The sequence below is a fragment of the Microvirgula sp. AG722 genome, assembly GCF_003269145.1.
GTDB classification, from domain to species: Bacteria; Pseudomonadota; Gammaproteobacteria; order Burkholderiales; family Aquaspirillaceae; genus Microvirgula; species Microvirgula aerodenitrificans.
The window spans coordinates 1-112082 of record NZ_QLTJ01000007.1 but is presented as its reverse complement, the minus strand read 5'-3'; the positions used below and the strand labels follow the sequence as shown (position 1 = coordinate 112082).

108 protein-coding genes and 1 tRNA gene (1 of these 109 running past the window's edge) are annotated in these 112082 nt (G+C 66.2%); 83 read left to right on the top strand and 26 right to left on the bottom strand.

Annotated features, from left to right (window positions below; genetic code table 11):
* On the top strand, positions 1–1192 hold the 3' portion of the coding sequence (locus tag DFO50_RS11095) for an ammonium transporter (protein ID WP_028499597.1). It extends 206 nt beyond the left edge of the window; 1192 of the gene's 1398 nt are visible here — the last part of the coding sequence; its start codon lies off the left edge, out of view; the stop codon is at positions 1190–1192.
* A 72-nt stretch (positions 1193–1264) separates the two neighbouring features.
* Here the strand turns inward: DFO50_RS11095 and DFO50_RS11090 are convergent, their stop codons facing one another.
* The 3 genes from DFO50_RS11090 to DFO50_RS11080 are packed head-to-tail and all read right to left on the bottom strand — an operon-like array spanning position 1265 to position 6993.
* Positions 1265–2698, bottom strand: coding sequence for an efflux transporter outer membrane subunit (locus tag DFO50_RS11090; protein ID WP_112692508.1), 1434 nt, complete (start codon positions 2696–2698; stop codon positions 1265–1267).
* A complete protein-coding gene (locus tag DFO50_RS11085; RefSeq protein WP_107889236.1) occupies positions 2698–5877 on the bottom strand; it encodes an efflux RND transporter permease subunit in 3180 nt (1059 codons plus the stop codon). Before DFO50_RS11085 ends, DFO50_RS11090 begins: the two co-directional genes overlap by 1 nt.
* 12 nt (positions 5878–5889) lie before the next feature.
* A complete protein-coding gene (locus tag DFO50_RS11080; RefSeq protein ID WP_233495242.1) occupies positions 5890–6993 on the bottom strand; it encodes an efflux RND transporter periplasmic adaptor subunit in 1104 nt (367 codons plus the stop codon).
* Between the two features lie 385 nt (positions 6994–7378).
* On the opposite strand from DFO50_RS11080, the gene DFO50_RS11075 reads away from it, so the two are divergent.
* A complete protein-coding gene (locus DFO50_RS11075; protein ID WP_028499595.1) occupies positions 7379–8005 on the top strand; it encodes a TetR family transcriptional regulator in 627 nt (208 codons plus the stop codon).
* A gap of 297 nt (positions 8006–8302) precedes the next feature.
* Here DFO50_RS11075 and DFO50_RS11070 read toward each other — a convergent pair whose 3' ends face one another.
* A complete protein-coding gene (locus tag DFO50_RS11070; RefSeq protein WP_107889240.1) occupies positions 8303–9172 on the bottom strand; it encodes an NUDIX hydrolase family protein in 870 nt (289 codons plus the stop codon).
* A 254-nt stretch (positions 9173–9426) separates the two neighbouring features.
* Between DFO50_RS11070 and pap the strand changes: the two genes are divergently transcribed.
* The 3 genes from pap (at position 9427) to DFO50_RS11055 (ending at position 12988) form a co-directional block, all read left to right on the top strand.
* Positions 9427–10956: a polyphosphate:AMP phosphotransferase gene (gene pap / locus DFO50_RS11065; protein ID WP_036386157.1), complete on the top strand. Its 1530-nt coding sequence runs from the start codon at positions 9427–9429 to the stop codon at positions 10954–10956.
* A 7-nt stretch (positions 10957–10963) separates the two neighbouring features.
* Positions 10964–11839, top strand: coding sequence for a LysR substrate-binding domain-containing protein (locus DFO50_RS11060; protein WP_112692507.1), 876 nt, complete (start codon positions 10964–10966; stop codon positions 11837–11839).
* Positions 11840–12067: 228 nt separating this feature from the next.
* Complete coding sequence (locus DFO50_RS11055; protein ID WP_028499592.1) at positions 12068–12988, top strand: branched-chain amino acid transaminase; 921 nt, start codon at positions 12068–12070, stop codon at positions 12986–12988.
* Positions 12989–13009: 21 nt separating this feature from the next.
* Here DFO50_RS11055 and DFO50_RS11050 read toward each other — a convergent pair whose 3' ends face one another.
* Complete coding sequence (locus DFO50_RS11050) at positions 13010–13936, bottom strand: bestrophin family protein (protein WP_112692506.1); 927 nt, start codon at positions 13934–13936, stop codon at positions 13010–13012.
* Between the two features lie 4 nt (positions 13937–13940).
* Complete coding sequence (locus DFO50_RS11045) at positions 13941–15953, bottom strand: UvrD-helicase domain-containing protein (protein WP_028499590.1); 2013 nt, start codon at positions 15951–15953, stop codon at positions 13941–13943.
* 157 nt (positions 15954–16110) lie between these two features.
* On the opposite strand from DFO50_RS11045, the gene DFO50_RS11040 reads away from it, so the two are divergent.
* The gene (locus DFO50_RS11040; protein WP_028499589.1) at positions 16111–16938 is read left to right on the top strand and encodes a symmetrical bis(5'-nucleosyl)-tetraphosphatase; all 828 of its coding nucleotides are present in this window, start codon (positions 16111–16113) and stop codon (positions 16936–16938) included.
* Here the strand turns inward: DFO50_RS11040 and DFO50_RS11035 are convergent.
* Positions 16868–17680 carry a lysophospholipid acyltransferase family protein gene (locus DFO50_RS11035; protein WP_028499588.1) on the bottom strand — a complete coding sequence of 271 codons (813 nt, stop codon included), beginning with the start codon at positions 17678–17680 and terminating at the stop codon, positions 16868–16870. The two genes, DFO50_RS11040 and DFO50_RS11035, sit on opposite strands and share 71 nt — an antisense overlap.
* A gap of 61 nt (positions 17681–17741) precedes the next feature.
* Positions 17742–18557, bottom strand: coding sequence for a bifunctional DNA-formamidopyrimidine glycosylase/DNA-(apurinic or apyrimidinic site) lyase (gene mutM / locus DFO50_RS11030; protein ID WP_028499587.1), 816 nt, complete (start codon positions 18555–18557; stop codon positions 17742–17744).
* A 122-nt stretch (positions 18558–18679) separates the two neighbouring features.
* Here mutM and DFO50_RS11025 point away from each other — a divergent pair, with 122 nt between their 5' ends.
* The 7 genes from DFO50_RS11025 (at position 18680) to pth (ending at position 24259) form a co-directional block, all read left to right on the top strand.
* Positions 18680–20431, top strand: a complete 1752-nt coding sequence (locus tag DFO50_RS11025; protein WP_028499586.1) for a tetratricopeptide repeat protein — start codon at positions 18680–18682, stop codon at positions 20429–20431.
* Positions 20428–20976, top strand: a complete 549-nt coding sequence (locus DFO50_RS11020) for an outer membrane lipoprotein LolB (protein ID WP_028499585.1) — start codon at positions 20428–20430, stop codon at positions 20974–20976. The genes DFO50_RS11025 and DFO50_RS11020 overlap by 4 nt, the downstream gene beginning before the upstream one ends.
* A gap of 38 nt (positions 20977–21014) precedes the next feature.
* Positions 21015–21851, top strand: a complete 837-nt coding sequence (gene ispE / locus DFO50_RS11015; protein WP_028499584.1) for a 4-(cytidine 5'-diphospho)-2-C-methyl-D-erythritol kinase — start codon at positions 21015–21017, stop codon at positions 21849–21851.
* A 9-nt stretch (positions 21852–21860) separates the two neighbouring features.
* Positions 21861–21935, top strand: a tRNA-Gln gene (locus DFO50_RS11010).
* A gap of 93 nt (positions 21936–22028) precedes the next feature.
* Complete coding sequence (locus DFO50_RS11005) at positions 22029–22982, top strand: ribose-phosphate pyrophosphokinase (protein WP_107889244.1); 954 nt, start codon at positions 22029–22031, stop codon at positions 22980–22982.
* Positions 22983–23051: 69 nt separating this feature from the next.
* The gene (locus DFO50_RS11000; protein WP_028499582.1) at positions 23052–23606 is read left to right on the top strand and encodes a 50S ribosomal protein L25/general stress protein Ctc; all 555 of its coding nucleotides are present in this window, start codon (positions 23052–23054) and stop codon (positions 23604–23606) included.
* Positions 23607–23689: 83 nt separating this feature from the next.
* Positions 23690–24259: an aminoacyl-tRNA hydrolase gene (pth, locus tag DFO50_RS10995; RefSeq protein WP_028499581.1), complete on the top strand. Its 570-nt coding sequence runs from the start codon at positions 23690–23692 to the stop codon at positions 24257–24259.
* A gap of 39 nt (positions 24260–24298) precedes the next feature.
* Here the strand turns inward: pth and DFO50_RS10990 are convergent, their stop codons facing one another.
* On the bottom strand, positions 24299–25060 hold the full coding sequence (locus DFO50_RS10990; protein ID WP_028499580.1) for a DUF2189 domain-containing protein: 762 nt from the start codon (positions 25058–25060) through the stop codon (positions 24299–24301).
* A gap of 343 nt (positions 25061–25403) precedes the next feature.
* Here DFO50_RS10990 and DFO50_RS10985 point away from each other — a divergent pair, with 343 nt between their 5' ends.
* The 4 genes from DFO50_RS10985 to DFO50_RS10970 all read left to right on the top strand — a co-directional run bounded on the left by DFO50_RS10985 (position 25404) and on the right by DFO50_RS10970 (position 27482).
* Positions 25404–25745, top strand: coding sequence for an FKBP-type peptidyl-prolyl cis-trans isomerase (locus DFO50_RS10985; protein ID WP_028499579.1), 342 nt, complete (start codon positions 25404–25406; stop codon positions 25743–25745).
* Between the two features lie 88 nt (positions 25746–25833).
* Positions 25834–26739 (top strand): MerR family transcriptional regulator, encoded by a 906-nt coding sequence (locus DFO50_RS10980; RefSeq protein ID WP_028499578.1) that lies wholly within the window; start codon positions 25834–25836, stop codon positions 26737–26739.
* Positions 26740–26838: 99 nt separating this feature from the next.
* The gene (locus DFO50_RS10975; protein WP_028499577.1) at positions 26839–27156 is read left to right on the top strand and encodes a c-type cytochrome; all 318 of its coding nucleotides are present in this window, start codon (positions 26839–26841) and stop codon (positions 27154–27156) included.
* Positions 27153–27482, top strand: coding sequence for a cytochrome c (locus tag DFO50_RS10970; RefSeq protein WP_028499576.1), 330 nt, complete (start codon positions 27153–27155; stop codon positions 27480–27482). The genes DFO50_RS10975 and DFO50_RS10970 overlap by 4 nt, the downstream gene beginning before the upstream one ends.
* 8 nt (positions 27483–27490) lie before the next feature.
* Here the strand turns inward: DFO50_RS10970 and DFO50_RS10965 are convergent, their stop codons facing one another.
* From DFO50_RS10965 to DFO50_RS10955, 3 genes are read right to left on the bottom strand one after another with little or no spacing between them, the layout of a single operon-like run.
* The gene (locus DFO50_RS10965) at positions 27491–28054 is read right to left on the bottom strand and encodes an N-acetyltransferase (protein ID WP_036386150.1); all 564 of its coding nucleotides are present in this window, start codon (positions 28052–28054) and stop codon (positions 27491–27493) included.
* Positions 28041–28901: a 4-hydroxybenzoate octaprenyltransferase gene (gene ubiA / locus DFO50_RS10960; protein ID WP_028499575.1), complete on the bottom strand. Its 861-nt coding sequence runs from the start codon at positions 28899–28901 to the stop codon at positions 28041–28043. Before ubiA ends, DFO50_RS10965 begins: the two co-directional genes overlap by 14 nt.
* Complete coding sequence (locus tag DFO50_RS10955) at positions 28898–29401, bottom strand: chorismate lyase (protein WP_158537438.1); 504 nt, start codon at positions 29399–29401, stop codon at positions 28898–28900. Before DFO50_RS10955 ends, ubiA begins: the two co-directional genes overlap by 4 nt.
* 110 nt (positions 29402–29511) lie before the next feature.
* On the opposite strand from DFO50_RS10955, the gene DFO50_RS10950 reads away from it, so the two are divergent.
* Positions 29512–29973 carry a histidine phosphatase family protein gene (locus tag DFO50_RS10950; RefSeq protein WP_233495241.1) on the top strand — a complete coding sequence of 154 codons (462 nt, stop codon included), beginning with the start codon at positions 29512–29514 and terminating at the stop codon, positions 29971–29973.
* Here DFO50_RS10950 and DFO50_RS10945 read toward each other — a convergent pair.
* From DFO50_RS10945 to DFO50_RS10930, 4 genes are all read right to left on the bottom strand, one after another.
* Positions 29970–31337 carry an ATP-binding protein gene (locus DFO50_RS10945; RefSeq protein WP_112692505.1) on the bottom strand — a complete coding sequence of 456 codons (1368 nt, stop codon included), beginning with the start codon at positions 31335–31337 and terminating at the stop codon, positions 29970–29972. The two genes, DFO50_RS10950 and DFO50_RS10945, sit on opposite strands and share 4 nt — an antisense overlap.
* Positions 31334–31993, bottom strand: coding sequence for a response regulator (locus DFO50_RS10940; protein ID WP_028499571.1), 660 nt, complete (start codon positions 31991–31993; stop codon positions 31334–31336). Before DFO50_RS10940 ends, DFO50_RS10945 begins: the two co-directional genes overlap by 4 nt.
* Positions 31994–32101: 108 nt before the next feature.
* Complete coding sequence (locus tag DFO50_RS10935; protein ID WP_028499570.1) at positions 32102–32377, bottom strand: PepSY domain-containing protein; 276 nt, start codon at positions 32375–32377, stop codon at positions 32102–32104.
* Between the two features lie 152 nt (positions 32378–32529).
* On the bottom strand, positions 32530–33225 hold the full coding sequence (locus DFO50_RS10930) for a Crp/Fnr family transcriptional regulator (RefSeq protein ID WP_199489807.1): 696 nt from the start codon (positions 33223–33225) through the stop codon (positions 32530–32532).
* Positions 33226–33290: 65 nt separating this feature from the next.
* Between DFO50_RS10930 and DFO50_RS10925 the strand changes: the two genes are divergently transcribed.
* The 5 genes from DFO50_RS10925 to DFO50_RS10905 are packed head-to-tail and all read left to right on the top strand — an operon-like array spanning position 33291 to position 38329.
* On the top strand, positions 33291–34286 hold the full coding sequence (locus tag DFO50_RS10925) for an ABC transporter substrate-binding protein (RefSeq protein WP_051528916.1): 996 nt from the start codon (positions 33291–33293) through the stop codon (positions 34284–34286).
* Positions 34283–35065 carry an ABC transporter permease gene (locus DFO50_RS10920; RefSeq protein WP_028499567.1) on the top strand — a complete coding sequence of 261 codons (783 nt, stop codon included), beginning with the start codon at positions 34283–34285 and terminating at the stop codon, positions 35063–35065. Before DFO50_RS10925 ends, DFO50_RS10920 begins: the two co-directional genes overlap by 4 nt.
* On the top strand, positions 35058–35759 hold the full coding sequence (locus DFO50_RS10915) for an ATP-binding cassette domain-containing protein (RefSeq protein WP_112692502.1): 702 nt from the start codon (positions 35058–35060) through the stop codon (positions 35757–35759). Before DFO50_RS10920 ends, DFO50_RS10915 begins: the two co-directional genes overlap by 8 nt.
* On the top strand, positions 35756–36196 hold the full coding sequence (locus DFO50_RS10910) for a CopD family copper resistance protein (RefSeq protein WP_028499565.1): 441 nt from the start codon (positions 35756–35758) through the stop codon (positions 36194–36196). The genes DFO50_RS10915 and DFO50_RS10910 overlap by 4 nt, the downstream gene beginning before the upstream one ends.
* A 30-nt stretch (positions 36197–36226) precedes the next feature.
* Positions 36227–38329 carry a TonB-dependent receptor domain-containing protein gene (locus tag DFO50_RS10905; RefSeq protein ID WP_112692501.1) on the top strand — a complete coding sequence of 701 codons (2103 nt, stop codon included), beginning with the start codon at positions 36227–36229 and terminating at the stop codon, positions 38327–38329.
* Between the two features lie 6 nt (positions 38330–38335).
* On the opposite strand, the gene DFO50_RS10900 is transcribed toward DFO50_RS10905, so the two are convergent.
* Positions 38336–39655, bottom strand: a complete 1320-nt coding sequence (locus DFO50_RS10900; RefSeq protein WP_028499563.1) for a methyl-accepting chemotaxis protein — start codon at positions 39653–39655, stop codon at positions 38336–38338.
* 336 nt (positions 39656–39991) lie between these two features.
* Between DFO50_RS10900 and DFO50_RS10895 the strand changes: the two genes are divergently transcribed.
* From DFO50_RS10895 to pbpC, 3 genes are all read left to right on the top strand, one after another.
* Positions 39992–40774, top strand: coding sequence for an acetoin reductase (locus DFO50_RS10895; protein WP_036386144.1), 783 nt, complete (start codon positions 39992–39994; stop codon positions 40772–40774).
* Between the two features lie 241 nt (positions 40775–41015).
* Positions 41016–46709 carry an alpha-2-macroglobulin gene (locus tag DFO50_RS10890; RefSeq protein WP_112692500.1) on the top strand — a complete coding sequence of 1898 codons (5694 nt, stop codon included), beginning with the start codon at positions 41016–41018 and terminating at the stop codon, positions 46707–46709.
* Positions 46706–48880 carry a penicillin-binding protein 1C gene (gene pbpC, locus DFO50_RS10885; protein ID WP_233495240.1) on the top strand — a complete coding sequence of 725 codons (2175 nt, stop codon included), beginning with the start codon at positions 46706–46708 and terminating at the stop codon, positions 48878–48880. Before DFO50_RS10890 ends, pbpC begins: the two co-directional genes overlap by 4 nt.
* A 317-nt stretch (positions 48881–49197) precedes the next feature.
* On the opposite strand, the gene DFO50_RS10880 is transcribed toward pbpC, so the two are convergent.
* A complete protein-coding gene (locus DFO50_RS10880; protein WP_158537437.1) occupies positions 49198–52047 on the bottom strand; it encodes a S8 family serine peptidase in 2850 nt (949 codons plus the stop codon).
* A gap of 412 nt (positions 52048–52459) precedes the next feature.
* On the opposite strand from DFO50_RS10880, the gene DFO50_RS10875 reads away from it, so the two are divergent.
* Complete coding sequence (locus tag DFO50_RS10875; protein ID WP_107889260.1) at positions 52460–53461, top strand: DMT family transporter; 1002 nt, start codon at positions 52460–52462, stop codon at positions 53459–53461.
* Between the two features lie 182 nt (positions 53462–53643).
* Here the strand turns inward: DFO50_RS10875 and ychF are convergent, their stop codons facing one another.
* Positions 53644–54735 (bottom strand): redox-regulated ATPase YchF, encoded by a 1092-nt coding sequence (gene ychF / locus DFO50_RS10870; RefSeq protein WP_028499559.1) that lies wholly within the window; start codon positions 54733–54735, stop codon positions 53644–53646.
* Positions 54736–54856: 121 nt separating this feature from the next.
* Positions 54857–55471, bottom strand: coding sequence for a DedA family protein (locus DFO50_RS10865; RefSeq protein ID WP_028499558.1), 615 nt, complete (start codon positions 55469–55471; stop codon positions 54857–54859).
* 116 nt (positions 55472–55587) lie between these two features.
* Here DFO50_RS10865 and alr point away from each other — a divergent pair, with 116 nt between their 5' ends.
* Positions 55588–56670, top strand: coding sequence for an alanine racemase (alr, locus tag DFO50_RS10860; protein WP_199489806.1), 1083 nt, complete (start codon positions 55588–55590; stop codon positions 56668–56670).
* A 59-nt stretch (positions 56671–56729) separates the two neighbouring features.
* Here alr and DFO50_RS10855 read toward each other — a convergent pair whose 3' ends face one another.
* Positions 56730–57494, bottom strand: coding sequence for an IclR family transcriptional regulator (locus DFO50_RS10855; RefSeq protein WP_028499556.1), 765 nt, complete (start codon positions 57492–57494; stop codon positions 56730–56732).
* A 164-nt stretch (positions 57495–57658) separates the two neighbouring features.
* On the opposite strand from DFO50_RS10855, the gene DFO50_RS10850 reads away from it, so the two are divergent.
* The 10 genes from DFO50_RS10850 to DFO50_RS10805 all read left to right on the top strand — a co-directional run bounded on the left by DFO50_RS10850 (position 57659) and on the right by DFO50_RS10805 (position 67366).
* The gene (locus tag DFO50_RS10850; RefSeq protein ID WP_028499555.1) at positions 57659–58846 is read left to right on the top strand and encodes an acyl-CoA dehydrogenase; all 1188 of its coding nucleotides are present in this window, start codon (positions 57659–57661) and stop codon (positions 58844–58846) included.
* 15 nt (positions 58847–58861) lie between these two features.
* Positions 58862–60052, top strand: coding sequence for a CaiB/BaiF CoA-transferase family protein (locus tag DFO50_RS10845; RefSeq protein ID WP_112692497.1), 1191 nt, complete (start codon positions 58862–58864; stop codon positions 60050–60052).
* 167 nt (positions 60053–60219) lie between these two features.
* The gene (locus DFO50_RS10840; protein WP_036386181.1) at positions 60220–61839 is read left to right on the top strand and encodes an electron transfer flavoprotein-ubiquinone oxidoreductase; all 1620 of its coding nucleotides are present in this window, start codon (positions 60220–60222) and stop codon (positions 61837–61839) included.
* 108 nt (positions 61840–61947) lie between these two features.
* Positions 61948–62694 (top strand): Nif3-like dinuclear metal center hexameric protein, encoded by a 747-nt coding sequence (locus tag DFO50_RS10835; protein WP_028499552.1) that lies wholly within the window; start codon positions 61948–61950, stop codon positions 62692–62694.
* 363 nt (positions 62695–63057) lie between these two features.
* On the top strand, positions 63058–63642 hold the full coding sequence (gene petA / locus DFO50_RS10830) for a ubiquinol-cytochrome c reductase iron-sulfur subunit (protein WP_028499551.1): 585 nt from the start codon (positions 63058–63060) through the stop codon (positions 63640–63642).
* Between the two features lie 16 nt (positions 63643–63658).
* Positions 63659–64990: a cytochrome bc complex cytochrome b subunit gene (locus DFO50_RS10825; protein WP_028499550.1), complete on the top strand. Its 1332-nt coding sequence runs from the start codon at positions 63659–63661 to the stop codon at positions 64988–64990.
* A gap of 14 nt (positions 64991–65004) precedes the next feature.
* A complete protein-coding gene (locus tag DFO50_RS10820) occupies positions 65005–65766 on the top strand; it encodes a cytochrome c1 (protein ID WP_028499549.1) in 762 nt (253 codons plus the stop codon).
* Between the two features lie 177 nt (positions 65767–65943).
* Positions 65944–66546: a glutathione S-transferase N-terminal domain-containing protein gene (locus DFO50_RS10815; protein ID WP_028499548.1), complete on the top strand. Its 603-nt coding sequence runs from the start codon at positions 65944–65946 to the stop codon at positions 66544–66546.
* Between the two features lie 5 nt (positions 66547–66551).
* Positions 66552–66986 (top strand): ClpXP protease specificity-enhancing factor, encoded by a 435-nt coding sequence (locus DFO50_RS10810; protein ID WP_028499547.1) that lies wholly within the window; start codon positions 66552–66554, stop codon positions 66984–66986.
* 65 nt (positions 66987–67051) lie between these two features.
* Entirely contained in the window at positions 67052–67366 is a 315-nt protein-coding gene (locus tag DFO50_RS10805; RefSeq protein ID WP_051528905.1) for a cupin domain-containing protein, read from the top strand.
* Between the two features lie 310 nt (positions 67367–67676).
* On the opposite strand, the gene DFO50_RS10800 is transcribed toward DFO50_RS10805, so the two are convergent.
* The 3 genes from DFO50_RS10800 to DFO50_RS10790 are packed head-to-tail and all read right to left on the bottom strand — an operon-like array spanning position 67677 to position 69173.
* A complete protein-coding gene (locus DFO50_RS10800) occupies positions 67677–68129 on the bottom strand; it encodes a DUF3592 domain-containing protein (RefSeq protein WP_107889267.1) in 453 nt (150 codons plus the stop codon).
* Positions 68126–68587: a Holliday junction resolvase RuvX gene (gene ruvX, locus DFO50_RS10795; RefSeq protein WP_028499546.1), complete on the bottom strand. Its 462-nt coding sequence runs from the start codon at positions 68585–68587 to the stop codon at positions 68126–68128. Before ruvX ends, DFO50_RS10800 begins: the two co-directional genes overlap by 4 nt.
* Before the next feature lie 25 nt (positions 68588–68612).
* Entirely contained in the window at positions 68613–69173 is a 561-nt protein-coding gene (locus tag DFO50_RS10790; RefSeq protein ID WP_028499545.1) for a YqgE/AlgH family protein, read from the bottom strand.
* A gap of 355 nt (positions 69174–69528) precedes the next feature.
* Here DFO50_RS10790 and gabT point away from each other — a divergent pair, with 355 nt between their 5' ends.
* From gabT to DFO50_RS10765, 5 genes are all read left to right on the top strand, one after another.
* On the top strand, positions 69529–70809 hold the full coding sequence (gene gabT / locus DFO50_RS10785) for a 4-aminobutyrate--2-oxoglutarate transaminase (RefSeq protein ID WP_028499544.1): 1281 nt from the start codon (positions 69529–69531) through the stop codon (positions 70807–70809).
* A gap of 71 nt (positions 70810–70880) precedes the next feature.
* Entirely contained in the window at positions 70881–72341 is a 1461-nt protein-coding gene (gene gabD / locus DFO50_RS10780) for an NADP-dependent succinate-semialdehyde dehydrogenase (RefSeq protein ID WP_028499543.1), read from the top strand.
* A 140-nt stretch (positions 72342–72481) separates the two neighbouring features.
* On the top strand, positions 72482–73129 hold the full coding sequence (locus DFO50_RS10775) for a hypothetical protein (RefSeq protein WP_199489805.1): 648 nt from the start codon (positions 72482–72484) through the stop codon (positions 73127–73129).
* A 54-nt stretch (positions 73130–73183) separates the two neighbouring features.
* Positions 73184–73843 (top strand): hypothetical protein, encoded by a 660-nt coding sequence (locus tag DFO50_RS10770; RefSeq protein WP_199489804.1) that lies wholly within the window; start codon positions 73184–73186, stop codon positions 73841–73843.
* Positions 73840–74532, top strand: a complete 693-nt coding sequence (locus DFO50_RS10765) for a hypothetical protein (RefSeq protein WP_028499540.1) — start codon at positions 73840–73842, stop codon at positions 74530–74532. Before DFO50_RS10770 ends, DFO50_RS10765 begins: the two co-directional genes overlap by 4 nt.
* 103 nt (positions 74533–74635) lie before the next feature.
* Here the strand turns inward: DFO50_RS10765 and gor are convergent, their stop codons facing one another.
* Complete coding sequence (gene gor / locus DFO50_RS10760) at positions 74636–75985, bottom strand: glutathione-disulfide reductase (RefSeq protein ID WP_112692496.1); 1350 nt, start codon at positions 75983–75985, stop codon at positions 74636–74638.
* Between the two features lie 276 nt (positions 75986–76261).
* Between gor and DFO50_RS10755 the strand changes: the two genes are divergently transcribed.
* From DFO50_RS10755 to DFO50_RS10635, 25 genes are all read left to right on the top strand, one after another.
* On the top strand, positions 76262–77371 hold the full coding sequence (locus DFO50_RS10755; protein WP_051528903.1) for an acyl-CoA dehydrogenase family protein: 1110 nt from the start codon (positions 76262–76264) through the stop codon (positions 77369–77371).
* 11 nt (positions 77372–77382) lie between these two features.
* A complete protein-coding gene (locus tag DFO50_RS10750; RefSeq protein ID WP_112692494.1) occupies positions 77383–78510 on the top strand; it encodes an acyl-CoA dehydrogenase family protein in 1128 nt (375 codons plus the stop codon).
* A gap of 55 nt (positions 78511–78565) precedes the next feature.
* Entirely contained in the window at positions 78566–79138 is a 573-nt protein-coding gene (gene msuE, locus DFO50_RS10745) for an FMN reductase (protein WP_107889275.1), read from the top strand.
* Between the two features lie 45 nt (positions 79139–79183).
* Positions 79184–80332 (top strand): FMNH2-dependent alkanesulfonate monooxygenase, encoded by a 1149-nt coding sequence (gene ssuD, locus DFO50_RS10740; RefSeq protein WP_112692493.1) that lies wholly within the window; start codon positions 79184–79186, stop codon positions 80330–80332.
* Between the two features lie 11 nt (positions 80333–80343).
* The gene (locus DFO50_RS10735; protein WP_084300106.1) at positions 80344–81552 is read left to right on the top strand and encodes an acyl-CoA dehydrogenase family protein; all 1209 of its coding nucleotides are present in this window, start codon (positions 80344–80346) and stop codon (positions 81550–81552) included.
* Positions 81553–81604: 52 nt separating this feature from the next.
* Positions 81605–82699, top strand: a complete 1095-nt coding sequence (locus tag DFO50_RS10730) for a sigma-54-dependent Fis family transcriptional regulator (protein WP_112692492.1) — start codon at positions 81605–81607, stop codon at positions 82697–82699.
* Positions 82700–82983: 284 nt separating this feature from the next.
* A complete protein-coding gene (locus DFO50_RS10725; protein ID WP_107889280.1) occupies positions 82984–83694 on the top strand; it encodes a beta-ketoacyl synthase chain length factor in 711 nt (236 codons plus the stop codon).
* Positions 83687–84466 (top strand): 1-acyl-sn-glycerol-3-phosphate acyltransferase, encoded by a 780-nt coding sequence (locus DFO50_RS10720; RefSeq protein WP_028499534.1) that lies wholly within the window; start codon positions 83687–83689, stop codon positions 84464–84466. Before DFO50_RS10725 ends, DFO50_RS10720 begins: the two co-directional genes overlap by 8 nt.
* Entirely contained in the window at positions 84453–84713 is a 261-nt protein-coding gene (locus DFO50_RS10715) for a phosphopantetheine-binding protein (RefSeq protein WP_028499533.1), read from the top strand. The genes DFO50_RS10720 and DFO50_RS10715 overlap by 14 nt, the downstream gene beginning before the upstream one ends.
* Before the next feature lie 67 nt (positions 84714–84780).
* Entirely contained in the window at positions 84781–85038 is a 258-nt protein-coding gene (locus DFO50_RS10710; protein WP_028499532.1) for an acyl carrier protein, read from the top strand.
* 7 nt (positions 85039–85045) lie between these two features.
* Positions 85046–85588 (top strand): membrane protein, encoded by a 543-nt coding sequence (locus DFO50_RS10705; RefSeq protein ID WP_028499531.1) that lies wholly within the window; start codon positions 85046–85048, stop codon positions 85586–85588.
* Positions 85581–87269 carry an AMP-binding protein gene (locus tag DFO50_RS10700; protein WP_112692491.1) on the top strand — a complete coding sequence of 563 codons (1689 nt, stop codon included), beginning with the start codon at positions 85581–85583 and terminating at the stop codon, positions 87267–87269. Before DFO50_RS10705 ends, DFO50_RS10700 begins: the two co-directional genes overlap by 8 nt.
* Entirely contained in the window at positions 87266–88003 is a 738-nt protein-coding gene (locus DFO50_RS10695; RefSeq protein WP_028499529.1) for a glycosyltransferase family 2 protein, read from the top strand. The genes DFO50_RS10700 and DFO50_RS10695 overlap by 4 nt, the downstream gene beginning before the upstream one ends.
* A complete protein-coding gene (locus tag DFO50_RS10690; RefSeq protein WP_112692490.1) occupies positions 88000–88953 on the top strand; it encodes an acyltransferase in 954 nt (317 codons plus the stop codon). Before DFO50_RS10695 ends, DFO50_RS10690 begins: the two co-directional genes overlap by 4 nt.
* Positions 88934–90478, top strand: coding sequence for a histidine ammonia-lyase (hutH, locus tag DFO50_RS10685; RefSeq protein WP_028499527.1), 1545 nt, complete (start codon positions 88934–88936; stop codon positions 90476–90478). Before DFO50_RS10690 ends, hutH begins: the two co-directional genes overlap by 20 nt.
* Complete coding sequence (locus tag DFO50_RS10680) at positions 90468–90887, top strand: thioesterase family protein (protein WP_028499526.1); 420 nt, start codon at positions 90468–90470, stop codon at positions 90885–90887. The genes hutH and DFO50_RS10680 overlap by 11 nt, the downstream gene beginning before the upstream one ends.
* Complete coding sequence (locus tag DFO50_RS10675; RefSeq protein WP_028499525.1) at positions 90884–91489, top strand: outer membrane lipoprotein carrier protein LolA; 606 nt, start codon at positions 90884–90886, stop codon at positions 91487–91489. The genes DFO50_RS10680 and DFO50_RS10675 overlap by 4 nt, the downstream gene beginning before the upstream one ends.
* Positions 91482–93842, top strand: a complete 2361-nt coding sequence (locus DFO50_RS10670) for an MMPL family transporter (RefSeq protein ID WP_028499524.1) — start codon at positions 91482–91484, stop codon at positions 93840–93842. The genes DFO50_RS10675 and DFO50_RS10670 overlap by 8 nt, the downstream gene beginning before the upstream one ends.
* Positions 93839–94441 carry a DUF3261 domain-containing protein gene (locus DFO50_RS10665; protein WP_112692489.1) on the top strand — a complete coding sequence of 201 codons (603 nt, stop codon included), beginning with the start codon at positions 93839–93841 and terminating at the stop codon, positions 94439–94441. Before DFO50_RS10670 ends, DFO50_RS10665 begins: the two co-directional genes overlap by 4 nt.
* A complete protein-coding gene (locus DFO50_RS10660) occupies positions 94438–95622 on the top strand; it encodes a beta-ketoacyl-ACP synthase (RefSeq protein ID WP_112692488.1) in 1185 nt (394 codons plus the stop codon). Before DFO50_RS10665 ends, DFO50_RS10660 begins: the two co-directional genes overlap by 4 nt.
* Positions 95622–96077: a 3-hydroxylacyl-ACP dehydratase gene (locus DFO50_RS10655; RefSeq protein WP_112692487.1), complete on the top strand. Its 456-nt coding sequence runs from the start codon at positions 95622–95624 to the stop codon at positions 96075–96077. Before DFO50_RS10660 ends, DFO50_RS10655 begins: the two co-directional genes overlap by 1 nt.
* A 105-nt stretch (positions 96078–96182) precedes the next feature.
* The gene (gene fabG, locus DFO50_RS10650; protein WP_112692486.1) at positions 96183–96914 is read left to right on the top strand and encodes a 3-oxoacyl-ACP reductase FabG; all 732 of its coding nucleotides are present in this window, start codon (positions 96183–96185) and stop codon (positions 96912–96914) included.
* Complete coding sequence (locus tag DFO50_RS10645; RefSeq protein ID WP_112692485.1) at positions 96911–98143, top strand: beta-ketoacyl-ACP synthase; 1233 nt, start codon at positions 96911–96913, stop codon at positions 98141–98143. The genes fabG and DFO50_RS10645 overlap by 4 nt, the downstream gene beginning before the upstream one ends.
* Before the next feature lie 34 nt (positions 98144–98177).
* Positions 98178–98615, top strand: coding sequence for an excinuclease ATPase subunit (locus DFO50_RS10640; protein WP_107889289.1), 438 nt, complete (start codon positions 98178–98180; stop codon positions 98613–98615).
* An 83-nt stretch (positions 98616–98698) separates the two neighbouring features.
* On the top strand, positions 98699–99775 hold the full coding sequence (locus tag DFO50_RS10635) for a methyltransferase (RefSeq protein WP_028499517.1): 1077 nt from the start codon (positions 98699–98701) through the stop codon (positions 99773–99775).
* Here the strand turns inward: DFO50_RS10635 and DFO50_RS10630 are convergent.
* A complete protein-coding gene (locus DFO50_RS10630) occupies positions 99743–100408 on the bottom strand; it encodes a 4'-phosphopantetheinyl transferase superfamily protein (protein WP_112692484.1) in 666 nt (221 codons plus the stop codon). The genes DFO50_RS10635 and DFO50_RS10630 overlap by 33 nt on opposite strands.
* A 127-nt stretch (positions 100409–100535) precedes the next feature.
* On the opposite strand from DFO50_RS10630, the gene ydiK reads away from it, so the two are divergent.
* The 15 genes from ydiK (at position 100536) to DFO50_RS19555 (ending at position 111813) form a co-directional block, all read left to right on the top strand.
* A complete protein-coding gene (gene ydiK, locus DFO50_RS10625) occupies positions 100536–101660 on the top strand; it encodes an AI-2E family transporter YdiK (RefSeq protein ID WP_028499516.1) in 1125 nt (374 codons plus the stop codon).
* Between the two features lie 3 nt (positions 101661–101663).
* On the top strand, positions 101664–102278 hold the full coding sequence (locus DFO50_RS10620) for a hypothetical protein (RefSeq protein WP_107889294.1): 615 nt from the start codon (positions 101664–101666) through the stop codon (positions 102276–102278).
* Positions 102279–102363: 85 nt separating this feature from the next.
* A complete protein-coding gene (locus DFO50_RS10615; RefSeq protein ID WP_028499514.1) occupies positions 102364–103110 on the top strand; it encodes an S-methyl-5'-thioinosine phosphorylase in 747 nt (248 codons plus the stop codon).
* 49 nt (positions 103111–103159) lie between these two features.
* Positions 103160–103915 carry a serine O-acetyltransferase gene (cysE, locus tag DFO50_RS10610; RefSeq protein WP_373280117.1) on the top strand — a complete coding sequence of 252 codons (756 nt, stop codon included), beginning with the start codon at positions 103160–103162 and terminating at the stop codon, positions 103913–103915.
* Between the two features lie 52 nt (positions 103916–103967).
* Positions 103968–104444, top strand: coding sequence for a Fe-S cluster assembly transcriptional regulator IscR (gene iscR / locus DFO50_RS10605; RefSeq protein WP_028499512.1), 477 nt, complete (start codon positions 103968–103970; stop codon positions 104442–104444).
* 29 nt (positions 104445–104473) lie between these two features.
* Complete coding sequence (locus tag DFO50_RS10600; protein WP_028499511.1) at positions 104474–105691, top strand: IscS subfamily cysteine desulfurase; 1218 nt, start codon at positions 104474–104476, stop codon at positions 105689–105691.
* Positions 105692–105755: 64 nt separating this feature from the next.
* The gene (gene iscU / locus DFO50_RS10595; protein WP_028499510.1) at positions 105756–106145 is read left to right on the top strand and encodes a Fe-S cluster assembly scaffold IscU; all 390 of its coding nucleotides are present in this window, start codon (positions 105756–105758) and stop codon (positions 106143–106145) included.
* 13 nt (positions 106146–106158) lie between these two features.
* Complete coding sequence (iscA, locus tag DFO50_RS10590; protein WP_028499509.1) at positions 106159–106482, top strand: iron-sulfur cluster assembly protein IscA; 324 nt, start codon at positions 106159–106161, stop codon at positions 106480–106482.
* Positions 106483–106551: 69 nt separating this feature from the next.
* Positions 106552–107067 (top strand): Fe-S protein assembly co-chaperone HscB, encoded by a 516-nt coding sequence (gene hscB / locus DFO50_RS10585; RefSeq protein WP_028499508.1) that lies wholly within the window; start codon positions 106552–106554, stop codon positions 107065–107067.
* A 104-nt stretch (positions 107068–107171) separates the two neighbouring features.
* Positions 107172–109031: a Fe-S protein assembly chaperone HscA gene (gene hscA / locus DFO50_RS10580; protein ID WP_028499507.1), complete on the top strand. Its 1860-nt coding sequence runs from the start codon at positions 107172–107174 to the stop codon at positions 109029–109031.
* Between the two features lie 9 nt (positions 109032–109040).
* The gene (gene fdx, locus DFO50_RS10575; protein WP_028499506.1) at positions 109041–109379 is read left to right on the top strand and encodes an ISC system 2Fe-2S type ferredoxin; all 339 of its coding nucleotides are present in this window, start codon (positions 109041–109043) and stop codon (positions 109377–109379) included.
* A gap of 48 nt (positions 109380–109427) precedes the next feature.
* On the top strand, positions 109428–109931 hold the full coding sequence (locus DFO50_RS10570) for a YbaK/EbsC family protein (RefSeq protein ID WP_233495239.1): 504 nt from the start codon (positions 109428–109430) through the stop codon (positions 109929–109931).
* A gap of 2 nt (positions 109932–109933) precedes the next feature.
* Positions 109934–110128, top strand: a complete 195-nt coding sequence (gene iscX, locus DFO50_RS10565; RefSeq protein ID WP_028499504.1) for a Fe-S cluster assembly protein IscX — start codon at positions 109934–109936, stop codon at positions 110126–110128.
* 73 nt (positions 110129–110201) lie between these two features.
* A complete protein-coding gene (locus DFO50_RS10560; protein WP_028499503.1) occupies positions 110202–110855 on the top strand; it encodes a glutathione S-transferase family protein in 654 nt (217 codons plus the stop codon).
* A gap of 28 nt (positions 110856–110883) precedes the next feature.
* Positions 110884–111813 carry an isochorismatase family protein gene (locus tag DFO50_RS19555; RefSeq protein ID WP_084300104.1) on the top strand — a complete coding sequence of 310 codons (930 nt, stop codon included), beginning with the start codon at positions 110884–110886 and terminating at the stop codon, positions 111811–111813.
* Positions 111814–112082 lie beyond the last annotated feature (269 nt).

The window sequence follows — 112082 nt, the reverse complement described above, 5'->3', positions numbered from 1 at the left end:
GGATACCGGCAACACCGCCTGGATGCTGGTGTCGACCGCGCTGGTGCTGTTCATGACCATTCCCGGCCTGGCGCTGTTCTATGGCGGCATGGTGCGCAAGAAGAACGTGCTGGCCACGCTGATGCAGAGCTTCGCCATCTGCTCGGTGGTGACCGTGCTGTGGTTTGCGTTTGGCTATTCGCTGGCCTTTACGCCGGGGAGCGGCTTTATCGGCGGGCTGGACAAGGCCTTTCTCAATGGCGTGAACATGGATTCGCTGACCGGCACGGCTGGCGCGAACATCCCGGAAACCGTATTCGTCGTGTTCCAGATGACGTTCGCGATCATCACCACGGCGCTGATTACCGGGGCGTTTGCGGAGCGGATGAAGTTCTCGGCCATGCTGGTATTCATGACGCTGTGGCTGTTCGTGGTCTACGTGCCGATCGCCCACTGGGTGTGGGAGCCGACCGGCTGGATGTTCAAGGAGGGCGTGCTCGACTTCGCCGGCGGTACGGTGGTGCACATCAATGCCGGTGTGGCCGGTCTGGTCTGCGCGCTGGTGCTTGGCAAGCGTATCGGCTTCGGCAAGGAAGCCATGCCGCCGCACAACCTGGTACTGACGCTGGTCGGGGCCTCGATGCTGTGGGTAGGCTGGTTCGGTTTCAACGCCGGCTCGGCGCTGGAAGCCAATGGCCGTGCCGGCATGGCCATGCTGGTGACCCAGGTCGCCACCGGTGCCGCTGCCGCTACCTGGATGTTCGTCGAATGGATCTTCAAGAAGAAGCCGTCGGTGCTGGGCATTGCATCCGGTGCCGTGGCGGGTCTGGTGGCGATCACGCCGGCCTCCGGTTTCGTCGACCCGAAGGGCGCGCTGCTGATCGGTCTGGTGGCCGGCGGCGCCTGCTACGTCGGTGCGACGTCGCTGAAGCACTGGCTCGGCTATGACGACTCGCTCGATGCCTTTGGTGTGCATGGTGTCGGCGGCATCATCGGTTCGCTGCTGGTCGGCCCGCTGGCGGTCAAGGCGATCGGCGGTGTGGAAGGCGATCTGATGACGCAGGCGATTGCCACGGTATCGACGGCCGGCTACACGCTGGTGGTGACCTTCATCCTGCTGAAGCTGATCGACATGGCGATGGGCCTGCGGGTCAGCAACGACGAGGAACGCGAAGGCCTGGACGTGACGCTGCACGGCGAGCGGATCGAATAAGCCCTGCTTCCCGGCAAGGCAAAAAAGAACGCCGCGGCATCTGCCGCGGCGTTTTTGTCTGCCTGATGGAAATCAGCCGGCGGGTTTGCCTGCGTCCTGCGGCTGGCCATAACCGCCGCCCAGCGCACGGAACACGCTGATGGCCGCCTGCAGGCGGGCCAGACGGGTGTTGGCCCGGTCCAGCTCGGCACTGAACAGGCTGCGTTCCGAGTCCAGTACGTCGATATAGCTCGAATAGCCGTTGTCGTAGCGCAGGCGGGCCAGGTGGGTGGTGCGGGTATAGGCGGACACCTGGGTGTTTTGCGCCACCAGTTGCTCGGCAGTCTTCTGCTGGGCCACCAGGGCGTCGCGGGTATCGCGGAACGCGTTCTGCACCGATTGTTCGTAACTGGCCAGTGCCTGCTTCTGCCGGGCACTGGCGATGTCGACGCCGGCACCGGTCTTGCCCCAGTTGAAGATCGGCATGGTCAGGTCGCCGGCGAACGACCACAGTGCGGCCGGCCCGGTGAACAGGTCGCCCAGCGCCAGGCTGGCGCTGCCCAGTGCGGCGGTCAGGGTGATGTCCGGGAAGTAGGCGGCACGGGCAACGCCGATGCGGGCGTTGGCGGCCACCAGCTGCTGCTCGGCGGCGACCACGTCCGGCCGGCGCAGCAGCAGGTCGGACGGCAGGCCGGATGGTGGCGTCGGCGGCACGTTCAGCGTCGACAGCGCCTTGCCGCGACTGACCTCGCCCTGATAGATCTCGCGCGGGCTGGCGCCGATCAGCACCTTCAGTGCGGTTTCCGCCTGCGAGACCAGCTGCTCGTACAGCGGTACCGCGGCGCGCGCCGTGGCGGTTTCCGCCTCGGCCTGGCGATAGTCGAGTTCGGAGATCAGTCCGCCCTCGAAGCGCTTCTTGCGCAGCACCAGCGCGTCTTCACGGCTTTTCAGCGTGCGGCGGGCAATGTCGAGCTGCTCGTCATAGGTGCGCAGCTGGAAGTAGCCGTTGGCCACGCTGGCGGCCACGGTCAGCGCCACGGTATCACGGGCGGCCTGCGACGACAGCAGCTCGGCGCGCGAGGCTTCGGTCGCGCGGCGCAGCTTGCCCCACAGGTCGAGCTCGTACGAGGCCTGCAGCGAGGCGTTGTACTGCTCGCCGATGACCTTCTGGCCCGGCTGCAGGCCGCTGGACGGCAGCAGGCTGGACGGCTGGCCGCGCTGGCCGCCGGCCGCGCCGTTGAGCTGCGGCAGCAGGTCGGCGCGGGTGCTGGTCAGCTGCGCGGCGGCCTCGTCGACACGGGCGATGGCGGCGAGCAGGTCGCGGTTGTAGACGCTGGCGCGCTGCTCGAAGGCGTCGAGCACCGGATCGTTGAACGCGGTCCACCAGTTCAGGTCGACACGGGCGTCAGGGCGGGCGTCGGCAGCCAGCGACTGCGGCAGGTCCATCGCCGGGCGCTGGTAGTCAGGACCGACCGCGCAGGCGCCGAGCGCCAGCGTGATCAGCGTGGGCAGGAGCAGACGTTTCATCAGGCATGTCCTCCCTGCGAGCCATCCGTGCCGGTCGGCGGGGTGGCGGGCGGCGTAACGGGCTTGTCGCCCTTGAACAGTTTCATGATCAGTACGAAGAACATCGGGATGAAGAAGGTGGCGACGAAGGTTGCCGCCAGCATGCCGCCGATAATGCCGGTGCCGATCGAGTGACGGCTGGCCGCGCCGGCGCCGGACGCGATGGCCAGCGGCACGCAGCCAAGCACGAAGGCCAGCGAGGTCATGATGATCGGGCGGAAACGCAGCCGGGCCGCGTTGACCGCCGCCTGGGCCAGGGTTTCGCCTTCCTCGTGCATGCGCATGACTGCGAACTCGATGATCAGGATGGCATTCTTGGCCGCCAGACCGATCAGTGTCACCAGCGCGATCTGGAAGTACACGTCATTGGCCAGCCCGCGCAGGAAGTTGGCCAGAATGGCACCGAACAGGGCAAACGGCACCGCCATCAGCACCGCCAGCGGCAGCGACCACTTCTCGTACTGCGCGGCCAGGATCAGGAACACCATGATCAGGCCGGCGATGAACACGATCGCCGACGAGCCGCTGGTGGCCTTTTCCTGATACGCCGTGCCGGTCCAGGCCAGCGTATAGCCGTCCGGCAGCGACTCGGCCGCCACCTGTTCCATGATCTGGATTGCCTGCCCCGAGCTGTAGCCCTGGGCCGGACCGCCCATGACCTTGGCGGCGGAAAACACGTTGAAGCGTTCGGCCACTTCCGTGCCCTTGACCTGTTTGACATTGACCAGCGCGTTGAGCGGAATCATGTCGCCCCTGGTCGAACGCACGTAGACGTTGCGGATGTCCTCCGGTCGCGAGCGGAAGTCGGACTCGGACTGGATCTGCACCCGGAACGGCCGGCCATACTTGTTGAAGTCGTTCACGTAGTAGGCGCCGAACGTGCTCTGCATGGCGGCGAACACGTCATTGATCGGCACCGACAGCGCCTTGGCCTTCTCGCGGTCGAGGTCGAGGTAGATTTGCGGGACGTTGGCCGAGAACAGCGTGTTGATACCGGTCAGCTCGGGCCGCTTGCGTGCCGCGTCGATGAACTTCTTCAGCGCGACTTCCAGATCCTGCGACGTGCCGCCGGTCCGGTCCTGGATATACGCCTCGAAACCGCCGGTGTTCGACATGCCGGAGATCGGCGGCGGGTTGAACGCCATGGTCAGCGAGGTCGGGTCGCCATAAGTGCCCTGCATGATCTCCTTCGCATAGCTGAACGAGTCCTGGCCCTTGTGCTTCTCGCGCTCCTTCCAGTCCTTCAGCGGCAGGAAGGTCACGCCGTTGTAGGTCTTGTAGGTGCCGCCGGTCAGCAGGTCGAGGCCATTGATGGTCACCACATCGGCGGTGGCAGGGTTCTCGCTGGCGATCTTCTGCAGGTTCAGCACCGCCTTTTGCGTGCGCGTCAGCGACGCGCCGTCGGGCAGGAAGGTCTGGGTCAGCACATAACCCTGGTCCTCGTCCGGCACCAGCCCGCCGGGCACGTGGCGGAACAGGCCGAGCGTGACGGCGATGATGCCGGCGAACAGCAGCAGGCCGACCGCCGAGCGCTTGAGCAGGAACGACACGCCGCCGGTGTAGCGACCGGTAGCTTTCTCGAAGAAATCGTTGAACCAGCTGAAGAAGCGGTTCGGCTTCTTGCTGTGGTCATGATCCTTCAGCAACAGGGCGCACAGCGCCGGCGTCAGCGTCAGTGCCACGATGCCGGAGATCACCACCGAGACGGCAATGGTCACGGCGAACTGCTTGTACATCTGGCCGGCGAGGCCGCCGAGGAAGCTGACCGGGATGAACACCGAACACAGCACCAGCACGATGGCGACCACCGGGCCGGTCACCTCCTGCATGGCCTTGATCGCGGCATCGGTTGGCGACAGGTGTTCGGTCCGCATCAGCCGCTCGACGTTTTCCAGCACCACGATCGCGTCGTCGACCACGATGCCGATGGCCAGCACCATGCCGAACAGTGTCAGGGTATTGATCGAGAAACCGAGCAGATACATGCCGGCAAAGGTACCGACGATGGACACCGGCACCGCCAGGCACGGGATCAGCGTTGCCCGCCAGTTCTGCAGGAACAGGTAGACGACCAGGAACACCAGCACCATCGCCTCGAACAGCGTGTGCACCACTTCCTCGATCGACACCTTGATGAACTTGGTGGTGTCGTACGGCACCTTGTAGGTGATGCCTTCCGGGAAGCGGCCGGACAGTTCCTTCAGCTTGGCCTGGACCGCGTCGGACACGGCGATCTGGTTGGCGCCCGGGGCCAGGTACACGCCGAACAGCGTGGCCGGCTTGCCGTTGAGGAAGGTCTGCGAGTAGTAGTCCTTGGCGCCCAGCTCGATGCGGGCAATATCCTTCAGCCTGATCTTCGAGCCGTCGGGGTTCGAGCGGACGATGATCTGGCCGAATTCCTCAGGGGTTTCCAGCCGCCCCTTGGCGGTCACGGTGTAGGTGAAGTCGACCGGCTTGCCGCTGGTCGGTTCCGCGCCGACCTTGCCGGCGGCGAACTGCGCGTTCTGTTCGTTGATGGCGCTGGAAATGTCGGCCGGCGTCAGCTTCAGCTGGGCCAGGCGGTCAGGCCGGATCCAGACCCGCATCGAGTAGTCGCTCGCGCCGAAGATCGACGCGTCGCCGACCCCCGGGATGCGCTTGATGTCGTCGATGATGTTCACCAGCGTGTAGTTGCTGATGTAGGTCTGGCTGAAGCGGTCCTCGGGGGAATAGATCGCCGGCACCATCAGGATGGTCGACGACTTCTTCTGCACCGTGACCCCCTGGCGCGTGACTTCCTGCGGCAGTTGCGCCATGGCGGCCTGCACGCGGTTGTTCACGTTGATGGTGTTCTGGTCCGGGTCGGTGCCGATGGCGAAGGTGACGGTGATGGTCAGCGAGCCGTTGGACGCACTGGCCGACTGCAGATACAGCATGTTGTCCACGCCGTTGATCTGCGTTTCGAGCGGCGCGGCCACCGACTTGGCGATGGTTTCCGCCGATGCGCCCGGATAGCTGGTGGTCACCGACACCTGCGGCGGCACGATATTCGGATACTGCGCGATCGGCAGTGCCTTGATGGCGGCAATCCCGGCCAGCATGATGATGATCGAGATCACGCTGGCAAAGATGGGCCGCCGGATGAAGAACGCTGAAAACATGGAGGCTCCCGCTTAGTTGGCCGGTTTCTTCTCGTTGCCGGCGGCCGGTGCGGCGGCCGTTCCGGTCGCCGGCGGGAGTGCCGCGGGCTTGCCGTCGCTTCTGGCGGGCAGGATCTTCACCGGCTGGCCGGGCTTGGCCTTGACCGCGCCGTCGACAATGACGGTGTCGCCACTCTTCAGCCCCTTGAGAATGGCGACGTTGTCGCCGATCTCCTGGCCTTTTTCCACCGGGCGCGGTGCCGCCTTGCCATCAGGTGTCACGGTAAAGACGATGTTGCCCTGCTGGGTCGACAGGACCGCCCGCTGCGGAATCACGATGGCGTCCTTCAGGTGCGCGCCTTCGAGGTGAACGCGGACGAACTGGCCGGGCAGCAGATGGCCGTCGGGGTTCTTGAACGTGGCCCGGGCGCGGATGGTGCCGGTGGTGGTGTCGATGATGTTGTCGGTGAAGTTCATCCAGCCGGTGCGCGAGTAATTGCTGCCATCGGACAACTGGACCGTCACCTGGTACTTCTCGCCCTGTGGCACGACGAGCTGGCCGTTGGCGATCTGGGTGCGGTAGCGCAGCGCATCATTGTCCGAGATCGAGAAATTCACATAGATCGGATCGATCTGCGACACCGTGGTCAGCAGGCTGCCTTCGGCCGAGTTGGCAACAATCAGGTTGCCTTCGCTGACCGTTTCCTTGCTGGCCATGCCGGTGATCGGTGCGGTGACTTTGGTGTAGCCGAGGTTGATCTGGTCCTGCGACAGCTTGGCCTGCGCCTGGTTGACCGCGGCCTTGGCCGACTCGTAGGCCGACAGTGCATCGTCCCGGTCCTTCTGGCTGACGGCATTTTCGGCGAACAGCGGCACAATGCGCTTGTAGTCGAGCTCGGCACGGGTCAGCTGCGCCTTCTGCACGGCCAGCGCCGCACGGGACTGGTCGACCTCGGTCACGAACGGCGCCGGGTCGATCTGGAACAGTGGTTCGCCGGCCTTGACCAGCCGGCCCTCAGTGTACAGTCGCTTCTGCAGGATGCCGCCGACGCGGGCGCGGACTTCGACATCGCGGAAGCCGGCGACCTGGCCGATAAACTCGTAAGAGACCGGTACATCCTGCGCTGTTGCCTTCATGACCGAGACCGGTGCCGGCGGCGGCGCAGGGGGGGCATTGTCTTTGGCGCCACATGCGGCGAGCATGAGTGCGAGGGGGAGGAGCAGGGCAGCGTGAGTTGTATGTCTGATGGGCTTCACTTGAACCTCGTCGGGGAAACTCCGCGCCACGACAGACTGCGCACGCGGACCTTTTGAAATTGGGTACTGCACTCAAGTGCGGGCAGCGAGTTTGAGTATGATGCCGGGCACGCAGCTTCACTATAAAAACAAGCTGTCGCCAGTGATAGTGAAAGTTGGCGATTTACTCTTGTTTTAAAAAGATGTTCACAGGCAATATCGGGTTATCATACATTCTTGACTGGATGTTAATGCGGCAGTTTACGGATTTTGTTGAAGATACGCTATGAGAAGAACCAAAGAAGATGCGGCGCTGACCCGCGAGAGCCTGCTGGATGCAGCAGAACGGCTGTTCTCCGAGAAGGGCGTGTCACGCACCTCGCTGGCGGATATCGCCGGCGCGGCCGGGGTCACGCGGGGGGCCATCTACTGGCATTTCAAGAACAAGGCCGAGGTGTTCGTCGCCATGCACGCCCGCTTGCGCGAGCCGGTCGACGCGGTGTTCCAGAAACTGATCGTCGCCGGCAGTGGCGATCCGATCCGGCGCGTGCGTGACTATTACGTGTACGTGCTGGAGGAAACCACCCGTTCCGAACGCCGGCGCCGGCTGCTGGACATCCTGACCCACAAGGCCGAGTACGTCGACGAACTGAAACCGGCGATTGACGACATTCATGGCGTCCACAAGCGGGTGAGCGAGGCGATCGCGCAGATCTTCGTCGAGGCGAAAGCCGTCGGGGTGCTGCGTGCCGACGTGGACCCGGAACTGGCGGCGGAAACCCTGCGCTTCACCGTACACGGCGCGCTGTCGATCTGGCTGCTGTGGCCGGAGCGCTACCCGCTGGCCGAACGGGCCGGGCCACTGATCGACCAGATTCTGAACGGGATCCTGGTCAAGCCGCTGAACGACTGACCTGGGCCCGGGATCGGGCATCGGCTGCCGTCAGGCACGCTGGCCGGGCCCGTCCGGCCGGCCATCCGCTGCCGCAGCGGGCCGCCCTGCGCGCCCATGCCCGTGCGTACCGTGCGGGCAAAAAAAATCCCCCGGCTCGCTAGGGCGTGGGGGAAAGCACGAGGAAGAAACACCTTACTAGTGGTGCTGACGCGGGCAAAACGCGCAGCACGTGGAGCCATAATAGGTGCAGCTTCCTGACGTATTCCAATCACAAATCCTGATACCCCCCCATCACATTCACTGATGGGGTCGGGCTCAGGCCAGCAACGGCGAGGTCGAGCCCTTGATCGGCAGCAGCGCGGCGACGATGCGCGCGCTGCTGGCACCGAGCGCGCGGTTGCGTGCCAGGCAGTCGAGGGCGACCAGCGCGGCGTCGGCCATGAAGCGGCCGTCGACGACGGCCTTGACCACTTCCGGTGGCGACATCAGCACGAACTCGCTCATCTCGCCGTCCTGGTTACAGGGTACGGTGCCTTCATCGAGCCACAGGTCGTAGGTATGCAGCCACTCGCGGTGCAGACCGCGCGCGACCCGGCGCTGGGCGAACACCCGGCCGGCTGACGACAGCTCGCGCACGGCCGCGGCCGGCATGCCGGCTTCCTCCCAGCTTTCGCGCTCCAGCGCGGCGAGCAGCGATTCGCCGGCGGCCACGCCACCCCCGGTCAGGTTGTCCAGCTTGTCCGGCTCGACCGACTTGTGCGGACTGCGGCGGCCGATCCACATCTTCAGCGAGCCGTCGGCCTGGCGAACCAGTCCGTTGACGTGGACGGCACGGCTGATCAGACCCAGTGGCCGGAATGCCGCGCGTTCCAGCTCGAACAGTGGCGTGCCGTCCTGGGCGAAGGCGGTGAAGTTCTCGCCGCGCCAGCCGCTCAGACGACCACTGTCGCGCCAGCCGCGCGCAATGCGCATCAGCACGGCGCTGATGTCGTTGTAGCGGTCGAGGGCCGGGGCCAGAACGACCCGGGCACCGTCGTCCTGGAACTCCGCATGCGAGACGACCTGCGCCTTCCAGTCCGGGTTCAGCAAGCCGATTTCCCGGCCCGCAATCACCAGCGGGGTCAGGTCGGCGCTATCGAGTCGGCTGGCAGCATCAAGCAGGCCAAGCAGGGCGGCGATGTGCATTTGATCCTCTTGCAATCCGCCGCGAAAGGGGCGCGGCTTTATGAAGAAAGGCGGCAACATAACCTATTTTCAGGCCATGCAAAACCATTGCGTGCGGTGCTTTCGGCATGATGGCTAATAGCTGTTCCTGCAATTGCTGTCGCGACCCCCCTGTCATGACCTGATGGCGGGAACGGGCGACATGCTGCTTGACGCAGGGGGCTGGCGACCGTTCAATAGCCGCATTGTCGCCAATGTCATAGCGTGGAGTAAGCATGTTCGAGTCAGCCGAGCTGGGTCATCACCTGGGGCGCGAGGCGTATGAAGCCGAAGTGTCGGAATTGCGGGAAGCCCTGCTGGATGCGCAGCACGAGCTGAAAGAACGGGCGGCCGGACCGGTGATCATCCTGATCAACGGCATGGACGGCGCCGGTCGCAGCGAGACGCTGGCCCAGATCGACGCCTGGCTCGATCCCCGGCTGGTGCCGGTCTACGCACAGACGGCGATGTTCGCCGATCCGGTCGATGAAGCGACCGGCCGGCCCTGGCTGTGGCGCTACTGGAATGCGCTGCCGCCGCGCGGGCAGATCGGCGTCTACTTTGGCAGCTGGTATTCCGACGTGCTGTTCGGCCGCGTGTATGGCCAGACCACCGAGCAGCAGGCGCTGCAGGCGCTGGCCGAGACACTGATGTTCGAAAAGCAGCTGGCTGCCGAGGGCGCCAGCATCGTCAAGTTCTGGCTGCACCTGTCCAAGGCCGACCAGAAAAACCGGCTGAAGTCGCTGGAAAAGGACCCGGCCACGCGCTGGCGGGTCAGCGAACGCGACTGGCAGCACGTAAAGGATTACGACGCCATCCGTGCCGAGGCCGAGCGGATGCTGCGCGCGACCAGCATTGCCGAATCGCCGTGGGTGGTGGTCGAGGGACTGAATGCCCGCTACCGCGAAATCACCGTCGGTCGCACGCTGCTGAACATGTTGAAGGCCGGGCTGGAACACAATGCCAAGCCGGTCGTCCACGACGATACCCCGCCGTTGCTGCCACCGGTCGACGGCGTGATGCTGCTCGACACGCTGCAGCTCGACCAGCCGCTGGACAAGAGTGAATACAAGGCACGGCTGGCCGAACTGCAGAGCCGGCTGGCGCAGCTGACCCGGGAAGCGGCGTTCGCCAACCATTCGCTGCTGATCGCCTTCGAGGGCAATGATGCCGCCGGCAAGGGCGGGGCGATCCGCCGGCTGGCGATGGCGCTGGATGCCCGCCGCTACCGGATCATCCCGGTCGCCGCACCGACCGAGGAAGAACGCGCGAAGCCGTGGCTGTGGCGCTTCTGGCGCCATGTGCCGAAGCGTGGCGGCATCTCGATCTTCGACCGCACCTGGTATGGCCGCGTGCTGGTCGAACGGGTCGAGGGCTTCTGCCGCGAGGTCGACTGGATGCGCGCCTACAACGAGATCAACGACTTCGAACGCCAGTTGCATGCCGCCGGTGCGATCGTGGTCAAGTTCTGGCTGACCATTTCCAAGGAAGAACAGCTGGCCCGCTTCAAGGCCCGCGAGGAAACCGGCTTCAAGCGCTTCAAGATCACCGATGAAGACTGGCGCAACCGTGACAAGTGGGACGACTACAAGCTGGCGGTCTGCGACATGATCGACCGCACCAGTACCCATCATTCGCCGTGGACGCTGGTCGAAGCCAACAACAAGTACTACGCACGCATCAAGGTGCTGGAAACCGTCTGCGCCGCCATCGAGAAGCGGCTGGCGGAAGGCGCCAAGGGCAGCAAGAAGGGCAAGCTGGCCTGATCCTGCCATGAGCGATGGCCTGCCGCCCCTGCACACCCTGCCTGCCTTTGCCGCTGCGGCGCGGCTGGGCAGCTTCCAGGACGCCGCCGCGCAACTGGCGCTGACGCCGTCGGCGGTCAGCCACCGCATCCGTGTGCTGGAAACCCATCTCGGCCAGGCGCTGTTCGTGCGGGGACACCGTCAGGTGCGGCTGACCGAGGCCGGCCAGCGCTATCTGGCGGGGGTGGCGCCGGCGCTGGAAGCGCTGTCGGCGGCGACCTCCGCGCTGTCGCCGCGTCCGCTGCGTCGCCTGCGGCTGTCGGTGGCACCGGCACTGGGCGGCAAATGGCTGGTCGGCCAGCTGGCGGCCTGGCAGACGCAATATCCCGATATCGAGCTGGAACTCACCACCTCCATCGACCTGGCGCCGCTGCTGAATGGCGAGGCCGATCTCGCGCTGCGTTTCGGCGAGGAAGACTGGCCGGGCTTCGATGCCTGGAAGCTGTTCGATGCGACCGTGTTCCCGGTCTGCAGTCCGGCGCTGTTCAATACCCTGGACGGCCTGCCCGATCCGTCCGCCCTGCTGCGCACCCGCCTGCTGCGCCACCCGCTGCTGTCATGGTCGCGCTGGTTCGCCGCCGCCGGCCTGAGCGTGCCCGAGCCTGAACGCGGGCCGAGATTCAACGATGCCCTGCTGATGCTGGAGGCTGCCGTGGCCGGGCAGGGCGTGGCGCTGATGGTCGACGCGCTGGCGGCGCCGTATCTGGACAGCGGCGCCCTGGTCCGCCCGCTGCCATGCGCGTGCCCGGACCGGGCCTTCTACGCGGTGGCGCTGCCACGCGGCCATGCGCAGCCGTGGATCACCGACTTCATTCGCTGGCTGGTCCACCGCGCCCGCGGCTGAGCCTTTCCCGGTCTGGTTTCGCTTCGGATGAAAATGATTCATCCGTGAGCGAAAGCTTTCATTTGTCTGCCTGTCCGATCCCCGCCAGTCTGTCCCTACCGACACGCGCCATGCGTTGTCCGTGATCTGCCGGCTCCACCCCTGCCGGCCAGCGGCGACGCGTGCCCCATCCCGATCCGGGGTGGCCAGTGGTTTTCCCTTTCCCCGGACATCGATGGAGTACGAAAAATGAGCATGGAACAACGCAACGGCTGGATCTGGATGGATGGTGAATGGCTGCCCTGGGGCGATGCCCGGGTGCACGTGATGACCCATACCCTGCATTATGGTTATGGCTGTTTTGAGGGCATCCGTGCCTATCCGACCGCCAGCGGTCCCGCCCTGTTTCGCCTGGACGACCATATCCGCCGGCTGCGCGACTCTGCCCGGCTGATGGCACTCGACCTCGACTGGTCGGCCGATGCGCTGGCCGACGCCTGCCGCGAGGCCGTGCGCCGCAACGGGCTGACATCGGCCTATCTGCGGCCGCTGCTGTTTCTCGGCGCGGAAAAGGCCGGGGTCGACCCGGCCGGCGCGTCCACCCACGGCATGATTGCCGCATGGGAATGGGGCGCGTATCTGGGGGACGGCGCGCTGGACAACGGTATCCGGGTCAAGACCTCGTCCTTCGTCCGCGCCTCGCCGAATGCGCAGCTGTTCCGGGTCAAGGCGGTGGCCGGCTACGCGAACTCCATTCTGGCCTGCCGCGAAGTGCGCCGGGACGGCTACGACGAGGCGCTGCTGCTGGATGGCGATGGCTACGTGGCCGAGGGCTCGGGAGAAAACGTGTTTATCGTCCGCGATGGTGAACTGATCGAACCGGACAGCGCCTGCGCGCTGGACGGCATCACCCGGCGCACGGTGATCGCGCTGGCGGCCGATATGGGGCTGACCACCAGCCGGCGGCGGCTGACGCGCGACGACCTGTACCTGGCGGACGAGATGTTCTTCACCGGCACGGCGGCCGAAGTGACGCCGGTGGTCGAACTCGACCGGCGGCAGATCGGCGACGGCCGGCCCGGGCCGGTAACCCGGGCACTGCAGGCGCGCTACTTCGCCTGCGTGCGCGGCGAGGACCGCAGCCACCCGGACTGGCTGCAGCCGGCCTGAGCGGCGTGCACGGGCCGTGCCTCAGTGCAGCACGAAGTGGCGCGGCTCGGGTTCCAGCGGCAGGGCGTCGCCATCGTCGAGCATTTCCCGCAGCGAGGTCTCGATGGTGTGGCAGATCGCACCGAGCGCCAGGTCGTTCGGCTGGACGCCGAACGGATCGGCGATTTCCTCGCCGATTTCGTCCAGACCGAAGAAGGTGTAGGCGATAAAGGTCGAGATCAGCGGCGTCAGCCAGCCGATGCTGCTGGACAGGGCCATCGGCAGCAGCAGGCAGTAGACCATCACCGTGCGGTTCAGCAGCACGTGATAGGTATACGGGATCGGCGTGCCGGCAATGCGTTCGCACGCGCCGACCACCTCCGACAGCGTGCACAGGCTGCGGTCCATCGACTGCAGTTGCAGGTCGCTGATCCAGCCGTGCCGGTGGGCCTGGCTGGCGGTTTCACCGAGCCACAGCAGCAGCATGGCCGGCTTGAAGCGTGCGCTGCCGATGCGCGCGGCCACCTCGGCCGGCAGCAGCCGGTCCAGGTCGGCCTGGGCGTCGTCGTTGCGCAACTGGTGGCGCAGCGAGTGGGCAAAGGCGATCTGGCCGTTGACCATGTGCCGGCGGCAGTCGGCATGCAGCGGCGACACCAGCGACAGCACCTGTCGCGTCAGCGACCGGGCATTGATCAGCAGGCTGCCCCAGTGCTGGCGCGCTTCCCAGAACCGGTTGTAGCTGACGCTGTTGCGGAAGCCGAGAAAGATTGCCAGCGCCAGCCCCATCAGCGTGAACGGCTGCAGGTTCAGCACTTCCCCGGGAAACAGGTGGGCCCACCACGGCGTGGCCAGCACGCAGAACACCGAAATGGCGAACACGATGCCCAGCTGCGGCAGAATGCGGCGGAGAATCGAGCCGTGCCAGACGAACAGCAACTGCAGCGACGACTTGTGCGGACGGATGATCATGCCATTACTCCGCCGGTTTGCGCTTCGAGGCCAGCATCTCGCGCAGATTGGCCAGCCTGGCCTTGCCCTCGTCGCGGGTCACCTGCTGCGGCTGGCCGGGCTTGCCGAAGAAGCGGATATCGTCGCCGTTGATCTCGCCGATAAAGCGCGACGGTTCGCAGAACACCCATTCGCCGGCGCGCTTGCGCTTTACACAGTGGCTCAGGGTCAGCGTGCGCTGCGCGCGGGTAATGCCGACATACATCAATCTGCGTTCCTCTTCGACCATGCCGGTGTCGATCGATTCCTGATGCGGCAGGATGCCTTCCTCGCAGCCGATCAGGTATACATGCGGGTATTCCAGCCCCTTGGACGCGTGCAGCGTGGACAGCCGCACCGCATCCGGCGCCTCTTCGCCCTCGCGACCCTCGAGCAGCGTGATCAGGGCGATGGTCTGGGTCAGCTCGACCAGGTTCTTGCCATCGGCCTCGCCCTTGCGTTCCAGCCAGCCGCACAGCTCCTGCACGTTCTTCCACTTGCTTTCCGCCGGACGCGGCTCCTCGCTGTCATACAGCCACTGCTCGTAGCGGATGGCCGTCAGCAGTTCGCGGATCAGCGGACCGGCCGGTTCGCGCACGGCGCGGAACCCCATCCGTTCGATATAGTCGCAGAACTGCTGCAGCGGTTCGAGCTGCGCCGGCTGGATGCGGCCCTGCAGACCGTGCTCGCGCGCGGCGGTGAACAGCGAGACATGGCGCTCGCCGGCATAGGCGCCAAGCTTTTCCAGCGTGGTATTGCCGATGCCGCGCTTGGGGGTGGTCACGGCGCGGATAAAGGCCGGGTCGTCGTCCGGGTTGGCGATCAGGCGCAGATAGCCGAGCACATCCTTGATTTCCGCCCGGTCGTAGAACGACTGGCCGCCGGAAATGGCATACGGAATCTTGTGTTCGCGGAATACCTGCTCGATCAGCCGCGCCTGGTGATTGCCGCGGTAGAGCACGGCATAGTCGCGGAAATCGGTCCGGTGTTCGAATTTGTGCGCCAGCAGCCGCTGGGCGACCATGTGCGCTTCGCCATCGTCGTCGCGGCACTGCACGGCCCGCAGCGGCTCGCCGAGCCCGAGTTCGCTCCACAGCTGCTTCTCGAACAGCTTCGGATTGTTGGAAATCACGCTGTTGGCCGCGCGCAGGATGCGGGCGGTCGAACGGTAGTTCTGCTCCAGCTTGATCACGTGCAGGCGCGGATAGTCACGCGGCAGTTGCGCCAGATTCTCGACATTGGCGCCGCGCCAGGCGTAGATCGACTGGTCGTCGTCGCCGACTGCCGTAAACATGCCGCGCACGCCGGCCAGCAGCTTGACCAGCAGGTACTGGCAGGTATTGGTGTCCTGGTATTCGTCGATCAGCAGATAGCGCAGCTTCGCCTGCCATTTTTCCAGCGCTTCGCGGTCGGTCTCGAACAGCCGCACCGGCAGTCGGATCAGGTCGTCGAAGTCCATTGCCTGGTAGGCGAGCAGCGTATCCTGATAGTTCAGATAGATGCGGGCGGCAATGCGCTCGAACTCGTTGCCGGCGCCGACCAGCGCGCTTTCCGGCGCCAGCAGGTCGTTCTTCCAGCGCGAGATCTGGCTCTGCACCCGGCGGATCTCGTCCTTGCTGGTGGTGGCGAGCAGATCGGAGATGATCTTTGCGGCATCGGCCGAATCGAGAATCGAAAACTGCGGCTTGTAGCCGACGCGCGGCGCTTCCTGGCGCAGAATTTGCAGGCCTAGCGAGTGGAAGGTGCTGACAGTCAGTCCGCGCGACGCGTCGGCCGGCAGCAGCTTGCCGACCCGCTCCAGCATCTCGCGCGCCGCCTTGTTGGTGAAGGTGATGGCGGCGATATTGCGCGCCGACATTCCGCCTTCGCGAACCAGATAGGCGATCTTCTGCGTGATGACCCGCGTCTTGCCGCTGCCCGCGCCGGCCAGCACCAGCAGGGGGCCGTCAAGGTAGCGGACCGCCGCGCGCTGCGGCGGATTCATATCGGCGATGGACATCGTGCGGGCCTGTGGCTTCCTGAGTTCGTCAACAAGGCGTCGTATTCTATCAGGTAAGATCGGCCTGACCCGCCAGGCAGACCACTGGTACGGGCCGGGCACGAAAGGCGCCAGCAGGACCAGCGCCGGCCTGATGATGCAAATATCTGGAGAAAACATGGCCACCTACGCGATCGGCGACATTCAGGGCTGCTTCCGTCAATTCGAACAACTGCTCCGCCTGATCGACTTCTCCCCGTCACGCGACCACCTGTGGCTGACCGGCGATCTGGTCAACCGCGGGCCGGATTCACTCGGCATGCTGCGCTGGGCATTCAAGTACCAGGACAGCCTCAGCATGGTGCTCGGCAATCATGACCTGCACCTGCTGGCAGTGTCGGAAGGCTTTGGCCGGGTCAAGCCGGACGATACGCTGCTCGACATCCTGGATGCCGCCGACGGCAAGATCCTGCTCGACTGGCTGCGCATGCAGCCGCTGATGATCGCGGGCGAAGGCTATGCGATGGTCCACGCCGGGCTGCTGCCGTCATGGAGCATCCGCAAGGCCCTGCGTCTGGCTGAAGAAGTGGAAGCCGAACTGTCCGGGCCGAACTACCGGGCCTTTTTCAGCCGCATGTACGGCAACAAGCCGGTTCGCTGGAGCGACGACCTGAAAGGCATCGACCGGCTGCGGATGATCGTCAACGTGATGACGCGCATGCGGCTGATCACCCGCGACGGCGAACTGGATCTGGCCTTCAAGGGCGAACTGGCCGATGCACCGGCCAGCCTGATCGCCTGGTTCGATGCGCCGAACCCGCGCTGGAGCGATACGCCGCTGATCTTCGGCCACTGGTCGGCACTGGGACTGCGGCTGGACGACCGTGTGCTGGCCATCGATACCGGCTGCCTGTGGGGCGGCAGCCTGACGGCGGTCAGGCTGTCTGATCGGCAGGCGTTTCAGCTGCCATGTCCCACGTTTCGTCCTGTCCAGCAGGCAGCCTGAGCGCGCCGGCGATACGGGCGTAGGCGGTCAGCGCCAGCTGGTGGCGACTCTGGTTGACGGCATGGTACGGCGTGGGGAAGGTCAGTTCGACAATGGTCTGGCGTTCGCTGAGCAGCCGCCAGACCGAGCCGAGAAAGTGGATCTGGTCGATGTACGGCGCGGCCGTCGACAGCTCGCCACTGGCGTTCAGATAGCGGATGGCAACCGGTTGCACCACGCTGCCGGCGCGCAGCGCCGACTCGAACAGTGACGCCTTGAATGGCAGCAGCCGGGCACCGTCGGTGGTGGTGCCTTCGGGGAAGACCGCCATCGCGTCCCCGCTGAGCATGGCATTGGCCAGCATGTCGTTGACGCGCATCGCATCGCGCCGCGAACCACGTTCGATATACAGCGTGCCGGCACGGGTCACCAGCCAGCCGAGCACCGGCCAGCGGCGAATCTCGCTCTTGGCGACAAAGCGTGACATCGACACGCTGCACATGGCGAAGATGTCCAGCCACGACACGTGGTTGGCGACCAGCAGCGTATTGGCCGGAATCAGCTCCGGCTGGTTGCCGATGACGCGGATCTCGACACCGGTCAGCCGCAGCAGGCGCCGCGACCAGTCGCGGCCGGCGTGAGCGCGGCCGGCGCGATTCAGTTTGCCGTAGCGGAAGGAAACCAGGCCGAGGCCGGCCATCAGGTGGCCGAGCAGGCGGGCGACGCGCCACAGGCGGCCGGGCAGGGGAAGACGGTTGTTCATGACGCTGAAAATACCTGCAATTGGCTACGATCTCAAAAAACCCTGATGGACGCAAAGCGCATCAGCACTGGCAGTGCGGGCAGTAAAAGCTGGAGCGCTGGCCGATGCGCACGCTGGCGACCGGACCGCCGCAGACCGGGCATGGCCAGCCGTCTCGGCCGTAGACCGCATAGGTCTGCTGGAAGTAGCCGGGCTTGCCGATGGCGTCGGTAAAGTCGCGCAGCGTGCTGCCGCCGGCGGCAATGGCACGGGTCAGCACTTCACGCACTTCCGCGACCAGCCGCGCGCAGGCATCGGCATCCAGGCTGTTTGCGGCGCGGCGCGGATCGATGCGGGCGGCGAACAACGCCTCGTTCGCATAGATATTGCCGACGCCGACCACTACATGGTTGTCCATCAGCACGGTCTTGATGGCTGCGCGCTTGCTGCGGGTGGCGGCATACAGCCGCGCGCCATCGAACTCCTCCGACAGCGGTTCCGGCCCCAGCCGCGCCAGCAGCGGGTGCAGTTCGGGCGGACCGATATGCCAGAGCACCGCACCGAAGCGGCGCGGGTCGCGAAAACGCAGCGTGCTGGCGCCGAACACCAGATCCAGATGGTCATGTTTTTCCGGCGCCAGGCCGGTCTCGACCATGCGGATGCTGCCGGACATGCCGAGGTGCATGATCAGCCGGCATTCCTGGCCGAAGTCGATCAGCAGGTATTTGGCACGGCGCGACACGCTGCGTACCGTCAGGCCGGTCAGGTGGGCGGGCAGGGCAGGATCGATCGGCCAGCGCAGGCGCGGATCGCGAATAGTGACGTCGGTGACGGTCCGGCCGGTGATGTGCGGCGTCAGGCCGGCGCGCACGGTTTCGACTTCGGGGAGTTCGGGCATCGATTCAGGCGGCAGCAAAATACGATAACGCGCGATGATACGGTACGGAATGCTGCTGAGCGGCGTGTTATGCTGAAAAGTATCAACCTCTTTGTCCACTTCTCCTGCGGCAGAACGACTTCATGAACCTTCATCGCCCGGCACTCGGACTTTTGCTGACCCTGTTGCTCGCTGCCTGCGCGAGTACCGCCAAACCCGTTACCGGTTCGCCCGGCGGCTCCGAGGCCGACCTGCTGACCGCCCAGAACGAGGCCCGTGCCGAGGAAGAAGCGCGTCTGCCGAAGGTCGAGATGAACGAGGACCTGCTGTTCGGTCTGCTGGCCAGCGAGTACGCGGCGCAGAACGGCCAGACCGCCGCCGCGGCCAGTACCTATCTGGAACTGGCGCAGGAAGTCCGCGATCCGCGCCTGGCGCGGCGGGCGGCCGAACTGTCGCTGGTCGGTGGCAACCTGAACATGGCGCTGGCATCGCTGTCGCTGTGGAGCGCGCTGGACCCCGAGTCCGAGCAGGCGCGGCTGCAGCTGGCACTGGCGCTGGCCCGCACCGGCCGGCTGGCCGAGGCGCGGCCGCTGTTCGATTCGCTGCTGAGCGTGCCGTCGCGTGCGCCGGCGCTGTTCAGCCATATCGCGGTACTTGCCCCGCGTCAGGCGGACAAGCAGGGCAATTACGAAGTCGTGCAGGAACTGGCCCAGCGTTTCCCGACACTGCCGGAATCGCGCTTCGCGCTGTCGGCCTCGGCGACTGAAGTCGGCGCCGATGCGGTCGCCGATCAGGCGATCCACCAGCTGGCATCATCGCGGCCGGACTGGGTGATCCCGGTCATGTGGCGGGTCGAGCGGCTGCGTGCGCTGCGTCCGGCCCTGGCCGCGCCGTTCCTGAAACAGGCGCTGGCCGACCGGCCGAAGTCGCCGCTGGAACTGCAGCTGTCCTACCCGCGGCTGCTGGTGGCTGACCGGCAATATGACCAGGCCCGGGCCGAATTCACCCGGCTGGACAAGCGCAACCCGAACAACCCCGACATCCTGTACGCGATCGGCATCCTCGACTACGAGCACAAGGACTATGACGATGCCGAGCGTCACCTGAAGGCGGCCAGTGCGGCCGGCTATCGTGACCCGGCCTTCATCCTGCTGACGCTGGGACAGATGGAGGACGAACAGAAACGCCCCGAGCAGGCCCGTGCCTATTACGAGCAGGTCGGTCAGGGTGCGTACTATCCGCAGGCACAGGCGCGCATCGCCAGCCTCGAAGCCCAGTCCGGCCAGCTGAACGCCGCACTGGCCCGTATCGAGAAGCTGGGGCCCGACCTGAAGGAACCGGCACGGCTGGAACTGTGGCGCGCCCAGCTGGCGCGTGACGCCGGCCAGCAGGACCGTGCCTACGCGATCCTGAGCACGGCGCTGCGCAAGTATCCGGCCGCGCTGGAGCTGTGGTACGAGCGCGGCATTCTCGCCGACCAGCTCGGTCGCCCGGGCCAGGCCGAAAGCGATCTGCGCCACGCGCTGAAGCTCGATCCGAACTCGATGCAGACCCGGAACGCACTCGGCTACACGCTGGCCAATCGCGGCATCAAGCTGGCCGAAGCCCGGCAACTGATCGAAAAGGCGCTGGCCGACAGCCCCGACAACGGGATGGTCATGGACAGCATGGGCTGGGTCCTGTTCAGGCAGGGCCGGCTGACCGAAGCCTACGACTGGCTGCAGCGCGCGTATGCGGCACTGCCGGATGGCGAGATCGCCGCCCACATGATCGAAGTGCTGGTCAAACAGGGCAAGGTCGCTGACGCGCGCGCGCTGGCCGCCAACATGCTGACCCTGCACCCGGACAGCGACGTGCTGGCCGAGACGGTCAAGCGGCTGAAGGTGCAGCCATGAGCCGCTGGCATCGGCTGCTGGCGCTGCTGCCGGTCGTGCTGATGGCCGCCTGTGCGCAGCTGCGGCCGATGGCGCCGGTCGATGCCGGTCATCAGGCCGAGGCCCCCGACTTCCGCATCGACGGCCGTCTGGCGGTCAAGGCGACCGGCAAGGGGCACTACGGCAATTTCGACTGGAAACGGGTCGCCGGCGTCGATGACGTCGCGGTCATGTCGCCGCTGGGCCAGATCGTCGCCACACTGAACCGCCAGCGTGATGCCGTATGCCTGGTGGCCCACCAGCGCGAACGCTGCGCGGCCGACACCGAGCAACTGACCGAGGCCGAACTGGGCTGGCCGCTGCCGCTCGACAACCTCGGCTGGTGGATCCTCGGCCGTCCGGCCCCCGGCGCCTGGCAGCAGGACGGGGCCGGCTTTGTCCAGGACGGCTGGCGCATCGTCGCCGAGAGTCCGGTCGACACCCCGGCCGGTCCGCGCCCGACCCGCGTCACGCTGACCCGCGGCAGCGACCTGGAAATCAGGTTCGCCATCAACGGCTGGCAATAAGCCGCGCCGTCCCTTCCTGTCTTTCCCGGTCCGATCGCATGACGTTTCACGCCTTTCCCGCTCCCGCCAAACTCAATCTGTCACTGCATGTCGTCGGCCGCCGCGCCGACGGCTATCACCTGCTGGAGACAGTGTTCCGCTTTATCGACCTGTGCGACACCATCGAACTGGCCGTGCGTGACGATGGCGCCATCGTGCTGGACACACCGACGCCCGGCGTCGACCCGGCCCTGGACCTGACCGTGCGCGCCGCCCGGGCGCTGCAGGCGGCCAGCGGCACGCGACTGGGCGCCTCGATCCGGATCGACAAGCGCATCCCGATGGGCGGCGGTCTGGGCGGCGGCAGCTCGGATGCGGCTACGGTTTTGCTGGCATTGAATCGGCTGTGGGGCTGCGGATTGTCCAGAACCGCGCTGCAAATGCTCGGTTTGACCCTTGGCGCCGATGTGCCGGTTTTCATTTATGGACGCCCGGCGTTCGCGAGCGGAATCGGTGAAGAATTAACGACTTGTGTCGTGCCGGACGCCTGGTATGTGGTGCTGCATCCGGACGCGCATGTGCCGACTGCGAAAATTTTCGCGTCGGAGCTGTTGACACGCAATTCGACCATCTCCATAATGCGAAGCCTCTCGGATGTGACGCGACGCAGGAACGACATGCAAAGCGTTGTTTTCCAAGAGTTTCCGCAGGTTGCAAAGTGCCATCAACGACTGAGTGAGTTTGGTCCGGCGTTGATGACGGGTTCCGGAAGTTGCGTTTTTCTGGAATGCGAAACGGAGCAGCAAGCAAATACAGTTTACCGATCCGTGTCGGACGAATATCGGGGATTCGTGGTCAAGGGACTGCAGGATCATCCGCTGTACGAGACGGATTGACGGTTATACTGGGGAGTCGCCAAGTGGTAAGGCATCGGATTTTGATTCCGACATTCGTAGGTTCGATCCCTACCTCCCCAGCCAATCCAATACGAAAAGTGCGAATAAAAGCATAACGCAAGCGTGTAAGTTAAATCGGACTTACACGCTTTTTGTTTGTCTTGAATCGGAATACACATGGCCGCTTACGACAGCTTGATGGTCTTTACCGGGACCGCCAACCCAGAACTCGCACACAGTGTCGTCAAACACCTGGACATCACCCTCGGCCGCGCCGACGTGGGCCGCTTCAGCGATGGCGAAGTCGCCATCGAGCTGCTGGAAAATGTCCGTGGACGCGATGTGTTCGTGCTGCAGTCGACGTGTGCGCCGACCAATGACAACCTGATGGAAATCCTGACCACCGTCGATGCGCTGAAGCGCGCGTCGGCCGGCCGGATCACGGCAGCCATCCCGTACTTCGGCTACGCCCGCCAGGACCGCCGTCCGCGTTCGGCCCGCGTGCCGATCACCGCCAAGCTGGTGGCGAACATGCTGACGTCGGCCGGTATCGACCGCATCCTGACCGTCGACCTGCATGCCGACCAGATCCAGGGCTTCTTCGACATTCCGGTGGACAACATCTACGCCACGCCGGTGCTGCTGAAGGACATCCAGTCGCAGAGCATCGAGAACCTGACCGTGGTCAGCCCGGACATCGGCGGCGTGGTGCGAGCCCGTGCCATGGCCAAGGCGCTGCATGCCGACCTGGCGATCATCGACAAGCGTCGTCCGAAGGCCAACGTGGCCGAAGTGATGAACATCATCGGTGACATCCAGGGCCGGACCTGTCTGATCGTCGACGACATGATCGATACCGCCAACACCCTGTGCAAGGCGGCCGCCGCGCTGAAGGTCAAGGGCGCCGCCCGCGTGCTGGCCTATGCGACCCACCCGGTGTTCTCGGGTCAGGCGGTCGAGCGGATCAAGACTTCCGAGATCGACCAGGTGGTCGTGACCGATACCATCCCGCTGTCCGAAGAAGCGCTGGCCTGCTCGAACATCCGCGTGGTGTCCATCGCCGGTCTGCTTGGCGAGACGCTGCGCCGCATCAATAACGAAGAATCGGTGAGCTATCTGTTCATGGATTGATTTCCGGGTGCGCAAGCGCCCGTCACAACGCCGGCTGGTCGCGGCCGGTGTCCCAACTGGAGTATCACAATGACTATCGAAGTTATCGCTCAAAAGCGTGACGATCAGGGGTCTGGTGCGAGCCGCCGCCTGCGTCGCGCTGGTCAGGTTCCGGGCGTGATCTATGGCAATGGCGAAGCCAAGGCCATCTCGCTCGACCACAACACCCTGTTCTACGCGCTGAAGGATGACGATTTCCACGGCTCGGTGCTGAACATGATCGTTGATGGCGCTGCCGAGCAGGTCATCCTGCGCGACGTGCAACAGCACGCGTACAAGCAACAAGTGCTGCACGCCGACTTCCAGCGCGTGGAAGCCAACGTGCCGCTGACCGCCAAGGTTCGCCTGTCCTTCATCAACGCCGACATCTCGCCGGCGGTGAAGCTGGGTGGCAAGCTGATCAGCCGCATCGTCAGCGAAGTGCAAGTCGTGGCCCTGCCGGCCAACCTGCCGTCGTCGCTGGTGGTGGACCTGAGCACGCTGCAAGCCGGCGAAGCCATCCACTTGTCGGACCTGAAGCTGCCGGAAGGTGCCGAACTGGCATCGCTGCGCCGCGGTCACGACCTGGCCGTGGCCCGCGCCTGAGTTTCTGCGCGTACACGACAAAACGGCTCGCTGCCTGCAGCGGGCCGTTTTTTCATTCACTCTCCCCAGAATCCCATTGAGCCATGAGTCAGATTCGCCTGATCGTCGGCCTCGGCAACCCCGGGCCGGACTACGCCGATACGCGCCATAACGCCGGTTTCTGGTTCCTGGACCAGATTGCACACCAGGAACGGGCCACGCCGCGCCTCGAAGCCAAGTTCTTCGGCCAGTATGCGCGTGCCGGCGAGCTGCATCTGCTGTGGCCGCAGACCTACATGAACGCCTCGGGGCGCGCGGTGGCTGCGGTCGCGAAATTCTTCAAGATCATGCCGGATGAAATCCTGGTCGTTCATGACGAACTCGACCTGCCGCCCGGTGCTGCCCGGTTCAAGCTCGGCGGTGGCCATGGCGGCCACAACGGGCTGAAGGACATCATCGCGGCACTCGGCGGTCCGGATTTCTGGCGGCTGCGACTCGGCATTGGTCATCCCGGCGATCGCAATGAAGTGGTCAACTTCGTACTGAAGCGCCCGCGCGCCGAAGAGCAGACCCTGATCGACATTGCCATGAACCATGCGCTGGACGTGCTGCCGCAGGTGCGCGACGGCGACTTCGCCTCGGCAATGAAAACCCTGCATACGGCGGCCAGGTAGGCAGGGGACGGGGGACGGGCAATCCGCCCCCCGCGGGCCTCACTCGACCAGAGCGCGGTACGCGTGCCAGCTGGCCAGCCCGATCAGCGGCATCAGGATCGCCAGCCCCACCGCAAAGGTGGCGAAGCCGATGACCGTCAGCAGCGCGATCAGCCCGGCCCAGACCAGCATGGCGGGGATGTTCTTCGCCGTGGCATGCAGGCTGGTCAGGATTGCGGTCACGGTGTCGACATTGCGATCCAGCATCATCGGGATGGCCACCACGCTGAAGCTGAAGGCCACGGCGGCGAAGATCAGCCCGAGTCCGAAATAGACCACCAGGAAACCGAGGTTTCCGGCCGTGAACGCATTGGCGACGATATCGGACAGCGCCGGGATGTCGCCGGTATAGAACAGCGCGAACATCAGCTGCGAAATCCGGAACCAGAAGAAAACCAGCATGGCCAGCATCACCGCGAACAGCGTGATGCCGGGCAGGTTCGCCCGCCAGGCGGTCAGCGTCGGCAGCAGGTGGACTTCACCGTGCTGTTCCAGCCGCTGCGCAATGTCGTACAGCCCGATCGACAGGAACGGGCCCAGCAGCAGGAAGGCGGTTGCGCAGGTGATCACGTATTCCGGCCGGTTGCCGAAATAGAAGAACATCAGATAGCCCATGACCACGAAGGCGGCGCCGTAGAACAGGCTGACGGCCGGTGCGCGGCGAAAGTCGAGCAGGGCATGCAGCAGCCACGACAGGGGGGCGGCGGCGTCGACATGACGCACGGCGGGCGGACGGGTAACGGGGGCGTGTGTGATGTCCATGGCGGCTTTCCTCGGCAGCGGTGAGCGGTTCGCCATCCCGGTCGGGCGGCGGAGTCGGGTGCGAAGGCTGACGCAGCGGGGCAGAACGTCCCCTCTCCCGGAAGGGCAAGCGCGCAGAGGGCGCTCACCCGTTTCCCCGGCAGCCGTGGGCTGCCGCTATGGTGTTGTCCTGTGGTTATAGACAGTGCGCGCCTGCTGGCAAGCCCCGGTGGTCGGGTCGTCCCGCCGGTCGGGCTTTGTCCTGCGCCGCTTCCTGCTTACAATCGGCATCCCCGGCGTCGGCTCTGGCTTCCTGCTGCCGCCCGCGCCGCCATCCGGATCTGACCCCCACGAGGAGACACACATGAGCACAACGACCACCGACAGCGGACTGGTGATTGAAGAACTGGAAGTCGGTACCGGCGACGAGGCCCGTGCCGGCCGCGAAGTCACCGTGCATTACACCGGCTGGCTGACCGATGGCACCAAGTTCGATTCGAGCGTGGACCGCGCCCAGCCGTTCAGCTTTCCGCTTGGCGCCGGCCATGTGATCAAGGGCTGGGACGAAGGCGTCAGCGGCATGAAGGTCGGCGGCAAGCGCAAGCTGACCATTCCGGCCTCGCTCGGCTATGGCGCCCGTGGCGCCGGCGGCGTGATTCCGCCGAATGCCACGCTGGTGTTTGAAGTCGAGCTGCTGCGCGTCTGAGTTCGCCATTGCGTGATCCGGCCGGTGCCGGCCGGATCACGCATGGCATAATCGGCGCACCCCCTACATTGCCTACGGCATGGACCCCATGAACCTGATACCGCACGGACTGCCCATCAGCGCCGTCGAGCGCGAGACCGGCATCGCCAAGGATCTGCTGCGCATGTGGGAACGGCGTTACGGCTTTCCCGAGCCGGCCCGTGACGACCAGGGTGACCGGCTGTATCCGCGCGAACAGATCGACAAGCTGCGGCTGGTACGCCGGCTGATGGACCTCGGCTTCCGGCCGGGCAAGGTCATGCACCTCGACAGCGACGCACTGGGGCGGATGATCGACGTGCACGAGCCGCGCCGCGAGGCCTCGCCGTCGACCCACGACATGGTCCGCCTGCTGCGCGGACGCGACCATTACGCCGTTCGCGACTATCTGCACATCCAGCTGGATACCCTCGGCACCCGCCCGTTCGTCTGCGACTTTCTCAGCGAGACCATCGAGCAGGTCGGCAGTGCCTGGATGCGCGGCGAGATCGAAGTCTACGAAGAACACCTGTATACCGAACAGATCAACCGCGTGCTGCGCGAGGCACTGGCGCGGCTGGCGATGCCGGCCGAGCGCCCGCGGGTGATCCTGACCACCTGTCCCGGCGAACAGCACGTGATCGGCGTGCTGATGGTCGAGGCGATGCTGCGGCTGGCCGGCTGCGAAACCCTGGCCTTCGGTCCGGAAATGCCGTTTACCGATACCGCGCACGCCACGGTCAAGCACGATGCCGACGTGGTCGCGCTGTCGTTCTCCGGCGCCTATGACGGCGACGTGCAGGATGCAACGGCATCGCTGCTGGAATTGCTGCCGCCGGACGTCGAGCTGTGGGTCGGCGGCGCCGGTTGCCGCGGGCTGCGCTCGCGGCCGCGCTGCGAGGTGATGACCGAGCTGTCCGGCATCGACGGCATCGTCGCCGCCTGGCGGGCACGTCAGGCGGCACGCCAGGAGTAAGTCCCCCGCTTCATTCCGCCATGGCAGCCGGCGGCGACAGCCGCTATAAACCGGTTGTCATCGCCTGTGCGATGGCTGTCAGGACAAAGGACCGTGCCCATGCTCCGACTGCCTTCATGGTGGCTGCTCGCCGCCGTCTGTACGCTGCCGGCGCTGGCTGCGCCCGGCAATCCGGCCGCAGGACGCGACAAGACCGCCATGTGCGCCGGCTGTCACGGCATTCCCGGCTACCGCACCGCCTATCCGGCGGTGTATTCGGTGCCGCTGATTGGCGGACAGAAAGCGCGTTACCTGGAAGCGGCGCTGCATGCATATCGTGCCGGCGAACGCAGCCACTCGGGCATGCAGGCGATTGCCCGCAGCCTGTCCGACCAGGATATCGCCGATCTGGCGGCTTTCTACGGGAGCGGAAAATGACCCGTTGCGGAGAAGGTGCAGCCCTGCTGCTGGCCATCGCCGTGCTGCTGGCGTCCGGTACGGCGCGGGCGGTCGGTGTGGAGGAGCGGGCGCGGACCCAGTGCGCGGCCTGTCATGGCGCCGACGGGCGGGGCGTGTCGGATGACTTTCCGGCGCTGGCCGGCCAGCATGCCGACTATCTGGCCCGGGCGCTGGCCGACTACCAGCACGGCGCCCGCCGCAACGCCATCATGCAGGCGCAGGTGACCGGGCTGACCGCTGACGAGATCACGGCGCTGGCCGAGCATTTCGCCCGCCTGCCGGGGCCGCTGCGGGTCCGGCGCTGAGCGGCCGGCTATTTGCCGCTGTCGCGCGCGCCGGTATCCGCCGCCAGCATGTCCAGGTTCGGCCAGTGATAGCACAGCGAGATGGTGGTGCCGCCATCCGGCGTGACGATGGTTTCCCGCGTGACCTCGCTGCCGCCATAGCGGCGGAAGAAGCCGCTGGCACTGCGATTGGCCGCGTAGACCCACAGGTGCATGCCGCCGGACTGGCCGTACGTGCGCAGTTCGCGGCAGGCCTCGGCCAGCAGCCGGCGGCCGATGCCGCGGCCACGGGCGGCCGGTGCGACGTGCAGATTGTCGAGCAGGGCGCCGAAACGGCTGTCGACATCGGGAAATACGCAGACAAAACCGAGCGCGACCCCATCGGCGCTTTCCGCCAGCAGCACCCGTGGCGGTGCATCGCCGCCCATCCGGCTCAACCACAGCGCCAGCCGTTCGGCCGGCGCCTCGTCATCCAGATACGCATGCTTGAGGATGTCGCGATAGTCCAGCTGCCAGCTCTCGGTATGGATGCGGGCAATGGCGGCGGCATCTGCGGCAACGGCCGCGCGCAGGTGCAGGTCAGCGCAGCGCATAGTCGATGACGATGCCGACGAAGATCGCCAGCCCGACCCGGTTGTTGTCGAGGAATACCTTGAAGCACACCGCGCGGTCGCGGCCACGGATCTGCCCCATCTGGATGCCGATCAGCACGGCGGCCACCACCAGCCCGGCCAGATACGGCCAGCCCATGCCCAGCTGCGGCCCCAGCAGTGCCATCAGCAGCAGGAAGGTCGCATGGCAGATGCCGACGGCGAGCACATCGTGCCGGCCGAAGGTAATGGCCGAGGTCTTGATGCCGATCTTCAGGTCGTCCGGGCGGTCGGTGATGGCATAGCAGGTGTCGTAGGCCACGGTCCAGAAGGCATTGGCGACGAACATCCACCAGGCCACCAGCGGAATGGTGTCCTGGATCGCGGCGAAGGCCATCGGGATGCCGAAGCCGAATGCCAGGCCGAGATAGGCTTGCGGCACGGCGAAGAAGCGCTTGGTGAACGGGTAGCTGACGGCAAGGAACAGCGCCGGCAGACTCATGGCCCAGGTCAGGTGGTTCAGCGGCAGGATCAGCAGCCCGGCCAGCAGTGCCAGACCGGCGGCCAGCAGCAGGGCTTCCTTCTTGCTGACCGCGCCACGCGGAAACGGGCGCTGGCGGGTCCGGTCGACGGCGCCGTCGAAATCGCGGTCGGCGTAGTCGTTGACCACGCAGCCGGCCGAGCGCATCAGGAAGGTGCCGAGGGTGAAGATCGCCAGCACCGGCAGCGGCGGCACGCCGCCGGAGGCGATCCACAATGCCCACCACGTCGGCCACAGCAGCAGGAAGGTGCCGATCGGCTTGTCGATCCGCATCAACTGGCTGTAAGTAATCAGGCGTTCGCGATTCATGGCAGGAACCCGGTCAGGGCGGGCAGGAAAACCTCCTGCACCAGCAGCCGCCCGCCGTGGCGGACAAAGGACGATCGACGTGCAAACAGTGACGGCCCATCGCCGGGGTGCAGCGCCTGGCCGGCGGACAGGGTCGCGTATTCGAGCGGGCCGCGAAGAATGTCGTTGTCGTCGCCGAACAGCGAATAGCCGAGCGAGCGGCCGCCGCGGTCCAGCACGGCACGCCAGCCGTCATCCGCCGACAGGCTGCGGGCGGCAATCACCGCCACGCCATCCAGCGTCAGCCGGACCTGGCGCATCAGCACGACGCTGTCGCTGGCGATGCCCAGACAGGCCGCCTCGTCGGCGCGCGGAACGGTGGCCTCCAGCGCCTGCAGTTCGACAGCGAATGCATGGCCGGTGGCGAGCAGGCGGGCGGTCAGCGAGCCCTGCTCGCTGAGCCAGTCCGGATAGGCGCAGTCGGCCGGAACGGCGGACTGCCAGTCGGGAAGCGAAGTCATCCCTGCATTATGCCAAATACCTCGCCCCGGATCGGTATTGGCGGCGATTTTTTGCCTGCAGGCGACAGTCTGCGACAATGGGGGCCCGGATTTGCAACAAGGATACGACCATGATCGAACTGGTGCTGTGGCGACATGCCGAAGCCGAAGACGGCAGTCCGGACCTGAACCGGGCGCTGACGCGCCGCGGACAGGTGCAGGCAGCATCGATGGCGGAGTGGCTGCGGCCGCGCCTGCCGGACCGGGTGCGGATTTTTGTCAGCGAGGCGCGCCGCTCGCAACAGACGGCCGCGCATCTGGGCAAGCATGCGCAAGTGTTGCCGGAACTGAATCCGGACCAGCCGTGGGAACGCGTGCTGTCGGCCATCGGCTGGCCGGAATGCGGCGAGTCACTGGTGGTGGTCGGCCATCAGCCGTGGATCGGCCAGGTAGCCTCGCAGCTGCTGACCGGCACGCCGACCATGCTGACGATCAAGAAGGGCGCGGCATGGTGGTTCGCCCGCCGCCAGCGCCAGGGCGACGGGCAGATCCTGCTGCGGACGGTGATGATGCCGTCGCTGCTTGATGGCTAGCCGACCCGGCTCAGTCTGGCGATGAAGCCGCCGCCGGGGCGGTTGTCCAGCGTCAGCTTCAGCCCGTGCAGCTCGGCGATGCGCTCGGCGATCGACAGGCCGAGCCCGCTGCCGCTGGCCTGCTGGCCTTCCGGTCGCGAGAAGCGTTCCTTGACCCGTTCCAGCCATTCCGGCGCGACGCCGGGGCCGTTGTCGCAGACCGACAGCGCGGCCGCGTCGCATTCGACCCATACCTCGCCGCCCGGCGGGGTGTAGCGGATGGCGTTGTCGATCAGGTTGCGCAGCAGGATTTCCAGCATGCCTTCGTCGCCGGCCAGTGGCCAGATCACGCCCTCGGCCGGTGCCGTCAGCGTGATGGCGCGGGTGTCGGCGGCGTCGGCGCACAGCACGACCGCGCGTCGCGCGCACAGTGCCAGGTCGGCCGGACGTCGATCGGCCGCGGCCAGGTGGTCGAGCCGGGCCAGTGTCAGCAGTTGCTCGATCAGCCGCGTGGCGCGATCGATGCCGCTCATGACCTTGGCCAGCGCGCGCCGGCGTGACACGTCGTCACCGGCCATCATCGCCACTTCCAGCTGTACGCGCAGCGCGGCCAGCGGCGTGCGCAACTCGTGTGCGGCATCGGCGGTAAAGCGGCGCTCGTTGGCGAGCGTGGTTTCCAGCCGGGCGAACAGCCGGTTCAGTGCGACCACCAGCGGACCGACTTCGGCCGGCACCGGTGCGGCGATCGGCGCCAGATTGTCAGGGGCGCGCTCGCGCACGTCGCGCGCCAGCCGGTCGACCGGGCGCAGGCTGCGGCGCACCCCCCACCACATCAGCACCAGCAGCGCCGGCAATGCCATCAGCCACGGCATCATCTGGCCGAGCACCAGCCGGCTGACCAGCTTGTTGCGGGTTTTCATGCGCTGGCCGACCAGGGCGAACGCGTCGTTGTTCCGGTCGTGCAGGTAGAACAGCCGCCATTCGCGGTTGTCGATGCGGACGTTGTAAAAGCCCTTGTAGTCGCGGCTGAACGGCAGTTCGGTCTGGTTGATGTCGGCGATGATGATTTCGCCGGCGCCGTTGCGCAGCTGAAAGGCGATATCGGCGTCCATTTCCTCTTCGTCGCCGTCATCGAACAGTTCGTGCAGCGTGCGCGGCAGCGTCGGGCGGATCTTGTAGCCCTGGGCGCGGGCCTCGAGATTGACCGAGGCCAGGATCTGGGCGAAGAACGCCTGCTCGGTATCGAACAGTTCGTTGACCGCCAGCGAGGCGGCACGGTAGTTGATGACGGCGCTGACCATCCACGCCGCAGGCAGCAGGATCAGGAATGCCGTCAGCAGCCGTCGCTTCAGCGACGGGACGCCGCGCAGCCTGCCGACCTTCATGCCTCGCCCAACTGGTAGCCGACCCCGCGCACGGTACGGATCAGCTGGCTGCCGAGTTTCTTGCGCAGGTGGTGGACGTGGACCTCCAGCGCATTGCTGTCCAGTTCCTGGGCCCAGCCGTACAGCTTTTCTTCGAGCAGCGCGCGCGGCAGTACGCGGTTCTTGTTTTCAAGGAACAGTTCCAGCAGCTGGAATTCCTTGGCGGTCAGCTCGACCGCCCGGCCGTCCTGGCTGACGGTGCGCGCATTCGGGTCGAGGATCAGCGTCCCGTGCTCGAACACCGGATTGGCGCGGCCGTGCGAGCGGCGGATCAGCGCGCGCAGCCGGGCCACCAGCTCGCCGAGGGCAAACGGCTTGACCAGATAGTCGTCGGCACCGGCGTCGAGGCCCTTGATGCGGTCCTCGACCGCATCGCGCGCGGTCAGGATCAGCACCGGCGTCATCACCTGCTGGCGGCGCCAGTCGGACAGCACGTCCAGCCCGGACACGCGCGGCAGGCCCAGATCCAGCACCACGGCATCATACGGCGCGGCGGCCATGGCGGCACGGGCGGCGGCACCGTCCTTCATCCAGTCGACATTGAAACCGGATTGGCGCAAACCGGCTTCCAGCCCGTCGCCGAGCAGGGGATCGTCTTCAACCAGCAGCACTCTCATGACCTTGACTCCGATAAGGGTTCCGGCGGAATGGTAACGCGGTCGCAGCCGGCAAAAAATAAAAAAGGCCGGTTGATGACCGACCCGGGGAAAAGAGGGGGTGAGGCGCTACTTGAACGTAGTCTGCACGATGCGGGCGGTGGCCGGGTCGACACGCAGTGCGACGCGCTGGCCATTGCGGTCCCAGCCCTCGACTTCGACGCACTGGCGTTCCTGTTCGTAGCGCTTGAGCTTGTAGCCCATGCGCTTGACCTCGCTGAGCAACTGTTCATCACTCAGCCACTGGGCGCGAGGGGCATCAGTGCAGGGGGACGGCGTGGGCGGCGCGGCGTGTACGGCGGCGCCGGCCAACAGCAGCGGCATACAGATCAGGATGCGACGCATGACGGCAACTCCAGGTTCGGCATTCAGCGGGCCAGACGGTTGGCCGGTTTCACCATCGGGGTCGGCGTCAACCGTCTGAAAAAGCCCGACCATTACATCCGTCATGACTTAAACGCGTCTTAGCAGGCTGCATTGCCTGACCAGTGGTTCGTTCAGAAGGGGCGCGACGATGCACTTGCAAGCCGCTGCAGCGGCACGATGTCGCACAGCGCCCAGGTGCGTTGCCGTCCGCGAACCAGACCGCGCTGGGTCCATTCGGACAGCAGCCGGCTCAGGGTTTCGGCACGAACGCCGAGATGGGCGGCCAGCTGGCGCTGGCTCAGCGGCAGCTGGACCGCGGTACTGTCCGCCGTGCGCGGCAGGTCGAGCAGGTAGGCCGCCAGCCGCTGCGATGCCGAGCTGCCGGTCAGCCAGTCCACCTGGTTCACATGCTGGTACAGCTGCTGGCTGACCACTTCGAGCAGGCGCATGGCGATATCAGGATGGGCCGCGCAGACCCGGTGCAGCGCGGCGCGCGACAGCCGGTGGACGGCCAGGTCGGTGCGTGCGCGCGCATTCATCGGATAGCGCGCATGGGCCATGAACATTGCCGCGATGGCGACCAGCTGGCCGCGCTCGTACAGGCGGAATACCCGCTCTTCGCCATCCTGGCCATAGCGCAGCATCTCGACGCTGCCGCTGATGACCAGATAGTAATGACCGGCCGGGTCCCCCTCGCGAAACAGCTGTCCGCCCGCCGCCACCCGCCGCACCGACGCGCCGAGGACCAGTGCATCGAGCACGGTGGCCGGCTGGCTGCGAAACAGCGGGTGCCCGGACAGCAGGGGGAGGGACGGGACGTCCGGCATGCGTTTTTCCTGCGTCATGACATATGTCATTGGGGGTGTGGGTCTCATGCAGCGAAAATGACAGCATGAGAATAATTCGTATTATCAAATCAATCAATACGGCCCGGCATGCCGCGGCCGCGCTGTGTCTGCTGCTGGCCGGCACCGCCGGTGCGGCGGAGACGCGCCCGCCGCTGACACTGGCCGGGCCGGCATCGGTGGTCAGCTTCCCGCTGCTGCACATGATCGACAGCGGGGCACTGAAATCCCATGCGGACCGGGTGACGTTCCGGCTGTGGCAGAACCCCGACCAGTTGCGCGTGCTGCTGGCCAATGGCCAGGTCGACTACACCGCTGCGCCGGCCAATCTGCCGGCACTGCTGGCCAATCGCGGCGAGCCGGTCCGGCTGCTGAACATTTCGGTATGGGGCCAGCTGTGGCTGGTCAGCCGCGACCCGCAGGTCAGGCGCTATGCCGACCTGTCCGGCAAGGTGCTGCTGACGTCGTTCTCGCGCGATCTGCCGGCCATTCTGCTCGACGAAGTGCTGCGGGCGGAGCACGTGGCCGGCAAGGTCACGCTGCGGCGCACCCGCGACATGCAGGATGCGGTCGCGCTGATGCTGGCCGGACAGGCCGACCACGCCGTGCTCGGCGAGCCGATGGCGTCGCTGCTGCTATGGCGCAATGCCCGGGCCGGCGGTGCGCCGCTGTACCGCTCGCAAAGTCTGGCTTCGGCGTGGCGCGAGGCCTTTCCGGGCCAGCCGGCGCTGCCGCAGGCCGGGCTGATGGCCAGTTCACGCCGCGCACCGGACCTGGCGCTGTCGCGTGCGGTCGAACACGCGTACGCGGCCTCGGCCCGCTGGTGCTCGGCACAGCCGCGTGCCTGCGCCGAACTGACGCATCGCCATCTGCCGCAACTGCCGGTCGCCGCCATCGAGGCGTCGATCCGGGTCACCCGGCTCGACAGCCGCCCGGCCAGCGAAGTCCGTCCGCAACTGGAAGCGCTGTACCGGCTGATTGCCGACAAGCACCCGCAGGCGATCGGCGGCCGCCTGCCCGACGTCGGGTTCTACGGACCATGAGCGCGCCCCGTCTTGCCGTCTCGCGGCGAACGTCGCGGATCTGGGCGCTGGCCGGTGGGGCGCTGCTGTTGCTGCTGTGGCAACTGGCCGCGATCCGGCTGGGGCCGCTGCTGATGGCGACGCCGCTGCAGACGCTGGCCGCGCTGTGGCGCTTGCTGCACAGCGATGATTTTCATGCCCAGGCCGGCGCCAGCCTGCTGCGCATCGCCGCCGGCGTCGGGCTTGGCGCGGGAGCCGGCTTTGCGCTCGGCCTGCTGGCCGGTCTGTCACCACGGCTGCGCGGCCTGCTCGAACCGCTGCGCTGGTTGCTGATGGCGGTGCCGCCGGTGGTCGTGGTGGTGCTGGCCATGCTGTGGTTCGGCCTCGGCTCGGCCATGGTGGTGTTTATCGCCACGCTGATGGTCGCGCCCGGCATGTATGTGAATACGGTCAGGGGCATGCAGATGCTCGACCCGGCACTGGTCGAAATGGCTGCGGTCTACCGGCTGCGGCCGTGGCAGCGGCTCTGGCACCTGTATGTCCCGCATCTGGCTGCGCCGCTGACCGCCGCGCTGCTGATTGCCACCTGCGGTGGTGTGCGGGTGGTGGTGATGGCCGAGGTGCTCGGCGCCGACAGCGGCGCCGGCTTTGCGCTGGCCAATGCCCGCAGCACTTTCGACAGCGGCGAGCTGTATGCATGGGCGCTGCTGTTGCTGCTGCTGGTGGCGGTCCTCGAATTCAGCGTGCAGCAACCGCTGCAGCGTCGGCTGACCCGCTGGCAGGAGGCAAACCATGCTTGAACTGCGCGGGGTATCCATCGATCGCGGCGGTCGCCGCATTGTCGATGGTGTTGATCTGCAACTGCGTCCCGGCGAACACCTCGGCCTGCTCGGTGTCAGCGGCAGTGGCAAGAGTTCGCTGCTGAAACTGGCGGCCGGGCTGCTGGCGCCGTCGCAGGGCGGCTATCGCAATGACTTTGTCCACCCGCTGCTGGTGTTCCAGGAACCGCGGCTGCTGCCCTGGCGGCGCGTGCGCGCCAATGTGGAAATTCCGCTGCGCGCCGCCGGCTGTGGTGCCACCGAGGCGCGCCGGCGGGCCGGCGAGTGGCTGGAGCGGGTCGGGCTGGGCGCACAGGCCGATGCCTGGCCCGGGCAGTTGTCCGGTGGCATGGCGCAACGGGCGGCACTGGCCCGGGCCTTTGCGCTGGAGCCGGACCTGCTGCTGCTCGACGAGCCGTTCAGCGCGCTCGATCCGGGCCTGCGCGCGTCACTCGGCGAGGTCTGCCGTTCCTTGCTGGCGCAGACCCGCGCGGCGCTGATCTGCGTCAGCCACCACCCGGACGAACTGGTCGGGCTGGTCGACCGCTGCGCCTTGCTCGATGCCGGCTCGCTGCGCCGGTTCGATATTGACGACCGCCGTCCCGGCCAGTCCCGCGACCAGGTTGCCGCCGCCCTGCATGCCGCCCTTGTCCACCCCGGAGTGTTGTCCCGATGACTTATCCCGTCCTGCTGATCCTGCACCTGTTTGCCGCGCTGATCTTCATCGGCACGGTGTTTTTCGAAGTCCTGATCCTGGAAGGCGTGCGCAGGCGAATGCCGGCGGCGTCGATGCGCGAGCTGGAACAGGCGATCTCCGCCCGTGCCCGCTCGCTGATGCCGTGGGTGCTGCTGGTGCTGTTCAGCGCCGGCCTCGGCCTTGGCTGGCATCACCGCGCAGCGCTGATGACGCCGCTCGCCGGCGGCTTCGGCACGCTGCTGGCGCTGAAGATCGCCCTGGCGCTGAGCGTGTTCGGCCACTTCCTGCTCGCCATGCGCTGGCGCGGGTGCGGACAGATGAGTTCGGTCCGCTTCCGCCGTCTCCACCTCAGCGTGTTCTGTCACATGGTCGCCATCGTGCTGCTCGCCAAAAGCATGTTCTACGTGCACGGCTGAGCGGCGCCCCCATCCTGAAAGAGAGTTCCGATGTTCCCGAATGCGTTCCAACGCCCGCTGCTGGGCCTGGCGATCGCCGCTGCCCTGCCGGCGGCCGCCCTCGCCGATGACGAAGTCGTGCTGACGCCGGTGGTCGTGTCCGACCGGCAAGGACAGGCCGTGCCGCTGGCGCCGACGGCCGGGCAGGCCCGCGCGAAACTGGCCCGCGTGCCTGGTGGTACCAATCTGGCCGAGCCACAGCAGGAAACCCGGCTGGCGACGCTGCGCGATGCGCTCGACTACCAGCCGGGCATCATCATCCAGGACTTTTTCGGCGGCGCGGACCAGCCCCGGCTGAGCATTCGCGGTTCCGGCATCCAGAGCAATCCGGTCAATCGCGGCGTGCTGCTGCTGCAGGACGGGCTGCCACTGAACGAGGCCGACGGGTCATTCATCATCGGCCTGCTCGAACCGCGCAACAGTGCATTCATTACCGCCCGGCGCGGCGCCAACGCGACGACGCCGGGGGCGACCACGCTCGGCGGCGAGCTGGACTTCCAGTCGATGACCGGCGCGGACGGGCGCGGGCAGTTGCGGCTGGAAGGCGGCAGTTTTGGCCGCCAGGCGCTGCAGGCTGCCGTCGGCGGGCAGGGCGAGCAGCTCGACGGCCGCCTCAGCGTCAGCGCCGACAACTACGACGGCTACCGCCATCACTCGGGATCGACGCGCAGCAGTGTGCAGGCCAATACCGGCTTCCGTCTTGGCGACCGCTTCGAGAACCGCAGCTATCTGTCGTGGACCGACCTGCAGTTCGATATCCCGACCGTGGTGCCCAGGGACCGCATCGACAGCAATCCGCGCGGCGTCATGGGGGACGGCAATACCGCGCAGGACAAGCTGCTGAATGTGTACAGCCGCGACCCGCGCCGTGCCGCGCGCCAGCTGCGGCTGGCCAACCGTTCGCAATGGGGAGACGACGCACTGCGGCAGGGGTTTGGCGTGTACTGGCAGAATACGGACGACCGCTTCAACAACCAGACCAGCACCACCGTGACCGACAGCGAGACGGTCGGCGCGCAGTGGACGCTGGACGGCAAGTGGCGGCAGCTCGATTACCGGCTGGCGCTGGCGTGGTCGCGCAGCGACATGGACCGCGAGCTGTATGCGACCAGCCCGAAGACCGGCCAGCCGATGCAGCGTTTCGGCAACTATGCGCTGCAGGCGGAAAACCGCGAGGCGCTGGCCGGGCTCGGCTGGCAGTTCGCACCGGACTGGCAACTGGTCGGCGAGGTCAAGTGGAGTCATGTGGTGCGGGATGCGCGCAGCCGCGACGACGGCTCGTCGCTGGACCAGTCCTGGGACTATGCCACGCCAAAAATCGGCCTGAACTGGACGCCGAGGCCGGGCCTGCGCGGCTACGCGAATATCAGCCGCAGCAACGAGGCACCGACCTACTGGGAAATCGTCAGTGGTGAAGTGTCGCCGCAGAATCCGGCCGGCGCCCGCGCGGAACTGGTCAAACTCGGGGTACAGAAGGCGACCACGTTCGAGATCGGCACCGAGGCCGAGCTGCTGGCCGGCCGGCTGAACGGGTCGCTGACGGCGTATTACAGCGATGTCGATGACGAACTGATCTCGACCACCGACGGCTACGGCATCAGGGTCGGCACCTACAACTATGCCGGCGGTACCCGCCACCAGGGGATCGAGGCCGGGCTGAACGGCTCGCTGCCGGTGACGGCCAGCGGCGCCATCGATTACCGGCTGGCGTGGACCTACAGCGATTTCCGTTTTCGCGGCGGCGAATTCGCCGGCAATCAGATCGCCGGCGTGCCGCGCCATCTGATCAGCGCCGAACTGCTGTACCGGACCGGCGACTGGCGCTTCGGCCCGAATGTGCGCTGGCTGCCGCAGGCGACACCGACCGACCATGCCAATACGTCGTCGATCTATCAGGACCCGTATGCACTGCTCGGCTTCAAGGTCGACTATCGCCGCAACAAACAGCTCAGCCTGTTCCTGCAACTGGACAATATTACCGACGAGCGCTACGCCAGCAGCTACGCAATCCGCAACAAGGCAACCGCCGCCCAGCCGGGCTTCCTGCCCGGCAACGGCTTCAGCGTGTCGGCCGGGCTCGGTTACCGCTTCTGATGCCGATCAGGCCTTCAGTGTCGCGTACTGACCGATGGCGTCGACGACCGAGCGGGCGCCTTCGCTGATCCGGTTCATGGTGGCGCCGGTGGCCTCGGTCAGCGACACGCTCTGGCCGACCTGCGCCTGGACCTGTTCCATATGGCTGACGGCGGTCCGGGTCCGTTGCTGGATCTCGGACACCATGGCACCGATCTCGGCGGTCGACGAAGCGGTGCGCTCGGCCAGCTTGCGCACCTCGTCGGCGACTACGGCGAAGCCGCGGCCGGTTTCGCCGGCACGCGCGGCTTCGATGGCCGCGTTCAGTGCCAGCAGATTGGTCTGGTCGGCGATGTCCCTGATGGTCTGCACGATTGATGTGATCTGGCCGGAACGGGCGCCGAGCGCCTGCACGTTCTCGCCGGCCTGACCAATGCTGTCTGCCATCTTCTGGATCTCGTCGACATTCAGGCGGATCGAGTCGACGGCGGAATTGGACATCGACAGCGTGTCCTGCGACACGCGGTAGGCGAAGCGCGCACTCTCGCTTTCCTGCTGTTGCTGGAGCACGTTGGCCGTCACGTCGCTGGCGAACTTGATCACCGAGATGACCGTGCGGCCATCGCTGCCGAATACCGGGTTGTAGCTGGCTTCCAGCCAGCGCGGCGTGCCGTCGCGGGCAATGCGCTTGATCTGCCCGCTGAACAGCTTGCCGCTGGCCAGGTTGTGCCAGAACGCCTGGTATTCGGCGCTGGCCGTGAATTCGTCTTCGCAGAACAGCCGGTGGTGCTTGCCCCGGATGTCGTCCAGCCGGTAGCCCATCACGTTCAGGAAGTTGTCGTTGGCATCGCGGATCAGGCCGTCCGGCGCGAATTCGATCACCGCCATCGCGCGATCGATGGCATTCAGCTTGGCCTGCATGACCGCCTCGGCATCGACGCTGGCGGTGATGTCGGTGGCGAATTTCATGTAGCGGACCACCCTGCCGGTCGGGTCCAGGATCGGGTTGTAACTGGCTTCCAGCCAGACGATGCGGCCGTCGGCGGCCTTGCGCCGTACCCGGCCGCTGAAGGATTCGCCACGCTTGAGCCGCTCCCAGAACTGCCGGTAGGCCGGGCTGGCGGCGTCTTCCGGCAGGCAGAAGGTCGCATGTTTCCTGCCCACGACTTCTTCGCTGTCCCGATAACCGAGCGTGCGCAGGAAATTGGCGTTGGCGCTCAGCACCGTGGTGTCGGGATCGAAGGTGATGATGGCCGAGGCGCGGTCCAGCGCCTGCATGATCGCAGCCTGCTCATCGACCTGCTGCTGTAGCGCTGCGCAGGCCTGCTTCAGTTTGTTGTTGAACATTGCAGTCGTCTTTTCATACGGGCTTGATGGCGTATATGTTTTTCCCTCCGGTCCGGGCGGGCAACGGCAGGGCAAACGTGTAGTCTGGCGTGCTTATGACACAAATATTGTGTTCAGGTACAAATACTTGACAGAGATTCTCGCCTGGCATGCCCCGCCGTTGCAGGGAAAGCCTGGCCGGGGGCAGACCGGCTTGCCGCCGTCATTTTACTCCGCGGGTCCGCAAGTCGAGCTGCCGGGAGCCGTTCTGATGTCGCAGGGCAAACCCTCGTGCCGGAAAACGGAGCAGAATCGGATACGGATCCACCGTATTACCCACATCCGGAAGGAAACATCATGCGTACCATTGATGGAAAAGTGGCCCTGGTTACCGGGGCTGGTCAGGGAATCGGCCGTGCCATTGCCTTGCGGCTGGCGAAGGATGGCGCGGATATCGCCATCGTCGACCTGCACCAGGACAAGATGGCCGCCGTGGCGGCCGAAGTGGCGGCGCTCGGACGCAAGGCCACGACTTTCGTGGCCGATGTCGGTGACCGCGATCAGGTGTACGCGGCGGTGGAGCATGCCGAGAAGACGCTCGGCGGCTTCGACATCATGGTCAACAACGCCGGCATCGCCCAGGTCAGGGCGCTGCTGGATGTCACGCCGGCGGAAACCGAGCGCATTTTCAGGATCAATGTCGACGGTGTGCTGTGGGGCATCCAGGCGGCGGCGAAGAAGTTCAGGGCGCGCGGGCACAAGGGCAAGATCATCAATGCCTCGTCGATCGCCGGCCATGAGGGCTATGCGCTGCTCGGCGTCTATTCCGCGACCAAGTTCGCCATTCGCGCGCTGACCCAGGCGGCGGCCAAGGAACTTGCCTCGTCCGGCATCACCGTCAATGCCTACTGCCCGGGCGTGGTCGGCACCGACATGTGGGTCGAGATCGACAAGGGCATGGTCGAAGCCACCGGTGCCGAGCCGGGCGCGACCTATCGCAAGTTCGTCGAAGGCATCGCGCTCGGCCGTGCCGAGACGCCGGACGACGTGGCCGCCTTCGTGTCCTATCTGGCCGGTCCGGACGCCGATTACATGACCGGTCAGGCGCCGATGATCGACGGCGGGCTGGTGTACCGCTAAGGCGGCCACCGGTACCGTTTCCCGGCAACCCTGCTACGCCCGCCCGTTCGTCGTCGCGGAGTGTGTGGACAGTCTGAGCCCCGCTTGCGCGGGGCTTTTTCATGTATTTGCCGGGCGGTATCAGCAAACAGGCTAAACAGGTAAGGTAACGGCAGTTGTCGATTCCGTCCGCATGCGCTGCCCTTTCGGGGCTGTCGACCGCTGTTTTGCCCCTTTTCTTCGTCCTTGCCTGCCGATCGTCATGAAACTGAAAACCACCCATACCCTCGCCCTGCTCGCCATCGCCCTGGCTTCGCCGTGGTCGATGGCCGCGAGCGTGTTGTCCTTCTCCCCGCAGAACGAGGTGCGCGAGATCCAGCAGGTGCGGGCGACGTTTTCCGCACCGATGATCCGCATGGGCAATGTGTCCGCGCCGGCGCCGTTCGACATCGACTGCGCGCAGAAGGGCAACGGCCACTGGATCGACGATCGTTCGTGGGTCATGGACTTCCCGCACGGGGTGCCGGCGGCGACCACGTGCCGCTTCAGTGTCAGGCCGGCGCTGACCACGCTGGCCGGTGAGGCAATCAGCGGCCAGCGCCAGTTCCGCTTTTCCACCGGCCCGCTGGCGGTGGTGGAAAGCGCACCGTACAACGGCGGCACCATCGACGAGGACCAGACCTTTGCCCTGCGCTTCAATGGCCGGGTCGCGGCTCCAGTACCGATGTTCTGCCAGGTCGAGGGATCGCCGGAACGGCTGCCGGCCCGGCGTGTCGCCGCTGCTGACCGCAATGCGCTGATCAGGCACCTGGGCTGGCAGCAGCAGGCGGCCAATGTCGACGCGGTCAGCTGCGGCCAGCGCCTGCCGGCCGGCAAGCGGGTCAAGCTGGTGCTGACGCGTCCGGGCAGCGCCGAGCGGCAGACGCTGGAGTACCCGGTGCGCGAGGCCTTCAATGCCTCGTTCACCTGCAAGCGCGAAAGCGCAAAGGCAGCATGCATTCCGCTGCGTCCGGTCACGCTGCATTTCTCGGCGCCGGTCACGCGCAAGCTGGCCGAGCAGATCCGGCTGCGGACGCCGAACGGCGAGCGCAAGCCGGATTTCGGTCGCGAAACCGAAAGCACGGTCTACGAGGTCAGCTTCAAGCCGCCGTTCCCGCCCAATGCCGCGTTTACCCTGACGCTGCCGGATGGCTTCAGGGATGACAGCGGTCGCACGCTGGACAACCGGGCCTCGTTCCCGCTCGCGTTCTCCACCGCCTCGGCACCGCCGCTGGCCAAGTTCGCCGCCGCACCGTTCGGCATTGTCGAACTGAATGCCGACCCGGCCATCGCGGTCACGCTGCGCGACGTGGAGGCCGGCCTCGATGTCCGCCAGATCCAGGTTGGTGCCAACAACCTGACCGTGACCGACGACCGCTCGATGATGGACTGGCTGGCCCGGGTCGAACACTGGCACGAGACGACGACCCTGGTGCGCGGCAAGCCGGTGGAGACCCGCCGCCTGAGCCTGCTGCAGGGGCAGCACGGCGTGCAGGCGATGCAGGTGCCGATGGTGCAGGACAAGAGCGGCAAGTGGCCGTTCTCGGTGGTTGGCATTCCGGCGCGCGAACCGGGCCTGCACGTGGTCGAACTGAAATCGCGCCTGCTCGGCAAGTCGCTGCTGGCCGAGGACGCGCCGATGTATGTGCGCACCGCGATGCTGGTGACCAATCTTGGCGTGCACCTGAAGCGCGGGCGGGACAATGCGGCGGTGTGGGTGACCACGCTCGACCGCGCCCGGCCGGTGGCCGACGCGCGGGTGTCGGTCTACGACTGCCGCCGCGAGCTGTTGTGGCAGGGCAAGACCGATGCGCAGGGCGTGGCCCGCATCGACCAGCCGCTGGATGAAGCCGGGCGCTGCCCGGACGGCGGGCTGTACGGGCTGTTTGTCACTGCGCGCAAGAAGGATGCGCAGGGCCGCGAGGACGTGTCCTTCGTGCGTTCCGGCTGGAACCAGGGGATCGAGCCGTGGCGCTTCCCGGTGCCGACCGACACCACGCCGCAGCCGACCGTGCGCGCCAGCACCGTATTCGACCGGCCGCTGTTCCGTGCCGGCGAAACGGTGTCGATGAAGCATTTCCTGCGCGTCGAGACCGCTCGCGGTCTGGCATTGCCGAAGGCCGGGCAGTTGCCGGACCAGATGACCGTGACCCATGAGGGCAGCGGCGAGGAGTACCGTTTCCCGCTGAGCTGGCGCGGCGGGCGCCATGCCGAATCGAGCTTTGCCCTGCCGAAGGCGGCCAGGCTTGGCATGTACTCGGTGACGCTGACGCGCAAGCCGACCCGCCAGTCGGGCGACACCCGTCCTGCCAGTATCGATCTGGACGGCATCACCCTGTACACCGGCCGCTTCCGGGTCGAGGAGTTCCGCCTGCCGGTCATGCGGGGCCAGCTGGGCACCGATCCGAAGACCACCATTGCGCCGGGCCGGGTACCGGTGCGGGTGTCGATGGCCTACGGCACCGGGGGGCCGGCCAAAGGCCTGCCGGTGGAAGTCAGCGCGATGCTGCGCGCACGCTACGACCAGGCCGACGGCTATGACAATTTCAGTTTCGCCGCACCGGAAAGTGCGCGCGGCGAACCGCAGAAGTCGCTGGACGGCAAGGTGGTGCTGGACAAGTCCGCTTTCACCCTCGACGGCAATGGCAATGGCCAGACCGCCGTGCGCGAGCTGCCGAAGCTCGACCGGCCATACGACATGGTGATGGAGGCGACCTACAGCGACCCGAACGGCGAAGTGCAGACGCTGTCGCGCACGGTCACGCTGTGGCCGGCCGGCGTGCGCGTCGGGCTGGCGGTCGACGACTGGGTCGCAGCCGGCAAGCGGGTCAGCCTGAAGGCAGTGGTGCTGGATACCCGCGGGCAGCCGGTGGCCAACCGCACGGTCAGCGTCAGGGCGCGCCAGCATGAATACCTGTCGACCCGCAAACGGCTGGTCGGCGGTTTCTATGCGTATGACCATCAGGAAACCAGCAAGGATCTGGGCCAGGTCTGCGATGGCAAGACCGACCGCCGTGGATTGATGTTCTGCGAGATCGAACTGGCCCGGGAAGGCAGCATCGAGCTGATCGCCGAGGCCGATGACGGCAACAGCCACAGCGCCCGTGCCGCGCAGCGCATCTGGGTCAGCAACCGCGACGAGATGTGGTTCGACGTCGACAACAATGACCGCATCGACGTGCTGCCGGAACAGAAGCGCTACCAGCCGGGCGATACCGCCCGCTTCCAGGTGCGGATGCCGTTCCGCAAGGCGACGGCGCTGCTGGCCATCGAGCGCGAGGGCGTGATCGAGACCCGGGTGATCGAACTCAGCGGCAAGGACCCGTCTTTCGAGCTGAAGATCGGGCCGGACTGGGCGCCGAACGTCTATGTGTCGGTGCTGGCCGTGCGTGGCCGCGTGCGTGAGGTGCCGTGGTATTCGTTCTTTACCTGGGGCTGGAAGACGCCGCGCGACTGGTGGGATGCCTTCCGCAACGAGGGCGGCGAATACCAGGCGCCGACCGCCATGGTGGACCTGTCGCGACCGGCCTTCAAATACGGGCTGGCGGAAATCACCGTCGGCAGCGCCGGCCACCAGCTGGCGGTGACGGTGACGCCGGACAAGCCGGTATATTCGATCCGCAAGACGGCGACGGTCAGGGTCCAGGTCAAGCTGCCGAACGGCCAGCCGGTTCCGGCCGGCACCGAAGTGGCGTTCGCGGCGGTGGACGAGGCCTTGCTGGAACTGCAGCCGAACACCAGCTGGAATCTGCTGGACGCCATGCTGCAGCGACGCAGTTATGGCGTGGAGACCTCGACCGCGCAATTGCAGGTGGTCGGCAAGCGCCACTTCGGTCGCAAGGCGCTCGAGCCGGGCGGCGGCGGCGGCTTTGCGCCGACGCGCGAGCTGCTGGATACCCTGCTGACCTGGCAGCCGCGGGTGGTGCTGGACCGGACCGGCAGCGCCACCGTCAGCGTACCGCTGAACGATGCGCTGACCCGTTTCCGGCTGGTGGCGATCGCCGACGCCGGCTCGGCGTACTTCGGCACCGGATCGGCCACCATTACCGTGACCCAGGACCTGCAGATCACCGCCGGCATTCCGCCGCTGGCGCGATCCGGCGACCGGGTCGAGGCCGGCATCACCGTGCGCAACGGCTCCGGCCGGGCGATGAAAACGGTAGTGGAGGCACAGGCGCCCGGCCTGCCGGCACTGGCTGCGCAGACGGTGCAGATCCCGGCCGGCGAGGCACGCGAGGTCAAATGGAATGTGGTGGTGCCGGCCGGCATCACCACCCTGCCGTGGACGCTGACGGCGAAGGAGCAGGGGGGTGAACACGCGCAGGACCGGCTGGCCTTCAGCCAGCAGGTCGAAGCGGCCACGCCGGTCACGGTGCAGCAGGCCACGCTGCGCCAGCTGGATGGTGAACTGGCGATCCCGGTCGGCCTGCCGCCGGGGGCCGAGCCGGGCCGCGGTGGCGTCTCGGTGCAGTTGCAGGCGCGGCTGGCCGACGAACTGCCGTCGGTGCGCGACTGGTTCCGGCGCTATCCGTTCACCTGCCTCGAACAGCGTTCGTCGATCGCCATCGGCCTGGACGACAAGGCGCGCTGGGACGCGATCATGGCCGAGCTGCCGACCTATCTGGACGGCGACGGGCTGGCGCAGTACTTCCCGTCCCAGGAAGGCAGCCGCGCCAGTGGCAGCGACACGCTGACCGCCTATCTGCTGTCGGTATCGAACGAAGCCGGCTGGACGATTCCCGATGCGGCGCGCGAGCGCATGCTGACCGGGCTGACCCGGTTTGTCGAAGGGCAGTTGCGGCGTGATCTGTGGATGCCGCGCGATTCCGGCGATGCACGCCGGCTGGCGGCGCTGGAAGCGCTGTCACGCTACGACCGTGCCCGGGCGCGTCAGCTCGATACCGTGACCATCCAGCCGAACAGCTGGTCGACGGCGATGCTGATCGACTGGCTGTCGCTGCTGCAGCGCCTGCCCGATGTGGCCGACCGTGACGGCAAGCTGCATCAGGCCGAACAGATCCTGCGCAGCCGGCTGACCTATCAGGGCACGCGGCTGGTGTTCTCCACCGAACGTGATGACTACTGGTGGTGGCTGATGGGCAACGCCGACGTCAATGCGGCGCGGCTGCTGCTGGTCGCCAGCAAGGTGCCGGGCTGGAAGGACGATGTGCCACGGCTGCTGACCGGATTGCTGGCGCGGCAGCAGAAGGGCGCCTGGTGGACCACCAATGCCAATGCCTGGGGCACGCTGGCGGTGAAGCGGTTCGGCAGCCAGTTCGAAACCCGGCCGGTGACCGGTCAGGTGCAGCTGGCGCTGGGCGCCGGCAAGCGGGCCGTGCCCTGGACCACGCCGCAGCCGGCAGCGGTGATGCTGCCGTGGCCGGGACGCGGTCAGGCCTCGCTGACGCTGGCCCAGCAGGGCAGCGGTGCGCCATGGGCGACGGTGCAGGTGCTGGCGGCCGTGCCGCTGGGGGCGCCGCAGGCGGCCGGCTACCGTGTCAAAAAAACCATCACGCCGGTGCAGCAGAGCGTGTCCGGCCAGTATTCGCGCGGCGATGTGCTGCGGGTGAAACTGGACATCAGCGCCCAGGCCGGCATGACCTGGGTGGTGGTCGACGACCCGGTGCCGGCCGGTGCCAGCATTCTCGGCAGCGGCATGGGCCGCGATTCGCAGATCGCCACCCAGGGCGAACAGCAGAGCGGTGACGCGTGGCCGGCCTATGTCGAGCGACGCTTTGCCGGCTATCGCGCCTACTACCAGTACGTGCCGCGCGGCGGCTTCAGCGTCGAGTACAGCATGCGGCTGAACAATGCCGGCGTGTTCCGGCTGCCGCCGACCCGGGTGGAGGCGCTGTATGCGCCGGACGTGTTCGGTGCGGCGCCGAATCCGCCGTTCACGGTAAAGGCGAAGCCGTGAGGCTGGCCGGAACCGGGCGCGGGCTGGCGCTGCTGGCCGCGCTGATCATCGCGCCGGCTGTGCAGGCAATGCCGGACTTTCAGCAGGTCAAGGCCGGCTGGCGTTCGTCCGACGTGGCCCTGATGGATCGTAACGGCCAGCCGCTGCAGCGCATGCGGGTCGATGCGCGGGTGCGCCGGCTGGACTGGGTCACGCTGACCGACATCTCGCCGGCCATGCGCCAGGCGCTGGTGATGTCGGAGGACCGCCGCTTCTATCAGCACAGCGGGGTGGACTGGTCGGCGGTGGCCGCCGCCAGCTGGGGCTATCTGTGGAACCAGCGCACGCGTGGCGCCTCGACACTGACCATGCAGCTGGTCGGCCTGCTGGACGACGATCTGCGGCGCGGCGCGCAGCGGCGCTCGCTGGTGCAGAAAGTCGGGCAGGGGGTCAGTTCACAGTGGCTGGAACGCCGCTGGAGCAAGGCGCAGATCCTCGAGGCATACCTGAATCTGGTCAGTTTCCGGGGCGAGATCGTCGGTCTGGATGCGCTGGCGGCGTCGATGTTCGACAAGTCGCCGTCAGGGCTGAATGCCCACGAATCCGCGATCGCCGTGGCGCTGATCCGCGCCCCGAATGCCAGTCCGGACCGGGTCGCGCAGCGCGCCTGCGGCATTCTGCGCGACATGGGCCGCGTCGGCACAAAGGCGCAGGACTGCGCCCGGATCGATGCCGAAACCCGCTTTGCGCTGGCGCGGCACGGCAATGACTATCTGCGCGGCGAGCAACTGGCGCCGCATTTCGCCCGCAAATTGCTGGCGCGGTCGCCGCAGGCGGCCGGCAGCACCGTTCGCACCACGCTGGACGGCGATCTGCAGCGTTTCGCCACCCGTGTCCTGCGCCGGCAGCTGGCCGATCTGCGCCAGCGCAATGTCGAGGATGGGGCGCTGCTGGTGCTGGACAATGCCAGCGGCGACATTCTGGCCTGGGTCGGTTCCAGTGGCGATCTGTCGCGGGCCGGCGCGGTCGATGGCGTGACCGCCCTGCGCCAGGCCGGCTCGACGCTGAAGCCGTTCCTGTACCAGATCGCGCTGGAAGGGCGCTGGCTGACGGCGGCGTCGCTGCTGAACGACAGCCCGCTCGACCTGCGGACAAGCAGCGGCCTGTATGCGCCGCAGAACTACGAAAAGGATTTCAAGGGGCCGGTTTCGGTCCGTACCGCGCTGGCCTCGTCGCTGAATACGCCGGCGGTCCGCACCATCGAGATGGTCACGCCGAACCGGCTGCGCCAGCGTCTGTACGACCTCGGCCTGAGCAGCCTGTCCGAGTCCGGCGACTACTACGGTTACAGCCTGGCGCTGGGCTCTGCCGATGTCCGGCTGCTGGAGCTGGTCAATGCCTATCGCACGCTGGCGACCGGGGGACTCGGCAGTCCGCTGCGCTGGCAGGTCAGGGACCCCCGGCCGGCGCCGGCCCGGCAGCTGGATGCGCGCAGCAGCTTCATCATCAGCGACATTCTGTCCGACCGCACCGCGCGGGCCCGCACCTTCGGTCTGGAAAGTGCGCTGGCCACCCGCTTCTGGAGTGCGGTGAAGACCGGTACCAGCAAGGACATGCGCGACAACTGGGCGGTGGGCTACTCGCGCCGCTACACGGTCGGGGTGTGGGTCGGCAATGCCAGTGGTGCGCCGATGTGGGACGTGTCCGGCATGCACGGTGCGGCGCCGGTCTGGCTGGCACTGATGAACCGGCTGCACGATGGCGTACCGTCACGCCCGCCGGCACCGCCAGCCGGGGTGGAGCGACGCCAGGTGCGCTTCGAGCGGAACGTCGAAGTCGCCCATCGCGAATACTTCCTGCCCGGTACCGCGCGCGACATGATCTACGCGGCCGATGATGACCGCCGCAGCCGCACGCGCGGCATCGGCAATCCGGTCGATGGTGCGATCTATGCGCTGGACCCGGACATCCCGCCGCAGAACCAGCGCGTGGTGTTTCGCGCCAGCGGCATTGCCCGGCCGCAGTGGTGGCTGGATGGCAGGCTGCTCGGCAGCGGGGCGACGCTGGCCTGGTTCCCGATGCCCGGGCGCCACGTGCTGCAGCTGCGCGACCGTCAGCAGGTGATCGAGCAGGTACGGTTCGAAGTGCGCGGGGCGTTTCTGAAAGCGGGGACGGTCAGGAAGGGGACGTGATGCCGGCATCGCCAGGGCGATCGCACTGGGTGTGCTTCCCGACCACGGCAGACCCGCAAGCCTGTTGACCAACAGGTTTCAGACTGCTCATGAAGGTGGGCACAGACGGTTGCAGTGGCGTCGGTGCACGCCCGACTGACAGAAACTGTCGTGAACACGGCAGCCTGCCTGATTGAACCCTGCCTCTTCCGTCCCCGCCGCCGCGGGGAAACCTCGCTTCGCTCGTCCATTCTTCGTGGACGGGGTTTGTGGACAGTCTGAAGTCTGTTGACCAACAGGCTCGGGTTGTTCGCTGTCCGGCATTCTGTCCTGCCGACTCAGAATGCCCGGAACAGCTGCAGGCTGGCTGCACCACCGCTGTCCCCGCTGCCGGTCAGGCCGGCCAGACGCACCCGGGCGGTCCAGTCGGCATAGCGGGCGTCGAGCTTCAGACTGGCGGCGACGCGGTCCCGGCCGTGCCGCGCCGAGGTCTGCCCGACTGTGAAGCCGTCGATCCGGGTCTGGCTGTGCTGGCTGCTGCGACCGAGTGTGCGCTGGTAAGCGATGCTCAGACCGGGGAGCAGGGCCCAGCGTCCGCGCTGCCAGCGTTGTTCCAGATCGATGCCGGCCAGCGCGGTCTGCGTGGACAGCGTGCCGCGCTCGACGGAAAGGGGCAGTTCGCCGCCGTGCTCCCGGAACGCGCGCAGATGACCCCGGCTGCCCTGCAGACCGGCATGAGGCGTGATCATGCTGTCCGGCGTGGCCGGCCAGCGATAGCCGCCGGTCAGGCCGGCACTGTAAAGCCAGCCGCCGGTGTCGCCTCGCGTCTGCCCCAGCGGCGCCAGATTGCGCGTGATCGTACTGCTGGCGCGGCTGACGGCCAGTTGCCCGCCGATATACGGCCCGTGACCGAGCGCACGAAGCCCGTAGCGCGTCGCCACGCCCAGCTGGAGCAGGTCGGTCCGGGCGTGGGCGGAGACCGCGCTGACCGTGTCCTTGCCTGGCGAGAAACCGCCGCTGAACGCCAGCCGTTCGCTGACCGGCAGGCTGACCCCCAGCCGCAGCGTGCTGCTGTGCTCCTTGCTGGCGGCGATGCCGGGCCGGGCGCTGCTGCGCGCCCGCTCGCTGACCGCATCCAGCCACCAGCGCTTGCCACCCGGGACTTGTCCCGGGTGGCCCAGCTGCGTCTGCAAGGCGGACTGCAGTCGCAGCGGTTGCTGCAGCAGTGCCGCACCGAGGTCGGCATGGATCTGGCCACCGATGGTTTGCGGCAGGCTGCCGGCGTGCCCGGCCAGCGCCTGCTGCAACCAGCGGTTGTAGCGGCTGTCGCCCAGCGCCTGCGGATGATCGCGCAACTGATTGAGCAGGGTGGCGCCACGGGCGGCATTGGCCGTCAGCGCCTGCTGGCCGGGAAGCGTTTGTGGATGAACGGCGACACGGATGCCGTCGGGGGCGAACAGCAGGTCATGGCGCTGACCGGCGGCATTCAGCGCCGGGTCCTGCTGCAGGCGGTCGAAGCGGCCGTGGTAGCGTGCGCCGGCCGTGGTCCTGAGCAGTGGCCGGCTGCCTGCCGTCAGACCGGACGGTATCAGTGTGCCGCCGAGCATGGCCTGGGCCCGGGAACCGGACAGCACGAGCGGTGCGGCGGCAAGCCGCGTGCGGCTGTGCCGTCCCAGGATCAGCGAGTGGTGAAAGGTCAGTGCACGCGATGCCTGCTGCGACGCCAGGCTGCCGTCGATCCGGGTCGGCGCCCGGATATCGCCGCTGCCGCTCAGGGTGCCTGCCGGTGCCACGTCCAGTGCCGGGCCCTCCAGCGAGCCGTCGACACGCAGCTCCCCGCCCTCGACCCGGCTTGACTGGCTGAAGACATGGGCCTGTTCCAGCGTCAGCAGCCCGTCATGCACGGTGACGCCGGCAAAGCGGTTCCGCATGCCTGCCAGCGACAGTGTGCCATTGCCGGCCTTGCCCAGCCGGCCGCCGGCGACGATATCGTTGCGCCAGACATCGCCCTCCGGGTCGCTGGCACGGTCGAGATGGTAGACCGGGTCGCCAAGCAGCTGTTCCGGCCCCTGCAAGGCTCTGGCCACGTTCAGCCGGCCCCAGCCCTGGGCCTCGCTGACCCGCTCTGCGCCCTCGGGCGTTGCCGTACTGAGCATGACGCCGCGTACCTGGGCCATGGTCATGTACGGGAAGCGTTCCCTGATCAGCCCGGCTGCACCGCTGACCAGCGGCGCGGCCATCGAGGTGCCCTTGACGCGAACCAGGTTGTAGGCCGGACCGGTGTCGGCCGGGGCATGGCTGGCGCTGGCCGCATAGATGTCGCCCGGCGCACTCAGGCACCAGTCCTTGCTGACGCCGCACTGGTTCGAGTACGCCGCCAGCCGGCCTTCCGCATCCAGCGCGACCACGGACAGGAAATGGGGCTCGAGCTCAGGCAGGTAGCGCGGCAGGGTCGCCATCAGGCCCGGCTGGGCACGGTGCTCATTGCCGGCCGCGAATACCAGCAGGACATCCTGCCGGGCGGCGGCACGCAGGCTGTCGATCAGCGGCGCGTTTCCCGTGTCGAGTTGCCTTGCGCGTCGATAGGCGGTATCGACATCCGCCGGGCGATCACCGGCCGCTTCGTCATTCCAGCTGTTGTTGATCACGCGCAGCGCGGACACATCCCGGTACAGGGTGCGCAGGCCATGGCTGAGCAGTTGCTGGTCGAGAGGCTGGAACAGGGTGTTGTCATTGCCGGCCTCCGCGCTTTTGCTCCCGTGTGCCGTGGCGAAAATCACGTCGGAGGGGGTCATCGATGACAGGTACAGGTCAGCCTCGGGCGCGATGCCGCCGAGGTAGCCAAGATCGGGATAGGCCCGCCCGGCAATGGCGGCGCTGACGGACGCACCGTGCGTGGCATAGCCGCGCTCGTCCCGCTGCAGTACGCGGGCGTCGAAAATCAGCGTGTTGCCGTCGATATTCAGGGTGCTGTCGAGCGGATGAAAATTGGGCCCGGACAATAACGGGTGCCGGACCAGAAAGCCCTTGTCCAGCACGCCGATGGCGACGCCCTTTCCCCTGAAACCGGCGCGCCGGGCGGCATCGGCGCCTGTAGCCGCGATTTCCCAGCTGACCGGCAGCGGTTCGGCCACTTGTGCGGGGGCGGCAGGGGCATAAAATGGTGCGGCAAGGGAAAGCGCCGTCATATTGCCAACCCGTTTCAAGCGGGCACCGGGCATGCATTTTCTCGCAGACATTTATAATCTCTATTAAATAAAAATTTGACCGCGGAAATAATTAGTGGCTTTGATGTGTCAATGACGTAATGGATAAAAAAAGCAGGGTCGAAGGGGCGTCAGGCAGGGCCTCTTCCAGCATGAGCGGGAATGAAAATATCGGTTGGCAATGCCTGATCACCCACTGAGCTGCCGGTAAAACTAGCGTTTTCCCGCTGCGATCGTCAAATCCGGTCTGAATACAACAGCCTTCGCCGGTGGCTGACAGGATTTAGCCAGACTAAATAGCCAGCCAGAACAAATCGTTTGAAGAATCGGCCTTTCCCCCTGAAAATCCGGGAAGCAGTTCCCCCGGTGCAGCATGCAAAGGTCACGGTCAATCATGAATCCCGCCAGTCTCGCCCGCCTGTTCCTGCTTGCCGCACTCTGGGGCGGCAGCTTTCTGTTCATGCGCATTTCGGCCCCGGTGCTGGGGGCCGTGCCCACGGCATTCGGCCGCGTGCTGCTGGGCGCTTTCGGCCTGCTCGCACTGGTGCTGCTGCTGCGGGTGCGGCTGTCGTTCCACGGCAAACTCGGCGCGGCGCTGGCGCTGGGAGTGATCAACTCCGGCATCCCGTTCCTGATGTACGCGCTGGCGGCCCGGGTGCTGCCAGCCGGCTACAGCGCCATTCTGAATGCGATGACCCCGTTGATGGGCGTGCTGGTCGGCATGGCCTGTTTTGGCGAGCGGATGACCGGCGCCAGGGCCGCCGGCGTACTGGTCGGGCTGGCCGGGGTCGCCGTCCTGACCCGTACCGGGCCGCTCGATGTCAGCGGGGCCGTGTTGTGGGGCGTGGCGGCCTGTCTGCTGGCGACGTTCTGCTATGGGCTGGCCGGTTTTCTGACCCGGCGCTGGATTACCGCACGCGGCGGCCTCGACAGCCGGATCGTCGCTCTGGGCAGCCAGATCGGTGCAGTATTGATGCTGCTGCCGTTTGCCGCCCTGGATGTCTCGACCCGTTCGATTCCCTGGGGCGAGGTGGAGGCCCCGGTGTGGATGTCGATGCTGGCGCTTGGCCTGCTGTGCACGTCGGCGGCCTACATCCTGTTCTTCAGGCTGATTGCCGATGTGGGACCGCTGAAGGCGCTGACGGTGACTTTCCTGATCCCGCTGTTCGGCGTGTTCTGGGGCTGGCTGATCCTGGGCGAAGCTGCCACGCTGGCCCACGCGCTGGGTGGGGGCATGATTGCCGCCGCCCTGTGGCTGGTGCTGCGACCGATACCGGACGCGCGGCTGGCCACCGCTGCGCCGCCCCCCGCCGCGTCGGCGCATTCGCCGGCATTGCCGGCGGCAGGTCCCGCCGGAGGCGATGGCGCGGCCGGCGAGGATGACTGGTCTGTCTGACCGGGACCGCCCGGGTCGCTCCGGTGCGGAAGGCTTCCATGGCGTCATCTCCGGCCCCACACCCGGCTCACGCCGGGATTTCAACGACCGCCCTGGACAGAAATAAACAAAAACCCCCACAAAGCTCAATCATTGCGGGGGTTTTGTCGTCCACCGGCATCCGGTGGCGTCCATGCTCAGGCTCAGACGTTGAACAGGAAGTTCATCACGTCGCCATCCTGCACCACGTATTCCTTGCCTTCCGAGCGCATCTTGCCGGCTTCCTTGGCCTTGGCTTCGCCGCCGCAGGCGATGAAGTCGGCGTAGGAGATGGTCTGCGCGCGGATGAAGCCGCGTTCGAAGTCGGTGTGGATGACGCCGGCCGCCTGCGGCGCGGTGTCGCCGACGTGGATGGTCCAGGCGCGGACTTCCTTTACCCCGGCGGTGAAGTAGGTCTGCAGGCCGAGCAGCTGGTAGCCGGCGCGGATCAGCCGGTTCAGGCCCGGTTCGGCCAGGCCGAGGCTGTCGAGGAATTCCTGCTTGTCGGCATCGTCGAGGTCGGCGATTTCCGATTCGATCGAGGCACAGACCGCCACGACCGGTGCGCCTTCCTTGCTGGCAAAGGCCTTCAGGCGGTCGAGGTAGTCGTTGTTCTCGAAGCCGTCTTCGGCCACGTTGGCGACGTACATTGCCGGCTTGATGGTCAGCAGGCAGAACGGGCGGACCAGTTCGACGTCTTCCGGGTCCAGGCCGAGGCTGCGGGCCGGCAGGCCGGCGTCGAGATGGGCGCGGACCTTTTCCAGCACGGCGATCAGGCGGATCGCGTCCTTGTCGCCGCTCTTGGCCTTCTTGCCGTCACGGGTGATGGCCTTTTCGACCGTCGACAGGTCGGCCAGCGCCAGTTCGGTGCCGATGGTTTCAATGTCGGAGATCGGGTCGATCTTGCCGGCGACGTGGACGATATTGTCGTCGTCGAAGCAGCGCACCACGTTGACGATGGCATCGGTTTCGCGGATGTTGGCCAGGAACTGGTTGCCGAGGCCTTCACCCTTGCTGGCGCCGGCCACCAGACCGGCGATGTCGACGAATTCGACGATGGCCGGCTGAACCCGCTGCGGCTTGACGATCTTCGACAGTTCGTCGAGGCGCGGATCGGGCACTTCGACGATGCCGACGTTCGGTTCGATGGTGCAGAACGGGTAGTTCGCCGCTTCGATGCCGGCCTTGGTCAGCGCGTTGAACAGCGTGGACTTGCCGACGTTGGGCAGGCCGACAATGCCGCATTTGAGGCTCATGGTGTGTCCTTCGTCACGAGGGGCGGGCAAGCGGGCGACGCGCACGGGCGCATCGGCTTGCCGGCCGGAGTTCGACAAAGGCGCGATTGTAACACCCCCGGCGGGGCGTACCGCTTGCGCGTCAGCAGTCGGCCTTGCGTTTGCGCTTGCGCCACCAGACGGCGAACAGCGCCACTGCAATGACCGCCATCAGCGCATACAGGCCGTGCTGGCCGCGCGACACCATCTGCATCAGCCATTCGCGGTTGTTGGCGCCGAAGTGGCCGAGGTAGACCCAGATCGGCACGCTGATCAGCGCGGCAAGGCCGTCAAGCAGCAGGAAGCGCCAGAACGGGATGCGCCGCGACATGCCGGCAGTCAGGAAAATCGGGGTGCGCAGGCCGGGCAGGAAACGGGCGACGAACAGCACCCAGTTGCCGTAACGGGCAAATTTCTGCTGTACCATCCTGAACCGTTGTGGCGTGAGGATGCGACGGACGAACTTGAACCGGCGCACGCGCGGACCGTACAGGCGACCGATCATGAACATGGTCGAATCGCCCGCCAGTACGCCGGCCATGCCGACCAGGAACATCGTGTGTTCGTTGGTGTAACCGAGGCCGGAGATGATGCCGCCGGCAACCAGCGTGACGTCCTCGGGAATCGGTACGCCAAAACCGCACGCCAGCAGCACCAGGAACACGGCTGCATAGCCGTACCCGGTAAAAAAGTCGATCAGCGTTTGCAGTATGTCCATGCTTGGCGTTGGTTGAAATATTAAACGTTTTGTTTAAAAAAGCACCGCTCCAGCGGAGATGGTTGATACTATCACACCGCGTGTTGCCCCCTGCTTATCGAGATTTGCCCTACATCATGACCCGTCCGATTCAAGCGACGATAGATCTCGCCGCCATCCGTCAGAATTACCTGCTTGCCAAACGTCTGGCCCCCAACAGTTTTGCCTTCGCCGTCATCAAGGCTGATGCCTACGGGCACGGCTACTTGCGTGTCGCGCAGGCGCTCGCGCCGGTGGCCGACGGCTACGGGCTGATCAATATCGAGAACGCGCTGGCAATGCGCGAGGCCGGCATCACCCAGCCGATCCTGCTGCTGGAAGGCTGCTTCGACCGAGAGGAAGTCGACGTCGCCGTGGCGAACGGGCTGTGGGTGCCGGTGCATTCCGCCTTCCAGCTCGACTGGCTGCGCGCGCTGCCGGCCGGTGGCCGGCCGCTGGACGTGTTCATCAAGATCAACACCGGCATGAACCGGCTCGGCTTCCGGCCGGAGCAGGCCGCCGACGTGCTGGCCCGGCTGCGACAACTGCCGCAGGTCAGGGTGCGCGGGCTGATGACCCACTTCGCCACCGCCGATGACGACGAAGGCATCGAACCGCAGTTGCTGCGCTTCGACGCCGTCAATGCCAGACTGGATCTGCCGTGCTGCGTGGCCAACTCGGCCGCGACACTGCGCTACGACGTGGCGCGGCGCGAGTATGTGCGCCCGGGCATCATGCTGTACGGCGCGAGCCCGTTTGCCGACCAGTCGGCCGAACAGCTCGGCCTGGCGCCGACCATGAAGCTGGAAGCGGACATCATCGGCGTGCAGGAACTGCAGCCGGGCGACCGGGTTGGCTATGGTGCACGCTTTACCGCGTCGCAGCCGATGCGCATAGGTGTTGTCGCCTGCGGCTATGCCGACGGCTACCCGCGCATCGCCCGTGCCGGCACGCCGTGCGTGGTCGACGGCGTCCGTACCCGGCTGGTCGGCCGGGTGTCGATGGACATGCTGACCATCGATCTCGATCCGGTGCCGCAGGCCGGCGTCGGCAGCAAGGTCACGCTGTGGGGTGGCGACGGCCTGTCGATCGACGAAGTGGCCGCCGGCGCCGACACGATCGGCTATGAGCTCATGTGTGCGCTGGCCGCGCGCGTGCCGGTGGTGGTGGTCGGCGAATAATAAGTCTTGTCTGAAGCCGGGCTTGCCCGGTTTTTTTGCGTCCGTCGTTCGGTGCCGGATCAGGCGCGGCCGGACAGGCGGTCGGCCAGCGCGACCAGATCCGGGGCGATGTCCTGCTCCATCCGTTCCTGGCTGATCTGGTAGGCCGGGCTGCTGGCGTTGATCGCCAGCTTGGGCTGGCCCTGCAGCATCGGCGCGATCGGCACTCCGACCGCCACCACCTCATCGTCGTAATCGCCATAGGACGAGGTAAAGCCGCGCTGGCGGTACTGGGCCAGGGCGGTTTCGATGCGGGCCGCTTCGGCCGGCCATGCCTCGCCGTAGTGCTGCCCGAGCCGCGCAAACACCCGGTCGCGTTCGGCCGCCTCCAGCCCCGCCAGCCAGGCGCGGCCGATGGCGGTGCGGGTCATCGGCACATGCGAACCAACCGACAACTGCACCGTTACCCGCGCGCTGCTGCGCGTGCATTCCAGATAGACCATCTCCACCCCGTCATCGGTTGCCAGGCTGCACGACACCTGATGGCGGTCGGCGAACTCGCGCATCAGTGGCGCGGCCAGCGTGCGCAGCTCGAAGCGGTTCAGTTGTGCGGCGGCCAGCGCCAGCACGCGGAAACCGAGGGTATAGCCATTGTCGACCGCATTCAGATAGCCGAGCTGGGTCAGGGTGTAGGTCAGCCGTGACACAGTCGATTTCGGCAGACCGGTGCGGCTGGCCAGTTGCAGATTGGTCATGCGTGCGGCGGTGCCGTCGAAGGCGGACAGCACGTCCAGGCCGCGCGCCAGCGCGGTTACGAAAAGTCGGTCTTTGTCGGTATCGGTCATGGTCGGCAAAAAAAGGGGGAAAGACGGGGCAAGGGCTTTGACAGTCACCGGTGCCGAGGGTATCTTGATTCCACATATTAGAACAAAGTTCCGCCTGGCGGAATTAAATTTGTCGGACGCCCCGCACCGGGGCAGGCGAAATCCTCTGCAAAGGAGTAAATCACATGGCTGCAACGCAAAACCGGGCCCCGTTCCAGTGGGATGACGCCCTGCTGCTGGAAGCAGAACTGACCGAAGAAGAACGCATGGTGCGCGACAGCGCGCACGACTACTGCCAGGAACGGCTGCTGCCGCGTGTCCGCCAGGGCTTCCGTGACGAGCGCTTCGACCGCGAAATCATGAGCGAGATGGGGGAACTGGGCCTGCTGGGCTGCACCATCGACGGCTACGGCTGCGCCGGCCTGTCGCACGTGGCCTACGGGCTGATCGCCCGCGAAGTCGAACGGGTCGATTCCGGCTACCGCTCGGCGATGAGCGTGCAGAGCTCGCTGGTCATGCATCCGATCTGGGCCTACGGTTCCGACGAGCAGAAGGACCGCTATCTGCCGAAGCTGGCCAGCGGCGAGTGGGTCGGCTGCTTCGGGCTGACCGAGCCGGACGCCGGCTCCGATCCGGCCGGGATGAAGACCCGTGCCCGTCGTGTCGACGGCGGCTATCTGCTGTCGGGCAGCAAGATGTGGATCACCAACAGCCCGATCGCCGACGTGTTCGTGGTCTGGGCCAAGGACGACGACGGCGAGATCCGCGGCTTTATCCTCGAAAAGGGCATGCCGGGGCTGTCGGCACCGAAAATCGAAGGCAAGTTCTCGCTTCGTGCGTCGATCACCGGCGAAATCGTCATGGACGAGGTCCAGGTGGCGGATGCGCAGCTGTTGCCGAACGTCAAGGGCCTGAAAGGGCCGTTCGGCTGCCTGAACAAGGCCCGCTTCGGCATCGCCTGGGGGGCGATGGGCGCTGCCGAGTTCTGCTGGCATGCTGCCCGCCAGTACACGCTGGACCGCAAGCAGTTCGGCCGCCCGCTGGCCGCCAACCAGTTGATCCAGTTGAAGCTGGCCAATATGCAGACCGAAATCAGCCTCGGGCTGCAGGCCGCGCTGCGGGTCGGCCGGCTGCTGGACGAAGGCCGCGCCGCGCCGGAAATGATCTCGCTGATCAAGCGCAACAACTGCGGCAAGGCGCTGGACATTGCCCGTGTCGCGCGCGACATGCATGGCGGCAACGGCATCAGCGATGAATACGGCGTGATCCGTCACATGCTGAACCTTGAGGCGGTCAACACCTACGAGGGTACCCACGACGTGCACGCGCTGATTCTCGGTCGCGCGCAGACCGGCATCCAGGCCTTTTCCTGAGCGCAAGGAGTTCACATGTCCGGTCCGCTTTCCGGCATCAGGGTGCTCGATCTGTCCCGCGTGCTGGCCGGCCCCTGGGCCAGCCAGACGCTGGCTGATCTCGGCGCCGATGTGGTCAAGATCGAACGTCCCGGCAGCGGGGACGATACCCGCCACTGGGGCCCTCCCAACCTCGACGACGGCACGGCGGCCTATTTCCTGGCCGCCAATCGCGGCAAGCGCTCGGTCACGGTCGACATCAGCCGGCCGGAAGGCCGCGAGCTGGTGGCGCGTCTGGCGGCCGAGGCCGATGTGCTGCTGGAAAATTACAAGGTCGGCGGGCTGCGCAAGTACGGCCTCGACTATGACAGCCTGAAGACGGTGAACCCGCGGCTGATCTACTGCTCGATTACCGGCTTTGGCCAGACCGGGCCGTATGCACAGCATGCCGGTTATGACTACATCGTCCAGGGCATGTCGGGGCTGATGAGCATCACCGGCCCTGCCGACGGCGAGCCGCACAAGGTCGGGGTGGCGGTGACCGACCTGTTTACCGGCATGTACGCGGTCAGTGCCATTACCGCCGCGCTGTACGGGCGGGAAAAGAGCGGCCACGGCGAGCGGATCGATCTGGCGCTGTTCGACTGCGCCCTGACGATGCTGGCCAACGTCAACATGAACTGGCTGGTCGGCGGCAAGACCCCGCCGCGACTCGGCAATGGTCACGCCAATATCGTGCCCTACCAGGTCTTTGCCGCCAGTGACGGCCATTTCATCCTGGCCTGCGGCAACGACAGCCAGTTTGCGCGTGTCGCCGAGCAGGTCGGGCTGCCGGCACTGGCGCAGGACGACCGCTTCGCCACCAACCCGCAGCGGGTCGCCCATCGCGAACTGCTGGTGCCGCAACTGGCCGAAGTGTTCGCCACCCGTGGCCGCGATGAATGGCTGGCGCGACTCGATGCGGCCGGCGTGCCGTGCGGACCGATCAATACCGTCGACGAGGCCTTTGCCGATCCGCAGATTGTCGCGCGCGGTCTGCGCGCCGATCTGGTCGACGGTCATGGCCGGGCCGTGCCGCAGGTCGTGAGTCCGATCAGGCTGGAGGTCGAGCCGCTGGTTTATCATCGCGCGCCGCCGGCCCTGGGCGAGCACACCGATGAGGTACTGGCGGAACTCGGCTATTCCGGGGACGAGGTGGCAAGGCTGCGGGCGCAGGGCGTGATCTGAAACGCCGCATTCGCTATGCGATTTTTTGTGTAAGCGGCCGGCTCCGGCCGCTTTATCATAGCGGGTTGAATAAAAAGTCAAACGCTCGTTTGACTCATTTGCCGATAGCATGCAATAGTTGCCGAAACCCGAAAAGCATGAAGGAGTCGCGCGTGGAACGCGAATACATGGAATACGACGTGGTGATCGTCGGTGGCGGCCCGGCCGGGCTGTCCAGCGCGATTCGCCTCAAGCAGCTCGCTGCCGAGAACGGCCGCGAGATTTCCGTCTGCCTGCTGGAAAAGGGCTCGGAAATCGGTGCCCACATTCTGTCCGGCGCGGTGATCGAGACCCGCGCCCTCGACGAACTGATCCCCGACTGGAAAGACAAGGGTGCGCCGCTGAATACGCCGGCGACCGCCGACCGTTTCCTGTATCTGACCGAAACCGGCTCGCGTGCGCTGCCGACGCCGCCGCAGATGCACAACGACGGCAATTACATCGTCAGTCTGGGCAACTTCTGTCGCTGGCTCGGCGAACAGGCCGAGGCGCTGGGCGTGGAAATCTACCCGGGCTTTGCCGCCGCCGAAGTGCTGTACCACGAGGACGGCTCGGTCAAGGGCGTGGCGACCGGCGACATGGGGCTGGACCGTGAAGGCAACCGCACCGATGCGTGGGAAGCCGGCATGGAATTGTGGGCCAGACAGACCATCTTCGCCGAAGGCTGCCGTGGCTCGCTGACCAAGACGCTGTTCGAGCGCTTCAAGCTGCGTGATGGCGTCGAGCCGCAGACCTATGGCATCGGCATCAAGGAACTGTGGGAGGTCAAACCGGAGCTGCATCAGCCGGGTTCGGTCACCCACACCATCGGCTGGCCGATGAATACCAGCACCTATGGCGGTTCGTTTATCTATCACCTGGAAAACAACCAGGTGGTGGTCGGCTATGTGGTCGGTCTGGACTACCAGAACCCGCACCTGTCGCCGTTCGATGAATTCCAGCGCTTCAAGACCCACCCGGCCATCCGCGGCGTGTTCGAAGGCGGTCGCCGGCTGTCGTACGGCGCCCGCGCGCTGTCCGAGGGCGGCCTGCAGTCGGTGCCGAAGCTGACCTTCCCCGGCGGCGTACTGGTCGGCGATACCGCCGGCTTCCTGAACGTGCCGAAGATCAAGGGCACGCACACGGCAATGAAGTCCGCCATGCTGGCGGCCGACACCCTTTTCGCGCTGCTCGGCGACGAGAACGCCGGCAACGAAGCCACCGGCTATACCGCCGCCTACAAGGCGAGCTGGGTCCACGACGAACTGTACAGCGTGCGCAATGTGCGGCCGTCGTTCCAGTGGGGGCTGTGGCCGGCCATGATCTACTCGGCCATCGACACCTATCTGTTCCGTGGTCGCGCACCGTGGACGCTGCATCACAAGCATGCCGACCACGAGACGCTGAAACCGGCCAGCCAGATGCCGAAGATCGTCTATCCGAAGCCGGACAATGTGCTGACCTTCGACAAGCTGTCCAGCGTGTTCCTGTCCAATACCAATCACCGCGAGGACGAACCGATCCACTTGCGGCTGAAGGACCCGGGCGTGCCGATCCGCATCAACCTGGCGACATACGACGCCCCGGAGCAGCGCTACTGCCCGGCCGGCGTGTACGAGATCGTCGGGCAGGACACGGGGGAGCCCCGTCTGCAGATCAACTCGCAGAACTGTGTGCACTGCAAGACCTGTGACATCAAGGACCCGACCCAGAACATCAACTGGGTTACGCCGGAGGGTGGCGGCGGTCCGAACTATCCGAACATGTAACACTCCACGGATTGCCCGGCGACAACAGCGCCGGGCTTTTTTGCGCTTGGCCCGCCGGGTGTTGCACGGCACAATCCGGCCATTCCTTACCCTGACCCGGAGCCTGCCATGCTGCTCAGCGATCTCGTTTCCCGCCTCGATACCCTGCTGCAGCCGGGCGGGTTCAGGGACTATGCACCGAACGGCCTGCAGGTCGAGGGGCGCGGCGAAGTGCGGCGCATCGTCACCGGCGTGACCGCCAGTCAGGCGCTGATCGATGCCGCCATCGCCGATGGCGCCGATGCGCTGCTCGTCCACCATGGTTATTTCTGGAAGGGCGAGGACGCACGCGTGGTCGGCATCAAGCAGGCCCGGCTGAAGGCACTGCTGACGCACGACATCAGCCTGATCGCCTACCACCTGCCGCTTGATGCGCATGCCGAGCTGGGCAACAACGCCGGGCTGGGCCGTGCGCTGGGCCTGGAGGCCGACGGGCAGACCGGTGAACAGAACCTGCTGTGGTACGGACGCAATGCAGACGGCGCGACGCTGGCCGGGTTTGGCGCGCGTATCGGGCAGGTGCTGGGCCGCACGCCGCTGCTGATCGGCGAGGCCGACCGGCCGCTGCGCCGGCTGGCCTGGTGCACCGGCGGCGCGCAGAGCTATTTCCAGGAGGCGATTGCGCTGGGGGTCGACGCGTTCGTGACCGGCGAGGCTTCCGAATACTGCTGCCACCTGGCCCGCGAGAGCGGCGTGGCCTTTATCGCCGCCGGCCACCATGCGACCGAGCGCTTTGGCGCGCAGGCGCTGGCCGGCTGGCTGCACGGCCAGGACGGGCTGAATGCCCGCTACGTCGACATCGACAATCCGGTCTGACAGGCAGACGGTCGACCGGATGCCGCCCGGCCGGCCTTTCCCCTTCAGCCATCTGTCACTGTAGGACATCCTGGATCAAGGGCAGGGCAAAAAACTGTAAGCCCGCTTTAAGCAATCCGGGTATTCAGTTAGAATCGCGGGGTTTAAGAGCCTGCAGACAAACCCGGCCCTGGAAAACCGGCGAGCGCCAGCGAGGTCCCCTCGCGCCGCCGAGGGCGGAGGGCGTCGGAATGAATCAGGCAGACTGCCGCCACCCGCGGGATTTTCACCAGTCCGGCCTGTGCCGGTACCGCCGGGGCGGCAAGCCCCAACTTTGTCAGCAGTCTGAGTTTAAGCTCCATATCTTGTTTGAGGATCAACACAATGAGTGAGCCGCAAGTGGACAACGGCCGTCGCCGCTTCCTGACGGTAGCTACCGCCGCAGCCGGCGGGGTCGCCGCCATCGGCGTTGCGACGCCGTTTCTGCTGAGCTTCTTCCCGTCCGAACGTGCCAAGGCAGCAGGCGCGCCGGTCGAGGTCGACATCAGCAAGCTGGAGGCAGGGCAGAAGATCAACGTCGAATGGCGTGGCAAACCTGTCTGGGTGATGAATCGTACGGAAGAGCAGATCAAGAGTCTGCCGAAGAACGATCCGAAGCTGGCCGACCCGAAGTCCGAGGTGCCGCAGCAGCCCGAGTACTGCAAGAACGCCACGCGTTCGATCAAGCCGAACCTGCTCGTTGCCGTGGGTATCTGTACCCACCTGGGCTGTTCGCCGACCTTCCGTCCGGACCTCGCGCCGGCCGACCTCGGTCCGGAGTGGCTGGGTGGCTTCTACTGTCCGTGCCACGGGTCGAAGTTCGACCTCGCCGCCCGGGTGTTCAGTGGCGTGCCTGCCCCGACCAATCTGGAAATTCCGCCACATAAATATCTTTCCGACGCGGTGATTCTCATCGGCGACGACAAGTAAATAAGAGGCGAAACACATGAGCAAGCAACAAGCGGTTCTGGATTGGATTGACGCGCGCTTCCCGCTGACGTCGACCTGGAAGGCGCACGTCTCCGAATACTACGCGCCGAAAAACTTCAACTTCTGGTACTTCTTCGGGTCGTTGGCCATGCTGGTTCTGGTGATCCAGATCCTGACCGGCATCTTCCTGACCATGAACTACAAGCCGGACGCGGCCACCGCGTTCTTCTCGGTCGAATACATCATGCGCGACGTGGCGGGCGGCTGGATCATCCGCTACATGCACTCGACCGGCGCGTCGATGTTCTTCGTCGTGGTCTATCTGCACATGTTCCGTGGCCTGATCTACGGCTCGTACAAGCAGCCGCGCGAACTGGTGTGGGTGTTCGGTACCCTGATCTTCCTCTGTCTGATGGCCGAAGCCTTCATGGGCTACCTGCTGCCGTGGGGCCAGATGTCGTTCTGGGGCGCCCAGGTGATCGTGAACCTGTTCGGTTCGATCCCGGTGATCGGCCCGGACCTGTCGGTCTGGATCCGGGGTGACTACGTGGTGTCGGACGCCACGCTGAACCGCTTCTTCGCCCTGCACGTGATTGCCGTGCCGCTGGTGCTGCTGGGTCTGGTGGTCGCCCACCTGATCGCGCTGCACGAAGTCGGCTCGAACAACCCGGACGGCGTCGAAATCAAGAAGAACAAGGACCCGGAGACGCACATCCCGCTCGACGGCATCCCGTTCCACCCGTACTACACCGTCAAGGACATCCTCGGCGTGGTCGTGTTCCTGATCGTGTTCAGCGCCATCGTGTTCTTCGCGCCGACGCTGCCGATCGGGCACAACAGCTACTTCCTGGAAATGCCGAACTTCGATCCGGCCGATCCGCTGAAGACGCCGCCGCACATTGCGCCGGTCTGGTACTTCACGCCGTTCTACGCCATCCTCCGCGCGATCCCGTCCTTCCTGGGTACCCAGGTCTGGGGTGTGATCGGCATGGGTGCCGCCGTGGTGCTGATTGCCTTCCTGCCGTGGCTTGACCGCTCGCCGATCAAGTCGATCCGCTACCGTGGCCCGAAGTTCAAGTTCATGCTGGTGCTGTTCCTGATCAGCTTCTTCGGCCTGGGCATCCTCGGTGCGATGCCGGCAACCAGCGAACGCACGGTGATCTCGCAGGTGCTGTCGTTCGTGTACTTCATGTTCTTCCTCGCCATGCCGTTCTACACCCGGAACGATGTCGGCTCGGTGCCGGTCCCGTCCCGCGTGACGGAAACCAACGGCAAGCGCCAACTGATGTTCGTGGTGTACTGGCTGGTGGCCATCGGCGGCGCGACACTGTTCGCCAAACTGGTCTGATCGAGGGGATAACGATGAAAATGCAATTCCGTCACCTGATCGCCGCACTGGCCTTCATCCTGCCGACCACGGCCGTCATGGCCGCCGGCGAAGGCCCGGAGCTCGAAAAGGCGCCGATCAACGTCCGCGATGTGGAAAGCCTGCAACGCGGTGCGCAGATCTTCACCAACTACTGTCTGTCGTGCCACAGCGCACAGGCGATGCGGTTCAATCGCCTGCAGGACATCAACCTGTCCGAAGAGCAGATCAAGAGCAACCTGATGTTCACCACCGACAAGATTGGCGACACGATGCACGCCGCCATGCCGGTCAAGGACGCCAAGGAATGGTTCGGCGCTGCGCCGCCGGACCTGTCGGTCATCGCCCGTTCGCGCGGCGCCGATTACCTGTACGCCTACCTGCGTGGTTTCTACCGTGACGACACCCGTCCGACCGGCTGGAACAACCTGGTGTTCGACAAGGTCGGCATGCCGCATGCACTGTGGCAATGGCAGGGCGACCAGGTTCTGCAAACGGTCAAGGGCAAGGACGGCAAGGACGAGCACAAGCTGGCCCTGGTCAAGGCCGGTTCCATGACCAAGCTGGAAAACGGCAAGGCCGATACGCGCGAGTTCGACCAGCGCATGGCCGACCTGACCAACTACCTGGTGTGGATGAGCGAACCGGTCCAGACCAAGCGTGAACAGATCGGCTATGTCGTGCTGATGTTCCTCGCGCTGGTCATGCTGCCGCTGGCCTACCTGCTGAAGAAGGAATACTGGAAGGACGTCCACTAAGGGCATTCTCCGGTAACAGTCGGCAATTCATGACAGACGGGTTTTTTGACCCGTCTGTTTTGTTTTTCAAATCAAGGGTTTGACGACTTGTGGTGGCAGTGCCGGAGAGCGGAGTGCTAGAATTCCCGCCATCCAGGCCTGTATGGCCCACATGACGTCTAGAGGATCTCCGTATTTATGATGACGCTTTATTCCGGCACCACCTGTCCTTTCAGCCATCGTTGCCGCATCGTGTTGTTCGAAAAGGGCATGGACTTCGAAATCAAGGAAGTCGACCTGCTGAACAAGCCTGAAGACCTGGCGGTGATGAACCCGTACAACGAAGTGCCGGTGCTGGTCGAACGCGACCTGATCCTCTACGAGTCGAACATCATCAACGAGTACATCGACGAGCGTTTCCCGCACCCGCAACTGATGCCGGCTGACCCGATCATGCGCGCCCGTGCCCGCCTGTTCCTGCATCGCTTCGAGCAGGAACTGTTCATCCACGTGAAGACGCTGGAAGGCTCGCCGAAGAAATCCGAAGCCGAAAAGGCCCGTGAAGGCATCCGCGACGGCCTGACCACCATCGCGCCGGTGTTCGCCAAGCAGAAGTTCATGCTCGGCGACGACTTCTCGATGATCGACGTTGCCGTGGCCCCGCTGCTGTGGCGTCTGGAAAGCTATGGCATCGACCTTGGCCGCGCCGCTGCGCCGATCCTCAAGTACTCGGAACGGATCTTCACCCGTCAGGCGTTCATCGACTCGCTGACGCCGGCCGAAAAAGCCATGCGCAAGTGAGTCCCATGACGACATCGACCAAACCCTATCTGATCCGCGCACTGTGGTCGTGGTGCGTGGACAACGGCTACACGCCGCACCTGGCCGTCTGGGTGGACGAGCGCACGCAGGTACCGCGCCAGTTCGTGCGCGACAACGAGATCGTGCTGAATATCGGCAACACCGCCACGCACGGCCTCGATATCGGCAACGACTGGATCACGTTCTCCGCCCGTTTCGGCGGTGTGGCGCATGCGATCCGGGTGCCGGTCGGCAACGTGGTGTCGGTTTTCGCCCGGGAAACCGGCGAGGGCATGGGGTTCGAGCTCGAAGTCGACGAGACGCCGGAGCGCCCGGCATTGCAGGCGGTAGAGGATCGTGATGACGATCCGACGCCTCCTGCCGGTCCGGATGCCGGCGGCACGCCGCCGGCCAGAGGCAAGCTGCGCATCGTCAAATAGGACGATGCCTGTCCATTTTCAAACCGGGTCCGTCGTGGCCCGGTTTTTTCTTGGGAGTACACACGATGAACGATCTCTCCATCGAGGTCAGCGACCTGCGCACGCTGGCATCCGGACTGGATGTCGACAGCGACTACCTGCTGGCCCGGGTCACCGAAGGCGATCTGCTGCTGCTGAACTACCGGCCACAGGCTGCGGCGTTTCCGGACGAGCAGCACGTGGTGTCCGAGCGCATCGTGGTGCTGGCCGGCCGCGTCGCGCTGGAGACCGCGCAGCAGCGGGTCGAGATGGCAGCCGGCCAGATGGCCTGTATTCCGCCCGGACTCAGCCACCACTATGCGGCTGACAGCGACGGGCAGGTGCTGGTGCTGTTCGGCTGACCGGTTTTCCTGTTGCGCAAAAAATAAGCAGGATGCGAATTGTTCATGTTGGTCAATGACTTGGCTGACTTGTCCACAGCACGTCCCCAACCCTGTCCCCGCCGATAGTGGATGAAGTCAGAGGGAACTTATCCACAGTTCTGGCTGACCGCCAATTCCATTGGCATGGCCGACAGGGGCTTGTGCAAAAAACAGACAGCAACGGGAAGATGAAGCGATTTCAATGAGATAGCAGAGTTTTCCACAGGCAGTCCCCTGCGCCATCCCCGTTGCCGGGGGATGAACCGGCATTGCTGTGGAAAACCGGCGTTCAGCCGGCGACCAGCACGGCGATGGCGATCACGGCCACCAGGATGGCCATGGCCATGCCGGCCCAGACAGTCCAGTGGCGGCCGGCCTCCAGCACGCTGTCGGCCGGGTTGGCCGGATTCACGTGCACGCGCACCGGCTGACCCGCCGGATAGCGGGCGGCAATGGCGGCTTCGCCGGCCTCGTTGTCGCTGTAGCCGGGCTCGGGATAACGGCGGCGGCTGGCATCGTACTGCCGGCCGTTCAGCGTGTAGCGATAGTGGATCACCGCCTTGTAGTCCCACTGCCGTGCCGCGCTGCCGCGGGCGGCGCGGGTCTCGACCCGGCTGTCGAGCACGCTGCCGGTCACCTGCGGCCAGTCGAGTGCGGCGGCGGCCTTGCTGCCCTGGCGATGAATCATCAGTGCGCCAAGCAGACCGCCGAGGGCCAGCGCCAGCAGCACCAGCGTCCTCATTCGCGTTCCTCGCTGCCGCCCTTCACATCGAGCGCTTCGCCGCCGCCATCAAAATAGGTCTGCAGGATCAGCTGGGCGGCGATCTGGTCGAGGGCCGGCTTCTGCCTGCGGCCGCGCAGGCCGGCTTCCCTGAGCATTTCTTCCGCGACCAGCGAGGTGTGGCGTTCGTCGACCAGAAACACCGGCAGGCCGAAACGGCCGTGCAGGCGCTGGGCAAAACGCCGCGCCAGACGGGTCATTTCGTGCGGGGTACCGTCGGCATGGGTCGGCAGGCCGACCACCAGCCCTTCCGGCTGCCAGTCATGCAGCAGGGTGGCGATGCGGGCAAAGCGTTCGTCGTTGTTCGGGGTCGCCAGCGTTTCCAGCGGATGGGCCAGGGCCACCAGGCGTTCGCCGACGGCAACGCCGATGCGGACTTCGCCAAAGTCGAAGCCGAGATAAGTTCCGTTCATGATCATTTCCTGCAGGACGTCTGGCCCTGCATCAGGCGTGCCCGGCCTGGCCGAACAGCGCCAGAGGATCGAAGCCCAGCAGCTTCATGGCGGCGTCGTAGCGGTCTTCCGGCGGCAGGTCGAAGGCGATACGCATGTCGGCCGGCACGGTCAACCAGCCGTTGTGCGACAGCTCATGTTCCAGCTGGCCGGCTTCCCAGCCGGCGTAGCCGAGCGTGACGATGAAGCGCTCCGGTCCCTGACCCTTGCCGGTATCGGTCAGGATGTCCTTCGACGTGGTCATGGCGACATCGTCGGTGACGGTCAGCGTCGACTGCCAGTTGCCGATCGGCTCATGCAGCACGAAGCCGCGATCGGACTGCACCGGCCCGCCGTAGTAGACCGGCAGGTCGGCGAACTGCGGCTGGTCCAGCGTCAGACCGATTTGCCGGTACAGCGTTGCCATGGTCATGTCGGACGGTCGGTTGATCACCATCCCCATGGCGCCGCGCTCCGAGTGCTCGCACAGATAGACCACGGCGCGGGCGAAGAACGGGTCGTCCATGTGCGGCATGGCGATCAGAAAATGGTGGGAGAGGGAGAATTCGCTCATGTCTCGATTATGGCATGAGCGGGCCGCATTGGCGGTGGAACGCGCACGCGGAAAACCGCATGCCGGAGCGTTTAATTTTTTTGCCGCACCCTGTGGTTATTTTCTAAACACGTGATTACAATCTTCGACACTTGTTGCAGACTTGTCTGACAATAAACGCCGATTTGGCGAAATTTCAGTGCCATAAGTGCTGAAGTGTTGACCAAAACAGGCCATGTCAAGGTTTTGCATGAGAAAAACGCCATCAAACGCTTAAAAAATTAAACACGCGCCGAGATGGTTGTCATGAGTCGCCGATCCGGCCTTTACCTGCGAAAGATCCGGCGGGCCTGCCCGCCGCCAGGAGAGATACAAGATGAGCAAGAATGCTGAACTTCAAGCCCGCAAAGATGCCGCCACGCCGCGTGGCGTCGGCGTCATGTGTGGTTTTTATGCCGACCATGCCAAGAATGCCGAAATCTGGGATGTCGAAGGCAACCGCTATATCGACTTCGCCGGCGGCATCGGCGTACTGAACACCGGCCACCTGCACCCGAAAGTGGTCGCGGCAGTCGATGCCCAGTCGAAGAAGTTCTCGCACACCTGCTACCAGGTCGTTCCGTACGAGCTGTACGTCGATGTGGCAGAAAAGATCAATGCCCTGACCCCGGGCAAGCACGCGAAGAAGACCGCCTTCTTCAGCACCGGCGCAGAAGCAGTGGAAAACGCGGTCAAGGTCGCCCGTGTGGCCACCGGCCGTGCCGGCGTGATCGCCTTCTCCGGCGCCTTCCACGGCCGCACCATGCTCGGCATGGCGCTGACCGGCAAGGTCGCGCCGTACAAGCTGGGCTTCGGTCCGTTCCCGGGCGACGTCTATCACGTGCCGTACCCGAACCCGTTCCATGGCGTGTCCAGCGAAGATGCCCTGCAGGCGCTGAAGGGGCTGTTCAAGTACGAAATCGACCCGAAGCGCGTCGCCGCGATCATCATCGAACCGGTGCAGGGCGAGGGCGGTTTCAACGTTACCCCGTACGATTTCCTGCGCGAACTGCGCAGCCTGTGTGACGAACACGGCATCCTGCTGGTCGCCGATGAAGTCCAGTCCGGCTTTGCCCGTACCGGCAAGATGTTCGCCATCGAGCATTCCGGCGTGCAGCCGGACCTGGTGACCATGGCCAAATCGCTGGCCGGCGGTTACCCGCTGTCCGCGCTCAGCGGCCGTGCCGAACTGATGGATGCGGCGGCTCCCGGCGGCCTTGGCGGCACCTATGCCGGCAGCCCGCTGGCGCTGGCCGCCGCGCAGGCCGTCATCGACGTCATCGCCGAAGAGAAGCTGTGCGAACGCTCGGTCCGCCTCGGTGACCAGCTGCGCGAACGCGTGAACGGGCTGAAGAGCCGCGTGCCGCATATCGCCGACGTGCGCGGTCTGGGCGGCATGGTCGCCCTCGAAATCATGAAGCCGGGCACGCACGAGCCGGACGCCGATTTCACCAAGAAGGTCCAGCAGCACGCCCTGGCCAATGGCCTTATCCTGCTGACCTGCGGCATGTACTACAACGTAGTTCGCTTCCTGTTCCCGCTGACCATCGAAGATGCGGTGTTCGACGAAGCGCTGGGCAAGCTCGAAGCGGCCCTGCTGCACGCGGCAAACGCCTGAACCCGAGTCCGTCCGCCGGCCCCGCGCGGGGCCGGCGTGTCGTTGTGGCCAACACGAGAGAGAGAATCCATATGCTGAACCTGAAAGATCCGGGACTGTTGCGCCAGCAGTGCTATGTGAACGGACAGTGGCTGGACGCCGACAACGGCGAAACCCTGCCGGTCACCAATCCGGCCACCGGCGAAGTGATCGCCCGCGTGCCGCGCATGGGGGCGGCGGAAACCCGGCGCGCGCTGGAAGCGGCCAATGCCGCCTGGCCGGCGTGGAAGAAGAAGACCGCCAAGGAACGCGCAGGCATCCTGCGCAAATGGTTTGACCTGATGATGGCGGCGCAGGATGACCTCGCGGCCATCCTGACTGCCGAACAGGGCAAGCCGCTGGCCGAAGCCCGGGGCGAGATCGCCTACGGCGCCAGCTATATCGAATGGTATGCCGAGGAAGCCCGGCGCATTTACGGCGATACCATCCCGACCCATCAGAACGACAAGCGCGTGCTGGTGATCAAGGAGCCAATCGGCGTATGTGCTGCCGTGACGCCGTGGAACTTCCCGAATGCCATGATCACGCGCAAGGCCGCCCCGGCACTGGCCGCCGGCTGCCCGATCGTGGTCAAACCGGCCAGCCAGACCCCGCTGTCGGCGCTGGCGATTGCCGAACTCGCCCACCGCGCCGGCGTGCCGGCCGGCGTGTTCAGCGTCATTACCGGCTCGGCCGCTGCCATCGGCGGTGAAATGACCGCCAGCGACCTGGTGCGCAAATTCAGCTTTACCGGCTCGACCGAAATCGGCCGCGAACTGATTGCCCAGTGTGCCGGCACGGTCAAGAAAGTGTCGATGGAACTCGGCGGCAATGCGCCGTTTATCGTCTTCGACGATGCCGATCTCGATGCCGCCGTCGAAGGCGCCATGATCAGCAAGTACCGCAACGCCGGCCAGACCTGCGTCTGCGCGAACCGGCTGTACGTGCAGGCCGGCGTCTACGATGCGTTTGCCGAGAAGTTCGCCGCCGCCGTGGCCGGACTGAAGATTGGCGACGGCGCGTCCGCCGGCATCACCCAGGGCCCGCTGATCGACGAGAAGGCGGTCGAGAAGGTCGAGGAGCATATCGCCGACGCCGTGGCCAAGGGCGGCAAGGTCATTGCCGGCGGCAAGCGCCATGCGCTGGGCCACAGCTTCTTCGAGCCGACCATCGTGACTGGCGTGACCCAGGACATGAAGGTCGCCCGCGAGGAAACCTTCGGCCCGCTGGCCCCGCTGTTCAGGTTCGACACCGAGGCCGACGTCATCCGGATGGCCAACGATACCGAATTCGGCCTGGCGAGCTATTTCTACAGCCGCGATATCGGCCGCATCTTCCGTGTCGGCGAAGCGCTCGAGTACGGGATGGTCGGGATCAACACCGGCGTGATCTCGAACGAAGCCGCACCGTTCGGCGGCATCAAGCAGTCCGGCCTTGGCCGTGAAGGCTCGAAGTACGGCATCGAAGACTACGTCGAGATCAAGTACCTGCTGCTGGCCGGGCTGGATCGCTGATCAGCGCATTGCGCTTTACCTTCAAGGGCCGTCATGGCCCTTTTTCCTTGTTTTCCGCTCTGAAAGGCGGCGGCGTCCTCCACACTTGACAACGCAACGCCTGATGGTGACAGTGTGTCCATTGTCCATGGACTGTGGACGTGCTGGTTGTGACGAATATGAAGAGTCAAGATGTCTTTTTGTTGCTCAAGCTGGTCGCCCTTGGGCGACATGAAGGTACGGGCAGCGGATATGACTACCCTGCGGACGACCAGTCAGTGGCGTGGTCACGGGATATCGAGGGCGGGGAGCCTGTCGATGATCCCGGGGCGGGGGAAGCGCCCTTTGGCCGGTATAGTGCAAGAGGACTTGCCCGGCTCACTGGCATAGGCAAATCAGAGGTCAGCAATGTGATGTCCCGCTGCTTTTTCAGCGGGCTCGCCAGACCCGGCAGAAAAGGCGAGCCTCCAGCAGTCAACACAAGGGCATTGCTGGAGTTTCTCGTTTACGGTATCCGCTATGTTTTCCCGGTCAGGATGCAGGAGACCACGCGCGGAATCGCAACCTGTCTTACCGCGCCGATTTTTCAGGGCAAGTTGCATTCGGGAGACGCGGTTCCGGTATGGCCATACGCAAAAGGCAACGCTGCAGGCCCGGCCGTGGCGCCCCTTTACAAAACAGTCCCGATGGCGGTGATTCACGATGCGGAACTGTATGCCATGCTGGCCGCGGTAGACTCGATCCGGCTTGGGTTGCCCAGGGAACGCAGCCTGGCTATTGCTGAACTCGAAAAATTGCTTCGAGGCTGAAAAATGGCAAGTCGGGCAAACCACGTTGCGATGATAACTGCTGTGGCACAAGCAATGGGCCAGGAACTGTGCAATGAGGTTGCTTTTGTCGGGGGATGCACCACGGCACTATTCGTGACAGACACCTATTCTCAAGGGCAGGTCCGACATACTGACGACGTTGATCTGATTGTTCACGTGATCAGCACTGTCGGATGGCACGTGCTGGTCGAGAAGCTGCGCAGCAAGGGATTCAGGGATTCCCTTGTCTCCAGTGAGGATCCTGTCTGCGCCATGCGGCTGGGAGAACTGCGCGTTGATTTTATGCCGGACGATGCAAGCGTCCTGGGCTTTACGAATCAGTGGTACCGGGACGCCTTCCTGAAAGCAGAGCCATATGTGCTGCCTGCTCAACTCACGATCCGGCTGATACCGCCAACATACTTCATGGCTACAAAGCTTGAAGCATACCTGCAGCGTGGAAATGATGATCCGATAGAGAGCCGGGATATTGAAGACATCCTGACGCTGATTGATGGTCGCACGGAATTGATCGGTGAAATACTGGATGCTCCCGCCGCACTGAGGGCGTATGTCGGTACACAGATGGCGGCACTGCAAATGCACCGGGATTTCGACTATGCAGTTCAAGCTGCAGCCAATAACGACATATCAAGAGAAGAGGCGCTGTTTGACCGTATCCGGCTGATTGCCGTTCAAGGCCGCGGCGCATGAATGGCGCCCGGCGGTACGGTTTTCACTGGGCCAGCGTCAAGGGCACAGAACAAAATGAGAACCGTGATGCCGGGGGGCTATATGCCAGTGACGCCTACACTTTTGCCATCATCATGGATGCTTCGGGCAAGGGGAACGATGCGTCTTTGTTCAATGCCATCTGGCTGGACGCCTTGTTGAAACAGCTACCTGAGCACCCTCCTTCCGCTGACCGCGTCATCGGCATGATGCAGGAGGCCAGACAACCTCTTCGCCAGGCGAAGTTGTTCCAGGAAAGAGCGTGTTTTGCTGCATTGCTCATTCCTCATGACGATCATCCCTGCACCGCATTTGTTTGCGGAGATTGCCGGGTCGGGTCACAGGAAAAGGGGCAGCAAGAACAGTGGCAGACCCCTGTGCATACCCTTGAGGCCGCTCTTGCGCAGGCAGGCCGGTCACCGGATCGTCATCTTGTGACCCGAGTGCTCAAAGCTTGCCGGCTTGCCACTCCCGAGGTGATGGAGCTCAGTCAGACGGGGGGACAAGCCTGGGTTCTTTCCACGGATGGTTATTGGGACCTTCGCCGGACCAGGGAAAAGCGGCCTGCAGATGATTGCAGCTATTTGCGGTTAAGCCCGGGAGGGCCATCGCAGCAGCACGGTGACAACTTCCGTCGTGCCGGCCTGTATGCGCAGTGGTCGTCGGATTGACCACAAGCATGCCGTGATGTCATCCCGGGGGGCGGTGTCCTCATGGCCGGGACCGGGAAAACCCCGGGTTGCTCACGCAGGCCAATGAGTACTCAATGAATACTCAGCGCATCGTCACCCATTCCTCGGCGGCGGACGGGTGCAGTGCGATGGTGCGGTCGAGGTCGGCCTTGGTCGCGCCCATGCCGATCGATACCGCCAGCAACTGGATCATCTCCGCCCCGCCTTCGCCGAGCACATGGGCGCCGACCACCCGGTCGGTTTCGCCGTCGACCAGCATCTTCATCAGCATCGGTTCGTTGCTGGCGGCAAATGCGGTTTTCATCGGCCGGAAGCGGGCGCGATACACCTTCAGTGCCGGGTAGCGTTCGCGGGCGGCTTCCTCGCTCGGGCCGACCGTGCCGATTTCCGGGGTCGAGAACACCGCCGTGGGTACCAGTGAGTGATCGACAGTCGCCGGTCGCTGACCGAACACGCTGTCGGCAAAGGCCTGGCCTTCGCGGATGGCGACCGGGGTCAGGTTGACGCGGTCGGTCACGTCGCCGACTGCGTGGATCGACGGCACATTGGTGCACGATTGCGCATCGACCCGGATCTCCCCGTTCTTTCCGGTGGCCACGCCGGCCGCGTCCAGCCCGAGCTCGCCAGTGTACGGGCGGCGGCCGACGCACAGCATGACCACATCGGTCTCGACCGTGCTGCCGTCAGCCAGGGTGGCGCGCAGTCCGTCGGCAGTTTTCTCCAGCCGGGCCAGCGTGTTGTTCAGCAGCATGCGGATGCCGCGCTGGCGGTAGCTGTCTTCCAGCGTGGTGCGGATTTCCTCGTCAAAGCCGCGCAGCACGTGCGGGCCGCGATGCAGCAGTGCGGTGTTGACGCCAAGTCCGGCAAAGATGCCGGCGAATTCGATGGCGATATAGCCGCCGCCGACAATCAGGATGCGACGCGGCAACTGTTGCAGGTGGAACACCTCGTCCGAGGTGATGGTCAGTTCCTGGCCGGGGAAGGCCGGGCCGGCATGCGGCCGGCCACCGACGGCAATCAGGATATGGGCGGCGGTCAGGCGTTTGCCGCTGGTGCTCAGACGCACGGTGTGCGCATCTTCCAGTACGGCACGTTCGGCATGGATGGTGACGCCGGCCTGGTCGAGGTTGCGGCGGTACACGCTTTCCAGACGCGCGATCTCGGCATCCTTGTTCCGCAGCAGCGTCGGCCAGTCGAAGGCGGGCTTCGGCAGCTGCCAGCCATAGGCGGCGGCCTGTTCGAACTCGGCGGCAAAGCGGCTCGCATACACGAACAGTTTTTTCGGCACACAGCCACGGTTGACGCAGGTGCCGCCGAAATTCGCTTCTTCGGCGATGGCGACGCGTGCGCCGTGCTGACTGGCGACGCGCGCCGCGCGTACCCCGCCGGAACCGGCGCCGATGACAAACAGGTCGAGATCGTATTGAGCCATGGGGCGAGAGTCTCCCGGTGAAGGCCGCAAGGGCCGGTAGGTGGGGCCGGCATGCCGGAACGAGACCGAACGATAGCAGACCGGGCCGTCTGCCGACGACCGGCGCTGCTGCATTTCCCGCATCGGGGCCATGCCGCTGTACGAATCCGGACAGTGGCGCTGTCCGGATTCGTACAGTGATCGGCGCGCGAAACGGGGAAAGGCTTATATAACAGAAGGTTGGGTTTCTGGCACGCAAGCTGCTGAACAGTTATGAGAAATTTGCCGGAGCCCCTGATGACCATCCGCGCCATCGAACCGATCGTCGACATCGCCGTGCACCTGATCCGCAGCGACGATGAAGCACTGGACACCGCCCGTACCCTGGCCGCGCAATTCGCGCCGGGGGCTGCCGTGCGCGACCGCGAGCGGCGCCTGCCATGGGACGAACTGGCGGCCATGACCCGCGCCGGGCTGTGGGCGGTGACCGTGCCGCGCGAGCACGGCGGTGCCGGGGTATCGCGCCAGACCCTGACCGCGATCTTTCGCACCCTGGCGGCGGCCGATCCGTCGATTGCCCGCATTCTGCTCGCCCATGTCGACACGCTGGAACGGCTGCGGACGGCGGGCGGGGCGCAACAGCGCCTGCTGTACCGCGAATTGCTGCAGGGACGGCATTTCGCCTCCGCGCCGGCCGGCACTGTCGATGGCGAACCGGATTCCGGCGGCGCGCTGCGTCTGAACGGCGAGCTGCACCAGGTCGCCGGCGCCGGCTTTGCCGAGTGGCTGGCGGTGCCGGCCCGGGACGCCCGGCAGCGGACGTGGCTGGCGCTGGTGCCACATAACGCGCATGGCCTCGATATCGAGGATGAAGCGGTGCCGGTCGGGCTGCGCACCGTCGCTGGCGGCACGCTGCGGCTGACGCAGGTCACGGTCGCGGCGAAGTGGGTGTTCGACCTCGACGGGGCGGCCCGGTCGCCATCGCCGGTGGCGCTGTATGCCGCTGCCATCGACGCCGGCATGGCGGCGGCCGCACTGGATGGCACCCGGCGCCGGCCGGGGGCGCAGACCGATGCGCTGCTGGCGACGATCGGCGAACTGCAGGTGCGGCTGTCTGCGGCGCAGACACTGCTGCGCCACGCTGCCCGCGCGCTGGATGCCGGCAACGACGCCGATGTGGCGGTGCTCCAGGCCCGGGTGCTGTGCGGCGATATCGCGCTGCGTGCGGTCGATGCGCTGTTCGAGCTGGCCGGGCCGGTCCCGGCTGTCGATGGCGATGACCGCGATCGCTGCTGGCGCGATGCCCGGGCCCATGCACAGTACGCGCCATCCGCCGACAGTTGCCGCCAGCTTGGCGAACGGCTGCTGGACCTGCCGTCTGCCGCGCCTCTCCGCGCCCCTTTCTGACTGGAATCCTCATGACCGTTTCTCCCGTACCCCGCCGCCGCCGTCGACCGGCGCCATCGACTGATACGGCATCCCGCGCCGATGACGCGCAGGCGCTCGATGCGGCGCGACAACTGGCATTGCGGCTGCAGGGCGGTGTCCCCGACGCGCTGGCGCAGTTCCGGGCCAGCGGGCTGGGCGGCGTGGCCGTGCCGAAGGCGTATGGCGGCGGTGGTGTCGGCAGCGGCACCCTGGCGCAGCTGATCCGTCTGCTGGCGGCCGGGGACCCGGCGCTGGCCCGTATCGCGCACAGCCACTACGCGGTGCTCGAAGTGTTGCGCGCCACCGGCAGCGAGCCGCAGAAACAGGCGTTTTTCCGGCGGGCGCTGGACGGCGAACGCTTTGCCGCCGCACTGGCGGAAACCGGTGTCGACGAGGTTTGTCGGATCGAAACCCGCATTCACTGCGTCGACGGTCGCTACCGCATCGACGGACGCAAGTGCGATGCCGGCGGCGCGGCGCAGGCCGACTGGGTGGCGCTGTCGGTCAGATCCGGCGATGGCAACCTGCTGCTGGCCTTTGTCCCGCGCGGCAGTGCCGGCCTGCGGGTCGAAGCGGATGGCGGCGTGGCGATCGACGAGGTCGAGGTCGGGCCACTGGCGGTGATTCCGTACCGGGTGGTGTTCGACACGCCGGGCCGGGTCGGACCGCTGGCCCAGCTGCTGCATGCTGCCATCGACCTTGGCATCGCCGATGCCGCCCTGGCGGACAGCGCCGCCGTCTTGCGCCATGACCATGATGCGCAGCGGCTGGCGCGCTTTGGCTGGCTCGGCGCCTGCCAGGCCGCTGCCGGTGCGCTGCTCGACGACGCGGCACTGCAGGTCGATGCGCTGACCGCCGTGCCGGGCCAGACCATTCATGATGCGGCCGCGCTGGCCGTCACGGCGGCGCGGGTGCTGTGCGCCGATCTGGCATCGCAGGCTGGCGCTGCCGTGTTCGAGCTGGCCGGTCGCCGCCTGCTGGCGGATGCCGCCCGCCCGGACCGGCACTGGCGCGACGCCCGTCGTCATGACGCCGGTCGCCCCGCGCGACAACAGGCGCGCGTGATCGGCGACCACTGCCTGAATGGCACACCGCCTCCGCGCCATGGCGCGTACTGACCCCATCCCTCGCCACGGCCACGGGCCGATGGCTGCACCAACAGGAGTTCATGCCATGCAACACAGACTGAAAATCGCTGCCGTCATCGGCAGCTTCCAGCGCCCGTCCCGCACCGCCGCCCTGGTGGAAGCCCTGCTGGAGCGCTTTGCCGAGCGGTTGCCGGTCGATATCGATGTGATTGAAATCAGCGATATCGGCAAGGCACTCGGCGGCGCCTTTTCGGTATCGGCCCTGCCGGAGGCCGTACGCAGACAGTTTGCGGCCGTCGAATCGGCCGACTTCCTGATTGTCGCCGCTCCGGTGTTCCGCGGCACCTATCCGGGCCTGTTCAAGCACTTCTTCGATCTGGTCGGCCAGAACGCACTGGTCGACACCCCGGTGCTGCTGGCCGCCACCGGCGGCAGCGACCGCCATGCGCTGGTGATCGATCACCAGTTGCGACCGCTGTTCAGCTTCTTCCAGTCGCTGACGCTGCCGATCGGCGTATACGGCACCGAAACCGACTTCAGCGACTACCGGGTCAGCAGCCCGGCGCTGCAGACGCGCATCGACCTGGCGGTCGAGCGGGCCCTGCCGCTGCTGCGGGCCAGACAGACCCGGGTGGCGGCCGAGCTGCTGGCGGCCTGAATGACCTCACCCTTGTTCCCGACTTCCCCGATACAGAAAGCGACCATGCAGGTTTTCTGGTTTTTACCGACCCACGGCGACGGCCACTATCTGGGCACGTCGCACGGCGCCCGCCCGGTGACGCTGGCCTATCTGAAACAGATTGCCCAGGCTGCCGACGAACTGGGCTATTACGGCGTGCTGATCCCGACCGGGCGCTCGTGCGAGGATGCCTGGGTGGTGGCGTCCGCACTGGCGCCGCTGACCCGGCAACTGCGTTATCTGGTCGCCGTCCGGCCCGGCATCATTTCGCCGACGGTTTCGGCGCGGATGGCGGCGACGCTGGACCGGCTGTCCGGTGGCCGGCTGCTGATCAATGTCGTGACCGGCGGCGATCCTGACGAAGCGCAGGGCGACGGCGTGTTTCTCGACCATGGCCAGCGCTATGCGGCCGCGCGCGAATTCCTGCATATCTGGCGCCGCGTGCTGCAGGGTGAAAGCGTCGACTATGACGGGGAGTACCTGAAAGTCAGAAAGGCCAGGGCGCTGTACCCGCCGCATCAGCAGCCGTATCCGCCGCTGTACTTTGGCGGCTCGTCGGATGCGGCGCACGATCTGGCCGCCGAGCAGGTCGACGTGTACCTGAGCTGGGGCGAGCCGCCGCAGGCGGTGGCGGAGAAAATCGCCGACGTGCGCGCCCGCGCCCGGCGGCTCGGGCGCGAGGTGCGCTTCGGCATCCGCCTGCACGTCATTGTGCGCGAGACGGCCGCCGAAGCCTGGGCCGCCGCCGACAAGCTGATCGAGCAGGTGTCGGACGAGACGATCGCCGCCGCACAGCAGTCGTTCTCGCGCTTCGATTCGGAAGGGCAGCGGCGCATGTCGCAACTGCATGGCGGCCGCCGCGACCAGCTGGAAATTGCGCCGAACCTGTGGGCCGGCGTCGGGCTGGTCCGCGGTGGCGCCGGCACGGCGCTGGTCGGCGATCCGGAAACCGTGGCGGCACGCATTCTCGAATACGCGGCGCTCGGCATCGACAGCTTCATTTTCTCCGGTTACCCGCACCTGGAGGAAGCGTACCGCTTCGCCGAACTGGTGTTTCCGCTGCTGCCGCTGGGGCTGCGTGAGCGCGTGGCCAGCAGCGGCAACCTGACCGGCCCGTTCGGGGAAATGATTGCCAACGACATCGTGCCGATGCGCGAACGCCCTGCAGCCTGACGGAGACGCCGATGCTGAATACCCTGGCCCCGCCGATCGCCGGGCGTGCCCGCCCGCGTCACGACGATATCTTCGCCATTGCCGATGAACTGGCGCAGCGCTTCGCCGCCACGGCCGTGGCGCGCGACCAGGCGGGTGGCACACCGAAGGCCGAGCGCGATGCATTGCGGCGCAGCGGGCTGCTGACGCTGGCCATCCCGCGCGAGTTCGGCGGGCTGGGGGCCAGCTGGAGCGAGATGCTGACCATCGTGCGCCGCTTTGCCCGCGTCGATGCGTCGATCGCCCATGTGTTCGGTTTCCAGCATCTGATGCTGGCGACCGTGCGCCTGTTCGCCGGGCCGGCGCAGTGGCAGCCGTGGTTCGAGCATACCGCGCGGCGGCAGTGGTTCTGGGGCAATGCGCTGAACCCGCTCGATCCGCGCACCCAGGCCCGGCCGCGGCCGGGCCACTACCTGTTTGCCGGGCAGAAGCGCTTCTGCTCCGGCGCACTGGACTCGGAAATGCTGATCGTGTCGGCGCGGCATGCCGATGACCAGCGGCTGCTGATTGCCGCCGTGCCGACCGCGCGCAGCGGCATCACCCTGCTGGATGACTGGGACAGCATCGGCCAGCGCCAGACCGACAGCGGCACGGTGCAGTTCGAGCAGGTGAGGGTGGAGAACAGCGAGATCCTGGCCGACCCCGGTCCGCTGACCACGCCGTTCTCGTGCCTGCGGCCGCTGATTGCCCAGCTGACCCTGACCTGCGTCTATCTCGGCATCGCCGAGGGCGCATTCGACGAGGCGCGGCATTTCTCGCTGCACGAGGCGCGACCATGGCATCGCTCCGCGGCGGCGACGGTTGGCGAAGACCCGTACGTGCTCAATCACTACGGCGAGTTCTGGCTTGGCCTGGAAAGCGTGCGCGCACTGGTCGAACGTGCGGCGCGGATGCTGGACGATGCCTGGGCGTGCGGCGACGCCCTGACGGCGGACGAGCGCGGCCGGCTGGCGGTCAGCATCGCCAGTGCCAAGGTGGCGGCGACGCGGATCGGGCTGGATGTCTGCACCCGGCTGTTCGAAGTCACCGGCGCGCGTGCCACCCATGCCGCACTGCGGCTGGATCGCCACTGGCGCAATCTGCGAACGCAGACCCTGCACGATCCCGTAGACTACAAGCTCCGCGAACTCGGAGACTGGGCGCTGAACCAGCAGCCGCCCGCGCCATCCTTTTATTCCTGATGTCCCTGCCCATCCTGTCTGTCCTGCACCCGCAGCCGGGGTCGCCCCGCCGATGACGCTGCTGACACTTCCCAATGCCCAGGCGCTGGCCACCTCGATCCGCGCGACCGCGCAGGTGTTCGAGGACCCGGCGTCGCGGGCGCTGCTGTCGCGCATCCGCCGGGTGGCGCCCAGCGATGCCAGTGTGCTGATCATGGGCGAAACCGGAACCGGCAAGGAACTGATCGCCCGTCACGTGCACGCGCTCAGCGTGCGCGCTGACGGACCGTTCGTGGCGGTGAACTGCGGTGCTTTTTCGGAAAACCTGGTTGAAGCCGAATTGTTCGGCAACGAGAAGGGGGCCTTTACCGGCGCCTTTGCCGCCAGGGAAGGCTGGTTCGAGGCTGCGAATGGCGGCACCCTGTTTCTCGACGAGATCGGCGACCTGCCGCTGGCGATCCAGGTCAAGCTGCTGCGCGTGCTGCAGGAGCGCGAAGTGGTGCGGCTTGGCGCGCGCAAGCCGGTGCCGATCGACGTGCGCATTGTGGCGGCGACCAATGTCCAGCTGGAACAGGCCATCGCCGCCGGCCGCTTCCGGGAAGACCTGTTCTACCGGCTGAACGTGGTCAGGCTCGAACTGCCGCCATTGCGCGACCGGCCGGGCGACATCCTGCCGCTGGCGCACTTCTTTATCCGCCTGTACCAGTCACGGCTCGGTTACGAGCGCATCCGCATCGACGCCCGCGCCGAGGACAAGCTGCGCCGGCATGCGTGGCCCGGCAATATCCGCGAACTGGAAAACGTCATCCATCACACCCTGCTGGTGTGCCGCGACGGCGAGATCCGCCCCGATGACCTGCAACTGACCCGCCTGGACAGCCTGTCTGCGCCAGCGGCGACCGAAGCGGTCCCCGTCGCGCTGCCGCCCATGGCGCCTTCGACCGGAATGGCGCTGCTGGAGCAGGCCTTTGATGCCCTGTGCGCCGAGGACGGACGGGAGGGGCTGTTCGAAGAAATCGAGACGGCGATCCTGCGTTTTGCCTATGCACGCAGCCAGGACAACCAGGTCCATACCGCCCGCTTGCTCGGCCTCAGCCGCAGCGTCACCCGCGCCCGGCTGATCCGTGCCGGCCTGTTGTCGGTGCGCGAGCGCGGGTCACAGGGTTGAACCCAGATTCAGAATTTCTCTATTTTGGAATTAATCGTTAGTTAATTGGCCGCTGCGGGAAATGCGCCAATAACGTTCAGAATTCCTCGCTGCCATACCCGCCGGCGTTGGGCGGAAACAACGTACTGACGGCCATCATCGCGCCATTTATGGGCTTTATGCGCGGCATGGATTAAAATGTCCGCCATATTTTATATGCCAAAAGAATTGCGCGGATTTCCCCGGAATCCGTGCCGGGCACGCATGAGAAAACGGAACGACTGGTGATGGCGGTGAGGTGGAAAATGGTGCGTTGGGCCGCATGGGCGCCCGGCCTGACGGACAGCGAGAGCTGGCTGCGCTGGCTGGCGGCGCCGTTTCCGCTGCCGGTCGATGGCAAGCCGGCGCTGGCAGCGATGCCGGCGATGATGCGCCGACGGCTCGATCCGCTGGGCCGGGTCGCGCTGGAAACCGCCTACACGTGCCAGGCCGACGACGATGCCTGCCCGGTCGTGCTTGCGTCGCGCCATGGCGAAGTCGGCCGCTCGCTGACCCTGCTCGACTCGCTGGTCAGCGAGGGCCAGGTGTCACCGGCGTCGTTCAGCCTGTCGGTTCACAATGCCATCGGTGCGCTGTACTCGATTGCCCGTCACGATGTCCAGCCGTACTCGGCGATCGCCGCCGGTGACGAAACCGTCGAAGCCGCCTTTGTCGAAGCCGGCGGCCTGCTGGCCGACGGGGCGCCGGCGGTCATGGTCGTGGTGTATGACGAGCCGCTGCCGGCGCGCTACCAGGCATTTGCCGACCGGGTCACCTTTCCGCGCGGCTGGGCCTGTCGGCTGGAGGCCACCGACACGGGCGGGCTGAGCCTCTGTACCGGCGAGGCCGGCCGGGAGTGCGTGGCCGACGGCGTGCTGCCGCCGGATCTGGCCGCGCTGGCCTTTCTGCTGTCGGACCGGCCGGCCTATACCCGCCGGGTCGGGGTGCGGCAATGGCAATGGTGCCGGCATGACTGAACGCGCCGGTCGCGCCTGGCGCCTGCTGGCAACCGGGCTGGCCTTTTCCGTCTTCGGCCTCGGCGGCCTGCTGCTGTGGCTGGCGTACTTTCCGCTGTTGCAGTGGCTGGATCGCGATCCGGTGCGCCGCACGCGGCGGGCGCGGCTGGCCATCCACCATTCGTTCCGCCTGTTCGTCGACATCATGTGCGGGCTCGGTCTGCTGCGTTACCGGATCAGCGGGCAGGAGCGGCTGGCGCGCGGCGGACAGCTGATTCTGGCCAATCACCCGAGCCTGATCGACGTGGTTTTCCTGATCGCCATGGTGCCGAACGCCGACTGCGTGGTGAAGGCCGGGCTGGCGCGCAATCCGTTCACCCGCGGCCCGGTCCGGGCCGCCAGCTACATCTGCAACGATTCCGGCGTCGGCGTGATCGACGACTGCATCGCGTCGCTGCGGGCAGGCAACAATCTGATCATCTTCCCCGAAGGCACGCGCACCACCCCCGGCCGGCCGCTGCAACTGCAGCGCGGCGCGGCCAATATCGCCATTCGCGGACGCTGCGACATGACACCCGTGCATATCCGCTGCTCGCCGCCCGCGCTGAGCAAGGAACTGCCGTGGTGGAAGGTGCCGCCGCGCATCATCGATTTTTCCTTCGATGTCCGTGACGACATCGAAGTCGCGCCCTTTCTGGAAGCCGACGGCAGCGAAGCGCTGGCCGTACGGCAACTGACCCGCTATCTGAGCCATTACTTTTCGACGGAGATCCCGATCCATGCAATCCCTTGAGCTGGAAATCAAACAGCTTGTCATCGATTCCCTGAATCTCGAAGACGTGACCCCGGACGACATCGACCCGGAAGCGGCGCTGTTCGTCGACGGCCTCGGCCTCGACTCCATCGACGCGCTGGAACTGGGGCTGGTGCTGCAGAAGCGCTATGGCGTCAGCCTGTCGGCCGAAGCGGAAGAAACCCGCCGCCATTTCGCCAGCGTGCGCGCCCTGGCTTCCTTCGTCGCGGCGAGCCGCCAGCGCTGATGGCGCCCCCGACCTGACAGCAACCCGTGCGGCATTCCCCGTTTCGCCGCCAGCCAGAGAGAACAGAATGAACAAACAGGACATTTTCGACCGCCTGTCGGCCACCCTGCAGGAATGTTTTGAAATCGATGCCGAGCGCATCCGGCCGGAAGCCCGGCTGAAGGAAGACCTCGACATCGACAGCATCGACGCGGTCGACCTGATCGTGAAATTGCGCCCGCTGGTCGGCAAGCGCCTGCACCCGGAAACCTTCAAGTCGGTCCGTACGCTGCAGGATGTCGTCGACGCGCTGCACACCCTGATGCACGCGCCGGACCCGAGCTGAACCGCCCATGACCACGCTGCTCGCGTCGTTGCTGTTGCTCGCCTACCCGCTGATCGTCTATTTCGGTCTCGGACTGGTCGAGCCGCGCTGGCTGGCCGTGCCGCTGGTGGCGGTGGCGCTGCTGCGCGCCTGGCGGCAACGCGACCGGGTCTGGCTGGTGGTGGCCGCCGGCACGCTGGTGCTGGCCGTGGCCGGCCTGCTGGCCAACGCGGCCTGGCCGCTGAAACTGTATCCGCTGCTGATCAATGCCGTGCTGCTGGCGGTGTTCGCGGCCAGCCTGTACAGCCCGCAAAGCGTGATCGAGCGCCTGGCGCGACGGATGGAACCGGATTTTCCGCCCGAGGCCGTCGGCTACACCCGCAAGGTCACCCAGGTCTGGTGCGGATTTTTTCTGTTCAACGGCAGCCTCTCGCTGCTGACCGCCTTGTGGGGCGATGCCGCCACCTGGGCACTGTACAACGGCCTGATCTCCTACCTGCTGATGGGCGTGCTGTTCGCCGGTGAATGGCTGGTGCGGCGGCGGGTCAGGGCAGGGAGGAACCATGCCTGAACGCCTGACACTCGATACCCTGCTGACGCGCGGCCGCGCCGCGGACAGCACGGTCGCCTGGCGCGATGGCGCCCGGCTCGACTACGCCGCCCTGCTGCGTGGCTGCACAGACTGGCACGCGGCCTTTGCCGCCGAGCCCGGTCCGACCGTGGCGCTGTACTTCAACGACAGCTTCGACTTCGCCTGCGCACTGCTCGGTGCCTGGCATGCCGGCAAGACCGTGGTGCTGCCGGCCGATGCGCAGCCGGGCACGCTGGCCCGACTGCGCGACGAGGTCGACCGCTTTGCCGGCGATCTGCCGGCCGATTGTCTGCCGCTGACGCCGCTGAGCGGGGCCGCCACACCGGACTGGCAGCCGCTGGACCCTGATTTTTCCGCGCTGGTGATCCATACCTCCGGTTCCACCGGGGTACCGGCCGCCATCGGCAAGTGCCTGCGGCAGATGATGGCCGAAGTGGGCACGCTGGCCGCCTGCTGGGACGGGCTGCTGGGTGAGGCACCGGTATTCGCTACCGTTTCGCACCAGCATATCTACGGCCTGCTGTTCCGCATTCTGTGGCCGCTGACCAGCGGTCGTCCGTTCATTGCCACCCGACATGCGTATCCGGAGGACATCGTGGCCGCCCTGGCAGGCCAGCCGGCAGTGCTGGTCGCCAGCCCGGCGCACCTGAAGCGGCTGCCGTCCGGGCTGGACTGGGCAACGGCCACGCGCGGCCTGCGGGCGGTGTTCTCGTCCGGCGGTCCGCTGCCGGACGACGCCGTGCCGGTGTGCCGTGAACTGCTGGGCCAGGCGCCGATCGAGGTCTACGGCAGCTCGGAAACCGGCGGCATCGCCTGGCGTCAGCGCGAACGCGACGACGCCACCGGCTGGCTGCCGTTCCCGGCGGTCACGCTGCGTTACGAGGACACCCTGTGGGTGCGTTCGCCGAACCTGCCCGATGACGACTGGTTCCGCTCCGCCGACCATGCCCGGCCGCATGGCGACGGTTTCCTGCTGCTGGGCCGTCAGGACCGCATCGTCAAGATCGAGGAAAAGCGCGTCTCGCTGACGGCGATGGAACAGCGGTTGCTGGCGTCCGGCCTGCTCGACGAAGTGCGCGTGCTGCCGCTGGACGGCGCGCGGCAACGGCTCGGCGTCGCCGCCGTGCCGAGTGCCGCCGGTCGCGCGGCGCTGGTTGCCGACGGGCGCGGCGCCTTCGGCCGCCGGCTGCGGCAGTGGCTGGCGTGCGATGTGGAAGCCAGCGTGCTGCCGCGCCACTGGCGTTACGGCTGGGCGCTGCCGGTCGACAGCCAGGGCAAAATCACCCAGGCGGCGCTGACGCGCTGGTTCGACCCGCGCCGGCCCGACGTGTGCCTGCTGGCGCGCGAGGCGCAGTCCGTCCGGCTGTGGCTGCGCGCCGGGGCCGGCCTCCCGTACTTCGACGGCCATTTCCCCGGCCGGCCCATCCTGCCCGGCATCGCCCAGATCGAGTGGGCGATCCGTTTCGGCCGCGAGCTGTTTCCGCTGCCGGCGACCGTGCAGCGGCTGGAAGTGCTGAAGTTCCAGCAGGTGATCGTGCCTGACAGCGTGCTGACGCTGACGCTGGACTTCGATGCGGCGCGGGGCTCGCTGACCTTCGCCTTCGACTCGGATGCCGGCCGGCATGCCGGCGGGCGGATCCTTTTTGGAGAGACGGCATGACGGTCTGCGCCGTGATCCCGGTTTACAACCATGGCGATGCCGTACGCCAGGTGCTGGCCGGCGTGCGCCGTCATGGCCTGTTCTGCGTGCTGGTCGACGACGGCAGCGACGCCGCCTGCGCCGCCGCGCTGGATGCGCTGGCCGCCGCCGACCCCGACGGCGTTCACCTGCTGCGGCTGGCGAGCAACCAGGGCAAGGGCGGGGCGGTCATGGCCGGCCTGCGCGAGGCCGCACGCCTGGGCCACCGGCAGGCGTTGCAGATCGATGCCGATGGCCAGCATGACACCGATGACATTCCGCGTTTCCTGGCGCTGGCCGAACAGTATCCGCAGCGGGTGATCTGCGGCTGCCCGGTCTACGACGCCTCGGTGCCGGCCGGACGGCTGTATGGCCGTTACGCGACCCATGTATGGGTGTGGATCAACACCCTGTCGCTGGAAATCCGCGACTCGATGTGCGGCTACCGCGTCTATCCGCTGGCGCCGGTGCTGGCGCTGCTGGATACGGTCCGGCTTGGACGGCGCATGGATTTCGACATCGAGATCCTGGTGCGTCTGGTCTGGCGCGGGCTGCGCATCGTCAGTCTGCCGACACGGGTGCGCTATCCGGAAGACGGCGTGTCGCACTTTCGGGTCCTGCGCGACAACGTGCTGATTTCCCGGCTGCATGCCGGGCTGTTCGCCGGCATGCTGCTGCGCGCGCCGCTGCTGCTGTGGCGGAGACTGCGCCGATGAGCGAACGCGGCGCGCACTGGGCCGAGCTGGGCGAGAACACGTTCGTCGCCGGCATCTGGCTGCTGTACGGCATCGAGCGCCTGCTCGGCCGGCGGCTGTTCCGCTGTTGCCTGTACCCGGTCGTGCTCGCCTACTGGCTGGGGCGCCCCGATGTGCGTGCGCAGTCGCGCCAGTATCTGGACCGGCTGCAGGCGGCAACCGGTGCCCTCGGCCGGCCCGCCCGCCGTCGCGACACCTTTTTCCATCTGCTGACCTTTGCCGACACCCTGCTCGACAAGCTGCTGGCCGTTGCCGGCCGCTACCCGTTGCAGCGCGTGCGCACCCTCGGTGCCGAACCGATCCTGGCCGCGATCCGTGCCGGGCAGGGCGGCGTCATTGTCACCGCGCATGTCGGCTGCCTGGAGCTGTGCCGTGCGCTGGCCGAGCGGACCGAGACCCTGAAACTGACCGTGCTGGTGCATACCCGCCATGCCGAACAGTTCAACCGGGTGCTGCGGCGACTGAATCCCGATACCGCGCTGACCCTGCTCGAAGTGAGCGAACTGGGCCCGGCCACGGCCGTCATGCTCGCGGAGCGGGTCGAGGCCGGCGAATACGTGGTCATTGCCGGGGACCGGGTGCCGGTCGGCTCCGGCCAGACCGTGACCGTCCCGTTCCTCGGTCATGACGCCGCCTTTCCGGTCGGTCCGTATCTGCTGGCCTCGCTGTTCAAGTGCCCGCTGTACCTGCTGGGCTGCCTGCACGACGGCGAGGGCTATGCCCTGCATTTCGAATTGCTGGCCGGGCGCGTCGTGCTGCCACGCCAGCAGCGCCAGCAGGCGCTGGCCGCACAGGCATCGCGCTATGCCGGACGGCTGGGCGCGCTGCTGGCGGCATCGCCTTATGACTGGTTCAATTTTTTCCCGTTCTGGGAACAGAAAGCCTTGCCCCATGCTGTCCGATCAACCTGATAACGCCGTCTGCTTCGACGGCAGCCGCCTGACCCTGGAAGACATTGTCGCCATCAGTCGCCGCGAGCGCGCGGCCGTGCTGTCGCCTGCCCCGGCGTTCCGCCAGCGCATCGCCGCCGGCGCCGATTTCCTTGACCGCCTGCTGGCCGAGGACGGCGTGGTCTACGGCGTCACCACCGGTTATGGCGACTCGTGCACCGTCGCCGTGCCGCCGGAGCTGGTGGCCGAGCTGCCATCGCGGCTGTACACCTATCACGGCTGCGGCGCCGGGCGTTTCCTGACCCCGGAAGAAACCCGTGCCGTACTGGCGACGCGACTGGCATCGCTGTCGCAGGGCGCGTCCGGCGTCAGCGTGGCCCTGCTGGCACAGATCGAAACCCTGCTCCGCCATGACGTGCTGCCGATGATTCCGGCCGAAGGTTCGGTCGGCGCCAGTGGCGATCTGACACCACTGTCCTACCTGGCCGCGGTGCTGTGCGGCGAGCGGCAGGTCTGGTTCCGTGGCGAGCCGTGCGCCGCCGCCGACGCGCTGGCCGCGATCGGCGTCGCGCCGCTGACGCTGCGGCCGAAGGAAGGACTGGCGATCATGAACGGCACCGCGGTGATGACGGCGCTGGCCTGCCTCGCCTGGCGCCGCGCCGACTACCTGTCCCGGCTGGCGACCCGCATCACCGCGCTGAATGTCTTTGCCGCTGCCGGCAACGCCTACCACTTCGATCAGGCGCTGTTTGCCGTCAAACCGCACGCCGGACCGCAACTGACCGCCGCCCGCCTGCGTGCCGACCTGGCCAGCGACCGGCCGGCGCGCAATGAACGCCGGCTGCAGGACCGCTACTCGCTGCGCTGCGCGCCGCATGTGATCGGCGTGCTGGAAGAGGCGCTGCCGTTCTTCCGCATGATGATCGAGAACGAGCTGAACAGCGCCAACGACAACCCGATCATCGACGTCGACCACGGCAAGGTGCTGCATGGTGGCCACTTCTATGGCGGGCATATCGCCTTTGCCATGGACGGGCTGAAAAATGCGGTGGCCAATGTCGCCGACCTGCTGGACCGGCAGATGGCCCTGCTGGTCGACACCCGCTACAACCAGGGCCTGCCCGGCAACCTGAGTGCGGCGACCGGACCGCGCGCCGCCATCAGTCATGGCCTGAAGGCGCTGCAGATCAGCGTGTCGGCATGGACCGCCGAAGCGCTGAAACAGACCATGCCGGCTTCGGTGTTCTCGCGTTCGACCGAGTGCCACAACCAGGACAAGGTCAGCATGGGCACCATCGCCGCCCGCGACTGCCTGCGGGTGCTGGAACTGTCCGAACAGGTGCTGGCCGCCATGCTGATCTGCGCCCGCCAGGGCGTGGCGCTGCGGCTGCGGCACGACCCCGACCTCAGCCCGGTACTGGCCGCCACGCTGGACGATCTGGCCGCGCGCATCCCGCTGATCGTCGAGGACCGCGCGCTGGACGGAGAACTGCAATCGCTGCTGACGGCGATCCGCGCCGAAGCCTGGAGCCTGTATGACGACTGAGCTGAGTCATGAGATCGAACTGACGCCGGCCTTCCATGACCTCGACCCGATGGAAGTGGTCTGGCATGGCAACTACGTCCGCTACCTCGAAATCGCCCGCTGCGCGCTGCTGGCGCGCTTCGACTACGACTATCCGCAGATGCGGGCGTCCGGCTATGCATGGCCGGTGGTGGACATGCGGCTCAAGTACGTCCGGCCGCTGGTGTACGGCCAGCGCGTGCGGCTGCGTGCCCGCATTGTCGAATGGGAAAACCGGCTGAAGATCGACTACCGGATGACCGATGCCGACAGCGGCGAAAAGCTGAACGAGGCCTGGACCATCCAGGTGGCGGTCGGCCTCGACAGCGGGGAGATGTGCTACGTCTGCCCACCGGTATTGTGGGAAAAACTCGGCGTGGAGGTGGCATGAGACGGCTGTGGCTGGGCCTGGCCCTGTGGCTGGCGGTCGGTGCGGCCCAGGCCGCCGATCTGGTGGCCGGCGTACGCGAACGACTCGCGCAACCGGCGCTGCTGCGCGGGGATTTCACCCAGAGCAAGTCGGTGGCCGGCTTCCGGAAGCCGCTGGCGTCGAACGGGGATTTCCTGGTCTCGCGCGAGCGCGGGGTGCTGTGGCACACCCGCAAACCCTTCGCCGGCGAGCTGCGCATGACGCGCAATGAAATCGTGGCGACCCAGGATGGCCGCGTTGCCTTCCAGCTCGACGCCGGCCGCGAACCGTCGGTGCGGGTCATCAACAACCTGATGTTCTCGCTGCTCGGCGGCGATGTGCTGGCGCTGAAGGAATACTTCACCATCGACGGCAAGCTGTCCGGCAAGTCGTGGTCGCTGACATTGACGCCGCGCCATGCGGCACTGGCCAAGAGCATGCGCCGGGTAGACCTGTCCGGTGACCGCTACGTGCGCCAGATCACCATCGACGAAAGCAATGGCGACAGCACGCATATCCAGTTCTCCGCGCTGCGCAGCACGCCGCCCGCGCTGACTGCCGAAGAGGCCGCCCGGTTTGACTGACGCCGCCTCCCCGCTGATGCGCCGGCTGGCGCTGCTCTGGCTGCTGCTGGTCGCGCTGGTCGCCGGGCACAATCTGTGGCTGTGGACCGGCGACCGGCTGCAACTGGACACCGACGTGCTGGCGATGCTGCCGCAGGACCAGCGCGACCCGGCCGTGCAGCAGGCCACCCGTCGCCTGGCCGATGCGGCCACCCGGCGCATCGTGGTGCTGGTCGGCGCTGACGACTGGGCTGACGCCCGCCGCGCCGGCGATGCCTATGCGGCCGTGCTGGCCTCGGCGCGCCTGCCGCTGGCGCTGCAATACCGGGTCAGCGACCGGATGGCCGACGACTGGCTGTCGTTCTTTGCGCCGTACCGGCAGGCCCTGCTCAGTGCGCGCCAGGCGGAGCGGCTGGCGAGCCGGTCGCCGCAGGCGCTGGCCGACGATGCCGTCGCCGCGCTGTACCGCCCGGTCGGCATGCCGCGGCTGGGGCCGTGGATCGAGGACCCGCTGAACCTGTATGGCGACTGGCTGACCGAGCGTGCGGCCGACAGCCGGGTGCGGCCGGCCGACGGCCGGCTGTCGCTGCAGGTGGACGGTCGCGCCCATGCGGTCCTGATGCTGGAGCAGCAGGGGCCGGCGTTCTCGATCTCCGCCCAGCAGGCGCTGATGCCGTGGCTGGAACGCGCTGCGCAGGCCGCGCAGCAGGCCGCGCCCGGCGTGCGCGTGCTCAGCGCCGGCGTCCCGCTGCATGCGGCGGCGGCGGCCAGCCAGGCCGAGCGAGAAGTGCACACCATCGGTTTCGGCTCGCTGGCCGGCATCATCCTGCTGACCGTGTTCGCCTTCAGCGCGCTGCGGCCGCGGGTGCTGGTGACCCTGGCCATCGGCGTCGGCCTGCTGGCTGCCATCTCGGTCACTGCCGCACTGTTTGGCCGGCTGCATCTGCTGACACTGGTATTCGGCGCCAGCCTGGTCGGCGTGGCTGAAAACTACGGCACCAACTATTTTGCCGGCCGGCTCGGCCAGCCGCCGGCCTCGCGCTGGCGCATGGTGCGCGAGCAGGCGCCGGTGATGGGGCTGGCGCTGCTGACCACGCTGATCGGCTATCTGGCGCTGGCGCTGACGCCATTTCCCGGCCTCAAGCAGATGGCGGTGTTTTCCGCCGTCGGCCTGCTGGCCTCCTTCCTGACCGTCATGCTGTGGTTCCCGTTCCTTGAACGCGGTTACATGTCGGTGACGCCGCTGTCCGCTGCCATCGGTCGTGCGCGCCGCTACTGGCCGCGCGTCGGTCGCAACCGGGCGACACTGCTGCTGGCGCTGCTGCTGGCCGGCCTGTTGCTGGGGGGCGGCTGGCGCCTGCAGGCGAATGACGACATCCGCCTGCTGCAGAGCTCGCCGGCGACGCTGATCGAACAGCAACTGGCCATTTCCCGCCTGCTCGACCTGCCGAGCCCGGCCCAGTTCTACCTGGTGCGCGGGGCCACGCCGGACCAGGTGCTGGCCCGGGAAGAAGCCTTGAAGGCCCGGCTGGACGCGCTGGTCGGCGCACGCTGGATACGCGGCTATCAGGCGGTCTCCGACTGGGTGCCGTCGGCGGCCCGCCAGCGCGCCAGTGTGGCGCTGCTGCGCCGGACGCTGGATGGCGACGGCGGGGTCATCGCGCTGGCCACGCAGCGACTGGGAGAAACCCCGGCCGCCGCCCGCACTGCCGGCCCGGTGCCCTTGATGACCCTGGCGCGCTGGCTGGCCGCGCCGGTCTCCGAACCGCTGCGGCCGCTGTGGCTGGGCCGGCTCGATGGCGGCTACGCCAGCGTGATCATGCTGCGCGGCGTGGACTCGCCCGATCGCCTGCCGCGTCTGGCGGCACTGGCCGACGGACTGCCCGGCGTGCGCTGGGTCGACAAGGTGGCGGAAGTGTCGTCGGTGCTGAGCCGGTACCGGCAGATCATGGGCGGCGTCATTCTTGCGAGTTACCTGCTGGTGCTGGCGGCACTGTGGCGTCGCTTCGGCCGCAAGGCGTGGCGGGCGCTGCTGCCGACCGCCCTGGCCAGCCTGCTGACCCTCGCCGTGCTCGCCCTGTTCGGCCAGCCGCTGCAACTGTTCAATGTCCTGGCCCTGCTGCTGATCCTCGGCATGGGCGTGGACTACGGCATTTTCCTGCAGGAGCAGCCCGACCCTGATGCCGGCGCTCCGTTCCTGTCGGTCACCCTGGGGGCGGCGTGCACCCTGCTGTCGTTCGGCCTGCTGGCGCTGTCGCACACCCCGGCGCTGCGCGCCTTCGGGCTGACCATGCTGCTCGGGATCGGCCTGGCCTGGCTGCTGGCGCCGATGTTCTGCTCGGGGCCGGCGCGGCAAAAAGAAAGGACGCCATGAAGCGCGTGAACCGATGGGGCTGCTGCGGCGTGCTCTGCCTGCTGTTGCTGACCGGCTGCGCCACGCGTTCGCCGGCGCCGGTCGCGGCCGTGCCGCCGCTGCAGCTGGCACCGGCCACGCTCGGCAGTTCGCTGACCCTGGTCCAGCGCCTGACGGTGCTGAAAGTGCCGCGCAACGGTGGCGAGGCGGCATCGACCGGCAGGAGCATCGACGTGCTGCTGGAACTGGACCCGGCACGGGTCCGGCTGGCCGGTTTCGTCATGAACCAGCGCGTGCTGACGCTCGACTATGACGGCAAGACACTGCGCAGCCAGCGTCATCCGCTGCTGCCGATGGAAGTCGACGCCGCGCATGTGCTGCGCGACGTGCAACTGGTGTACTGGCCGGCAAGCGCGCTGCAGGCGGCGCTGCCGCCGGGCTGGACGCTGGACGAGTCGGAACGGGCGCGCGTGCTGCGCAGCCGGGACGGCAGCGCCGTGGTGAACATCCGCTATGCCGTCGGCGCGCCACGCTGGATCGGCACGGCTGAACTGGACAATGTGGCCGAGCACTACCGGCTGCGCATCGAATCTGCCCTGCAGCCGGAGGAAGCGCCATGAGCGCCGCGGTCTACCTGAACGAACTGGGCGTGGTCTGCGCCGCCGGTAACGGCAAGGCGGCGCTGTGCGACGCCATGCTGGGCCGGACGCCGCTGCCCGGCAGCCTGGACGAATGCGATTCACCGGGGCAGCCACGCTTGCTGGGGCGGGTGACGGTGGCTGATGCCGACCTGTCCTTGCTGCCGCCCGCCCGGCGCAGCCGCAACAACGCACTGATGCTGGCCGCGCTGGCGCAGATCCGCCCGGCGGTCGATGCCGCGCTGGCGCGTCATGCACCGGAGCGGATCGGCGTCGTGCTTGGCAGCAGCACCTCGGGCATTGCCGAAAGCGAACGGGCGGCGCGGGCGTTTCATGCCGGCGGCGCCCTGCCGGCCGATTATGATTTCGCCATGCAGGAACTGGGCTCGCCCGCGCTGGCGCTGAGCGGACTGCTCGGGCTGGCCGGACCGGCGCTGGTGGTGTCCACTGCCTGCTCGTCCGGTGCAAAAGCCATCGCCAGTGCGGCCAGGCTGCTGCGTGCCGGGCTGTGCGACGTGGTCATTACCGGTGGCGTCGACACCCTGTGCGGCTTCACCCTGGCCGGGTTTACTGCGCTGGAATCGGTCAGCCCCGGACGCTGCAACCCGATGAGCGCCAACCGCTGCGGCATCCACCTCGGCGAGGGCGCGGCGCTGTTCCTGATGAGCCGCGAGCCGGGCGGGGTGCGGCTGGCCGGCTGGGGCGAATCGTCCGACGCGCACCACATCTCCGCCCCCGATCCGTCCGCCGCCGGGGCGCTGGCCGCCATGCGCGAGGCGCTGGCGCGGGCCGGCATCGAACCCGGCCAGGTCGACTACATCAATTTGCACGGCACCGCGACGGTGCAGAACGATGCGATGGAAAGCCTGGCGGTCCACACCCTGTTCGGCGCCGGCACCCCGGCCAGTTCGACCAAGCCGCTGACCGGGCATACGCTCGGCGCGGCCGGGGCGATCGAAGCGGCCATCGGCTGGCTGCTGCTGCACGACAACCCGCAGGGCGAACTGCCGCCACAGTGCTGGGATGGCGTGGCCGACCCGGCGCTGCCGGTGCTGAACCTGGTGCCGGCCGGTGGCCGGCTCGGTCGCCAGCCGGAATGGATACTGAGTAACTCATTTGCGTTTGGCGGCAGCAATGCCGTGCTGCTGCTGGGGAGAGCCTGATGACCGATCCGAGCCGGATACCGGTGACCGAACTGGTGGCCCATGCCGGTCGCATGTGCCTGTTGAGCCGGGTGCTGACGTGCGACGGCGACAGCGTGCTGGCGGAAGTCGACATTCGCGCCGACGACCTGTTTCACGGCGACGATGGCGTTGGCGGCTGGGTCGGGCTGGAATACATGGCGCAGGCAGTCGCCGCCTGGGCCGGCTGGCAGGCGCGCGGCGTCGGCGAGACACCCCGGATCGGCTTCCTGCTCGGTACGCGGCGCTATGAATGCCGCTGCCCGCGCTTCCTTGCCGGCGACACGCTGCAGGTGACGGCGACCCGGATTTTCCAGTCCGACAACGGGCTGGGCCAGTTCGAGTGCGCGCTGCAGCTGCGCGGCGACACGGTCGCGACCGCCACACTGACAGTCTACGGTCCCGACGAAGACACCGTTGCCGTCAGGGCGGACTGAAAGAGGCTTCTGTATGATGGCTGGCTGCTTTTTTGACGATTTTTATTGTTACCCAATTCATGACATCGAGTTTGCGAGTGGAACCCGGATTGCGGGGAGCAGGACATGACTGACAAGACCGTATTGATAACCGGGTCGAGCCGTGGCATCGGCCGCGCCATTGCGCTGTGCCTGGCGCAGGATGGCTACGATATCGTCCTGCACTGCCGCGAGCGGCGAGAGCAGGCCGATGAGGTGGCGGCGCAGATTGCGGCGCTGGGCCGGCACGTGCGCGTGCTGCAGTTCGACGTCGGCCAGCGCGAAGAGACTGCCCGGGCGCTGCTCGACGATGTCGGGCAGCACGGCTGCTACTACGGCGTGGTCTGCAATGCCGGCATTGCCCGCGACAACGCCTTCCCGGCCATGCCGCCGGAAGACTGGGATGCGGTGATTCACACCAACCTCGACGCGTTCTACAACGTGCTCAACCCGCTGATCATGCCGATGGTGCGGACGCGCAAGCCGGGGCGCATCGTCACGCTGTCGTCGGTGTCCGGCATCATGGGCAACCGTGGCCAGGTCAACTACAGCGCGGCCAAGGCCGGCATCATCGGCGCCAGCAAGGCGCTGGCGGTCGAGCTGGCCAGCCGCGGCATCACCGTGAACTGCGTGGCACCCGGCCTGATCGGCACCGAGATGGTCGACGACGACATCCTGCAGGAAGCGCTGAAGATGATTCCGGCGCGCCGGGTCGGCAAACCGGAGGAGGTCGCCGCCACCGTGCGCTTCCTGCTCGGCGAGGATGCCGCCTATATCACCCGCCAGGTCATTTCGGTCAACGGGGGGCTGCTCGGATGAAGCGCGTAGTGATTACCGGCATCGGCGCGCTCAGCCCGCTCGGCCATGACTGGGAAACGGTGCATGCGCGCCTGCGCGCCGGCCGCAACGCCGTACAGCGCATGAGTGCCTGGGCCGATTATGCCGGGCTCAACACCCAGGTCGGCGCGCCGGTCGCGTCGTATGTCCTGCCGACCGAGCTGTACCACCGCAAGAGCACCCGCAGCATGGGACCGGTGGCGCTGATGGCGACCCGTGCCAGCGAACTGGCACTGCGTGATGCCGGCCTGTATGGCGACCCGCTGGTCAGTTCGGGCCGCATGGGCATTTCCTACGGCTCGTCGGCCGGTTCGCCGGGCGCGATCGGCGATTTCGGCACGGTGATGAGCGAGAAGACCACCGCCGGCATCAGCGCAACCACCTACATCAAGATGATGTCGCATACGGCAGCGGTCAATATCGGCGTGTTCTTCGGCATTACCGGCCGCATCGTGACCACCTCCAGCGCCTGCACCTCCGGCAGCCAGGGCATCGGCTATGCCTTCGAGGCGATCCAGTCCGGCAAGCAGGTCGCCATGCTCGCCGGCGGCGCCGAGGAACTCGATGCGACCGAGGCGGCGGTGTTCGACACCCTGTTTGCCGCCAGCGCGGACCACAACGACACGCCGTCCCTGACCCCGCGCCCGTTCGATGCCCGCCGCGACGGGCTGGTGCTTGGCGAGGGCGCATGCACGCTGGTACTGGAAGAGCGCGAGCACGCGCTGGCGCGCGGCGCGCGGCCCTATGCGGAAATCATCGGCTATGGCACCAACAGCGACGGCCGCCACGTGACCCAGCCGCGCCCGGACACCATGGCGGTAGCCATGCGTCTGGCCCTTGACGACGCCGGCCTGGCGCCGGCCGACATCGGCTACGTGAACGCGCACGGCACGGCGACCGACCATGGCGACGTCGCCGAATCGCATGCCACGCAGGACGTGTTCGGTACCCGCATGCCGATCTCGTCGCTGAAAAGCTATATGGGCCACACCCTCGGCGCCTGCGGTGCGCTGGAAGCCTGGATGACCATCGAGATGATGCGGGCCGGCTGGTTTGCGCCGACGCTGAACCTCGACGCCGTCGATCCGGCCTGTGCCGAGCTCGACTACCTGACCGGGAACGGGCGCGCGCTGGAAACCGACGTGGTCATGAGCAACAACTTTGCCTTCGGCGGCATCAACACCTCGCTGATCTTCCGCCGCTGCGACTGACCCGCTTTTCAATCGACAACAGGATGAACGAATCATGAAAAAAACACTGGCGCTTTCGATGCTTGCCCTGCTGCTGGCCGGCCAGGCCCATGCCCGCGACACCGAGCTGCACCTGCCGTTCGAGGACGTGCTGAACATGCCGGAAGCCAAGGACAAGCTCGACGGCTCGGTCAAGTTCTACCTGGCCGGACAGAAGACCCCGGCCATTACCGAGCAGCTGGGTGAGGACGTGTCCAACCGCAAGACCAACGGCTTTGGCAAGGCCGACGACGTCGCCTGCCGCTGGGCCGCGCTGTCCGCGCTGATGGCTTTCCAGAACAAGGCCAGGTCACTGGGGGCGAATGCGGTGTACGACATCGTCAGCTACTACAAGAAAAACGAAACCCGCAGCAGCACGACTTATGAATGCCATGCTGGCGCCATGGTCGCCGGCGTGGCGCTGAAGGGCCGCTACGGCAAGACGGCCAACTGAGTGGTCCGCCGGCCCGCATGATGCGGGCCGGCATCATCTATGCACGACGGGTCCGGCTGGCCGGACCGCAACAGGGAGACAGGGTGGAAACCGTTTATGACCATGATCGACTGAACGCGCTGGAGGCCGTATCGGCTGCGCAGAAGATCGCCTTTGCGCCGATTCTGTTCCAGGCGGTCTGGTGCCTGCGCGAGACCGGCCTGCTGGCCGCGCTGGAACGGCACGACCGCGACGGCGCGAGTCTGGAAACCCTTGTCGACGACAGCGGGCTGACACCCTATGCCGTGGGGGTGCTGCTGGACATGGGACTGAGCGGTGGCGTGCTGTTCCTGAAGTCGGCGCGTTACCGGCTGACCCGGGTCGGTCACTACCTGCTGAACGATCCGATGACCCGGACCAACATGGACTTCACCCAGCACACCTGCTACGAGGCGATGCGCCATCTGCTGGATGCCATCCGCAGCGGCAAACCGTCCGGACTGCAGGTGTTCGGCGACTGGCCGACCATCTACCCTGCACTCGGCGAACTGCCCGACGAGGCGCGCGAAAGCTGGTTCGAATTCGACCACTTCTATTCCGATCAGGCGTTCAGCGAGGCGCTGGCGAAAATCTTCCACTACCGGCCTGCGCATATCTATGACGTCGGCGGCAATACCGGCAAGTGGGCGTTGCGCTGTGCGCGCCACGATCCGGACGTGCGTGTCACGCTGCTGGATCTGCCGCAGCAACTGGCCCTGGCGCAGGACAACATCGAACGCGAGGGGCTGGCCGGCCGCATCGACGGCTGGCCGGTCGACATTCTCAAGGCGGAACAGCTGCCCGGCGACGCCGACCTGTGGTGGATGAGCCAGTTCCTCGACTGCTTCAGCGAGGACGAGATCGTCCACATCCTCAAGCTGATCGGCCGCAGCATGCGCCCGGACGCCCGGCTGGCGATCATGGAGCTGTTCTGGGACCGTCAGCGCTTCGAGGCGGCGGCCTTCAGTCTCAATGCGACATCGCTGTACTTTACCTGCCTCGCCAATGGCAACAGCCGTTTCTATCACTCGAAAGTGATGCTGAAGTGCCTGCGGCTGGCGGGCTTCCATGTCGAGGACGAATACGACGACCTCGGCAAGGGTCACACGCTACTGATCTGTCGCAAGCTGGCCGACGCCTGATCCGGCCGGCAGGCAGTCCAGCCGGAGGGCAAGCGGCGGACTGCCGATCGGCGCGGCCTGCGCATCCCGCCAGTGCAGCCGCGCCGGCCACGGCACATGCAGCGCCCAGCTGCAGCCGTCATGCAGGCCGGCCAGCACCTGGCCGTGCGGCGTGCGCGGATAGCGCAGCGTGGCGGCGACCGGATCGACCTCGACCCGGGACAGCTCCGCCAGCCCGTGCCCTCCCGCCTTCAACGCCGCCTCGCGGATGCACCACAGCAGGTAGAAGCGTTCCAGTGCCGGACCTGACGCCATCCAGTCGCGCTCCGGTGCCGAATACAGCGCATCGGCCATGTCGGCCATGTGCGTGCGTGGTCGCGGCAGTTCGATATCGAGGCCGACCGGCCCGGTTCCGCCCAGGGCAACCGCAATGCAGTCGCGGCTGTGGCTGAGGCTGAAGGCGGGCAGCGCGGCATCGCGGAAACGGGGGCGGCCGCCGGCCTCGCGCACGATCTCCGGCAGCTCCTCCATGCCGTGCGTTACCGCCAGCAATCGTGCCAGCAGCGCGCGGGCGGCCAGCGAGGCGCGCTGCGGGAGCGGCGCCGCGTCCGCGTCCGGCGGCACAAGGCGGGCAAAGGCCAGATGGATGTTCATGCGCGCATTATCCGCCTGCCGCGCGGGTTTGGCCCGCCGCCGGCAAGGGAACGCTGTTCTATACTCACTCGCATTCTGCCCGGGCTCCGGGCATCCTAGTCATTCGACCCTGCGCCATGGAGCGTCCGTGAACCCTGTTTCTCCCCGCAACGATCTGGCGCGCGCGCTGCTCCTCATCCTGATTACCAGTCTGCTGATTGCCGGCAGCCTCTGGGTCCTGCGTCCGTTCCTGGTCGCGCTGGTCTGGGCGACCACGGTGGTCGTCGCGACCTGGCCCATCCTGCTGTCGGTGCAGCGCCGGCTGTGGGGACGTCGCAGCCTGGCAGTGCTGGTCATGATGCTGATCATGCTGGTGCTGCTGGTGCTGCCCATCGTCGCCGGGATTTCCATCGTGGCCGAGCATGCCGACGCGATCGCCGGCTGGGCCAAGGCACTGCCCGCCTACACCCTGCCGGCGCCGCCGGCGTGGGTGGGACAGCTGCCGCTGATCGGCAACGCCGTCGGCAGCGAGTGGCAGCGCCTGTCCGATGCCGGCTCCGGCGGCGTGCTGGCCCGGCTGCAGCCGTATGCGATGCTGATCGCCAACCAGGGGCTGGCTGCCGCCGGCTCGGCCGGCATGCTGGTCGTCCACCTGCTGCTGACGCTGGCGGTGTCCGCCATTCTGTACGCCCGGGGCGAAGCGGCGGCCTGCGGCCTGCGGCGCTTTGCACGCCGGCTGGCCGGCTCCCGGGGCGAGAATGCGCTGCTGCTGGCCGGCATGGCCATCCGCGCCGTTGCGCTGGGCATCGTCGTCACCGCGCTGACCCAGTCCGCGCTCGGCGGGCTCGGCGTCTGGATTGCCGGCGTGCCGTTTGCCGGTCTGCTGACCGTGCTGATGCTGCTGCTGTGCATCGCCCAGATCGGGCCGACGTTGCCGCTGCTGGGCGCGGTGGCATGGCTGTACTGGCAGAACGAGCCGGTGTGGGCGACGTCGCTGCTGGTCTGGACCGGCATCGTCGGCACGCTGGACAATGTGCTGCGACCCATCCTGATCCGGCGCGGCGCCGACCTGCCGCTGCTGCTGATCCTGGTCGGCGTGATCGGCGGCCTGCTGGCCTTCGGCATCGTCGGCCTGTTTGTCGGTCCGGTGATTCTGGCCGTGTCCTATACCTTGCTGAAGGCATGGATCGATGAGGGCCTGGTGTCGCCTGTCGTGACGCCGGACAGCGTCCCGACCCCTGCCGACAGTCATTCCCCCCACTCACAGGAGTAAGCCATGTCGATCCTCTCCACCGGAGGCCGCCGGATTGCCGGCTGGCTGGCCGTGGCCGCCTGCGTCGTACTGACCGCCTGCTCGACGCCGCAACTGACCTCGGTCTGGCGCAGCCCCGATTTCAGCGGACCGGCACCGAAGCAGATACTGGTGATCGGCATCAGCAAGAGCGACAGTCATCGCCGCATCTTCGAGGACAGCTTTGCCCGGAGCCTGCGCGATGCCGGCATCCCGGCCGCGACCAGCTATGCGCTGCTGCCGGAAAGCGGGCAGCTGTCGCGGGCCGACATCCGCGACACGGTCACCCGGACCGGTTCCGACGCGATCCTGGTCACCCGGCTGCTGCGCGTCGATCAGCGCATCAGCGTGTCGCCCGGCTACATGGGACCGGGCTATGGCGGCTTCTATGGCTGGTATGGCGCGGCCTGGGCATCGATGCCGCCGCAGGTCGACCAGTATGAAGTGCTGGTCATCGAGTCGACGCTGTGGGACTTCAAACAGGAAAAAGTCATCTGGAGCGGCACCAGCGAAACCATCGCCGGGCAGGACGTGGCCGGGCTGACCACGAAGCTGGCCGGGGTGCTGATCGAGCGCATGCGCAAGGACGGCGTACTGTAATTCCGGATCACGGCGGCGCGTGGCCGTTGGTGGATGGCGAAGCGAATGGTATGTTTCGCCATCCTCATTCCGTCATGGAGACGTGATGCTCGCCATTATCGGCGGCAGCGGCCTGTACCGCCTGCCCGGTTTCGAATCCACCCAGCGCCAGATCGTCCGCACCCCGTTCGGCGATCCGTCCTGCCCGCTGACCTTCGGCCTGATCGGCGGCCATCCGGTCGTGTTCATCGCCCGCCACGGCTACGGACATTCGCTGGCGCCGCACGAGATCAACTACCGCGCCAACATCTGGGCACTGGCGGAGCAGGGCGTGAGCGGCATCGTCGCCGTCGGCTCGGTCGGCGGCATTTCCGCCGGCGTGCCACCGGGCACCGTCGCGGTGCCGGACCAGATCATCGACTACACCTGGGGCCGCGCGCACACCTATTTCGAAGGCGCCGACATCCCGGTCGTCCACACCGACCTGACACTGCCCTATGACGCCAGACTGCGCGCGCGCCTGCTGCAGGCCGCAAAGAGCGCCGGCGTCGACGCCCATGATGGCGGCGTGTATGCCTGCACCCAGGGGCCGCGACTGGAAACCGCGGCGGAAATCCGCCGGCTGGAACGCGACGGTGCCGACATGGTCGGCATGACCGGCATGCCGGAAGCCGCGCTGGCCCGGGAAAAGGGCGTGCCGTATGCGTGCCTGGCGCCGGTGGTGAACTGGGCCGCCGGCAAGGGCGACAGCGTCGCCTCGGTGACCTTCGACAGCCAGAGCCAGGCCTTTGCCGCCGCACTGGAGTCGGTCGGCAAGATCCTGATCGCCGCGGTCACCCACGGCAGCCACTGAACCGGTTTGCATTTGCCCGCGGGTGGCCCACACTCGCGGTGTCCCTTCTTTGACACCGGACCCGACAATGTTCTCCCGGCTGCGCGAAAATATCCGCTGCGTGTTCGACCGTGATCCCGCCGCGCGGACCGTCTGGGAAGTGCTTACCTGCTATCCCGGCTTCCACGCCCTGACACTGCACCGGCTGGCGCACGGGCTGTGGCAGCGCGGCTTCAAGTGGAGCGGGCGCTTCGTGTCGCATCTGTCGCGCTGGCTGACCGGCATCGAGATCCATCCCGGCGCCCGTATCGGCCGCCGGGTGTTCATCGACCACGGCATGGGCGTCGTGATCGGCGAAACGGCAGAAGTCGGCGATGACTGCACGCTGTATCATGGCGTCACCCTGGGCGGCACCAGCTGGCAGAAAGGCAAACGCCACCCGACACTCGGCGCCGGGGTCGTGGTGGGCGCCGGCGCGAAGGTGCTGGGGCCGATCACCGTGCACGACAAGGCGCGTATCGGCTCGAACGCTGTCGTCATGAAGGACGTGCCGGCTGGCGCGACCGCCGTCGGCATCCCGGCCAGACTGGTCGAGTCGCGCGATGGCGGCAGCACCGACACGCGCTTTGCCCAGTACGGGGTCGGCGGCGACATGAACGATCCGGTGGTCAAGGCGCTGCACGCGCTGATCGACCATTCGGCACTGACCGACCGGCGCCTGGAACGGCTGCTCGCCCTGCTCGAACAGCACGGTATCGACACCGGAAACGCCGGCCGCAACGGCGACGATTTCGACCCTGACCGGCTCAATAAAATTGTTGACTAAAACACTCGGGTTTTAGTATTCTCACCATCGAAATTCGATGAGGGAGAACGACATGCGATTGACCACCAAAGGCCGCTTCGCCGTAACCGCCATGCTGGATCTGGCGCTGCGCGAGCACAACGGTCCGGTCACGCTCGCCGGCATCAGCGAGCGCCAGGGCATCTCCCTGTCCTATCTCGAGCAGTTGTTCGGCAAGTTGCGCCGTGCCGAACTGGTGGACAGCGTGCGCGGTCCGGGCGGTGGTTACTGTCTGGCCCGGGATGCAGTCAACATTTCCGTCGCGAACATCATCATCGCCGTCGACGAACCGCTCGACGCCACCTCCTGTGGTGGGCAGGAAAACTGTCACGACAGCCACCGCTGCATGACCCACGATCTGTGGACCGATCTCAACCGCACAATCTATGCCTACCTCGAGGCCGTTACGCTCGGCAGCCTGGTGGATCAGCAGCGCGCGCAGTGCGGACAAAATGTGCTGGTCGACGCCCGTGAGCGGCGCGGCCGCAGCGACGCACGCGCCGCAGCCTGACGAACCTCATTGGCAACTGGAGCATATCGATGAGCCAACTTTCGCTTCCCGTCTATCTCGACTACTCGGCAACCACCCCGATCGACCCGCGTGTCGCCGAGGCGATGATCCCGTTCCTGACCGAAAAATTCGGCAACCCCGCATCGCGCAGCCACAGCTTCGGCTGGGTCGCGGAAGAGGCGGTCGAAAACGCCCGTACCGAAGTCGCGCGGCTGGTCAACTGTGATCCGAAGGAAATCGTCTGGACGTCCGGTGCGACCGAGTCCAACAACCTGGCCATCAAGGGCGCGGCCCAGTTCTACAAGACCCGGGGCCGCCATCTGATCACGGTCAAGACCGAACACAAGGCCGTGCTGGACACCATGCGCGAGCTGGAGCGCCAGGGCTTTGAAGTCACCTATCTCGACGTGCAGGACAACGGTCTGCTCGACCTCGACCGCCTGCGCGACGCCATCCGTCCGGACACCATCCTGGTGTCGGTCATGCTGGTCAACAACGAAATCGGCGTGATTCAGGACATGGATGCCATCGGCAACCTGTGCCGCGAAAAGGGCGTGCTGTTCCATGTTGATGCCGCCCAGGCCACCGGCAAGGTCGTGATCGATCTGGAAAAGCTCAAGGTTGACCTGATGAGCTTCTCCGCCCACAAGACCTATGGCCCGAAGGGCATCGGCGCGCTGTACGTCCGCCGCAAGCCGCGTGTGCGCATCGAGGCGCAGATGCATGGCGGCGGTCACGAACGCGGCATGCGCTCCGGCACGCTGGCCACGCACCAGATCGTCGGCATGGGCGAGGCATTCCGCATCGCCCGCGAGGAAATGGCCACCGAGAACGAACGCATCCGCATGCTGCGCGACCGGCTGTGGAGCGGGCTGTCCGACATCGAACAGGTCTACCTGAACGGTGACCTCGAACGCCGCGTCGCCCAGAACCTGAACGTCAGCTTTAACTTCGTCGAAGGCGAAAGCCTGATCATGGCGATCAAGGACCTGGCCGTGTCGTCGGGTTCGGCCTGCACGTCGGCGTCGCTGGAACCGTCCTACGTCTTGCGCGCCCTGGGCCGCAACGACGAACTGGCGCACAGCTCGATCCGCTTCACCATCGGCCGCTTCACCACGGTCGAGGAAATCGACTTTGCCGTGAAGCTGCTGCACGACAAGATCGGCAAGCTGCGCGAACTGTCGCCGCTGTGGGAAATGTTCAAGGACGGCGTCGACCTGAACAGCGTCCAGTGGGCCGCGCATTGATTGACTGACGGGCTGATCCCGACCGGAAACAGGGCGGATCGGCCTCGCTTCGAGGAGTAGAGAAATGTCTTACAGTTCCAAGGTCATCGACCACTACGAGAATCCCCGCAACGTCGGTTCGTTCGAAAAGGGCGACACCACCATCGGGACCGGCATGGTCGGCGCACCGGCCTGTGGCGACGTGATGAAGCTGCAGATCAAGGTCGGTGCCGACGGCGTGATCGAGGACGCGAAGTTCAAGACCTACGGCTGCGGTTCCGCCATCGCCTCCAGCTCGCTGGTCACCGAATGGGTCAAGGGCAAGACGCTCGACGAAGCCCTGACGATCAAGAACACCGCGATTGCCGAAGAACTGGCGCTGCCGCCGGTCAAGATTCACTGCTCGATTCTGGCCGAGGACGCCATCAAGGCGGCCGTGACCGACTACAAGCAGAAGCACGGCGCGGAAAACTGAGAAGGGACGCATGATGTCGATTACCCTGACCGAAAGCGCGGCGCGTCACGTCCAGCGCTACCTCGAAAAGCGTGGCAAGGGTGTCGGACTGCGGCTGGGCGTCAAAACCTCCGGCTGCTCCGGCATGGCCTACAAGCTCGAGTTCGTCGACGCGGTCGACGGTTCGGACCTGACGTTCGAGAGCCACGGCGTCAAGGTGTTTACCGATGCGAAGAGCCTGGCCTACCTTGACGGCACCGAACTCGATTTCGTCAAGGAAGGCCTCAACGAGGGCTTCAGGTTCAACAACCCGAACGTGAAGAACGAGTGTGGTTGCGGTGAGAGCTTCCACGTCTGAGCCCCGCTTGCCAGGCGCGCCCTCCGCGAGGAGGCGCGCCTTGTTCATTTCTGCTGCACTGTCCGCCCGATGACCCACTTTTCCCTGTTCGACCTGCCCCAGCGCTTCGCCGTCGACCTGCCGGCACTTGAAGCCGCCTACCGTCGCGTGCAGGCCGAGGTCCACCCTGACCGCCATGCGCACAAGCCGGATGCCGACCGGCGTCTGGCCATGCAGTACGCGACACGCGTGAACGAAGCCTACCAGGTGCTGAAGCGCCCGCTGCTGCGCGCGCGCTATCTGCTGTCGCTGGCGGGTGTCGATACCCAGGAAGAAACCAACACCGCGATGCCGGTCGACTTCCTGATGGCACAGATGGAGTGGCGCGAGGCCGTGGCGGACGCGCGGATCGCGCGCGACGTCGACCAGCTGGAACGCCTGTCGGCCGACGTCCGTCGCGACACCGACGCGCTGACCGTCAGCCTCGGGCAGGCGCTGGATGTCGACGCAGACAATGAAACTGCGGCGCTGCTCGTGCGAAAATTGCGTTTTCTCGAAAAACTCGATGAAGAAATCGGCGATGCCATCGAGGCGCTGCTGTTCTGATTCCGATGATTCCCAAGGGGTGACGAGACCGCAGGCCGCCGGACTGATCCGGCGTGCCGCCGCCAGCGGTCGTCCTCGTCCCGTTTTGTGGTGACATAACGTTCATGGCTCTGCTGCAAATCTCCGAACCCGGCCTGTCGGCCGCTCCGCACCAGCATCGCCTCGCGGTCGGCATCGACCTGGGCACGACCAACTCCCTCGTGGCGACCGTGCGCAGCGGTTCTGCCACCGTGCTGCCGGACGAGCATGGCTACAACCTGCTGCCCTCGGTGGTCCGCTACATGGAAGACGGCAGCGTCGTCGTCGGCCATGCCGCGCGCGCGCGGCAGAGCGACGATCCGCACAACACCATCGTCTCGGTCAAACGCTACATGGGCCGCGACCTGAAAGACATCGGCGACACCGCCTCGACGCCGTACCGCTTTGTCGATGCGCCGGGCATGGTGCAGCTGGCGACCCGCCAGGGCGTCAAGTCGCCGGTCGAAATCTCCGCCGACATCCTGCGGGCACTGAAAGTCCGCGCCGAAGCGTCGCTGGGCGGCGAACTGACCGGTGCCGTCATTACCGTGCCGGCCTACTTCGACGACGCACAGCGTCAGGCGACCAAGGACGCGGCGCGGCTGGCCGGCCTCAATGTGCTGCGCCTGCTGAACGAACCGACGGCGGCGGCCATCGCCTACGGCCTGGATAACGCGTCCGAAGGCGTGTACGTCGTCTATGACCTTGGCGGCGGCACCTTCGACGTGTCGGTGCTGCGCCTGACACGCGGCGTGTTCGAAGTGCTGTCGACCAGCGGCGATTCCGCGCTGGGCGGCGACGATTTCGACCAGCGCGTGTTCTGCTGGATTCTCGAACAGGCATCGCTGTCGCAACTCGAAGACCACGACATCCGCCTGCTGCTGACCCACGCCCGCGCTGCCAAGGAACGCCTGACCGACGCCAGCGAGGCGCATATCAACACCGTGCTGTCGGACAAGACCGAAGTCGACCTGCTGCTGACGCGCGACGTCTTCGGCGACATCAGCCGCACGCTGGTGGAAAAGACCCTGCTGCCGGTGCGCAAGGCGCTGCGCGACGCGAAGATCGCGCCGGCGGACGTCAACGGCGTGGTGCTGGTCGGCGGCGCGACGCGCATGCCGCAAATCCGCCGCTCGGTCGGCGAGTACTTCGGCTGCACGCCGCTGACCAACCTCGACCCGGACCAGGTCGTCGCCCTCGGTGCCGCCATGCAGGCCAATGTGCTGGCCGGCAACAAGACCGAAGACGACTGGCTGCTGCTGGACGTGATTCCGCTGTCGCTCGGTATCGAAACCATGGGCGGGCTGGTGGAAAAGATCATTCCGCGCAACAGCACCATCCCGACCGCGCGGGCGCAGGAATTCACGACCTTCAAGGACGGGCAGACCGCCATGGCGGTGCATGTGCTGCAGGGCGAGCGCGAACTGGTTACCGATTGCCGCAGCCTGGCGCGTTTCGAACTGCGCGGCATCCCGCCGATGGTGGCCGGTGCGGCGCGGATCCGCGTCACCTTCCAGGTCGATGCCGACGGCCTGCTCGGCGTCAGCGCGCGCGAGCAGTCGAGCGGCGTCGAGGCCAGCATCTCGGTCAAGCCGAGCTACGGCCTGACCGACGACCAGATCACCCAGATGCTGGCCGACTCGATCGAACACGTGAAGGACGATATCGTCGCGCGCAAGCTGCGTGAAGCCGTGGTTGACGCGGAAAGCCTGCTCGCCACGACGGAAGCCGCACTGCAGGTCGACGGCGATCTGCTCGACGGCGCCGAGCGGGCCGCGATCGTCGATGCCGAAGCCGGGCTGCGCAGCGCGATCGCCTCGCAACAGACCGTGGCCATCAACGCCGCCACTGCCCGCCTGAACGACGCCACCAACGAATTTGCCGCCCGGCGCATGGATCGCAATATCCGTCGCGCGCTGGCCGGCCAGAAAATCAGCGACCTGTAAGGACTCCCCATGCCGAAAATCATCGTCCTGCCCAATCCCGACCTGTGTCCGGACGGGGCGGTCATCGACGCCGTTCCCGGGCAGAACCTCTGTAAGCTCCTGCTGGAACACGATATCGAGATCGAGCATGCCTGCGAAATGAGCTGCGCCTGCACCACCTGCCACGTCGTGGTGCGCGAAGGCTTCGATTCCCTTGATCCGTCCGACGAGCTGGAAGACGATATGCTCGACAAGGCATGGGGGCTGGAACCGCAGTCCCGCCTGTCATGTCAGGCCATCGTGGCGGAAGACGATCTGGTCGTGGACATTCCGCGCTATACCGTCAACCACGCCCGCGAACATCATTGATCAGCTCATCGGACCGGCCGTCAACTGCCGGCCGGGCAGGGGAGAAGCATGAGTGAGCATCCTCAGGGCGCGACAGGCGGCGGCAGCGTCGCCCGGGTCGCGGAAGCACTGAAAGCACTGGGCCTGCAGGCCGAGATCCGCGAAATGGCGGATTCGACCCGCACCTCGGCCGAAGCCGCCGCCGCCATCGGCTGCAGCGTGGCGCAGATTGCCAAATCCATGGTCTTTCGCGAGGTCGACAGCGACCGCGCACTGATCGTCGTCGCCAGCGGCACCAACCGCGTGTCGACCGCCAAGCTGGCGGCACTGACCGGCAAGACCATCGGCAAGGCGAACGCGGACTTCGTGCGCGAAAAGACCGGCTTCGCCATCGGCGGCGTATCGCCGGTCGGCCATGCCAACGATCCGGTCGATCTGCTGCTGGATGAAGACCTGTTCCAGTATGACGAGCTCTGGGCCGCAGCCGGCAGCCCGTTCGCCGTGTTCCGCACCACGGCCGCCGACCTGGTGGCGGCTACCGGTGCCCGTGTCGCCGACATCAAGGAGAATTGAACATGAAATGGACCGATACGCTGGATATCGCCATCGAGCTGGTGGAGCAGCACCCGGACATCGACCCGAAAACGGTACGTTTTACCGACCTGCGCGACTGGGTGATGGGACTGCCCGACTTCGACGACGACCCCGGTCACTGTGGCGAGAAGATCCTCGAAGCCATCCAGATGGCGTGGATCGATGAAGCCGAATAAGCTGTAGCTATTACCAGAAACGCTCCGCATGCCGGAGCGTTTTGCTCACTGTGACCTGCACGCGGGAGATTTCATGCAATTGATCATTGGTAACAAGCGCTATTCGTCCTGGTCGCTGCGGCCCTGGCTGCTGATGCGCCACTTCGATCTGCCGTTCGACGAAATCATGGTCAACCTGTACCAGGGTGACACCCGTGCCGAGCGGCTGGCTTACTCGCCGACCGGCAAGGTGCCGGCACTGATCGACGATGGCGCGCTGGTCTGGGAATCGCTGGCCATCCTTGATTATCTGGCCGAGCGTTTTCCGCAACTGCCGCTGTGGCCGGCGGAACGGATTGCCCGTGCCCATGCGCGTTCGATCGCCGCAGAAATGCATGCCGGCTTTGGCGCACTGCGCCAGGCGATGCCGACCAACTTCTGCGCCCGCCTGCCCGGGCGCGGCCATACCGACGCGGCCCTGGCCGACGTGGCGCGGGTGGTCGAACTGGTCAGCGACTGCCGGACCCGCTTTGGCGGCACCGGACGTTTCCTGTTTGGCGAGTTCGGCATTGCCGATGCCATGTATGCGCCAGTGGCGACCCGGCTTGTCACCTACGGCGTCCAGCTGCCGCCGCTGGTGCGCGACTGGGTCGATGCCCTCTATGCACTGCCGGCAATGAACGAATGGCTGCAGGCCGCAGAAAGCGAACCGCTCATCCGTTCGGCTGAACCCTACGCCGACGCCTGATCTTCCTTCCCCAGAACGAGGACTCCGCATGCTGATTGATCTCTCCGACGCCACCCTGCTGGTGGTCGACATCCAGGACAAGCTGCTGCCGGCCATTCGTGGCGCGGAAGCGCTGCTGGCCAATGCCGGCAAACTGATCTCGGCCGCGGCCGATGCCGGTCTGCCGATTGTCTTCTCCGAACAGTACCCGCGCGGACTGGGGCATACCGCCCCGTCGCTGCTGGCGCGGGCGCCGCGTGCCGATATCGTCGAAAAGAACCACTTCTCCTGCGTGGCCGCCGGTTGCCTGCCGGACAGCCTGATGGCGCGCTCGCAAGTGATCGTGTGCGGGATGGAAGCCCACGTCTGCGTGCTGCAGACCGTGCTGGAACTGCGCGCGCAGGGCAGGCAGGTCTTCCTGGTCCGCGACTGCATCGGCTCCCGCGCCGACAGCGACGTCGACGTCGCCCTGCTGCGTTGCCAGCAGGCCGGAGTGATTCTGGTGACGCGCGAAATGGTGCTGTTCGAGACCCTGCGTCTCGCCGGCACCGACCTGTTCCGCCATATGAGCAAGACCTACCTGGTGGAAGACAAGCCGCTTGGCGTGTCGCAGCGGGAGAGCGCGGTCATGCAGGGGCAGCTGCGCGGCAAGACCTTTGCCGAAATCCTGCCGCTGCTGGACGCAGGGCGCGGCCACTTTGCGGCGGCCTGCCGGCTGACGCTGCTGGGGTTCGAGAGCGAAGTGCCTCCGGTCCTGCTGGAAGACAAGCCGGGACAGAGCGGTTCGTTGCGCGTCTACCGCTATCTGCTCGATCATTTCCAGGCCCGTATCGGCCCGGAAGCGGCCGAAGCCGGGCTGCTGCTGTATGCGGAACACAGCGCGGATGCCCGGGCGAACCCCGGAAAACACCCGAATATCGACCGTCTGCTGGACATCGCCAGCGGGAAATCGCCTTCGCTGATTGCCGTCGCAGGATGAAGCGGGAAAAGTGGTTTCAGGAAAAATCTTTCCGCTCAAGGACTTGCCGGATCGGTGACAAAAAAGCGGAAAACGGGTGTTGACGGAAGAGAGGGGCGGACGTATAGTTCGCTTCCTCGCTGCACGACGCAGCGCCGAACGAAGCAGCAAGTCGCTGATTCAGTTCGGAAAAACGCTCTTTAACAAAACAGACAACCGATAAGTGTAGGCGCTTGCTGAAAAGCAAGGCTTACACAGTCAAGGAAGAACTTTCAGAAGTTCTTTTGAGA

Excerpts from the sequence above, each read along its gene's own strand:
- DFO50_RS11090 (WP_112692508.1), bottom strand. The coding sequence starts at position 2,698 with ATGAAACGTCTGCTCCTGCCCACGCTGATCACGCTGGCGCTCGGCGCC.
- DFO50_RS11085 (WP_107889236.1), bottom strand. The coding sequence starts at position 5,877 with ATGTTTTCAGCGTTCTTCATCCGGCGGCCCATCTTTGCCAGCGTGATC.
- DFO50_RS11080 (WP_233495242.1), bottom strand. The coding sequence starts at position 6,993 with ATGAAGGCAACAGCGCAGGATGTACCGGTCTCTTACGAGTTTATCGGC.
- DFO50_RS11075 (WP_028499595.1), top strand. The coding sequence starts at position 7,379 with ATGAGAAGAACCAAAGAAGATGCGGCGCTGACCCGCGAGAGCCTGCTG.
- DFO50_RS11070 (WP_107889240.1), bottom strand. The coding sequence starts at position 9,172 with ATGCACATCGCCGCCCTGCTTGGCCTGCTTGATGCTGCCAGCCGACTC.
- pap (WP_036386157.1), top strand. The coding sequence starts at position 9,427 with ATGTTCGAGTCAGCCGAGCTGGGTCATCACCTGGGGCGCGAGGCGTAT.
- DFO50_RS11060 (WP_112692507.1), top strand. The coding sequence starts at position 10,964 with ATGAGCGATGGCCTGCCGCCCCTGCACACCCTGCCTGCCTTTGCCGCT.
- DFO50_RS11055 (WP_028499592.1), top strand. The coding sequence starts at position 12,068 with ATGAGCATGGAACAACGCAACGGCTGGATCTGGATGGATGGTGAATGG.
- DFO50_RS11050 (WP_112692506.1), bottom strand. The coding sequence starts at position 13,936 with ATGATCATCCGTCCGCACAAGTCGTCGCTGCAGTTGCTGTTCGTCTGG.
- DFO50_RS11045 (WP_028499590.1), bottom strand. The coding sequence starts at position 15,953 with ATGTCCATCGCCGATATGAATCCGCCGCAGCGCGCGGCGGTCCGCTAC.
- DFO50_RS11040 (WP_028499589.1), top strand. The coding sequence starts at position 16,111 with ATGGCCACCTACGCGATCGGCGACATTCAGGGCTGCTTCCGTCAATTC.
- DFO50_RS11035 (WP_028499588.1), bottom strand. The coding sequence starts at position 17,680 with ATGAACAACCGTCTTCCCCTGCCCGGCCGCCTGTGGCGCGTCGCCCGC.
- mutM (WP_028499587.1), bottom strand. The coding sequence starts at position 18,557 with ATGCCCGAACTCCCCGAAGTCGAAACCGTGCGCGCCGGCCTGACGCCG.
- DFO50_RS11025 (WP_028499586.1), top strand. The coding sequence starts at position 18,680 with ATGAACCTTCATCGCCCGGCACTCGGACTTTTGCTGACCCTGTTGCTC.
- DFO50_RS11020 (WP_028499585.1), top strand. The coding sequence starts at position 20,428 with ATGAGCCGCTGGCATCGGCTGCTGGCGCTGCTGCCGGTCGTGCTGATG.
- ispE (WP_028499584.1), top strand. The coding sequence starts at position 21,015 with ATGACGTTTCACGCCTTTCCCGCTCCCGCCAAACTCAATCTGTCACTG.
- DFO50_RS11005 (WP_107889244.1), top strand. The coding sequence starts at position 22,029 with ATGGCCGCTTACGACAGCTTGATGGTCTTTACCGGGACCGCCAACCCA.
- DFO50_RS11000 (WP_028499582.1), top strand. The coding sequence starts at position 23,052 with ATGACTATCGAAGTTATCGCTCAAAAGCGTGACGATCAGGGGTCTGGT.
- pth (WP_028499581.1), top strand. The coding sequence starts at position 23,690 with ATGAGTCAGATTCGCCTGATCGTCGGCCTCGGCAACCCCGGGCCGGAC.
- DFO50_RS10990 (WP_028499580.1), bottom strand. The coding sequence starts at position 25,060 with ATGGACATCACACACGCCCCCGTTACCCGTCCGCCCGCCGTGCGTCAT.
- DFO50_RS10985 (WP_028499579.1), top strand. The coding sequence starts at position 25,404 with ATGAGCACAACGACCACCGACAGCGGACTGGTGATTGAAGAACTGGAA.
- DFO50_RS10980 (WP_028499578.1), top strand. The coding sequence starts at position 25,834 with ATGAACCTGATACCGCACGGACTGCCCATCAGCGCCGTCGAGCGCGAG.
- DFO50_RS10975 (WP_028499577.1), top strand. The coding sequence starts at position 26,839 with ATGCTCCGACTGCCTTCATGGTGGCTGCTCGCCGCCGTCTGTACGCTG.
- DFO50_RS10970 (WP_028499576.1), top strand. The coding sequence starts at position 27,153 with ATGACCCGTTGCGGAGAAGGTGCAGCCCTGCTGCTGGCCATCGCCGTG.
- DFO50_RS10965 (WP_036386150.1), bottom strand. The coding sequence starts at position 28,054 with ATGCGCTGCGCTGACCTGCACCTGCGCGCGGCCGTTGCCGCAGATGCC.
- ubiA (WP_028499575.1), bottom strand. The coding sequence starts at position 28,901 with ATGAATCGCGAACGCCTGATTACTTACAGCCAGTTGATGCGGATCGAC.
- DFO50_RS10955 (WP_158537438.1), bottom strand. The coding sequence starts at position 29,401 with ATGACTTCGCTTCCCGACTGGCAGTCCGCCGTTCCGGCCGACTGCGCC.
- DFO50_RS10950 (WP_233495241.1), top strand. The coding sequence starts at position 29,512 with ATGATCGAACTGGTGCTGTGGCGACATGCCGAAGCCGAAGACGGCAGT.
- DFO50_RS10945 (WP_112692505.1), bottom strand. The coding sequence starts at position 31,337 with ATGAAGGTCGGCAGGCTGCGCGGCGTCCCGTCGCTGAAGCGACGGCTG.
- DFO50_RS10940 (WP_028499571.1), bottom strand. The coding sequence starts at position 31,993 with ATGAGAGTGCTGCTGGTTGAAGACGATCCCCTGCTCGGCGACGGGCTG.
- DFO50_RS10935 (WP_028499570.1), bottom strand. The coding sequence starts at position 32,377 with ATGCGTCGCATCCTGATCTGTATGCCGCTGCTGTTGGCCGGCGCCGCC.
- DFO50_RS10930 (WP_199489807.1), bottom strand. The coding sequence starts at position 33,225 with ATGCCGGACGTCCCGTCCCTCCCCCTGCTGTCCGGGCACCCGCTGTTT.
- DFO50_RS10925 (WP_051528916.1), top strand. The coding sequence starts at position 33,291 with ATGAGAATAATTCGTATTATCAAATCAATCAATACGGCCCGGCATGCC.
- DFO50_RS10920 (WP_028499567.1), top strand. The coding sequence starts at position 34,283 with ATGAGCGCGCCCCGTCTTGCCGTCTCGCGGCGAACGTCGCGGATCTGG.
- DFO50_RS10915 (WP_112692502.1), top strand. The coding sequence starts at position 35,058 with ATGCTTGAACTGCGCGGGGTATCCATCGATCGCGGCGGTCGCCGCATT.
- DFO50_RS10910 (WP_028499565.1), top strand. The coding sequence starts at position 35,756 with ATGACTTATCCCGTCCTGCTGATCCTGCACCTGTTTGCCGCGCTGATC.
- DFO50_RS10905 (WP_112692501.1), top strand. The coding sequence starts at position 36,227 with ATGTTCCCGAATGCGTTCCAACGCCCGCTGCTGGGCCTGGCGATCGCC.
- DFO50_RS10900 (WP_028499563.1), bottom strand. The coding sequence starts at position 39,655 with ATGTTCAACAACAAACTGAAGCAGGCCTGCGCAGCGCTACAGCAGCAG.
- DFO50_RS10895 (WP_036386144.1), top strand. The coding sequence starts at position 39,992 with ATGCGTACCATTGATGGAAAAGTGGCCCTGGTTACCGGGGCTGGTCAG.
- DFO50_RS10890 (WP_112692500.1), top strand. The coding sequence starts at position 41,016 with ATGAAACTGAAAACCACCCATACCCTCGCCCTGCTCGCCATCGCCCTG.
- DFO50_RS10880 (WP_158537437.1), bottom strand. The coding sequence starts at position 52,047 with ATGACGGCGCTTTCCCTTGCCGCACCATTTTATGCCCCTGCCGCCCCC.
- DFO50_RS10875 (WP_107889260.1), top strand. The coding sequence starts at position 52,460 with ATGAATCCCGCCAGTCTCGCCCGCCTGTTCCTGCTTGCCGCACTCTGG.
- ychF (WP_028499559.1), bottom strand. The coding sequence starts at position 54,735 with ATGAGCCTCAAATGCGGCATTGTCGGCCTGCCCAACGTCGGCAAGTCC.
- DFO50_RS10865 (WP_028499558.1), bottom strand. The coding sequence starts at position 55,471 with ATGGACATACTGCAAACGCTGATCGACTTTTTTACCGGGTACGGCTAT.
- alr (WP_199489806.1), top strand. The coding sequence starts at position 55,588 with ATGACCCGTCCGATTCAAGCGACGATAGATCTCGCCGCCATCCGTCAG.
- DFO50_RS10855 (WP_028499556.1), bottom strand. The coding sequence starts at position 57,494 with ATGACCGATACCGACAAAGACCGACTTTTCGTAACCGCGCTGGCGCGC.
- DFO50_RS10850 (WP_028499555.1), top strand. The coding sequence starts at position 57,659 with ATGGCTGCAACGCAAAACCGGGCCCCGTTCCAGTGGGATGACGCCCTG.
- DFO50_RS10845 (WP_112692497.1), top strand. The coding sequence starts at position 58,862 with ATGTCCGGTCCGCTTTCCGGCATCAGGGTGCTCGATCTGTCCCGCGTG.
- DFO50_RS10840 (WP_036386181.1), top strand. The coding sequence starts at position 60,220 with ATGGAATACGACGTGGTGATCGTCGGTGGCGGCCCGGCCGGGCTGTCC.
- DFO50_RS10835 (WP_028499552.1), top strand. The coding sequence starts at position 61,948 with ATGCTGCTCAGCGATCTCGTTTCCCGCCTCGATACCCTGCTGCAGCCG.
- petA (WP_028499551.1), top strand. The coding sequence starts at position 63,058 with ATGAGTGAGCCGCAAGTGGACAACGGCCGTCGCCGCTTCCTGACGGTA.
- DFO50_RS10825 (WP_028499550.1), top strand. The coding sequence starts at position 63,659 with ATGAGCAAGCAACAAGCGGTTCTGGATTGGATTGACGCGCGCTTCCCG.
- DFO50_RS10820 (WP_028499549.1), top strand. The coding sequence starts at position 65,005 with ATGAAAATGCAATTCCGTCACCTGATCGCCGCACTGGCCTTCATCCTG.
- DFO50_RS10815 (WP_028499548.1), top strand. The coding sequence starts at position 65,944 with ATGATGACGCTTTATTCCGGCACCACCTGTCCTTTCAGCCATCGTTGC.
- DFO50_RS10810 (WP_028499547.1), top strand. The coding sequence starts at position 66,552 with ATGACGACATCGACCAAACCCTATCTGATCCGCGCACTGTGGTCGTGG.
- DFO50_RS10805 (WP_051528905.1), top strand. The coding sequence starts at position 67,052 with ATGAACGATCTCTCCATCGAGGTCAGCGACCTGCGCACGCTGGCATCC.
- DFO50_RS10800 (WP_107889267.1), bottom strand. The coding sequence starts at position 68,129 with ATGAGGACGCTGGTGCTGCTGGCGCTGGCCCTCGGCGGTCTGCTTGGC.
- ruvX (WP_028499546.1), bottom strand. The coding sequence starts at position 68,587 with ATGATCATGAACGGAACTTATCTCGGCTTCGACTTTGGCGAAGTCCGC.
- DFO50_RS10790 (WP_028499545.1), bottom strand. The coding sequence starts at position 69,173 with ATGAGCGAATTCTCCCTCTCCCACCATTTTCTGATCGCCATGCCGCAC.
- gabT (WP_028499544.1), top strand. The coding sequence starts at position 69,529 with ATGAGCAAGAATGCTGAACTTCAAGCCCGCAAAGATGCCGCCACGCCG.
- gabD (WP_028499543.1), top strand. The coding sequence starts at position 70,881 with ATGCTGAACCTGAAAGATCCGGGACTGTTGCGCCAGCAGTGCTATGTG.
- DFO50_RS10770 (WP_199489804.1), top strand. The coding sequence starts at position 73,184 with ATGGGCCAGGAACTGTGCAATGAGGTTGCTTTTGTCGGGGGATGCACC.
- DFO50_RS10765 (WP_028499540.1), top strand. The coding sequence starts at position 73,840 with ATGAATGGCGCCCGGCGGTACGGTTTTCACTGGGCCAGCGTCAAGGGC.
- gor (WP_112692496.1), bottom strand. The coding sequence starts at position 75,985 with ATGGCTCAATACGATCTCGACCTGTTTGTCATCGGCGCCGGTTCCGGC.
- DFO50_RS10755 (WP_051528903.1), top strand. The coding sequence starts at position 76,262 with ATGACCATCCGCGCCATCGAACCGATCGTCGACATCGCCGTGCACCTG.
- DFO50_RS10750 (WP_112692494.1), top strand. The coding sequence starts at position 77,383 with ATGACCGTTTCTCCCGTACCCCGCCGCCGCCGTCGACCGGCGCCATCG.
- msuE (WP_107889275.1), top strand. The coding sequence starts at position 78,566 with ATGCAACACAGACTGAAAATCGCTGCCGTCATCGGCAGCTTCCAGCGC.
- ssuD (WP_112692493.1), top strand. The coding sequence starts at position 79,184 with ATGCAGGTTTTCTGGTTTTTACCGACCCACGGCGACGGCCACTATCTG.
- DFO50_RS10735 (WP_084300106.1), top strand. The coding sequence starts at position 80,344 with ATGCTGAATACCCTGGCCCCGCCGATCGCCGGGCGTGCCCGCCCGCGT.
- DFO50_RS10730 (WP_112692492.1), top strand. The coding sequence starts at position 81,605 with ATGACGCTGCTGACACTTCCCAATGCCCAGGCGCTGGCCACCTCGATC.
- DFO50_RS10725 (WP_107889280.1), top strand. The coding sequence starts at position 82,984 with ATGGTGCGTTGGGCCGCATGGGCGCCCGGCCTGACGGACAGCGAGAGC.
- DFO50_RS10720 (WP_028499534.1), top strand. The coding sequence starts at position 83,687 with ATGACTGAACGCGCCGGTCGCGCCTGGCGCCTGCTGGCAACCGGGCTG.
- DFO50_RS10715 (WP_028499533.1), top strand. The coding sequence starts at position 84,453 with ATGCAATCCCTTGAGCTGGAAATCAAACAGCTTGTCATCGATTCCCTG.
- DFO50_RS10710 (WP_028499532.1), top strand. The coding sequence starts at position 84,781 with ATGAACAAACAGGACATTTTCGACCGCCTGTCGGCCACCCTGCAGGAA.
- DFO50_RS10705 (WP_028499531.1), top strand. The coding sequence starts at position 85,046 with ATGACCACGCTGCTCGCGTCGTTGCTGTTGCTCGCCTACCCGCTGATC.
- DFO50_RS10700 (WP_112692491.1), top strand. The coding sequence starts at position 85,581 with ATGCCTGAACGCCTGACACTCGATACCCTGCTGACGCGCGGCCGCGCC.
- DFO50_RS10695 (WP_028499529.1), top strand. The coding sequence starts at position 87,266 with ATGACGGTCTGCGCCGTGATCCCGGTTTACAACCATGGCGATGCCGTA.
- DFO50_RS10690 (WP_112692490.1), top strand. The coding sequence starts at position 88,000 with ATGAGCGAACGCGGCGCGCACTGGGCCGAGCTGGGCGAGAACACGTTC.
- hutH (WP_028499527.1), top strand. The coding sequence starts at position 88,934 with ATGCTGTCCGATCAACCTGATAACGCCGTCTGCTTCGACGGCAGCCGC.
- DFO50_RS10680 (WP_028499526.1), top strand. The coding sequence starts at position 90,468 with ATGACGACTGAGCTGAGTCATGAGATCGAACTGACGCCGGCCTTCCAT.
- DFO50_RS10675 (WP_028499525.1), top strand. The coding sequence starts at position 90,884 with ATGAGACGGCTGTGGCTGGGCCTGGCCCTGTGGCTGGCGGTCGGTGCG.
- DFO50_RS10665 (WP_112692489.1), top strand. The coding sequence starts at position 93,839 with ATGAAGCGCGTGAACCGATGGGGCTGCTGCGGCGTGCTCTGCCTGCTG.
- DFO50_RS10660 (WP_112692488.1), top strand. The coding sequence starts at position 94,438 with ATGAGCGCCGCGGTCTACCTGAACGAACTGGGCGTGGTCTGCGCCGCC.
- DFO50_RS10655 (WP_112692487.1), top strand. The coding sequence starts at position 95,622 with ATGACCGATCCGAGCCGGATACCGGTGACCGAACTGGTGGCCCATGCC.
- fabG (WP_112692486.1), top strand. The coding sequence starts at position 96,183 with ATGACTGACAAGACCGTATTGATAACCGGGTCGAGCCGTGGCATCGGC.
- DFO50_RS10645 (WP_112692485.1), top strand. The coding sequence starts at position 96,911 with ATGAAGCGCGTAGTGATTACCGGCATCGGCGCGCTCAGCCCGCTCGGC.
- DFO50_RS10640 (WP_107889289.1), top strand. The coding sequence starts at position 98,178 with ATGAAAAAAACACTGGCGCTTTCGATGCTTGCCCTGCTGCTGGCCGGC.
- DFO50_RS10630 (WP_112692484.1), bottom strand. The coding sequence starts at position 100,408 with ATGAACATCCATCTGGCCTTTGCCCGCCTTGTGCCGCCGGACGCGGAC.
- DFO50_RS10620 (WP_107889294.1), top strand. The coding sequence starts at position 101,664 with ATGTCGATCCTCTCCACCGGAGGCCGCCGGATTGCCGGCTGGCTGGCC.
- DFO50_RS10615 (WP_028499514.1), top strand. The coding sequence starts at position 102,364 with ATGCTCGCCATTATCGGCGGCAGCGGCCTGTACCGCCTGCCCGGTTTC.
- iscR (WP_028499512.1), top strand. The coding sequence starts at position 103,968 with ATGCGATTGACCACCAAAGGCCGCTTCGCCGTAACCGCCATGCTGGAT.
- DFO50_RS10600 (WP_028499511.1), top strand. The coding sequence starts at position 104,474 with ATGAGCCAACTTTCGCTTCCCGTCTATCTCGACTACTCGGCAACCACC.
- iscU (WP_028499510.1), top strand. The coding sequence starts at position 105,756 with ATGTCTTACAGTTCCAAGGTCATCGACCACTACGAGAATCCCCGCAAC.
- iscA (WP_028499509.1), top strand. The coding sequence starts at position 106,159 with ATGTCGATTACCCTGACCGAAAGCGCGGCGCGTCACGTCCAGCGCTAC.
- hscB (WP_028499508.1), top strand. The coding sequence starts at position 106,552 with ATGACCCACTTTTCCCTGTTCGACCTGCCCCAGCGCTTCGCCGTCGAC.
- hscA (WP_028499507.1), top strand. The coding sequence starts at position 107,172 with ATGGCTCTGCTGCAAATCTCCGAACCCGGCCTGTCGGCCGCTCCGCAC.
- fdx (WP_028499506.1), top strand. The coding sequence starts at position 109,041 with ATGCCGAAAATCATCGTCCTGCCCAATCCCGACCTGTGTCCGGACGGG.
- DFO50_RS10570 (WP_233495239.1), top strand. The coding sequence starts at position 109,428 with ATGAGTGAGCATCCTCAGGGCGCGACAGGCGGCGGCAGCGTCGCCCGG.
- iscX (WP_028499504.1), top strand. The coding sequence starts at position 109,934 with ATGAAATGGACCGATACGCTGGATATCGCCATCGAGCTGGTGGAGCAG.
- DFO50_RS10560 (WP_028499503.1), top strand. The coding sequence starts at position 110,202 with ATGCAATTGATCATTGGTAACAAGCGCTATTCGTCCTGGTCGCTGCGG.
- DFO50_RS19555 (WP_084300104.1), top strand. The coding sequence starts at position 110,884 with ATGCTGATTGATCTCTCCGACGCCACCCTGCTGGTGGTCGACATCCAG.